Origin of the sequence: Alloalcanivorax venustensis (assembly GCF_047495515.1) — a bacterium.
Lineage (GTDB): Bacteria > Pseudomonadota > Gammaproteobacteria > Pseudomonadales > Alcanivoracaceae > Alloalcanivorax > Alloalcanivorax venustensis.
On the sequence record NZ_CP179934.1, the window covers coordinates 1010983 to 1122768 of the forward strand.

Sequence of the window (111786 nt, forward strand, 5' to 3'; positions counted from 1 at the left end):
GCGCTACATGGTCGGCCTCAAAGTCCACGCCCCCTACACCCTGGACGATCTGGTCGCCGACACCATGGGGCTGCTGGACGCCCTGGGTATCGAGCGCGCCCATCTGGTGGGCGCCTCCATGGGCGGCATGGTCGCGCAACTGGCCGCCGCCACCCATCCGGAGCGGGTGCTCAGCGTCACCTCGATCATGTCCAGCACCAACAGCCCCTTCCTGCCGCCGCCGAAACCGGCGGCGCTGAAAACCCTGGTGGCGCCGCGGGTGAAGATTGAAACCGTGGAAGACTATGTGGCGTTCGGCCTGGGGATGATGGCCAAGCTGGGCGGTACCCTGGACCAGGGCCGCGAAGAACTCACCGAGATGTTCCAGCGCAGTTGGGAGCGGGGCCTGAACCCGCGCGGTATCCGCAACCAGTTCATGGCGATCATGGCCACCGGCAACCTCAGTAAGCGTCTGAAAAAAGTGCGCTGTCCCGCCCAGGTGATTCACGGCGGCAGCGATCCGCTGATCCGGCCCGCCGGCGGCCGCGCCTCGGCGCGCGCCATGCCCGGCGCCCGGCTCGCCATCATCGACGGCATGGGCCACGACTTCCCGCCGTCGGTGCAGCCGCGCCTGATCGAGCTGGTCGCCGAGAACTGCGCCCGCGCCGGCCGCACCGCAAAAGCCGCCGCCTAGCCCTGGTAGGAGCGGGCCCAGCCCGCGAAAGGGAGCGAAGCTCCCGGCAGGATCCCAGAGACGCTGTTAGTGCCCACCTTCAGGCCCGGTCGCCGGGAAAGGTCAGCACCTCGTCGATGCGATTGCTGTTTCGTTGGGCCATCAACAGCCGCTCCACACCCATGGCCACGCCGCTGCAGGCGGGCAAACCATGGTGCATGGCGTCGAGGAGGTAAGGGTCGGCGTCCATAACATTCAGGCCGTACTCCCCTCGCAGCCGGCTATCCCGCTCAAACCTTCGGCGCTGCTCGTCGGCGTCGGTCAGTTCCTGGTAGCCGTTGGCCAGCTCCAGGCCCCGGTAATAAATCTCGAACCGTAAGGCCACTTCGGTGCCGTCGGTGTCCGTGCGGGTTTGGGCCAGGGCGGCGGCCCAGCTTGGGAAGTCGGTGACTACCGAGAGCTGTTCGGCGGGCAGGGCGGCTTCCACCGTGGTGGCCATCAGGTAATCCACCGCGGCGGCTTTATCCAGGTCTTCGGGAGCGCCGTGTTGTTCGGCGCGCTGAATCAGGTCGCTGTCCGAAGTGGTCAGCGGGTCCAGCCCAGTGACGTCGGCGAACAGGTCGCGGAACCGATAAGTCCGCGACGGCGCGCCGGGGAACAGTTCGCCGAACAGGGTCAGGCACTCGTTGATCAGAGCGCTCAGATCAAAACCCGGCCGGTACCATTCCAGCATGGTGAACTCGGGGTTGTGCCGGGCGCCGGCTTCGCCGTCCCGGTAGGCTTTGCAGATCTGATAGATCGGCCCGCTGCCGGCGGCCAGCAGCCGCTTCATATGATATTCCGGCGAGCTCTGCAGATAGCCGTGGCCGGGCACCGGAATGCACTGAATATGGGGGTCGCTGACCCCGTGGCGCGCCAGTTGCGGGGTGTCCACTTCCAGTACGCCCCGGGCGGCAAAAAAAGCGCGCACCGTGCTCAGCAGCCCGGCGCGCGCTTTGATGGCCTCCAGGGAGGCGGTGGGCCGCCAGTCGGTCACCACTAGTTTTTGATACGGCCCGCGTACTCGCCGGTGCGGGTGTCCACCTTGGCGATTTCCCCTTCCTGCACGAACAGGGGCACGCGGATCACCGCGCCGGTGCTCAGGGTGGCCGGCTTGCCGCCGGTGCCGGCGGTGTCGCCCTTCAGGCCGGGATCGGTCTCGACGATCTCCAGCTCCACGAAGTTGGGCGGGTTCACGTTCAGCGGCTCGCCGTTGTAAAGGGTCACCTCGCACATGTCCTCTTCCTTGAGCCACTGCTTGGCGTCGCCCACCGCGGCTTCGTCCGCCTGCTTCTGCTCGAAGGTCTCGGTGTCCATGAAGTGCCAGAACTCGCCGTCGCTGAAGATGTACTGCATCTGCACATCCAGTACGTCGGCGCCTTCCAGGCTGTCGCCGGATTTAAAGGTGCGTTCCCACACCTTGCCGGTCTTCAGGTTGCGCAGCTTTACGCGGCTGAAGGCCTGGCCCTTGCCGGGCTTTACGAACTCGTTCTCGATGATGGCGCAGGGGTCGCCGTCGAGCATAACCTTCAAGCCGGACTTGAATTCACTGGTAGAATAGCTGGCCATAGATATCTATCCACTGTGTCGGGGAATTACCGGATGGCATTTAAGAAGCTGGCCATGATAACGCAGGAAGCGGACGGTTGGCAGGTACCCGACTGGCGCCGTCTGCAGGCCGACCTGGTCACCGGGGTGGGGGAGCTGTGCGAGCGGCTGTCGCTGCGCCCCGACCAGATCCCCGGCGGCGCCGACGACGACAGCGCCTTCCCGTTGCGGGTGCCGCGCCGTTACCTGGATCTGATCGAACCGGGCAACCCTGACGACCCGCTGCTGCTGCAGATCCTCGCCACCGGCCGCGAGCGCGAGGCGGTGCCCGGCTATCACGCCGACCCGCTGGATGAATCCCGCCACACCCCGGTGCCCGGCCTGCTGCACAAATATCATGGCCGCGCGCTGCTGGTGGTCACCGGCGCCTGCGCGGTGCATTGCCGCTACTGCTTTCGCCGCCACTTCCCGTACCAGGAGCATCTGTCCGGCGGCCGTTGGCAACAGGCACTGGACTGGCTGGCGCGGCGCACCGACATCAACGAGGTGATCCTCAGCGGCGGTGATCCGCTGACGCTGAGCAACCGGCGCCTGGGCGAGCTGCTGGAGGCCCTGGCGGCGCTGCCGCATCTGCGCCGCCTGCGGATCCACAGCCGCACCCCGGTGGTGATTCCCGAGCGCCTGGATGAGGGGTTGGCGGCGTTGCTGGCGTCACCACGCTGGCGCGCCACCCTGGTGCTGCACGCCAACCACCCCCGCGAGATCAGTCCGGCGCTGGCGGAGCGCTGCCGCGCCCTGGGCCGCGGCGGCGTCACCCTGCTCAATCAGTCGGTGCTGCTGGCCGGGGTCAACGACGACACCGAGGCCCTGGCGTCCCTGTCCGACGCCCTGTTCGAGGCCGGCGTGCTGCCCTATTACCTGCACCAGTTGGACGCGGTGGCGGGCGCCGCCCATTTCGCGGTGCCGGACGCGCGCGCCCGCGACCTGCACGCCGCCCTGCGGGACCGGCTGCCGGGGTTCCTGGTGCCCAGGCTGGCGCGCGAAGAACCGGGAGCGGGTTCAAAAACGGTATTGGCTGGATAATGTACAATTACCGGGTGTTCAAGTTATATTTGTGATGATCATCACAACAATAATTTGAATATAGCCTTCGCCGGGCGGCGGAGGCCAAGCCTGTGAGGAACAAGCCATGGAAGAGGCCCGCCAAACGGAGTCGGCGTGGGAAGTGCGTCTGGGGGTTCCGGAACCGGAATTGGACAAACTGTCGCTGGCCAGTGCCCGGCCGCGCCGGCTGCGCGCCTGGCTGGATGCGCTGCCGATCGGCGACCCGCACCGCGGAGCGCCGCCGTTACTGACGTTGCTGGACGAACTGCCCCGTTTGCGCGTTGACGGTCGCCGCCGGCTGGCCCTGCTGGAGGAGATCCGGCCCCGCCTCCGGCAACTGGCCTACACCCTGGAAAGCCGCTACCTGAATCTGCCCTTGATGCCGCCGGAGCGTGCGCTGCAGGCCGCCGCGTTATCGCACCGCTTGTTCCAGGGGCTGGCCATCGGCTACCAGAGCGTGGCCGCGCCGCTGTTGCGCGGCAAGCTCAACCGGCCCGAACGTCAAGCCGCCGCCACCGCCCTGCAGCGCGCCATGGACGCCCGCGCCCAGGATCTGTTTCTGCACATGCTGCTCTACAAGGAGCCGCCGGCGGGCACCTGGCAGGTCCTGCACAACCTCTATGCCGAAGCCGAGCGCCACGCCCTGGAGGCGCTCACCGTGTCGGACCCGGAGTTACCCGGCGAGGAAGGCGCGGTGTTGATCGCTTACGGCCGGTTGCTGCTCACCGCCAGCGCCCAGCCCAATCAGCTGCGCCAGCCGGCGTTGATGGCACTGTACCGGGCCGCCGCCCACTGGGCCCGCTGGATGCCGTTGCTGGCGGACGCCGCCGACGCCCCCTTCCATGTGGATCTGCAAAGCGACGCCGGCCCCCAGGCCCTGTCCGCCACGGCGGGCGACGGCCAGGCGCTGCGTTACTTCGACACCCGGCCGCTGGCCGCCGCGCTGGCCGAAGGCGGCCCCGGCCACCGCAGCCGGCCGTTGTCGGACATCCTCTCCCATCATTTGCGCTGGGCCTGGCTGGGCCCGCGCGAGCGGCGCGGGCCGCGCCGCCCGGTGGACGGTGAAATGCTGCTCTGTCTGGGGCTGGACGCGGTGCACCGGCGCCTGGACCAGGGCGAGGGCGATGAGCCCCTGCACCGGGTGCGGCGGGTGGATCACGGCGACGGCGGTTACTGTCTGGAGTGGCGTGGCGGCACCCCCAACACCCTGCGCGCCGGCGGCCTGCTGGCGCTGTCGCCGATGGAGCAGCCGCAATGGCGGGTCGGTGAAATACGCTGGGTGGCCTGGCTCGGCGACGCGGTGCGGCTGGGCGTGGCGTTGTTGCCCGAGACCCTGCGGCCGGTGCGTGTCAGCGCCGGCGACCCCAGTGCCTGGCCGGCGCCGGCGTTGCTGGTGCCGTCCCCGGAAGGTGACGATCCGGAGACCCTGGTGGTGCCCACCACCGGCTACCGCAGCGGTACCCGCCTGACCCTGTGGGACGGCCCGCCCCGGGACACCCGGCTCGGCGTGCGCCTGGCCGGCTCCCCGGATATCGCCCAGTACACCCTGCGTCCGGCGGTCTGAGCGCCGGCGCTCCGCAAGGACAATCCCGCGCGGCGGTAAGGTCTTTGGCGAACGCAGTCCCGTCAGGCACAATAGATGCTCTACGAATAACGGATGAGCACTGGCGCCGATGAATTACGCCCTCGATACCCTCCGCTTGCTGATCGCGCACGATTCCCAGGACGAAGCTGAACAGCTTATGAACACCCTCCGTAACGCCGGCCGCGCCACCCGCGCGCAGCTGGCCCTGGGCGAGGACGATCTGGTGAGGGCACTGAAGGGCGGCGCCTGGGAACTGATGCTGTGCCGGCCCACCTTCGGTGACGGCTCCTTCGAAAGCGCCATGGCGCACCTGAACCGGCTCGGCAAGGCACTGCCGGTGATTCTGCTCAGCGACGACTACAATGCCGAGATCGTGCGTAACGCCTACAAGGCCGGCGCCCGCGCGGTGGCGCCCAAGGACGACCGCGAAATGCTGATGCAATGCGTCGACCGGCTGATGGAATTCCTGCGCCTGCGCAAGGAGCTGCAACACTCCGAGATCACCCGCCACGAAGCGGAAAAGCGGCTCAGCCAGTTGATGGATCAGAGCCGCGACGCCATCGCCTATGTGCTCGACGGCATGCACATCCACGCCAATGACAACTACGCCCGCATGTTCGGTTACGACAGCGCCGAGGAACTGGCCGGCGTGCCGATCATGGACATGGTCTCCGCCAGTGACCACGACCGCCTCAAGAAGCTGCTGCGCAGCCGCGCCGAGAACGCCAGCCAGACCAACGAGCTGGAATGCCGTGGTGTGCATACCGACGACAGCGAATTCGACGCCACCTTCGTGTTCTCGCCCAGCACCTACGACGGCGAGGCCTGCACCCAGATCGTGATCCGCGCCGCCAGCCTGGACGAGAACGCCCTGCAGGAGCGCCTGCACGAGATCAGCCAGACCGATCAGGTCACCGGCCTCTACAGCCGCACCTGGTTCATGGAACAGCTGGATCAGGCGGTGGCCGAAGCGGCCCGCCAGGGGCAACTGGCGGCGGTGCTGTATCTGCGCCTGGACGGCTTTGAACAGCACCAGTCCAGCCTGGGCATGGAAGGCGCCGACGATGTGCTGCGGGCGGTGGCGGACTGGCTGCGCGAGCACAGCGCCGGCGGCAAGCTGGCGCGGGTGGACGGCGAGGATTTCGCCCTGCTCAAGCCGGTCAACGACCTGGACGAAGCCGGGCAGCTGGCGGAAGAACTGCGCGCCGGCATCGAGACGCTGATGCCGGAAGTGGCCAGCCGCACCGCCCACGTTACCGCCAGCCTGGGGCTGGCGTTCGCCCGCGAGGACGCGCGCAGCAGCCAGGACATTCTCACCAAGGCGCTGAAATGCTGTAACCAGGCGCAGCGCGAAAACAACGAGCAGGGCAACGCTATCAAGATCCATGACCCCATGGACGATGTGACCGCCGGCTCCTCCGAAGCGATCGCGCTGAGCATCCGCCAGGCGCTGGAGAAAGGCAGCTTCCGCCTCAAATACCAGCCGCTGATGAGCCTGGAAGACGAAAACGAGCATGTCTTCGAAGTGTTCGTGCACATGCCGCAGAAGCAGGGCGACGACCTGGCCGCCGCCGACTTCATGCCCACCGCCGCCGAGCAGGGCCTGGCCGGCAAGGTGGACCGCTGGGTGGTGCTCAACGCCATGCGCGCGGCGGCTGCCCACGAACAGAAAATCACCTTGCTGGTGAATCTCAGCGGTTACTCCCTGGGCGAGCCGGGCCTGGCGGAATGGCTCACCAAGGCGATGCGCGCCGCCAAGTTGTCCGGCGAGCAGGTGATCTTCCAGTTCAGCGAAGGCGACGCGGTCAATTACCTCAAGCAGGCGGCGGCGTTCGCCGACGCGGTGCGCAAACAGGGCTGCGGCCTGTCGATCAGCCGTTTCGGCGGCGGCCTGGATCCGTTCAAGCTGTTCGAGCACATTCCCGCCACCATGGTGAAATTTGAAGGCTCCTTCACCCAGGAACTGAGCAAAGCGGAAAGCCGGGAACGGTTCGCGGAAATCATTCAGCAGGCCCGCGACAGCGGCCGCCGCACCCTGGTCGGCTTCGTCGAATCCGCCGCCCAGATGCAGACCCTGTGGAGCCTCGGCGGCGTCGACTACCTGCAGGGCTATTATCTGCAGGCGCCGATGGACCGCCTCGAGACGGCGGAAACCACGGAAGGATGAGAGAGCAGTTAACAGTGAACAGTTAATAGTTAATAGCGAAACAAAAAAAGCGCGGGCCAGTGGCCCGCGCTTTTTTAACTATTCACTGTTAACTGTTAATTATTAACTATTTCAGTAGTTCCTGTTGGTCTTTGTCGCGGACGCCGATCAGGTAAAGAATGCCGTCCAGCCCCAGGGTGGAAATCGAGTGGGCGGCGTTTTCCTTGACCAGCGGCTTGGCGCGGAAGGCGATACCCAGGCCGGCGGCGCCCAGCATGGGCAGGTCGTTGGCGCCGTCGCCCACGGCGATCACCTGCTCCAGGTTGATGCCTTCGCGGGCGGCGATCTCCCGCAACAGCTCCGCCTTGCGCTCGCCGTTGACGATCGGCTCCGCCACCTCGCCGGTGACTTTGCCGTCGACGATCTCCAGGGTGTTGGCGTAGACGTAGTCGATGCCCAGCAGTTTCTGCAGCCAGTCACCGAACCAGGTGAAGCCGCCGGACAGAATCGCGGTGCGGTAGCCCAGCGCTTTCAGGGTGGGGATCAGCCGGTCGGCGCCTTCGGTGAGCTGAATGCGCTCGCGCACCCGTTCCAGGGCGCTTTCGTCCAGCCCTTTAAGCAGCGCCACCCGGGCGCGGAAGCTTTCGTTGAAATCCAGCTCGCCGAGCATCGCCCGGTCGGTGATCGCCGCCACCTGCTCTCCGACGCCGGCTTCGGCGGCCAGCTCGTCGATCACCTCCGAGCGGATCAGCGTGGAATCCATATCGAACACCACCAGGCGGCGGTTGCGCCGGAAAGCGCTGTCGCGCTGGAAGGCGATGTCCAGGTTGCGTTCGTTGGCGATCGCCAGGAAGGCGGCGCGCATGGCGCCCGGATCACGGGGTTCGCCGCGTACCGAGATTTCCACGCAGGCGCGGCCGTCCGGGTCGCTGTCCTCGCCTTCCAGGTGCACCCGGCCGGAAAGCCGCGCGATGCTGTCGATGTTGAGGTCGTTATCCGCCACCACGGTGGTCACGTCGCCGAGCTGCTCGGCGGTGATCTTGCGCGCCAGCAGGGTAATGATGTGGCGGTCCTTGCCCTGGCCGGACACCCACTGCTCGTAGCGGTCCTCGTCGATGGGCCGGAAGCGCACCGAGATATTGCGCTTGTGCGCCTCGAACAGCAGGTCCTTGAGCATCGAGGACGCCTCCGCCGCCGGCGGCACTTCCACCAGGATGCCCAGCGACAGGGTGTCGTGGATCACCGCCTGGCCGATATCCAGAATATTCAGGTGGTAGCGGGCCAGAATGCGGGTAAAGGCCGCGGTGAGGCCGGGCCGGTCGTTGCCGGACACCTGGATGAGAATAATCTCGCGCACGCTGGGGGATTCCTCGGGCTGGTCGGTACGTTGCGGAACAGCCGCTAAGATTACCAGAAAACCGTGCCGGGTTGGCGTGCGTGCGCCAGAGCCAAGCGTAGCGCCGCCACCACGGGTTATACTCCCGGCCGTCGCGTTCACAGGCAAGGAAGGCACTGCATGTCGGTGTGGGAAAAATGGCGGCCCTGGCTGCAACGGGAAAAACAACTGCTGCTGGAACTGGCGCTGATGCTGCTGGTGGCGCTGGTGGTGGGGGTCTATTTTCTGGAGCACTTCTCCGCCCGCCTGCAGGCGGAGCAGCGGGTGCAATTGAAGGCCCTGGCGCAACAGACCGCGCTGCGCTCCGCCGAGTCGCTGGCCGGTGACGACCTGATCGGGCTGAACGTGATCGCCCGCGAAACCCGCGCCCTGGAGCCGGTCGGCGGCGTGCAGTTTCTGGACGTGGCCCGTGAGCCGGTCACCGGCAAGAGTGACGACAGCCTGCCGGTGAAAGTGGAGGTGCCGGTGGCCCTGCCGGACGGCGAGCTGGCCGGCTCGGTGGTGCTCGCCGCCGCCCACGACACCGCGCCGCGTCAGCGCCTGGAAACCGGCTATGTGCTGGTGGTGCTGGGCCTGCTGGCCCTGCGCGCCGCGGCCGAGGTGATCCGCCGCCGGCTGTGGCGGCCCGCCGCGCCGCCGGCGACGGCCGCGCCCGCCACGGATCAGGACACGGCGTCCGAAACGCCGCCGGTCGCCCCGGTGGACGGCGATGCGCCGGCGCCGGATGGCGTGTCCGTGGAGCTGCGTTTGAGCGTGGTCAACTTCGATCATTTCCAGCAGCGCTACACCCGCTCGGCGCTGGAAGCGTTGCTGGCGGATTACCACCACCTGCTGCGCGAAGTGGCGGCGCTGTACGGCGGCGAAGTGATCACCGCCATCGGCGACCGGGCGCGCATCCGCTTCACCGGCGAGCCGCTGTCGCACACCGCCTTTTCGGCGCTATGCGCCGGCCTGCTGTTCCTGCGCGTGGCCCGCCTGCAGGCGCCGCGGCGCAAAGCCGGCCAGTCGCCGGCGCTGGAGTTCAAGGCCCTGGTCAGCAACCAGTTCAACGAGGCGGACAGCTGGGCCCTGTGCCTGGCCGGGGTGCCGGGCCGGCTGAACGTGCCCGAGGCGGAACTGACCCGCGCCGAACTGGACGTCAAAGCCCTCTACCAGACCGAGCGGGCACAGCTGGTTCAAGCCGGTGACCGGCAGATTCGCCTGCAGCCGGTGGAGCAGCTCGCGCACCGCTATCAGACCCTGCTGCGCACTCAGGCGGAAAAGGTCATGGGCGGTTCCGGGGTGTCCGGCGACGCCTCGCCGAGCAAGTAACCGCGCATCGCCGCGCCGATCAACTGCGGCAGCTCCGGCATGCCCCGGTTGCCGAACAGGCGGTTGAATTCCAGCACGTAGGGGCGGCCCTCCACCCAGGCCACGTCGAACCCGGCGTGGTCGATGCCCAGCTCGCGGGCAAGCCGGGTGACCAGCGCCAGGGCCGGCTCCGGCACCGGCAGGTCGGTGCGCACCCGCGCCCCGCGCGCCAGATTGTTGTGGAAGCTGGTGCCCTCGCGCCAGTAGCTGGCGATCACGTCACGGCCCACCACCACCACGCGCAAATCGCGCACGATCGGCAGCAGCTTCTGGATATACAGCACCTCGCTGTGAGCGGCGTAGTCCAGTAACTGCTGGCGGCTCTCGATCAGAAACACGCCGCTGCCCTGGCTGGAGCGGATCTGCTTGGCCACGAACGGAAAGCGCCAGGTATCCAGCACCTGGCTGATGCCGTGCGGCCCCGCCGGCAGGATATCGGTCTCGGGCAGATGTTCCGGGCACGCCAGCTTCAGCGCCCGGGTCATTTCCACCTTGTCGTGCCCCAGGTGGTAACTGGCCAGGCTGGGAAAAATCGGCCGGCCCAGCACATAGTGCAGGCTGTGCAGCTGCCAGTAAGCCGGGAACAGCAGCCAGTCCGCGTCGAGCAACCGCGCGCGCTGGTCGTGCATCAGCTCCGGTTTGATGTAATGCACGCCCGGCAGGCCCAGGGTGCGGAAAGGGTCAAAGGTGATCAGTTTCAAAGGCCGACGGACCTCAGGCTAAAAGCCCGCGCACGGTCGCGCGGGCGAACCGCGAATTTATAGGGCTAAACGGGCCCCTCGGCAAGCGGATTTGTCATGGCCAGCGGGGTCCGCACCGGCTAGGCTTTGGCGCACAACGACACTCGGGAGAACGCTGTGAATTTACCCCCTTTGCAAAGCGGTGAGGTGCTGGCGGCCGAAGACGGCGCGGTGCTCACCCTGACCCTGAACCGCCCGGACAAACTCAACGCCCTGACCGGCGCCATGTACCGCGACCTGGTCGACCTGCTGGCCTTCGCCGGCGACAGCGATGACGTGCGCGCGGTGCTGATCCTGGGGGCCGGCAAATCCTTCAGCGCCGGCAACGACCTGGCCGACTTCCTGGCCGCCGGTGAAGGCACCGAAGGCGGCGCGGCGCCCTTTATCCGCGCCGTGAGCCGCTTCGAAAAGCCGCTGGTGATCGGCGTCCAGGGCCACGCCGTGGGCGTGGGCACCACCATGCTGCTGCACGCCGACCTGGTGGTGGCCGCCGACGACGCCAAGTTCCTGACCCCGTTCGTCGACCTGGGCGCGGTGCCGGAAGCGGGCTCCGCCAAGCTGCTGCCGGCCTGGCTGGGCTACCAGCGCGCCGCGCGCATGCTGCTCGCCGGCGAGCCGCTGCTGGCCCCGGAAGCCCTGCAGGCCGGCCTGGTCGCCAAAATGGTCAGCCCCGCCGAACTGGCGGACACCGCCGCGGCCTACGCCCGCACCCTGGCGGCCAAGCCGCCCCGCGCCATGCGCGAAAGCAAGCGCCTGATGCGCCAGGCCGCGCAGATGGACCTCCACGACCTGATCGACCACGACCTGGCGCTGTTCGCCGAGCTCCTGCAAGGCGACGAAGCCAAAGCGATCCTCGCCGCCAAGGTCGGCAAGAAATAACATTCTGGTGCCGGTGTGGGCTGTGGGACCCTGTAGCCGGCTCGGTCTCGGTGCCCGGGGTCCAGGACCCGCCGTGAATCCATCCCTGGAGGCTTGTGTTCGGCTCCCTGCCTCACACAGTCCTGGACCCCGGGCACCGAGACCGAGCCTCCCTAATGGAGCCAGCCGCCAAGCGGTGCCATTAAGCCAGATTCGCGGGAGCGGGCATTGTGGGAGCGGGCCATGCCCGCGAAAGGCGCGGAGCTCCCGGCAAAGGTCGCCCCGCAGGATGCCAGAGAGATTTCTGGCGGCAGCATGATCAGAGTCTCTGGAATCCTGCCGGCCGGCGGTGCCGGCCTTTCGCTTGCAAGGCAAGCTCGCACAAACCCCAAGCTTCGTAGAAAGGTTCGGCGCTGGCGATAACCCGGGGCGGCGGAATCTACCCAGGGAGCGGGTCTGTGTTCTGCCCTTCCGGGACCCTGGAGAACAGGACGTTCGACAGGGAGCCTACAGGGACGTATTCACGGCGTTCCCGGAAGGGCAGAACACAGACCCGCGCCCCCCCGATGGAGAGAACACCAGGCCCCCGCCGAACCGGCGTCTCTACTGGCGAACCGACCCGAAGGCCTCGCCCATCCGCACGGCGGCGCCCGCCGTCAGCTCCGAACCGAACTCGGCGGCGCCCTCCGGGAACAGCACGATCACCGTGGAGCCGAGCAGGAAGCGGCCCAGCTCGTCGCCCTTGCGCAGGGTCACCGGCGCCGGATTGCGGTAGTCGACCCGGGTCACGGTGGTGGACTGCGGTGTCACCTGGCCGGCGAACACGGTCTCGATGCCGGCCACGATCATGGCCCCCACCAGCACCACCGCCATCGGCCCCACCTCGGTATCGAACACGCACACCAGCCGTTCATTGCGCGCGAACAGGCGCGGCACCCGCTCGGTGGTGGTCTGGTTCACCGAGAACAGGCGCCCGGGCACGTAGCAGGTTTCGCGCAGGGTGCCGGTGAACGGCATGTGCACGCGGTGATAATCCTTCGGCGACAAATAGACGGTGGCGAAGTGGCCGTTCTGGAACTCCGCCGCCAGCGCGCCGTCGCCGCCCAGCAGCTCGAAGGCGGAATAATGGTGGCCCTTGGCCTGGAACAGGTCGCCGCCGCGCAGCGGGCCCAGCTGGCTGACGGTGCCGTCCGCCGGGCAGGCCAGCACCCGCTCGCCGTCGGCGATGGGGCGGGCGCCGTCTTTCAGCGCGCGGGTGAAGAAGGCGTTGAAGTTTTCGAAGCGGTCCGGGTCTTCAATCTCCGCTTCGCCCAGGTCCACCCCGAAGTGCTGGATGAAGCGGTTGATGAAGGTGGTTTTGATCCACGGAATCTCGCTGCGCGCCACCCAGCCCACCAGGCGGGACAGGAGGTGCTGGGGGACGACGTGCTGAAGCGCGATAAACAGCTTTTCTTTTAGAGCGTGCAAAGAGTGAGCCTCAAGGTGATTACTCGGACTTTTCCGTGGGGGTGTCGGGGTGGTTGCCCCATTCGGCCCAGGAGCCGGGGTAGCCGCGAATGCGCTCGAAACCGAGGATTTTGCCCACCAGCCAGGTGAAGCTGGAGCGGTGGTGGGTCTGGCAGTGCGTGATCACTTCCTTGTTGCTCTGGATGCCGCGCTCGGCCAGCTCCCGGCGTATTTCTTCCAGATCGCGCAGGCGCAGGTTGTTGTGCTTGTCCATGGCGTCGGTCCACTCGTAGTGGGTGGCGCCGGGGATGTGGCCGGCCTTCTGGGCGAAGGCGCGCACGCCGGCGAATTCCTCCTCCGAGCGGGCGTCCCAGATCACCACGTCCGGGTCGGTGTGGTGCTTGAGCACGTAGTCCAGATCGACGCTGGTGGCCGGGTCGTGCTCGCCAACCTGATAGTCGCTGGGCTCCGGCCGGGTGCGGTCGCTGCTGGTGCTCAGTTCCGCCGCCAGCCAGCCGTGGATGCCGCCATTGAGGTAGGAATATTTCTTGTGGCCGATCACATCCAGGGTCCACAGCAGGCGCCCGGCCCAGCCGCCGCCTTCGTCGTCGTAGGCGACCACCTGGGTGTCCGGGGTCAGGCCCAGTTCGGAGAACAGCGCGGACAGGGCGTCGTCGCTGGGCAGCAGCCCGGGCGCCGGCTGGGTGCCGGCGAGCAGGCGCTTGAAGTCCAGGTGCACGGCGCCGGGCACGTGGGCCTGGTCGTAGACCTGATCCTTGCTCAGATCCACGATCAGCAGATTGTCGTCGTCCAAATGGGCCGCCAGGTCGGCGGGTTCCAGCAGTAGCGGCAGTTGAGCGGTCATGGCTAATCGTCTTTGCTGCGGAATGGGGTGCGTGAAAACAAACCTGATTGTAATGGAGGGACCCCATGGCTGTCAGATGTGTTCCCCGAAGGTCTACCGGTAGCGCTCGCGGCCTTCCTCATCCAGGGTGTCGGCGATCTGGAAGAAATTGTGCAGCCGCTCCTCGCTCACCTCGCCGTTTTCCGCCGCCTCACGCAGGGCGCAGCCCGGTTCGTGGCGGTGGGTGCAGTTGCGGAAGCGGCAGTGACCGGCCCGTTCGGAGAGCTCCCGGTAGCCATGCAGCAGCTCCTCTTCGCTGATGTGCCAGAGCCCGAATTCGCGGATCCCCGGTGAATCGATCAGCCGGCCGCCGTCCGGCAGGCGGAACAGGCGCGCGGTGGTGGTGGTGTGCTGGCCCAGGCCGGACACCCCGGACAGGTCGCCCACCGCCAGCTCGGCGCCGGGCAGCACCGCGTTCACCAGCGACGACTTGCCGACCCCGGACTGGCCCACGAACGCGCAGGTGTGCCCGGTCAGCGCGGTTTTAAGCGCGGCCAGGCCGGCGCCGTCCTCGGCGGACGCCTCGATCACCGGGTAGTCCAGATCGCGGTAAATATCGGTGATGTGGTCCAGGGCGTCGCGGCTCTCCGCATCGATCAGGTCCGCCTTGTTCAGCACCAGGGTGGCGGGAATCCCGGACAACTCCGCCGCCACCAGGTAGCGGTCGAGCAGGGCGGTGGAGGGCACCGGCATGGGCGCGAACACCACCAGCAACCGGTCCACGTTGGCGGCCACCGGCTTGAGGTTGCCGTAGTTATCCGGCCGCTTGAGCACGCTTTGGCGGGGCTCGATGGCGGTGACCACGCCGTCGCCGTCGCCTTCCACCCGCGGCGCCTGCCAGATCACCCGGTCGCCCACCACCAGCTGCTCCAGATTGGCGCGGAAGTGGCAGCGTGCCGGAACGCCGGCCTCGTCTTCCACCAGCACCTGGCCGCCGAAGTGGGCCACCACCGTGCCCAATTGTTCCTCGCCCAGGGCTGTGGCCACCGGGTTTTCCTGGCCGGCCCGGCGTTGGGCCCGCTGGCGCCGTTCCGCCTGGATTTTCTCGATCCGCCACTTCTGGCGCCGGTTCAGTTTGCGTTTCGCCATAAATCACTGGGCGGTCGTGCCGCCGTTAGCTGGGGATGCAGGCTGCAGGATACAGGAGCGCGCCCCGATCCGTTATCCTGCAACCTGCATCGCATTGATCATTCGGGAGCCCCATGACGCAATCACGAGACAACCTGATCTGGATCGACCTGGAAATGACCGGGCTGGACCCGGCCAATGACCGCATCATCGAGATCGCCACCATTGTCACCGACGCCCATTTGAACGTCCTCGCGGAGGGGCCCGTGATGGCGGTGCATCAGAGCGACGCGCTGCTCAACGGCATGGACGAATGGAATACCGAGCACCACAACAATTCCGGCCTGGTGGAGCGGGTCCGCGAAAGCGACCTGGACGACGCCGAGGCGGAGCGCCGCACCCTGGTGTTTCTGGAGCAGTACGTGGAAGCGGGCATGTCGCCGATGTGCGGCAACAGCATCTGTCAGGACCGCCGTTTCCTGGCCAATTACATGCCGCGCCTGGAAGCGTTTTTCCACTACCGCAACCTGGATGTGTCCACCCTCAAGGAACTGGCGCGGCGCTGGAAGCCGGACATTCTGCCCGGCTTCAAGAAGGAAAATAAGCACCTGGCGCTTGACGACATCCGCGAGTCCATCCAGGAACTGGCCTACTACCGCGAGCACCTGATCCGCCTGTAGCGCCCGACTTTCTTGCCTTTCTACGAAGCTCGAATTGTGGGAGCTTGCCTTGCAAGCGAAAGGGTGGCTCTTTGTGCGAGCGGGCCTGGCCCGCGAAAGGGAGCGAAGCTCCCGGCAGGATCCCAGAGAGCAATCTAACGGCAGCACAAACAACCTCTCTGGCATCCTGCCGGGTGGCTAAAGCCACCCTTTCGCGGGCGAGGCCCGCTCGCACAACTTCGCTCCCTTTCGCGGGCGAGGCCCGCTCGCACAACCGCTCCCACAGGATCTTATTTTTCGCGAAGGCGCCGCAGCGCCCAAGAGGCGTGCTCCCGGACCAAATCGCTGGGATCGTCGAGCGCCGCCTCCAGGGCCGCCAGCGCTTCGGGCGAGGCCGGGCCGTTGCCCAGCGCCACCGCCAGGTTGCGCCGCCAGCGTTCGAAGCCGGCACGGCGGATCGGTGAGCCTTCGGTGCGGCGCAAAAACGTCTCTTCGTCCCATTGGAACAGCGTCACCAGCTCGCTGTCCGCCAGGCCGTGGCGCGGCTGGAAATCGGTCTCCTTGCTGTGCGAGGCGAAGCGGTTCCAGGGGCACATCAACTGACAGTCGTCGCAGCCGAACACCCGGTTGCCGATGCCGCGGCGCAGGTCCTCCGGAATCGATCCGGGATGCTCGATGGTCAGGTAGGAGATGCAGCGCCGGGCGTCCAGCTGGTAGGGCGCGACAATGGCGTCGGTGGGGCACACCGTCATGCAGGCGGAGCACTTGCCGCAGTGGTCCTCGGCGGGCTCGTCCACCGGCAGCGGCAGGTCGGTGTAAATCTCACCGAGGAAAAACCAGCTGCCCGCGTGGCGATTGAGAATCAGGGTGTGCTTGCCCTGCCAGCCGAGCCCGGCTTTCTCCGCCAGAGGTTTTTCCATCACCGGCGCGCTGTCCACGAACGCCCGGGCCAGACGGGTGTCGGCCACTTCCTCGCGGATCAGCGCCGCCAGCCGCGCCAGCCGCTTGCGCACCAGCTTGTGGTAGTCGCGGCCCAGGGCATAGCGGGACACATAGGCTTTTTCTTTTTGCTGCAGCACCTTGACTGGCTGGGTGTCCGGCGGCAGGTAGTCCATGCGCAGCGACAACACACGCACGGTGTCCGGCTCCAGCTCCGCCGGCCGCGAGCGCTTGTTGCCGTGGGCGGCCATCCACCCCATCTCGCCGTGGCGGCCGGCGGCCAGCCAGTCGTGCAGGCGTTGTTCCGCCTGGCTCAGGTCCAGGTCGGCGACGCCCATCTGCTGGAAGCCCAGCGCCCGGGCGTGCTCGGCGATGCGTGTTTTCAGGTCGCTGAAATCCATGGAAGCCAGGTGGGTGATATAGTGTCGGTCAGCCAGTTTGGTGACCCGAAACGCAAGGATAACAGTGAATGCCGGTTAGATCGTTGCCCGAGGCGCTGTACAGCGCCGATCAGACCCGCGAACTGGACCGTCTGGCCGGTGAGGCCGGCCTTAGCGGTGAGGAATTGATGGAGCGCGCCGGCCGCGCGGCGTTCGATGTGCTGCTGTCGCGCTGGCCGGACGTGTCGCGGCCGGCGGTGCTGTGCGGCGGCGGCAACAACGGCGGCGACGGCTATGTGGTGGCGCGGCTGGCCCGCGAGGCCGGTCTGGAACCGGTGATCCACCATCTGCGCGACCCGGAGCGAATGAAGGGCGATGCCCTGACCATGGCGCGGCGCGCCCGCGATGCCGGCGTGTCGATGCGGCCGTTGTCCGTGGATGATCTGCCGGTCGACGCGCCGCTGCTGGTGGACGGCCTGCTCGGCACCGGCATCAGCGGCGCCCTGCGCGACGATATCCGCGCGGTGATCGAAGCGCTGGACCGTCTCGGCAAGCCGGTGTTGGCCCTGGACGTGCCCTCAGGCCTCAACGCGGATACCGGCGCCCCGGCCGGCGCGGTGCTGAGCGCCGACTGCACCATTACCTTTATCGGTGTGAACCGGGGCCTGCTCACCGGCGCCGGTCCGGTGCACAGCGGCGATCTGCTGTTTGACGACCTGGGCGTGGACCGGCCGGTCTACCAGCACATCGACCGGCCGGTATGGCGGCCCACGCCGGCCCGCCTGCGGCACTGGCTGCCGCCCCGGCGCCGCGACGCGCACAAGGGCCACTTCGGCCATGTGCTGGTGGTGGGCGGCGATCATGGCTTCGCCGGGGCGCCGTTGATGACGGCCCAGGCGGCGGCCCGTTGCGGCGCCGGCCTGGTGAGCCTGGCCACGCGGCCGGAGCACGCCCCGCCGGTGCTCGCCCGCCAGCCGGAGATCATGGTGCGCGGCGTGGACGGCGCCGAATCGCTGCGGCCGCTGCTGGAAAAAGCGTCGGTGGTGGCGGTGGGCCCGGGCCTGGGCGCCGGCCCCTGGGGCCGGGTGCTGCTGGAGGAAGTGCTGGAAAGCGGTCTGCCGCTGGTGATCGACGCCGACGGGCTCAACCTGCTGGTGGAGATGGACGCCGACGCCCGCGACAATTGGATCCTCACGCCGCACCCCGGCGAGGCGGGCCGGCTGCTCGGCAGCGACGGCGCCACGATTCAGGCGGACCGGTTCGCGGCGCTGGAAAGCCTGGCCGCCCGTTACGGCGGCACCGTGCTGCTCAAGGGGCTGGGCACCCTGGTGCGCGGTGACGGCGGCACCGCGCTGATCAGCGACGGCAACCCGGGCATGGCCACCGGCGGCATGGGCGACGTGCTCACCGGGGTGATCGCCGCTCTGCACGCCCAGGGCCTGCCCGGCTATCAAGCGGCGGCGCTGGGCGCCATGGCCCACGCCCGCGCCGCCGACCGGGCCGCCGCCGCGGACGGCGAGCGGGGTTTGTTGGCCACCGACCTGCTGGCCGCGCTGCGGCCGGTGCTGAACGGAGACGACGAGCGTTAGATGAACGAACAGCATTTTCTCGCCGACGAGCAGGCCACGCTGGATCTGGGCGCGGCGCTGGCGTCGCGCCTGGGCGCCGGCCAGTGTGTGTATCTGCACGGCGACCTGGGCGCCGGCAAGACCACGCTGGTGCGCGGCCTGCTGCGCGCGCTCGGCCACGCCGGCTCGGTGAAGAGCCCGACGTACACCCTGGTGGAACCCTATGACGTGGCCGGCGTCCATATCTATCATTTTGATTTATATCGGCTCGGGGACCCCGAGGAACTGGAGATGATCGGCATTCGCGACTACTTTGACGGTCATGCACTGTGCGTGCTGGAGTGGCCTGAACGTGGAAGCGGGGTTATTCCGCCGCCGGACCTCACCGTTACCCTGGCCGTGGAGAAACAGGGACGATATGCGAAGCTGGAATGGGCCGATGGCTGATAACTGTGTCCGAAGGATGCGCCGCAACGGACTGAGAATGGCCGTGTTGATCGCCGGCCTGTTGGCGATGGTCGGCGCCCGCGCGGCGATTACCGTGGATTCCGTGCGCCTGCACCGGGCCCCGGACCACACCCGTATCGTCTTCGATCTGCCCGAGCCGGTGGAGCATACCCTGGACAAACTGGCCGACCCGGACCGGGTGGTGGTGGATCTGATGGACGCGGATCTGGCCTTCGACGTGAGCGCCCTGGATTACAAGGACAGCCCGATCGAGAACATCCGCGTCGGCAAGCACGAGGATAAGACGCGGGTGGTGTTCGACCTCAGCGCCGCGGTGCGCCCGCGCACCAACCTGCTGAAACCGGTGGACCCGCACAGCTGGCGGCTGGTGGTGGATCTCTTCGACAGCGACCCGAAGCCGGTGAAAACCATCGAGGAACCCGAGGCCGACAGCGGCGAACCGCGCCAGATGATCGTCGCCATCGACCCGGGCCACGGCGGCGAGGACCCGGGCGCCCTGGGCCCCGGCAATCTGCTGGAAAAAGAGGTGGTGCTGCAGATCGCCCGCAAGGTGAAGGCGCGCATCGACCGGGAGCCGGGCATGAAGGCGGTGATGGTCCGCGACGGCGACTACTACGTGCCGCTGGCCGAGCGCCGCCGGGTGGCGCGCCAGGACAACCATGCGGATGTGTTTATTTCCATCCACGCGGACGCCTTCACCGACCCGCGCGCCCACGGCGCCAGCGTGTTCGCCCTCTCCAATCGCGGCGCCACCAGCGCCCGCGCCGCCTATGTGGCGAAAATGGCCAACGAGTCGGACAAAGTGGCCGGGGTCTACGAGGAAGAGAAGGACGATTCCAACCTGCTCAATGTGCTGGCGGACATGCGCATGAGCGGCTCCATGGCCCACAGTCTTTATCTGGGCCGCCAGATTCTCGAGGAAATGGGACAGATCACCAAGCTGCACGGCGGCCGCAAGACCGTGGAGCAGGCCGCCTTCGTGGTGCTCAAGGAGCCGGAGATGGTCTCCGTGCTGGTGGAAACCGGCTTTATTTCCAACCGGGAAGAGGCGCGCAATCTCAGTTCCAGCGCCCACCAGGAAAAGCTGGCGCGCTCCATCGTCAACGGCGTGAAGCACTATTTCCGCACCCACCCGGCGCCGGGCAGCTGGTTCGCCGCCCAGCGCCGTGAGAACGGCGAGCAGCATCGCATCCAGCCCGGTGATACCCTGTCCGGCATCGCCCGCCAGTACCAGGTCTCCGAGCAGGCCCTGCGCGCCGCCAATGATATTCGCGATGACCGCATCATGGTGGGCCAGACCCTGACCATTCCCCGGTCCTGACGGCACAACCCGGTTTTAGTAAAGAGAGTTCCCTGTGGCAAAGATTCATCGGCTGGATTCCCGGCTCGCCAACCAGATCGCCGCCGGCGAGGTGGTGGAGCGCCCCGCCTCGGTGCTTAAGGAGTTGCTGGAAAACGCGCTCGACGCCGGCGCCCGCCAGATCACCGTGGACGTGGAGCAGGGCGGCACCAAGCTGATCCGGGTGCGCGACGACGGCAGCGGCATCGACCAGGATGACCTGCCGCTGGCCCTGTCCCGCCACGCCACCAGCAAGATCCGCGGCCTCGAAGACCTGGAGGCGATCGGTACCCTCGGTTTCCGGGGCGAGGCGCTGGCGGCGATCAGTTCGGTGTCGCGGCTGAGTCTGGCCAGCAATAGCGGCGACCAGGCCGAGGGCTGGCAGGTCACCGTGGAAGGGCGCGACATGGCGCCGTCCGTGGCGCCCACCGCGCACCCGCGCGGCTGCACCGTGACCATGCGCGACCTGTTCTTCAATACGCCGGCCCGGCGCCGTTTCCTGCGCACCGAGAAAACCGAATTCAACCACCTGGAAGAGGTGTTCCGGCGGGTCGCCCTGAGCGAATTCCAGACCGGCTTCCGCCTCAGCCACAACCAGAAAGTGATCCACCAGCTGCCGCCCGGAGACGACGAGACCCTGCGCGCCGCCCGTGTGGCGCGGTTGTGCGGCCGTGCCTTCATGGATCAGGCACTGACCGTGGACATCGAGCACGCCGGCCTGCGGCTGCACGGCTGGATGGGCCTGCCCACCTTCTCCCGGTCCCAGGCGGATTTGCAGTATTTCTACGTCAACGGCCGGGTGATCCGCGACAAGGTGGTCAGCCACGCGGTGCGCCAGGCCTACGCGGACGTGCTCTACCACGGCCGCCACCCGGCCTATGTGCTGTTCTTCGAAGTGGACCCGGCGCTGGTGGATGTGAACGTGCACCCCACGAAGCACGAGGTGCGGTTCCGCGAACAGCGCATGGTCCACGACTTCCTGTTCCGCAGCCTGCACCGGGCCATCGCCGAGGTGCGCCCCGGCGAGGGTCAGCACGGCGAGGGCCGCCCCGGCGACGCCGCGCCGGCCATGGAAGAGGGGCCGGCGCCCAGCCAGGGCCATATGGCCCTGGGCACCCCGGCCAGTGGCGCGCCGGGCGTCTCGGAGGGGCCGCGCCGGTCTTTCGGCGGCGGCTACGGCGGTGCGTTCAGCGGTGGCACGATCGCCGACGGCGCCCGCCAGGCCGGCGCCTACGGGCAGATGGTGTCGGCCACGCCCGCGCCCGGCGGTGATCCGGAGGCGTCGCACACGCCGCCGCTGGGCTATGCGGTGGCGCAGCTGCACGGCATTTTCATCGTCGCCGAGAACGAACACGGCATGGTGCTGGTGGACATGCACGCCGCCCACGAACGGATCACCTACGAGCGTCTGAAACGGGACTGGGCCGAGGAGAAAGTGCGCAGCCAGCCGCTGCTGGTGCCGGTGTCCATGGCGGTGTCGTCCCGCGAGGCGGATTTCGCCGAGCAGCAGCCCCAGGTGTTCCAGCGCCTGGGCTTCATGGTCGAACGGGCCGGCCCGGAAACCCTGGTGGTACGCGAGGTGCCGGCGCTGCTGCGCAACGCGGACAGCGAGACGCTGGTCCGGGACGTGCTCAGCGATCTGCTCGCCCACGGCAGCAGCGAGCGCATCGAGCAGCAGCTGGACGCGCTGCTCTCGTCCATGGCCTGTCACGGCAGCGTGCGCGCCAACCGGCGCCTGACCGTGCCGGAGATGAACGCCCTGCTGCGCGACATGGAGGCCACCGAGCGCTCCGGGCAGTGCAACCACGGGCGCCCCACCTGGACCCAGATGAGCGTCAAGGAGCTGGACCGGCTCTTCATGCGGGGGCAGTAGCGTGCCCGACCCGATTATCCTCCTGATGGGCCCCACCGGCGCCGGCAAGACCGAGCTGGCGATCCAGGCCGCCGAAACCCTGCCCGTGGAGCTGATCAACGTGGATTCGGCGCTGGTCTACCAGGGGCTGGATATCGGCGCGGCGCGCCCCTCGGCCGCGGAGCTGGCGCGGGCGCCACACCGGCTGATGGGGTTCCGCGACCCGGCCCGGCCCTATTCGGCGGCGGATTTCCGCGCCGACGCCCTGGCGGAAATCGAGGTGATCAGCGCCGCCGGCCGCATTCCCCTGTTGGTGGGTGGCACCATGCTCTACTTCAAGGCGCTGGTGGAAGGCCTGGCGCCGTTGCCCGAGGCCGACCCGGCGGTGCGCGCGGAAATCGCCGCCCTGGCGGAGCGGGAAGGCTGGCCGGCGGTGCACCGCGAGCTGGCCCGGGTGGACCCGCCCAGTGCCGACCGTCTCAAGCCCACGGACGGCCAGCGGCTGCAGCGCGCCCTGGAGGTGTTCCGCCTTACCGGCCGGCCGCTGAGCGCCTTTCATGGCGAGCACGACACCGCCGCCACGCCCCTGGGGGACGGCTTTTTCCGCTTCCCGGGCCTGGACCGGCCGGTGCTGAGCCTGGCGGTGGTGCCGCCGCGCCCGGAGCTGCACCGGCGCATCGAACACCGCTTCATGGCCATGCTGGAAGCCGGGCTGGTGGAGGAGGTGGCGGCCTTGCGCCGGCGCGGCGACCTGCACGCCGAGCTGCCGGCGCTCAAGGCGGTGGGATATCGCCAGGTGTGGCGCTATCTGGAGGGCGATTGGGATTACCCTACCATGGTGGAAAAGGGTATTATTGCCACACGGCAGTTGGCCAAACGGCAGCTTACCTGGCTGCGTAAATGGCCTGGAGTGGAAACCTACGACAAGACCCGTGACGAGGGTCGCATCGCCTGTAAAGAGCGGCTTGCAGGGGTTTGTAAAACCGTGTTTAGTTGACTCGCGGACTGTTTTTTTAAGGCTTGTTTTATTGGGACCAAGCCCCATAAAAGAACAACGAGTTAACAGGGCTTTCGGATGGTGGGGTCGGAAACTTTTCCTCGGGAAGGCTGCCATAGAAGTCCCATGGCCCCAGGACCGACCGGCATGGATGGCCGGCGGCACGTGGCCCGGACGTTAGCGCTGATAATTGCCCGCACTGTTTGGGCACCCACTTTTTATGACTCTTAAGGAGATTTGCCATGTCAAAAGGGCACTCGCTACAAGACCCTTTTCTCAATGCCCTGAGAAAGGAACGCATCCCGGTTTCGATCTTTCTGGTGAACGGCATAAAGTTGCAGGGACAGATTGAGTCCTTCGACCAGTACGTGGTGCTGTTGAAGAACGCTGTCAGCCAGATGGTATACAAGCACGCTATTTCCACCGTGGTTCCGGCTCGTAATCCGCGCGCCGCGGGTACCGGTGGCAACCCGGCCATGGCCGGCACGGCGGCACCGCAGAACGACGGCCCCGGCGAGGACTTCGGCAATCAGTAAGCCGATTCCCGGATATCGCCCCCGTCAAAGCCACGCCGTCCGGCGTGGCTTTGTTTTATATTGAGGTCTATGGATCTATTCGATCGTACAGAACAGGTTCGTACCGGCGCCGGTGAGAAAGCGGTGCTGGTGCATATCGACCTGCCCGACGCCCTGGGTCGCGAGGACCTGGACGAGTTTTATCATCTGGTGACCTCCTCCGGGGTGGAGCCGGTGGTGGAGTTGCTGGGCAAGCGCGACCGCCCCGACCCGGCGCTGTTTATCGGTTCCGGCAAGGCGGAAGAGCTGGCGGCGCTGGTGCGCGAGCATCAGGCCGACGTGGTGCTGTTCAACCATGGTCTGAGCGCCGGCCAGGAGCGCAACCTGGAGCGTGCGGTGAAATGCCGCGTGCTCGACCGCACCGGTCTGATTCTGGATATTTTCGCCCAACGGGCGCGTACCCACGAAGGCCGCCTGCAGGTGGAGCTGGCGCAATTGCAGCATCTCTCCACCCGGCTAGTGCGCGGCTGGACCCACCTGGAGCGCCAGAAGGGCGGTATCGGCCTGCGCGGTCCGGGTGAGACCCAGCTGGAAACCGACCGCCGCCTGCTGCGCGAGCGTATCCGCTCGATTCAGGCGCGGCTGGACAAGGTGCGCAAGCAGCGCGCCCAGGGCCGACGTGCCCGGGACCGTTCAGAAACCCCGCTGATCTCGCTGGTGGGGTACACCAACGCCGGCAAGTCGACGCTGTTCAACGCGCTCACCACCGGCGACGTCTACGTGGCCGACAAGCTGTTCGCCACCCTGGACCCGACCCTGCGCAAGGTGCGGGTGCCCGGGGTGGGGCCGGCGATTCTGGCCGACACGGTGGGCTTTATCCGCCACCTGCCGCACCGGCTGGTGCAGGCGTTCCGCGCCACCCTGGAGGAGACCGTTAACGCGTCCTTGCTGCTGCATGTGACAGACAGTAGTGTCGAAGAGAGCGACGCGAACGTGGCCGCGGTGAACGAAGTCCTGGAAGAAATCGGCGCGGATACCGTGCCCGTGCTGCATGTTTACAATAAGGTGGACGCCCTGGAAGACGCATCGCCGCACCTGGAACGCGATGAACAGGGGCTGCCCTGGCGTGTCTGGTTGTCGGCGCGCACCGGCGAGGGCTTCGACCTGTTGCATCAGGCGATCGCCGAGCGACTGGCGGACCGCTGGGTGGATCGCTGGTTGCGGCTGCCTCCGGAGGCCGGCCGCCTGCGGTCGCGCCTCCATGAAGCCGGCGAGGTGCGCGAGGAACAGGCGGCCACCGACGGCGGCATGCTGCTGCGGGTACATGTCAATCGGGTGCACTTCGAACGTCTGCTGCGCGAAGCCGGCCTGCGTGAAGAACAGGTCCGTGTTCCTGACCCTTCGGTTGCAGAGACGGATACCCCTTCCTACAATCCTGAACGCTCGCACAGAGCGGGATAACGGAGAATTCAATGGCCTGGAATGAACCCGGCGGAAACAAACCCAGGGACCCCTGGGGCGGGGGCGGCGGCGGTGGCGATCAGCGACCGCCCGATCTTGATGAAGCGCTGAAAAACCTTAAGGACCGCATCAACAACCTGTTCGGCGGCAAAGGCGGCGGCGGTGGCGGCGGCAACAAGTCGTCCGGCGGCTTCCCCGGCGGCCTGCTGGCGGTGGCCCTGGTGGTGCTGGTGGTCGGTTATGTGCTGATGGGTTTTTACCTGGTGGACCAGCGTGAGCGCGGCGTGGTGCTTCGCTTCGGTGAATTCAACCGCATGGTGGACCCGGGCCTGAACTGGCGCGCGCCGATCATCGAACAAAGCATGGAAGTGGATGTGGGGCAGAACCGCAGCTACGAAATCAGTGAGGAAATGCTCACCGAGGACACCAACATCGTCGCGGTGACCCTGGAAGTCCAGTACAAGGTACTCGACCCCCAGGCGTTCCTGCTGCGCGTGGGCGCGCCGGAGACCATTCTTCAGCACGCCACCAGCTCGGCGCTGCGCCACGTGGTGGGCAGCTCGACCATGGACGACGTGCTGCGCGACCGCCGCGAAGATATTCGTCTGCTGGTGCGCGAGCGGCTGCAGGAGTATCTGGACCGCTACAACACCGGCCTGGTGATCAACCAGGTGGTGCTGGACAAGACCGCCGCGCCGGAAGCGGTGCGTGACGCCTTCGACGACGTGGCCAAGGCCAAGGAAGACGAAGACCGCTTCAAGAAAGAAGCCGAGGCCTACTACAACTCGGTGATTCCGGAAGCCCGCGGCCAGGCCGCGCGCATTACCGAGGAAGCGGAAGCCTACAAGGTCCGCGTGGTGGCCGAGGCCGAGGGTGACGCCGCCCGCTTCACCGACCTGGTAGCGGAATACCGCAAGGCACCGGAAGTGACCCGTCAGCGTCTCTACCTGGACAGCCTCACCGAGGTGTTCAGCAACTCCAGCAAGGTATTGCTGGACGCGCAGGGCAGTGACAGCCTGATGTACTTGCCTCTGGACCAGATGTTCAAGGGCAAGCAGCCGGTGTCCGGCGACAGCGGTGCCGCCAACCGCGGCAGCGGTTCCGGCTCCTCTTCGTCGACCACCTCGAGCGCCGGCGCCGATGACGGCGGCAGTGGCCGTTCCGGCTCGCGCAGTCTGTACCAAAGCAACCGCACGGAGATTCGCTGATGGGCACACGTAGCTGGCTTATGCTGGTGGCAGTGGGCGTGCTGTTGCTGCTGGCTCTGGACTCTTTTTACATCGTCAACGAAACCGAAAAGGCCGTGCTGAAGCGATTCGCACGGGTGGAGAAAGCGGACATCGAACCGGGCATTTACCCGAAGGTGCCGCTGATCGACGACGTGGTGCGGGTGGACGGCCGTCTGCTCACCCACGACGTGCCCACCCAATCGTTTTTGACCGCGGAAAAGAAACTGCTCAACGTGGACGCCTTCGTGACCTGGCGCATCGCCGACGTGCAGCGCTACATCGTCAGTGTCGGCGCCGGCGTCAACGACGGTCTGGCCATGGAGCGCCGCGCCCGGGAGCTGCTCGACCCGCGCGTTAACGAGGCGCTGCGGAACCAGTTCGCCGAGCGCACCGTGCAGGAAGTGGTGGCCGGCCAGGGCGGGGCGCTGCCCGATGAGGCCCTGGACCCCACCGCGGTAAGCACCGAGGACCTCCTTAGCGGCGGCGACGGCGAGGCGAAAACCACCTCCGAAGTGGAGGCGGACGCCGAGGCCCAAGCCGCCGACGACGGCGGAGAGCCCGGCGACACGGCGGCGTCGTCACTGGGCGACGAGACCGATCAGCGCGAGAAGCTGATGAACTCCGTGGCCCAGGAAGTGAACGCCGCCACCCTGGAGGATCTGGGCATCGAAGTGGTCGACGTGCGCGTCAAGCAGGTGGACTGGCCGGATCAGGTGCGTGGCCGGGTCTTCGACCGGATGCGCGCCGAACGTGCCCGTGACGCCGCCGAGCACCGGGCGCGGGGCCGCGAGGACGCCGAGCGCATCCGCGCCGCCGCCGACCGTCAGCAGACGCAGATCGTGGCCCAGGCCTACGAGGAAGCGCAGCGCCTGCGCGGTGCCGGTGACGCCCGCGCCACCTCCATCTACGCCAACGCCTATGGCAAGGACGAGGAGTTCTTCCGCTTCTACCGCAGCCTGCAGGCGTACCGGGAAAGCTTCGACTCCAAGGAAGACGTGCTGATCCTCTCCCCGGACAGCGAGTTCTTCCAGTACATGAAGCAGAACCGCGGACGCTGAACACCGGGTGCCCGCCGCCGGGCGGCGGGTATCTGCCCCTCTGGGGACGTGTTAGAATCCATCAACCGGGTCACGAGGCCCGGTTTTTTTGTGGCCGCCACCTCTGCCGGCCCTCCGTTGGACCCCTGTGTCGATTGAATACCCTCGGGATCGTAAGATGAATCAGGAAGAACAGTGGTTGTTGCCCGACGGCGTCGAGGAAGTGCTTCCCGAACGCGCCCGGGCCATCGAACAACTGCGCCGCCGGGCTCTGGATCTGTACCAGTCCTGGGGCTACGAGCTGGTGTACCCGCCGCTGATCGAATTCCTGGAGTCCCTGCTGAACGGCGCCGGCCGTGATCTGGAGCGCGATACCTTCAAGATCACCGACCAGCTCAGCGGCCGCCTGATGGGCGTGCGCGCGGACATGACCCCGCAGGTGGCGCGCATCGACGCCCACAGCCTGCGCCGCAACGCCCCCACCCGTTTGTGCTACTGCTCCACGGCGCTGCGCGCCCGGCCCACCCAGGTGGGCGGCACCCGGCTGCCCTACCAGCTTGGCGTCGAGCTGTTCGGCCACGCCGGCGGCGACAGCGACCTGGAAGTGATTCTTCTGATGGGCGAGACCCTGGCCCTGGCCGGCGCCAACGACAAAGTGGTGCTGGACCTGGGCCATGTGGGTATTTTCCGCGCCCTGGTGGCGGCCTGCGATCTGGACCCCGCCGCCCAGGCGACCCTGGAAGATATCTACCTGCGCAAGGCGCGCACCGAGCTGACCCGGTTCCTGGACGCCCAGGCCCTGCCCGACGCCGCCGCCCGGGCGCTGGCGGCACTGCCGTTCCTGGACGGCGATACCGGCGTGTTCGCCCAGGCCCGCAGCCTGCTGGCCGACTTTCCGGACGCCACCGAAGCGCTCGCCGATCTGGAGCGGCTGGTGTCGGTGCTCGCCGAGCGCGGCCTGAACGTGCACCTGGACCTGGGCGAGCTGCGCGGCTATCACTACCACACCGGCTGTGTGTTCGCCGCCTACCTGCCCGGCGACAGCGAGCCGCTGGCCAAGGGCGGCCGCTACGATCACATCGGTGAAGTGTTCGGCCGGGCGCGCCCGGCCACCGGCTTCAGCGCCGACCTGAAAAAACTCGCCTCGCTGGCGCCGGTGCCGCGCGCCGGTGCCGTGCTCGCCCGTGGTGAGCTGGCGGACGCCGGTTTCGCCGCCCGGGTGGCGGAGCTGCGCGCCCAGGGTGAACGCGTGGTGCTGGCCCTGGCCGGCGCCGATAACGACCCCGCTGAATTGGGGTGCGACCGTGAGCTGGTGTCCGCCGGCGACGGCTGGACCCTGCAATCCATTTCCTCCTGACAGGCCAAAGCGAACAGCCATGGGCAAGAACGTCGTAATTCTCGGTACCCAATGGGGTGATGAAGGCAAGGGCAAGATCGTCGATCTGCTCACCGATCAGGCCGCTTACGTGGCCCGTTTCCAGGGCGGCCATAACGCCGGCCACACCCTGGTGATCGACGGCGAGAAGACCGTCCTCCATCTGATCCCCTCCGGCATTCTGCGCGACAACGTGCAATGCCTGATCGGCAACGGCGTGGTGCTGTCGCTGGAAGCCTTGCTCAAGGAAATCCGCGGCCTGGAAGACAAGGGTGTGCCGGTGCGCGAGCGCCTGCGCCTGTCCTCCGCCTGCCCGCTGATCCTGCCGGTGCACGCGGCGCTGGACCAGGCCCGGGAAGTGGCCCGTGGCGCCCAGAAAATCGGCACCACCGGACGCGGCATCGGCCCGGCCTACGAAGACAAGGTGGCGCGCCGGGGCGTGCGCCTGGGTGATGTGTTCCACCGCGAGCGCTTCGCCGCCAAGCTGGGTGAAGTGATGGACTACCACAACTTCATCCTGCGCAGCTTCTACAACGCCGAGCCGGTGGACTTCCAGAAAACCCTGGACGACACCCTGGCCCAGGCCGAGGACATCCGCGCCATGGTGTGCGACGTCACTGCCACCCTGCACGGCGCCCGCGAGCGCGATGAGAACATCATGTTCGAGGGCGCCCAGGGCACGCTGCTGGACATCGACCACGGCACCTACCCCTACGTGACCAGCTCCAACACGACCGCCGGCGGCACCGCCACCGGCACCGGTTTCGGGCCGCTGTATCTGGATTACGTGCTGGGCATCACCAAGGCCTACACCACCCGGGTGGGCAGCGGGCCGTTTCCCACCGAGCTGTTCGACGAGACCGGCCGTTACCTGGCGGAAAAGGGCCACGAGTTCGGCTCCACCACCGGCCGTGCCCGCCGTTGCGGCTGGTTCGACGCGGTGGCGCTCAAGCGCGCCATCCAGATCAACTCGATCAGCGGGCTGTGCCTGACCAAGCTGGACGTGCTCGACGGCCTCGAGGAAGTGAACATCTGCGTGGGCTACCAGGGCCCGGACGGCAAGGCCCTGGAGTGCGCCTGGGACGCGGACAGCTACTCCGAGGTGACCCCGGTGTACGAGTCGGTGCCCGGCTGGTCCGAGTCCACCATCGGCGTTAAGAAGCTCGAGGACCTGCCCGACAACGCCCGTGCCTACCTCAAGCGCATCGAGGAAGTCACCGGCGCGCCCATCGATATCATCTCCACCGGCCCGGACCGGGCCGAGACCATCGTCCAGCGCCACCCGTTCGGGTAGCGCCGTCGCGGCCGGCCGTCACTCCGTGGCGCCGGCCGCCGACCAGTCCAGGCGGATGTCATAGCCGTCGATACGCTTCTCCGGTTTCAGTGGCGTCACTTCGTCCGGATTGATGTGCCGGTAGACGTTCTCCGCCGGCTTCAGCGTGGCGTCGCGGCCGTACAGATAGCTCTGCTCTTCGACGATCAGCTTGTAGGCCTTGTTCAGCGCCAGGGCCCGTTCGCGGCTGGGCGTGATCAGCTCGTAGACGTCGGCGCCGGCCACCTTGTCGCGCTTGAGGCTGCCGTCCTCGTTGAACCAGCGCGCCTGCATCTCGTCGTTTTCGCGGAACTCATTGCCGCCGCCCACCAGCCGCAGGTACTGGGCGATCTCGCCCTCGTCCTGGTTGATCGCCGGGGCGTCGCGCATGCCCTTGATGTCGATGTAGCCCCAGCCCTCGGCGCCGGTGACCTTGCGCGGGAAGGCGAAGGTCTGGTCGATGGTGGTGCCCACGGTGGTGTGGCAGCCCATGCAGAAGCGCTGCTCCTGATTGCTCTGCGGGCGCAGGCTGCCGTCTTCTTTCTCGATGAAGCCCAGCACCATCCAGCCGAAGCCGTTGTCCATGCCCCGGTCGCCGTGGTCGGTGTAGTAGGGCAGGTTGCCTTCGGCTTTTTCCTGGTGCTCGTTGCCGTACAGGGATTTCAGGTGGGCGCTGTTGTAGAAGCGGATCTTGTTCATATAGCGCACTTCCTTCATGCGCGGCGGCAGGCCGATGCCGCCGTGCGCGTCCACGCCCACATAGCGGACCGTGTGCAGGAACTCGATGCCTTCCGGGTAGAGCATGTCACTGACCGGCACGTCGGCGGCGCCGCCCAGGTAGTGGTCCCGCTTCAAGAGGCTGCGGGCGGTGCCGAGGGTGCCGTCGCCGTCCAGGTCGGCGCATACCGCCTGCTCGTCGATGGGCGGCGTGCTGATGCGGTCGAGCTCCTTGATCGCCATCTCCATCAGCGACAGGTTGGCCAGGTAGACGTCCCGGGAAGCCTGCTCCCCCTCGGCGCAGGTACTGGTCCGGAACGCTTCCGGCAGTCGTACCATGACGTCATCGGTGCTGCCGTTGGTGGGCCAGAAGGTGCTCGGCAGCGGCTTGTAGTTGAACGCCACCCAGTGGCTGCCGTCCTTGGCGAAGCCTTGCTCGTCGAACGCCCGGGCGCCCTGCTGCAGGCCTTCGATGTAGGGCACCGGGCCCTGCCAATCGCTGTCTTCGGCCAGGGCGGTCATCGCCGGGGTGTAATTGTCCTGGTTGATGTAGTCGATGATGGCCTGGTCGGACATCTTCGCCACCTGCTCGCGGCGGTCCACGAACAGGTTGAGCCAGTGGTTGGTTTCCCCCAGCTCGGAAAAGTCATAAGCGCCCTGCAGGTAGCCGTCCCACATGGTGTTCGGGCGGGCCCGGTCCTCGTAGGTCTGGTGGCAGGTGTAGCAGGGGTTGAAGTCGCCCTCGGTGCGGGTATAGCACTGCGGCGGAATCGGTGCTTCCTGGTTATAGATGCTGTCGAGGTCCGGCGGCAGCTGGCGCTGCAGCGCCGTGTTGTCGGCGGCGGCCGGGCCGGATTTGGCCGCGCCGGTGTCCGCCGGTTGGCTCTCCGCCGGGTCGCAGCCCGCCAGAACCAGTGTGGCAAGCAGCATTGTGATGATCATTTTCATGAGCGCGAACCCTGAACATAAAAACAGAAAAAGGGGAGGGCGCTATGCGCTCCTCCCCGGGTCCGGAAAGCCGGATCAATCAGGCTTTCGGGTCCAGCAGCCACACCATGTTGTTCTCGTGGTTGCCGGTGTCTTCGCCGATCAGCAGGCGACCGTCGTCCATCACTTCCACGTTGTCCGGGCCGGACAGGCCGTCCACGCTGCAGGTGTTGGCGGCGTCGGTGGGGTCGTAGGGACCGCCGAGCTCCACCATCTCCAGGCGTGACACGTTGTAGTCCGCTTCCAGGGGCATGCGGAAGGCGCCGCCGCAGCGGGCGTCCTGGTTGGTCAGCTGGATCGCGCCTTCGCTGTCCAGCATGTTGCCGGCGATGTCGGACATCACCACATAGACGTGCGCCTGTTCACCGTCGCCTTCGACGCTGGCCTGGGCGCGCTTCTGGTTCACGTTGATGCCTTCCATCTTGTTGAACTCGCCGGTGGCGCCCAGCTTCACCGCCGCCTTGCGCGATTCCAGGAACGCCGGACGGTCGTCGGCGAACGGGCTGGCGGCGACGCTGCCGCTCTCGTCCAGGTCCTGGTTGAGCTTGGCTTCCGCCCAGTCGTTGATCTGCTGGTCGGAGATGTAGCTGTTGGCGCCGTCCACGTAGTCGGCGGTGGTGACGTCGTCGTACTCGTCCACCCAGCTCTCGATGTCCGCGTTGCTGGCGCTGGCCAGTTCCACCCAGTCGATGTCGAAGCCGGCTTCGGCGGCGTCCATGGGCAGGGTGTCCTGGGTCACCGCGGCGGCGTACAGGGTGCCGCTGCTCAGATCACCGGCGGTGTCGGCCACGAACTTGAACAGGATCACGCCGCCGCCGTCGTCGCTCATATAGACGGTTTTCTGGTCCGGCATCACCACCGCGTTTTCATGGGAGTAGCGGCCCAGGGTGAAGTGCTTCACCGGGGTCGGCGTGCCGGTGGGGTCGGTAATCTCGACGATGTAGCCGTAGTCGTAGGGGTTGGGGTAGGTCACCGTGTAATCGGTGTTGATCTCGCCGGCCAGGTAGTCGGCCAGATCCTGAACGCTGCCCTGGCCGGGTGCGTTCCAGTTCACGGTATTGTCAAAGTACAGCTCTTCGGAGGTGAGCGGCGTGTTCCACGGGGACACGGTGCCGAAGCAGTTCACCCAGGTGCCCTTCACGGCGGAGAAATCGACCATGGAAGCGTCGTTGTCCTGGACCACCCAGCGGCCTTCGTCGGTGCGGATCAGGTGCAGGCGGCTCATGCCGCCGGGACGGTCTTCCCAGTTGGTGAAAAGGTAGCCTTCGTCTTCGCTGACTTCCACCCAGCCGTTGAAGTCCGGGTCGTTGGAGACCTTGATCAGGGCGGTGCCGTCCTGCACGGCGATGCCGCCCAGGCCGGGTTGCGGGGCGCCGGCCCAGGCGTCGCCCTGCTGGCCGAGCACGTTATAGCGGCCGGTGGCCACCCGCATGATCTGCTTTTCTTCGTCGGTTTCCGGTACCGAGACGCCCTCGAACGGCTTGTTGATGTCGGTGTTTTCGATCAGGCCCACGGTGGCGTGGCGGTAGACGTGCCCTTCGGCGTCGGGCGTCACGTTGGCGTCGGAGGGGTGCTGGATGTTGGTGAACACTTCGCCGTCCTGTTTCAGGAACAGGCCGGTGGCCTCGGAACCCAGGGGGAGGGTGGCGACACGGGTCAGGCGTTCCATCTGGATGCCGCCGGTGTCACCGCCACCGTTATTGCTGTCGCTATCACCGCCGCAGGCGGCCAGGGCGAGCGAGGTGGCGATGGCCAGCGCGCTCAATTTAAAACGGGCGTCGTTCCGCAGATACATGGGTTTCTCCGTCTTATTCAGAATGGGATTGGGGAGGCGGCCAATCCTGACGGAGAAAAATGTCAATTCAGTGTTCGTAAAATGGCGGCTATGTGAACGCGGTCTTCACGGAGACGCCGGTCACACTATTTCTTGCGGCGGCGGGTGATTACGATCAGAACGATGGTGAGGCCCAGGGCGCCGGCGGGGAACAGCAGCAGCAGGCGTTCACGGCGTTTGGCCTTCTCCAGCTGGGCGTCGGCTTTCCGGACTTCCGGGTTCACGGCCTGGTCGGCCTGTTCCTGGGCGACCACCGGAGTGGCGGCACTCAAACCCAGAGCCAGAATCAGGGAAGCAAGGAAAAGGCGCATGCTGAAGGGGCCTTTAGAGCGGATACAAAAAGGGCTCCCATGGGGAGCCCTTTTCTGAATTGGTGCCGAGGAGAGGACTTGAACCTCCACGGGGTTGCCCCCACTAGCACCTGAAGCTAGCGTGTCTACCAATTTCACCACCTCGGCTTGTTTCGTTGAACGACCGATTCCGGCCCTTCATCGCGAAAGCGCGTGCATTCTAGTATATGATGCCGGGATGTCAACGGTTAGTTCCGAAAACATTGGGCATTTCGCCCGTTCGAGGCTACCCGCCCGGCCTTCCGCTTCCGGCTTGATTTCGCCGGCCCCCGTGGTGCGTGAGTCCCCTGCTGGGTTAAGGTAGCGCCCGCCGGCGCCATCCGGCGGGCTTATACACATGTATTTTATTAGAGGTTATTGAATGGCACCCAGGAAACGCTATAAGGATCCCCACGCGGACCGGGAGGCGTCGAAGTACGAGAATCCGGTTCCCAGCCGCGAGTTGATCCTGCAGGTCCTCGACGACCAGGGAAAGCCGCTCGGTAAGCACGACCTGGCCGGGCTCCTGGACGTGGACGAAGACGGCGAGGTGGGCCTGGAGCGCCGCCTCAAGGCGATGCTGCGCGACGGCCAGCTGGTGGAAAACCGTAACGGCAAGGTGGGCATCGCCTCGCGCATGGATCTGATCGCCGGCCGGGTGCAGGGCCACCGCGACGGCTTCGGCTTCCTGATCGCCGACGAGCCCGGCCGCAAGGACCTGTTCCTGGCGCCCCGGCAGATGGAAAAAGTGATGGACGGCGACCGGGTGCTGGTGAGCACCGCCGGCGTCAACCGCTTCGGCAAGGAAGAGGCGCGCATCGTGGAGATCACCGAGCGCGCCGTCACCGAGATCGTCGGCCGTTATCACCGCGAGGCCGGGGTCAGCTTTATCGAGCCGGAAAACCGCCGCATCACCAAGGAAGTGCTGGTCGAGGACCTCAACGGCATCAAGCCCGAGCACGGCGACCATGTGCGCGCCGAGATCACCCAGTATCCGTCCCGCGACCAGCACGTGCTGGTGCGCCTGCTCGAGGTGATCGCCACCCCGGACCAGGCCGGCATGGAAGTGGAGGTGGCGCTGCGCCGCTTCGAGATCCCCCACCAGTGGCCCAAGGGCGTGCCCGAGGAAGCCGAGCGCTTCGGCGCCGAGGTGCCGCATCCCGCCAAGGCCCACCGCGTGGACCTGCGCGACCTGCCGCTGGTCACCATCGACGACGAGAGCGCCAAGGATTTCGACGACGCCGTCTATGTGGAAAGCCGCCAGCGCGGCGGCTGGCGCCTGATCGTGGCGATCGCCGACGTCAGCCACTACGTGCATCCGGGCACGGCGCTGGACAACGAGGCGCACAAGCGCGGCAACTCGGTGTACTTCCCCAACCGGGTGGTGCCGATGCTGCCCGAGGCGCTGTCCAACGGCCTGTGCTCGCTGAACCCGCACGTGGACCGGCTGTGTCTTTACTGCGACATGCTGGTGTCCGCCAACGGCCGAATCTCCCGCTTCGTGTTCCGCGAAGGCGTGATGCGCTCCCGTCACCGCCTCACCTACAACAAGGTGGGCGCGATTATCGAGGAGCCGGAATCCGAGCTCGCCACCGAAACCGTGAAGAGCCTGGACGACGAAACCCTGGATTCGGTGTGGGCCTTCCACGAGATGTACCTGGCCCTGCGCCGCCGCCGGGAACTGCGTGGCGCCATCGACTTCGAGAGCAACGAAAGCCGCATCCTGTTCGATGAGCAGTCCAAGATCCGCGACATCGTGCCGGTGCAGCGCAACGTGGCCCACGTGATGATCGAGGAGGCGATGCTGGCGGCCAATATCTGCGCCGCGCGCCTGCTCGAGAAAGCGGAGCTGCCGGCGCTCTACCGGAATCACGAGCCGCCCAAGGAAGAGCGCCTGACCAACCTGCAGCAGTTCCTGGGCGGGCTGGGCCTGAGCATTCCCTGGTCGGAAGGGCCGATCGGCCCGCAGGTGTTCCAAGAGCTCGGCGAGACCATCGCCGACCGGCCGGACCGCCAGGTGATCCAGACCATGATGCTGCGCACCATGAGCCAGGCCAAGTACGAGGCCCATGTGAAGGGCCACTTCGGGCTGGCCTACAACGCCTACACCCACTTCACCTCGCCGATCCGCCGTTACCCGGACCTGCTGGTGCACCGCGCCATCCGCTACCTGATCCGCAGCGGCGCGGACACCCCCCACGCGGACAACCCGGGCGGCCTGCCGGCGATCCAGCGCGATCACATTCTGCCGTTCAGCCTCAACGACATGATCGCCATGGGCGAGCACTGCTCGATGACCGAGCGGCGCGCCGACGACGCCACCCGCGATGTGGAGCAGTGGCTCAAGTGCCAGTACATGGAAGACCACCTGGGCGCTGAGTTCGACGGCGTGGTCAGCGGCGTGGCCGCCTTCGGCCTGTTCGTGCAGATCAACAACCTGCACATCGACGGCCTGGTGCACGTGGCCAACCTGGACAGCGACTACTACCACTTCGACGACGTCAACATGGCGCTGGTGGGCGAGTCGTCCGGGCGCCGCTTCAGCCTCGGTGACGCGGTGACGGTGAAGGTGGCCGGCGTGCACACCGACGACCGCAAGATCGACCTGGAGCTGATCAGTTCCACGCCGGCGCCGGGCAAGCGTGGCGGCCCCAAGCCCAAGGCGGCGGCCAAGAAGGGCGCCCGCAAAGGGGCCAAGAAAGGCGCCGGCCGCAAGAAGCCGGCCGCCGGCAAGGGCGGCGGTGACGCCGGTGGCGGGTCCGAGCGGGAAAAGATCGCCCGCGGTGACATCCCCGGCGACGCCAAGAGCGGCGACGGGGCCAAGAAGAGCGGCCAGCGTAAGCCGCGCCGCCGCCGATGAACAAACCGCTCATGTACTCCGGCATCCACGCGGTGGAGTCGCTGTTGCGGCACCGCCCGGAAGGGGTGCTGGAATTGTTCGTGCTGGACACCCGCGCCAAGCGCGGCGACGCCCGGCTGGAAACCCTGATCATCGCCGCCCGGGACCAGGGCATCGCGGTGCAGTACAGCCGCCGCGAGTCGCTGGACAAGCTGGCCGGCCCCCAGAACCAGGGCGTGGTGGCCCGTGCCCGGCCGCGCAGCGCCGGCGACGAGCAGGCCCTGGCCGCGCATCTGGACGGCCTGGATCATCCGCCCCTGCTGCTGATCCTGGAAGGGGTCACCGACCCGCATAACCTGGGCGCCTGCCTGCGCAGCGCCGACGCCGCCGGCGTCGACGCGGTGGTGGTGCCGCGCCGCCATGCCGCCGGGCTGACGCCGGTGGCCTGCCGCAGCGCCGCCGGCGCCGCCGAGGCGCTGGCCTACTTCGAGGTGGGCAACCTGGCGCGGGTGCTGGAAATGCTCAAGGACCGTCGTATCCAGGTGGCCGGCACCGCGCTCAACGAGCGCAGCCAGTCATTGTTCGATTATCGCCCCGAGGCCGCTTTGGCCGTGGTCATGGGCGCCGAAGGGGAAGGCCTGCGGCGGCTGACCCTGGAGCGTTGCGACGATTTGGTCGCGATTCCGATGGCTGGTGATGTGCAGAGCCTTAATGTCTCCGTGGCGACGGGAGTGGTGCTGTTCCACGTCCGTGCCGCGCTCGCGCGCTAGGAGAATCCAGGGTGTAGGGAGCAGGGGCAAGGTGCTACGAGTGCCTGGTGGGAGCGGGCCTTGCCCGCGAAAGGCAAGCAACGCTTGCCGGCAGGATCCCAGAGACATATCCAACCCTGCCATTAATAACGCCTCTGGTATCCTGCCGGCCGGTTACACCGGCCTTTCGCGGGCGGGGCCCGCTCCCACCCGCCGCCATTACTGGCTTGCAGCATGCAGCTGCTTTGAGCTAGACTCCCCGCCCTTCCGTGCCCTCCGGGGCGCGGACTCCTTGCCTCACCGCCTGTCGCGGGAGGCTGCGCAATCCGTAAGGAGCCAACAATGCGTCATTATGAAGTCGTGTTCCTGGTCCACCCGGACCAGAGTGAACAGGTTCCCGCCATGGTCGAGCGCTACAGCGCCATCGTGACCGACGGCAAGGGCACCATCCACCGCCAGGAAGATTGGGGCCGCCGTCAGCTGGCCTACCCGATCAACAAGATTCATAAAGCACACTACGTGCTGATGAATATTGAATGTGACGGCGACACTCTCGAAGAGCTGGAAAACACCTTCCGCTTTAACGATGCCGTTATCCGTCACCTCGTGGTGCGTCGCGAGCGGGCTATCACCGAGCCTTCGCCGCTGTCCAAAGCCAACGAGAAGGAGGAGGCCACCAGCTGATTTCCGGACACAATCACTGCCAACTCACCGGCGTCATCGCCAGCCTGGAAAAGGTTGCGGTTACACCGGCCGGCGTTCCCCGCCAGCGTTTCTGGCTGGAGCACCGGTCCCGGCAAGTGGAAGACGGTCAACCCCGTGAAGTCCGAGCCCGTATCGCCATTGTTCTGGTCGGCGGCAACGCCAGTCTGATCCAGGGCCTGCGGGAAGGGCAAAGCGTCACGGTCACCGGTTTTCTCTGCCAGGCCGGCTACAAGGGCGAAGCCCGGGACCGTTTGCAGTTAATCGCGGAAACACTGGAGCCCCACTAAGGAATCGAGAGGAGTTTACCCATGGCCCGTTTTTATCGCCGTCGCAAGTTCTGCCGCTTTACCGCGGAAGGTGTCGAGTTCATTGATTTCAAGGATCTGGACACCCTGAAAGCCTACATCACCGAAACCGGCAAGATCGTGCCCAGCCGTATCACCGGCACCAAGGCACGCTATCAGCGTCAGCTGGCCTCCGCTGTCAAGCAGGCCCGCTTCCTGGCGCTGCTGCCGTACGCCGACAGCCACGACAATTAAGCCGAGGGGACCGTCATGCAAGTGATCCTGCTGGAAACCATCAAGAACCTGGGTGACCTGGGCTCCGTGGTGGACGTTCGCCCCGGTTACGGCCGTAACTTCCTGATCCCGCAAGGCAAAGCCCTGCCGGCCACGAAGAACAACCTGGCCGAAGTGGAAGAGCGTCGCGCGGAACTGGAAAAACAGGCCGCCGAGCTGCTGAGCGCCGCCGAAGCGCGCGCCGAGAAGCTGGCTGAAGCCACCATCACCGTGGGCGCCAAGTCCGGTGACGAAGGCAAGCTGTTCGGCTCCGTTGGCACCGCCAACATCGCCGACGCGATCAGCGAGCAGACCGGCGTGGCCGTCGAGAAAGCGGAAGTGAAGCTGCCGCTGGGCGCGATCCGCCAGACCGGCGAGTACGAGATCGACCTGAGCCTGCACGCCGACGTGACCGTGACCATCAAACTGACCGTAGTGCCCCAGGAGTAATCCCGGCCTGCGTAAGCGGTTTGCCCCCACGGGGGCACGGTGACAGAATCAGGGCACTGTCCGGCAACGGGCGGTGCCCTTTTCGTTTAACGGACCTGCCATGAACGAACCCCTGAGTCTGGACGATCATCTCCCGGATAATCTGCGTATCCCGCCCCATTCCCAGGAGGCGGAGCAAGCCGTGCTGGGGGGGTTGCTGCTCAACAACGAAGCCTGGGACGAAGTGGCCGAGCGGGTCGGGCCCAAGGACTTCTACCGCAAGGAACACCGGCTGATCTTCCAAGTGGTCGATCAACTGGTGGAAGAAGAGAAGCCCTGCGACCTGGTGACCGTGTCCCAGGCGCTCACCCACCGTGGCGAGCTGGACGACGTGGGCGGCATGACCTACCTGTCGGACCTGGCCCGTAACACGCCCAGCGCCGCCAACATCAACGCCTACGCGGACATCGTCCGTGAGCGCAGCATCCTGCGCCAGCTGATCCAGGTGTCCCACGGCATCGCCGAGCAGTCCTTCAACCCCAAGGGCACGCCGTCGCTGGAAATTCTCGACGCGGCGGAGTCGGCGATTTTCGAAATCGCCGAGCAGCAAAAGAAGGGTAGCGGCCCGCAGGACATCAAAACGGTCCTGAAAAAAGCCGTCGACCGCATCGACGAGCTCTACAAGAACAAGAACTCGCTGACCGGTCTCACCACCGGCTTCGAGGAACTGGACAAGATGACCTCAGGGCTGCAGCCCTCGGACATGGTGGTGGTGGCCGGGCGGCCGTCCATGGGTAAAACCACCTTCGCCATGAACCTGTGCGAAAACGTGGCGCTCAAGGCGCACAAGCCGGTGCTGGTGTTCTCCATGGAGATGCCCGCCGACGCCATCGTGATGCGGATGCTGTCCTCGCTGGGGCGCATCAACCAGACCTCGATCCGTTCCGGGCGCCTGGATCAGGACGACTGGCCGCGCATCACCTCGGCGATTCAGATGCTCAGCGAGCAGAAGTTCTTCATCGACGACACGCCGGCGCTGAGCCCCCTGGAACTGCGCACCCGGGCGCGACGAGTGGCGCGCGAGTGCGGCGGCCAGCTGGGCATGATCATGATCGATTACCTGCAGCTGATGCAGGTGCCCGGCGCCGACAGCCGTGTTAACGAGATCTCGGAGATTTCCCGCTCGCTGAAGGGCCTGGCCAAGGAATTGAACTGCCCGGTGGTGGCGCTCTCGCAGCTCAACCGCTCCCTGGAACAACGCCCCAACAAACGCCCGGTGATGTCCGACCTGCGGGAATCCGGGGCCATCGAGCAGGACGCCGACGTGATCATGTTCCTGTATCGGGACGAGGTCTATAACCAGGACACCACCGAAAAGGGCATCGGCGAAGTGATCATCGGCAAGCAGCGGAACGGCCCCATCGGCACCGTGCGCGTGGCGTTCCGGGGCGAGTACCTGCGCTTCGACGACCTGGCGCCGGAATACTATCAGCAGTATGCCGGCGACGAGTAACGGCGCATGCGCGGTACCTTTCTGGAAATCCGCCCCCGGGCCCTGACCGACAACGCGCGCCGCGCCCGGGCGCTGGCCAACGGCGCCCGGGTGTTCGCCATGGTCAAGGCCAACGGCTACGGCCACGGCCTGGGCCTGGCGGCCCGCGCCTTCGCCAACGCCGTGGATGGCCTGGGCGTGGCGGTGATCGAAGAGGCCCAGGCGCTGCGCCATCTGGGGCTGGCCCACCCGGTGCTGGTGGCGGAGGGCTTCTTCGACGCCGACGAGCTGGCCCTCGCCTCGCGGCTGCATGCGGAAGTGGTGGTGCACTCGCCCTGGCAGGTGGACCTGCTGGCGGCGCGGCCGGCCCCGCTGGGGGTGTGGCTCAAGGTCAACACCGGCATGAACCGGCTCGGCATGGCGCCGGACCTGGCCCGGGCCCAGGCGGCGCGCCTGCGCGCCATCCCCGGGGTGCGGCTGCTCGGCGTGATGAGTCATTTCGCCTGCGCCGACGCCGAGGACGACACCTTCACCGACCACCAGCTGGCCATCGCCGACACCCTGGCCAAGGAGCTGAACGTGCCGCTCAGCGCCGCCAACTCCGCCGCGCTGATCCGCTACCCCGAGGCCCGCGCCCGGCGCGTGCGCCCCGGCATCATGCTCTACGGCTCCTCGCCGTTCCCTTGGCGCAGCGCCGCCGATCTGCAACTGGCGGTGACCCAGCGCTTCAGTGCCCGGCTGATCGCCATCAACCCGATTCAGGCCGGCGACACCGTCGGCTACGGCGCCACCTGGCGCGCCGACGCCCCGGGCCGTATCGGCGTGGTGGCGGTGGGCTACGGCGACGGCTACCCGCGCCACGCGCCCAGCGGCACCCCGGTGGCGGTGAACGGCCGGCGCACCCGGCTGGTGGGCCGGGTCTCCATGGACATGATCACCGTGGACCTGACCGGCCTGGACGCCCGGGTCGGCGACAGCGTCGAGCTGTGGGGCGACACCGTGGCCGTGGACGAAGTGGCCGCCGCCTGCGGTACCATCAGCTACGAGCTGTTCTGTCAGATCACCGGCCGGCCGGTACGAGTCATCGCCGAATAAGGAGCTTTCGTGGCGAAAAAGAAAACCGCGTTCGTCTGCAACGAGTGCGGCGCCGACTTCCCCAAGTGGCAGGGCCAGTGCCCGGCCTGCGGCGCCTGGAACACCCTGCAGGAATTCGTCGTCGATCCGGCCATGCCCAAGAGCCGCTCCGCGGAACGCAGCGGCTTCAGCGGCCAGCTCTCCGAAGTGCGCCAGCTCAACGAAATCGCCCTGGAAGACAGCCCCCGCATCAGCGCCGGCATGGACGAGCTGGACCGGGTGCTGGGCGGCGGCCTGGTGCCCGGCTCGGCGATCCTGCTGGGCGGCCACCCGGGGGCCGGTAAATCCACCCTGCTGCTGCAGGTGCTGTGCCGGCTGGCGGACCGGGAAAAGTGCTTCTACATCACCGGCGAGGAATCCCTGGCCCAGGTGGCGATGCGCGCCGACCGCCTCAAACTGCCCAAGGAAAAACTGCGCCTGGCGGCGGAAACCGACGTGGAGCAGATCCTCGAGCTGGCCCGCAAGGAGCAGCCGCGGCTGCTGGTGGTGGACTCGATCCAGGTGATGTATCTGGCCGGCCTGCAGTCGGCGCCGGGCAGCGTCTCCCAGGTGCGCGAAGGCGCCGCCGCCCTGACCCGCTTCGCCAAGCAGACCGGCACCGTGCTGCTGCTGGTGGGCCACGTCACCAAGGACGGCACCCTGGCCGGGCCCAAGGTGCTGGAACACATGATCGACTGCTCGCTGATGCTGGAAGGCTCCGCCGACGCCCGCTTCCGTACCCTGCGCGGGCTCAAGAACCGCTTCGGCGCGGTCAACGAACTGGGCGTGTTCGCGATGACCGGCGAGGGATTGAAAGAGGTGAAGAACCCCTCGGCGATCTTCCTCAACCGCGCCGACGACATCGCCCCCGGCTCGCTGGTGACGGTGGTCTGGGAAGGCACCCGGCCGCTGCTGGTGGAGCTGCAGGCGCTGGTGGACGCCAGCCATTTCGGCAACCCGCGGCGGGTGTGCGTGGGCCTGGAAGCCAACCGGCTGGCCATGCTGCTGGCGGTGCTGCACCGCCACGGTGGCATCCAGGTGGGCGACCAGGACGTGTTCGCCAATGTGGTGGGCGGCGTGAAAGTGGCGGAGACCGCCGCCGACCTGGCGCTGGTGCTGGCGATCGTCTCCAGCTTCCGCGACCGGCCCCTGGGCCGGGATCTGGTGGTGTTCGGCGAGATCGGCCTGTCCGGCGAGATCCGCCCGGTGCCGCAGGGCCAGGAGCGCCTCTACGAGGCGGTCAAGCACGGCTTTAAACGTGCCATTATTCCCAAGGCCAACAAGCCCCGTCAGTTGCCGGACGGCGTCGAAGTGATCGCCGTGAGCACCCTGGCGGAAGCCCTGGAGCAACTATGAAAAAACAATTCGCGGTGATGGGGCTGGGCGGTTTCGGGGAATCCGTCGCCCGGGAACTAATGCGCCTCGGCCATGAAGTGCTGGGCGTGGACATTGATGAGAACAAGGCCAATCAGCTCGCCGACCATCTCACCCAGACGGTGATCGCCGATGCCACCGACGATTCGGCGCTCAAGGAAATGGACCTGCACCGGTTCGACGCCACCCTGGTGGCGATCGGCGAAAACATCGAAGCCAGCATCCTTTGCACCATGCATTTGAAATCCCTGCATGCGAAGGAAGTCTGGGTGAAAGCGATTACGCCCACCCACCATAAAATCGCGGAAAAGCTGGGCGCGGACCGCATCTTCCACCCCGAGTACGAGATGGGGCTGCGGGTGGCGCAAACCATGGCGCACCCCAACATGCTGGACTACATCGCCCTGGGGGATAACTGCTTCGTGATCGAGGTACGCCCCGGGGAGGTACTGGAAGACCGGCCGTTTTCCGACCTGAAGATCGATCCCGAAAAGGTACGCCTGCTGGCGATAAAGCACGGCAACAGCGTGACCTTCCAGCCGACGCCGGATTACCGGCTGCGCCGTAACGATCATCTGGTTCTGCTGGGCGAAGAGAAAGCCCTGCGCCACTTTACCGAGCGCCTATGAGATCCTGGCTGCCGGGTCTGCGCGCGCGGGTAAACCTGAAAGCAAGGCTGCGCCACACTTGGCGCTACAGCCCGCCGACCATTCTCAGTGGCGGTTTTTTGCTACTCATCGCCGTCGGCACCGCCCTGTTCGCCACGCCTTTCGCCAGCCATCAGGGCATGACGTTCTGGGAAGCGTTGTTCACCGCCACCGCGTCGATCACGGTGACCGGCATGTCGCTGGTGGACCCCGCCAGCGACCTGACCCTGTTTGGTCAGTTGCTGGTGATGGTGTTGTTTCATCTGGGTGGCCTGGGCCTGATGACCTTCGCGGTGCTGACGGTGATGGCCCTGGGCGGCCGGCTCGGGTTGAAAGGCCAGCGGGTGGTCCGCGAGGCCATGGACCAGGCATCGCCCGGGGACGTGATGCTGCTGGTGCGGCGGGTGGCGCTGCTGGCGCTGTGCCTGGAAGTGAGCGGCGCGGCGGTGCTGGCCACGGTCTGGGTGCCGGCCATGGGCTGGACCGAGGGGTTGTGGATGAGCTTTTTCCACGCCGCCTCGGCCTTCAACAACGCCGGGGTCTCGTTGCTGCCTGACGGGCTGGCCCCCTGGGCGGCGACGCCGTTGATAACGCTGGTGATCACCGGCCTGTTCATTACCGGCGGCCTGGGTTTCACCGTGCTCACCGACCTTTGGCGTCAGCGCCGTCTTTCGAAGCTGAGCCTGCACAGCAAGCTGACCCTCACCGGCACCCTGATTCTGGCGGTGGGCGCCTGGCTGCTGATCATGGCCTTTGAATGGACCAACGGCACCACCCTGGCGGCGGTGGACAGCGGCTCACGGCCCTGGCTGGCCTGGTTCGTGGCGGTGGTGCCGCGCAGCGCCGGCTTCTCGGTGGTGGACATGAGCAGCCTGTACGCCCCGAGCGTGTTGCTGGTGATGTTTCTGATCTTCATCGGCGGCGGCAGTAATTCCACCGCCTCGGGCATCAAGGTCAGTACCTTCATGGTGGTGGTGCTGGCCACCCGTGCGTTTCTGACCGGCCGCCGCCGGCCCACCGCCTTCCGCCGCACGGTATCCCTGGATTCGGTGTTCCGGGCCTATACCGTGGTGGTGCTGAGTATGCTGATGGTGATGCTGGGCTGCTTCCTGCTGGTTATCCTGGAGCCGGAAATGAAACCCATGGACGTGCTGTTCGAAGGGTTTTCCGCCTTTGGCACCGCCGGGCTGTCACGGGGTATCACCGAGGATCTGTCCAAGCCAAGCCAGGCGATCCTCATGGTACTGATGTTCGCCGGGCGTATCGGGCCCCTGGCGCTGGCGTTTTCCCTGGCCCGGCCGCGCGCGGTGAAACTGCGTTACGTGGAAGATCAGGTGCAGATCGGCTGATCCGGGTGGCGCGGCTCAGAGGCCGTCCGCCTCCAGGCTGAGATGACGGGAGCGCCACCAGCGCCAGGACACCACGGTGTCGAAGAACAGCGCCACGGAATTAACCATCACCACCAGCACCGCCAGCAGCCATTCGTCCAGATGCATGTCGTCGGCGCCCCAGCCGCCGATCAGGCGCGCCACCAACGCCACCTGCAGCGGCACCCAGGCGATCAGGTGGGGCAGCGCCAGCGCCCGGTTCACGGACGCGTAGTGCCACAGCGTGACACCGTTGGCCGCCAGCACGAACAGGGTGGCCAGCGCCACCAGACCGCCGCTGGCGGTATGCAGCATGAAGAAGCCGGTGGCATTGACGGGGATCAGGACCAGCAGGATCCAGACGCGCATCGAAAGCGGCAGGCGCTGGCAGGAGGCCTGGATGCGGTCCAGGCGTTCGCGATGGCTCATGGCACGTTTCCCTGAGAACGAATTACGATCCGAATTCCGTTTCCGGACTACCTATCATGCCACTTTCAGGGTCAACCCTGCGCCAACAGTGACATGGGATTGTCATCAACCCGTCGGTAAGTAGGGCCGCTGCCTCGGGTTTTCAAGAGCGGAATATCAGCGGGATCGCCGTGACCGGCGCCGCAACTGGTGCTTGCGCCACCACAGGTAGAGGCCGGTGCCGAACAGCAGGGCCGGCAGCCAGCCGCCGAGAAACACCAGCCAGCGCCCGGCGAGCCCGAGGGCATCGCCGTTGTGCAGGGGGAACTGCCAGCCCATGAAGCGGCTGCCGGCGGCCACCGAAAGCGGGTCCCAGGTGGCCAGCACGGCGCCGTCGCGGGGATCCACCCAGACCCGGCTGGCGCCGTGGTGGGACCAGGCCTCGCCGGGTTGGTTGAACGACAGCCGGTAGGGCGTTTGCGGGTCACGCGGCAGGTCAATGCGCTTCAGATCGCCTTCGGGAAAGGCGCTTCGACCGGCCGCCACGATCTGGTCCACGCTGAGCCTCGAGCCGCTGTCGGGGCGGGCCTCCAGCGTCGGCGCCGGCACCGGTTCCAGGGGCAGGGCGGCGCCCACCAGGGCCTGCACCGGGCCGTGGAATACCAGGCTGACGCCGCTGAAGGCGGCCACCAGCAGGACCGGCGTGATGTAGACGCCGGCGGCCTTGTGCAGATCGAAGTTGAGCCGGAACGGGCCCTTGTCGGTGCGCACGCTGAGTGCCCGCCGCCAGCGGCCCTTGCGTGGCCACCACAGGTACAGGCCGCTGAGGCAGAAGAACATCAGCACCAGGCCCAGCACGCCCACCACGTACTTGCCGGTGGTGCCGGCCAGCAGGGTGTAGTGCAGCCGGTAGACCCAGCTGGTGGGGTAGGCGCCCCACTGGCGCACCGCCAGCACTTCGGCGTCGGCCGGGGAGACGCTCACCTGCAGCGGGCCGGGGGCGCCTTCCGGGCCGTCGAAGCGCACCGTATGGGGCCGCCCGGGGCCGGGCGAGGGCTCCAGACGCCGTGCCGCCTTGCCGGGCAACGCCGCCTCGGCGGCGGCCAGCACCGCGCTCAGCGACGCCGGGTCGGCGGCGGGCTGGGTGCGCAGTTGCGGGGTCAGCCATTCGTCCAGGGTGTCGTGAAACACCAGCAGGCTGCCGGTGACGCCGGTGAGCGCCAGCAGCAGCCCGGCGATCAGGCCGGCGTATTTATGCAGCTTGAGCAGCATGAACTCTCGGGGCGGGGGTTAGAAATCCAGATTGTACCCCAGCGACACCACCCGGCCACGGCCGGCGAAGAAGCGGCTGTCCAGCGTCGAGGCGGCCTGTGAGAAGTAGGTGATGTACTGCTCGTTGAACAGGTTCTCCACGCCCACGGTGACCTGGCCCTTGCCCAGACGGTAGCCGGCGAAGGCATCGAACAGCTGGTAGCTGTCGAAGCCGAGTTGCGGCCCGGGGATGCCGCGGCTGAAGTAGTGATTGCCCTGCACCTGGGTGGTGAGTTTCGGCGACCAGTTGGCCTGCCAGCGCACCGTCAGCCGGTCCGGGCCGATGTTGCGGCCGTCCAGACGGGTGTCCACCACGCCGTTGTCGTTGGAATCGAACTTGCCGCTGACGTGGGCGTAGGAGGCGCTCAGGCGGTGACCCTCGCGGAACCGCCAGCCCAGGTCCGCTTCCACGCCGTGAATCTCGGTCTTCTCCCGCTGCACTTCGAACACGCCGTTGCGCAGCGCCAGCCGCGAGCCGAAGTCGGAATCGGATTCGTAGTAGCTCACCTCGAAGTCCACCGCGCCCTGGGACAGGCGCGCGCCGATCTCGCGGTTGTCGGTGACGATCGGCTCCAGATTGACGTAGTCGTCCACGTCCTGGCCCGCTTCGTCCACGGCGCGCAGCACCCGGCCCACGTCCGGCATGCCGAAGCCTTCCGAATAGTTGGCGAACAGCTGCGCCCAGTCGGTGGCCTGGAACACCACGCCGGCGTTGAACAGGGTTTCCTCGAAGCGCGGGCTGCCGCCCTGCACGGTCTGGCTGCCGTAGGAGGCCAGGGTGGTGTAGGTGTCCACGTCCAGCTTGGCGTACTCATGGCGCACGCCGCCGTGCAGGGACAGCCGGTCGGTGGGCTGGTATTCCAGTTGCAGGAAGGGTGCGGCGTTCTGGAACTCGGTCTCCGGCACCCACTCGCGGCCGGTCTGGGCCAGGATCTGGCTGGTCTCGTCCTGCAGCAGGTCGAGGCCGGTGGTGGCCTTCAGGTTGCCGTCGAGCAGGCCGTCCCGGGTCAGGGTGAACTTGGCGCCGTACTTGTCGGATTCGTTCTGCGACTGGTCGAACAGGGTGCCGGCCGGAGCGATGGTCGGGTCCTGGAAGGTGCCGAAGGTGTCGCCGCCGTAACGGGCGCGGAAGCGCTGGGTGTACAGCTGCAGGCGCACATCGTTGCCGGCCAGATCGGTGTTGCGGTAGGAGAGGCTGGTGGTGAGCGCCTCGTTGCGCACCGGATCGCCGGCCGGGTCGCCCTTCACCGAGGTGGCGGGGACGCCATTGGCCCGGTCGCCTTCGATGCCCACGTAGTCGTGGTTGCCTTCCAGCTCGAAACGGTTCATCGACAGCTCCAGGTTCTGGGTGTCGTCCAGCCAATAGCCGATCTTCATGAACACGTCGTAGCTCTGCGAGTCCATGGTGTCGCCCTGGGCCTGGTCGATGCCCACGGCGCGGCCGTCGGCGTCGTAGAACAGGCCCCGGGACTTGTAGGCGCCGCCGAGCAGGAAATCCCAGTCGCCGTGGATGCCCTCCAGGCGGTAGTCGGTTTCGTAGCTCAGGCCGTCGGATTCGTAGTCGGTGGGGGCGCTCACGCCCACGCCGATGTGCTGGCGCAGCTCGGTGCCTTCCGGGCGGCGGGTCACGAAGTTGATGATGCCGCCGGTGGCGCCCAGGCCGTGCTCGGCGCTGGCGCCGTGGATCACCTCGATGCGTTCCACCATGGCCAGATCGATGGTGTAGCCGTCGCGGCTGCCGTCGCGCAGCGGGTTGGACTGCGGAATGCCGTCGATCAGGAACAGCGGGTCGCGGCCGCGGAAGGTTTCGCCGGAGTTGGTCAGCTTCTGGCGGCTGGGCGAATAGGACGGGATCAGATTGCTGAGCACCTGGGCCTGATCATTGGTGATCGCCATTTGCTGCTCGATCTCGTCCCGGTTGATCACGGTGATTTTCTGCGGTGTTTCGCCGGCCTCGCTGTTGCCCCGGGTGGTGGTCACGGTGACCGGCTCGAGCTGATTGGCGCTTTGCGCCTGGGCGGCGGTGGAGATGGCGGCCGTCAGCGGCAGCAGCGAGAAGGACAGAACAGACAGCGGCAAGCTGTAACGCAAGCGGAGCACGGGAACCCCTCCGAAAAAGTGTCAGGTTTGTAAGGCGGAGGGGAACTTATAGTTAATGCGAATTATTGTCAATATCGTTTCAGTTGCCGACCCGGGCCTGGCGAGGCTTCAGGGATTGTTGCTCCCGATATTCAGCGACCAGTCGTAGTCCAGAAAACGGATCGGCAAGTCGCCGGCTTCCAGATCCCGGCGGGCCTGCGCCGGCAACGCCAGGGCATCGGCGTATTGCAGCAGGTAATCGACGAGGCTGCCGGCGCTGTCTTCGAAGTCCTCTTCGTACCAGTCGAAAATGGACGACACCCTCAACACCCCGGCCTCCGCGTCATAGCGGTTACGGCGCCGGTCGGAAAGAAAGCGCCGGGTGCTGTCGGCGAGCTGCGCGTCCAGCCGCTCGCCGGTGTAGGCTTCCGGGCGCAGGGCCGGGCACCCCACCGAGGCGCAGTTCACCGCGAAGTGAATGCGCGGGTCCATCAGTGCCGGGTTGCCGCGGATCATCTGGTGCTCCAGCTCGTCCAGGGTGCGCTCTTCGCCCAGCAGGGTGAAAAAGCGCTGGCTCCAGGGGCCGGAAAAAATCGAACCGATGTCGCGGATCGAATCCGGCCGGCTTTCCTGCTTCAGAATCAGCTTCACGGTGAAGGCGTTGTAGGCGTTGATCAGGAACGCCAGTTTCTCGGCGTCGCTGAAACCCTTGAAGGTGGCCTTATCCACGTCGCTGAGACGCGTCAGATAGTCGTCCAGGGCGGCCTGGTCCGAGGCCATGCCGTCATAGTCCACGGCGCTGGCGACCCCGTCCCGGTGCTCGCTGACATGCGCCTGAAGCAGGTCGTCCCACGGCTGATGGTCGAACGCCAGCGCCGGTGTCGCCAGCACCGCCATGACGGCGATCAGCGCGCCCAGGGCGGCGCGCAACGTGAGTTTCAGCATGATCTCACCTCCTGTCGATTCAGCGTTGCCAGGCGTGGAAGCGCTCCACCCAGCGCAGCAAGCCCTCCGGTTTGTGCGCCTTCTTCCACTCGCCGGCGGCGAATTTATTGGCCTCCGCCATGGTCGGGTAAATATGGATGGTGCCGAGGATCTTGTTCAGACCCAGCCCATGCTTCATGGCCAGCACGTACTCGCTGATCAGATCGGAGGCGGACTCGCCGACGATGGTGACGCCCAGGATGGTGTCCTTGCCCGGCGGCGTGAGCACTTTGACGAAGCCGTGGTCGGTGCTGTCGGCAATGGCCCGGTCCAGGTCGTCGATGCCGTAGCGGGTCACTTCCACCTCGATGCCCTGTTCGCGGGCCTCGTCCTCGCTCAGGCCCACGCGGGCCACCTCCGGATCGGTGAAGGTGGCCCAGGGGATCACCCGGTAGTCCACCTGGAACTTCTTGAAGCGGCCGAACAGGGCATTCACCGAGGCGTACCAGGCCTGGTGGGCGGCCACATGGGTGAACTGGTAGGGCCCGGCCACGTCGCCGCAGGCGAAAATATTGGGGAAGCGGGTGCGCAGGAAGCCGTCCACCGCCACGGTGCCGTTTTTCTCGGTGGCGATGTTCATGGCCTCCAGGCCCAGGCCGTCGGTGTTGGCGCGGCGGCCCACGGCCACCAGCACCGCGTCGAACGGCAGGCGTTTCTCGCCGTCGCCCGCCTGCACGTACAGCACCTTCTCGCCGTCCTCCACTGCGAAACGCGCCGCCTTATGGTTGGTGAGCACGGTGACGCCGCTGTCGCGCAGGGACGCGGTCACCAGGGCGGCGGCGTCTTCGTCCTCGCGGGGCATCAGGCGCTGCAGCATCTCCACCTGGGTCACCTCGCTGCCCAGGCGCGCGAAGCTTTGCGCCAGCTCACAGCCGATCGGCCCGCCGCCCAGCACGATCAGCCGGCGGGGCTGCTCCGTCAGGGTCCACAGGTTTTCCGAGGTGAGAATGTCGATTTCGTCGATACCGGGGATCGGCGGCACGAACGGCCGCGCGCCGGAGGCGATAATAATATTGCGGGTGGTCAGGGTGCGCTCGCCCTCGGCGGTGTCCACGGTGACTTCCCAGGGCGAGGTGATGCGCGCGCTGCCCTGCACGCAATCCACGCCCAGCTCGGTGTAACGCTCCACCGAATCGTGGGGCTCGATCTTGCCGATCACCTTATGGATGCGCGCCATGACGTCGGCGAAATCGAAACGCGGCGTGATGCTGGTGAAGCCGTAGCGCTGCGGCTTTTGCTCCAGGTGTGCCAGCCGCGCGCTCTTGATCAGTGCCTTGGACGGCACGCAGCCGGTGTTCAGACAATCGCCGCCCATCTCGCCTTTCTCGATCAGCGTGACACTGGCTTTCACCGTGGCGGCGATATAGGCGCTCACCAGCCCGGCGGAGCCGGCGCCGATCACCACCAGATTGCGGTCGAAGTGCTTCGGCTTTTGATACCCCCGGTACACCTTGCGCGCCTGCAGAAACGCCATCACCGCCTTGGCCAGCCACGGGAACAGCCCCAGCAACACGAAAGCGCCGATCAGATCCACCGACAACAAGCCGGACAGGCTGTCCAGCTCGCCCAGCTGGGTGCCCGCGTTCACGTACACCGCCGTGCCCGCCAGCATGCCCACTTGGCTGACCCAGTAAAACGTCCACGTCTTCAGCGGCGTCAGCCCCATCACCAGATTGATCACGAAAAACGGAAACGCCGGAATCAAACGCAACGTAAACAGATAAAAGGCGCCGTCCTTCGCCACCCCCGCGTTGATCTTCTTCAGCCGCTCACCGAAGCGGCTCTGCACCGCGTCCTTGAACAAAAACCGCGACGCCAGAAACGCCAGGGTCGCACCCACACTGGACGCGAACGACACCAGCACCAGCGCCACCCAGAACCCGAACAGCGCGCCCGCCGCCAGCGTCATGATCGCCGCTCCCGGCAAACTCAACGCCGTCACCGCCACATACAACAAAAAGAACCCGCCCAGCACCAGCACCGGCTGCTCCGCGGCCAGCGACTGAAACGCCCCGCGCTGCGCCTTCAAATAATCCAGGCTCAGATACTGCCCCAGATCAAACACAAAATAAGACGCCACCAGCGCCGCGATCACAATCAAAAGAGCCAGCTTCTTAACGTTCATCAAATCCTTCCTTGCGTATGCGGCGGCTGCTTACCCGGAACCTTTCGGCCGACTCCGGCGCGGTGTGTGTTGGTGACGTCCAGAACCGTATGAGCGCAGGGATGCGCGAATCGAGCCCCCAGGGACGGGTTCACGGCGTGTTCTGGACGTCACCAACACACACCGCGGCCCGTCTGGAGAGAAAGTCAGCAACAACTGCTACCAACGGCAGCATCCGAAGAACCATCCTCAAAGGGCACATTCAACCCACACCCCTCAAAAATCCCAAAGTGCGAATCAAAGTTACCAATAAACTCGAAATGGTCCGCGAACCGGCTCTCCGCCAACATTAACCAGGTATTCCCGCACACCGGGAACACCTTGCCGGTCTCAATCACATGATGATCGTCCAGCACGAATGAATGAGGATGATGGTCCACCGTGCCCTTATAGATCACCGCCTGCCCGTAGTCCTCGCAGGCCGGCTCCAGCGCATCAATGTTGAACAGCCGGTAGGTGGCCGAGTAGAAGCGGATGTTCCCCAGCTTCGCCTCAATGGCCGGGTTCTCGATGGTCAGCCGGCGCGACTCCACCAAACGCGGATCGCCGAACCCGCACCCCTTGGCCAGGTTGAGAAAGTCGTTCCAGTACAGGGCCCCGGACAGGCATTCCCCGTAGAGCACCGGGTCGGCAGTCAGCGCCGCCGGTACCCGGCGGTCGGCGTACACGTCGGAGAAGTAGAACTCGCCGCCGGGCTTGAGCAGCCGTTTCACATCGCCGATTACCTTGGCCTTGTCGGTGCTCAGGTTGATCACGCAGTTGGACACCACGATATCGAAGTAGCCGTCCTGCAGATCAAGCTGGTCCAGCTCTTCGATATAGCCTTTCAAAAAACGCACATTGCTGCGCGCGTGGCCGAATTCCCGGCGGTGGTACTCCTGATGGCGAGTCGCCACGGCGAGCTGCTCGTCGGTCATGTCCACGCCGACCACCTCGCCGCTGTCGCCCACCAGCGCCGAGAGCACGTAGACGTCCCGGCCGGAGCCACAGCCCAGGTCCAGAATGCGCATGCCCTCCAACGCCGCCGGCGCCACCAGGCCGCAGCCGTAGTAACGGGTTACCACCTCGTCGTGCAAGCGCGCCAGCAGCGGTTTGAGGTGATCCGGCGGGCTCTGATCGCAGCAGGCGTTGGTCTGTAAATCGCCGCTGCCGGTAAGTTGCTTGCCGTAGTAATCCTGAACCTCTTCACGCATCTTTGACCCTCTTAACGTCACACCTTGAATCGGGATTAACCCTTGGGTGCGAAGCATGGCGCTTTGTTACACCCTGGTGCTGTAACCTTACGGCGATCCTGGCATCCAAGTCATTCATGATCTGTGAAGGAAAGCTGATGGGACGTCTATTGGGCGTGGCGTTGCTGGCGCTGCTACTGGTTGCCTGCGGGCGGAACCAGGAGAAAATAGTAATCACGGGCTCCAGCACCATGGCGCCGGTGATTTCGGAAGTGGCGCAACGCTATGAAGAAGAACGCGGCGTTCAGGTGGATGTACAAAGCGGCGGTACTGGCCGCGCCATCAGTGACGTCCGGCAGGGGCTGGCGTCCATTGGTATGGCCAGCCGGACGCTGCATGCGGATGAGAGCGATTTGACCGCATTCACCGTGGCCCAGGACGGCATCGCGGTGATTGTGCACCGTGATAACCCTGTGGCAGCGCTCAGCGATGATCAGGTGCGTGCGATATATCGCGGCGAGGTGGACAACTGGTCGCACCTGGGCGGCGACGACCAAGCCATCACCGTGGTTAATAAAGCGGAAGGACGCTCCACCCTGGAGCTGTTTCTTGAGTACTTCCAATTGGATAACCGCGCCGTCCGGGCGGATGTGGTGATCGGTGAGAATCAACAGGGTATCAAGGCGGTGGCCGGTGATCCGGCGGCGATTGGCTATGTCTCCATCGGCAGTGCGGAGTACGAGGCGGAGGCGGGCACGCCGATCCGGTTGTTGCCACTGCGGGGCGTGGCGGCCAGCACCGACACGGTCAATCAAAAGCGCTATCCGCTGCGCCGGGAACTGAATCTGATTACCGCCGGTGTGCCCGGCGATGCCCAGCGGGCCTTTATCGACTTCGCCGCTTCGCCGGCGGCGGCCGACCTGTACCGTGACCACTATTTTGTCCCCGCCGCTCGCTAATCGCTGTCTGCGCTATCTGCTTCGAGCCAGTGCCCTGCTGGCGGCGCTGGCGCTGGGTGGTATTGTGGCGGTGCTGTTGTGGCGCACGCTGCCGTTCCTTCTGGCGCACGGCAGCGGGCTGTTCGACAGTGGCTGGCACCCGCGGGCTGGCGAGTACGGCATGGCCGCGATGATCGCCGGCTCCTTGTTGGTGAGCCTGCTGGCGCTGGCCTTAGCCGCGCCGGTGGCGGTCGTGCTGGCTGCCTGGCTACGCTTTTATGCGCCGGCGGCGATACGGCGCCCGACGCTGATGCTGGTGGAGCTGATGGCGGGTATCCCCTCGGTGGTGTACGGCCTGTGGGGGCTGTTGGTCCTGGTGCCGTGGATCAATCAATGGGCCCCGCCAGGCGCCTCCTGGCTGGCCGGCTCCCTGGTGTTGGCGCTGATGGTGCTGCCTCTGGCGTTGCTGGTAACGGACGCCGCCCTGTGCCAGCTGCCGGCCGCCTGGTGGCGCGCCGGAGACGCCATGTCGTTGTCGCGCCTGGGGATGCTGAGACGGGTGCTGTTACCCGCCGCCGCGCCGTCCATTCTTAGTGGCGTGGTGCTGCAGTTCGGGCGCGCCCTGGGCGAGACCATGGCGGTGCTGATGGTGTGTGGCAACGTGGTTCAGTGGCCGCATTCGGTATTTGATCCGGTCCGCACTCTGACCGCCAATATCGCTCTGGAAATGGCGTACGCCACCGGCGATCACCGGGTCGCCTTGTTTGTTAGCGGGCTGCTTTTGATGGCGGTGACCGCCCTGTTGCTGGTGGTGGCGTGGCGGCTGCGTGCCGCTAACCTGGGAGGTCATGCCCATGCATCGGCGTGACCGCTGGATCGCGGTCGCCGGCGTGGTGCCCTGGCTGCTGGTGGTGTTGCCGTTGATGATGATGCTCGGCGCGCTCTGGCAACAGGGATACCAGGGGCTCAGCCTGGCGTTTTTGCTTGAGGATCCGCGCTCCGCCGGCCGCGCTGGTGGCATTGCCCCATTGTTACTGAGCACCGGCTGGATATTGGCGGTGTGTCTGGCTGTGGCGGTACCCGTGGGGCTGGGTTGCGCGCTTTATCTGAGTGAGGAAGTGCCGCCCGGCTCACCGGCGGCGCGCCGGCTCGGTTTCGTGCTCGACTTGCTCGCCGCCACCCCTTCGGTGGTGTTCGGTTTGTTCGGCTATCAGTTTTTCGCCATTACTTTGGGGCTGGGCTTTTCCATTCTCAGCGGTGGGTTGGCGCTCTCTCTGATGGTGCTGCCGTTGATGATTCGCAGCGCCGAGCAAGCGTTGCGTGGCGTTCCCGGGTCCTACCGTCAGGCGGCACGGGCGTTGGCGTTGAGCCGCTGGGGTTGGGTGCGCCGGGTGTTGCTGCCGGGCGCGGCATCCGGTATCGCGGTGGGCGTGATTCTGAGTGTCGGCCGGGCGCTGGCGGAGACCGCCGTGCTGCTGTTCACCGCCGGCTATGTGTTACGCCGCCCCGATTCGGTGTTTGATTCCGGGCGCGCGCTGAGTGTTCATATTTACGATCTCGCCATGAACGTGCCGGGTGGCACGGCGCGGGCCGCCACCACCGCGCTGGTTCTTATCGCCCTGTTGGTGGCGATCAATTTACTGATTCGGCGCGCGCTGCGCCGTCCCGTTCTAGCCGGAGTGCCCCGATGACCGCATCCTTTGCCGAGACCCGCCGCCCACCCTCTCTGACGCTGGACGGGGTGAGTGTGTATTACGGCGCGCAGGTGGCGATCCAGGGCGCCAGTCTTACCGTGGCGCCGGGCGAGCTGATGGCCCTGGTGGGGCCCAGCGGTTGCGGCAAGACCAGCCTGCTTTCCGCGATTAACCGCATGGCGGATGAGCAGCCCGGTTGTCGGGTGGGCGGCTCGGTGCGTCTGGACGACCACGACGTGGCCGGCCTCGGGGTGACGGCGCTGCGGCGTCAGGTGGGTATGGTGTTTCAGCAGCCGAACCCGTTTCCGCTCTCGGTGATGGATAATTTACGGTTTCCCCTCAGTGAACACGGCGTGCCACGACGTCAAAGGGACACTTTGGCGGAGCGGGCGTTACGGGACGTGGGGTTGTGGGACGAGGTCAAGGACCGGCTTGGCCAATCAGCGTTGGCGCTATCCGGCGGCCAGCAGCAGCGGCTTTGTATCGCCCGGGCCCTGGTGCTGGCGCCGCGCGTGCTGTTACTGGACGAGCCCTGTTCCGCTCTCGACCCGGTGTCCTCGAGGGTGGTGGAGGATATGATCGCGTCGCTGAAAGGCCGCTACACTCTGTTGATGGTGACGCACAATCTCGCCCAGGCTCGGCGGCTGGCCGACACGGTAACGGTGTGCTGGGTGGAAGGGGAGTGCGGGTGCGTGGTTGAATCCAATACCTGCGAGCAGGTGTTCGAGGCACCGGCGCACCCCATCACGGCCGCCTATTGTGGCGGCGAGGTAGGCTGAGTCGTTCGCTAAACGCCGGTCTTCTTTGGCACCGCCCGCGCGATCCAGTGGTCGACGCTCACGTAGCGCCCTGCACCCTGGAAGAACAGCACCAGCAGCATGACCAGGTAGGTCACACCAAACTCAATGCCGTTGTTGAGCACCACGTAACCGCCTTTGGCGGTGAGCCAGTCGTACTGGCCATGCTCGCGCAGTAGCGCTCTGGCTTTGCTGAGACGCTCGCCGACCTGGGCGCTGTTTTCCAGGCTGGCCTGAGCCGCCGGCAGGCCCAGTTCCGCCAGTGGCCGCGCGGTGCTGGTGGCCGGGTCGGAGGGTGCGATCGCGAACCAGCCGTTGCCCCAATGTACGGTGAAGATCGCCACCAGCATGGTGATCATCAGCGGCACGCTGACCCAGCGGGTGGCGAACCCGATCAATAGAAAAACACCGCCCACCAGTTCGGTGACCGTGGCCAGCAACGCCAGCAACCAGGGGAACGGCAGGCCCAGGCCCCAGTCGGCGTTACCGAACCAGGCGACGGTGGAATCGAACGCCAAGGCTTTATTGAGTCCCGCGCTGAAGAACACCGGCGCCAGATAAAGACGCAATGCCAGCGGTGCCAGAAAGTCCAGATGGCGGCTGTGATCAAGCAGTGCCTGGACCTTTTCGCCGCTGTTGATGAGTACGGACATGATGTTCCCCCGTGTCGCGCCCAGGGGCGGCGATCACTCTGATTGGCGGTCCACGATCCGCTCGACCAGCGCCTCGGTGTGTGTGTCCGAAAGCGGGGCCGGCGACCTGCGCAGTGTCCGCACCAGAGCCTGCAACTGACGCAGGTAGCGTCGGCAGTGGCGGCAAACCATCAGGTGGGCCCGTAACGCCAGACGCTCGCCAAACGGCAATCGTTCGCCGTCTACCAGGGCGTCGGCGCGTTGTTCAACGTGCTTGCATTTCAGCATTCGCCGGTCTCCTGGAAGCGGTCCACCATTTCGAACAGTCGGGCGCGGGCCCGGTGCAACAGTACGCGAACGTTGGATGCACTGACGTCCATGATGTTACAGATGTCGTCGAAATCCAGGCCCTGGATGTCGCGCAGCTGCAGCGCCAGGCGCTGGTTGTCCGGCATCGCCGTGATGTGGCTTTCCAGGCAGTGTTGCAGCTCGTCGCGGGTGAGAAGCGCGTCCGGGCCGCTCAGGGCCCAGGCCCGGGGCGGCTCCTGCCAGTGGCCGTTGGCGTTGAAACGATGCGCCAGGGCGTCGGTGGCGCCTTCTTCGGTGGGGTCGAACTGAACTTCACGGCCGCCCTTGCGCAGCTGCATGCGTGCCTGATTGATCACGATGCGGGTCAGCCAGGTGAGCAGGGCACTGCGGCCCTCGAATTTGGGCAGGGCCCGGTGGGCGGCGATCCAGCCGTCCTGGACCGCCTCTTCCGCGTCCGCCGGTTGCAGCAGGGTGCGCGCGGCGCCCAGCAGGCGCGGGTGGTAGTGCTTGACCACCAGGGCGAACGCGGCCCGGTCACCCGCCCGCAGGCGTTCGATGAACTCGGGGGTTTCCAAATCCGCATTCGCCATGGGCTTTCCGCCGCTCTGGGTTAGACCTCGATGCGCTTGTACTTCATGCGCTTGGGTTGCAAGGCCTCGTCACCGAGCTGCTTGCGGCGGTATTCCTCGAACTCGGTGTAGGAGCCCTCGAACCACTCCACCTGGGCGTCGCCTTCGAACGCCAGGATGTGCGTGGCCACCCGGTCCAGGAACCAGCGGTCGTGGGAAATCACGATGGCGCAGCCGGGGAACGTCAGCAGCGCTTCTTCCAGCGCCCGCAGGGTTTCCACGTCCAGGTCGTTGGTGGGCTCATCGAGCAGCAGCACGTTGGCGCCCTGCTTAAGCAGCTTGGCCAGGTGCAGGCGGTTGCGCTCCCCCCCGGACAGGTCGCCGACCCGCTTCTGCTGGTCGCCGCCCTTGAAGTTGAAGCGGCCCAGGTAGGCGCGGCTGGGCACCTCGTAGTTGCCGATGCGCAGAATGTCGTTGCCGTCGGACACTTCTTCCCAGACGGTCTTGTTGGCGTCCAGGTCTTCGCGGCTCTGGTCCACGTAGGCCAGGTCCACGGTGTCGCCCACCTCGATGTCGCCGGAGTCCGGCGTTTCCTCGCCGGCGAACATGCGGAACAGGGTGGTCTTACCCGCGCCGTTGGGGCCGATGATGCCGACAATGGCGCCGCGCGGCACCGAGAAGCTCAGGTCTTCATAGAGCAGCTTGCCGTCGAACTGTTTGGAGACACCGTTGATCTCGAACACCTTCTCGCCGAGGCGCTCGCCTGGCGGAATGTACAGTTCCTGGGTCTCGTTGCGCTTCTGGAAGTCCTGGCTGGCCAGTTCCTCGAAGGCGCTCACCCGGGCCTTGTTCTTGGCGCGGCGGCCCTTGGGGTTCTGGCGCACCCATTCCAGCTCTTTCTCCACCGTCTTGCGGTGGGCGCTTTCCTTCTTCTCTTCCTGCTCCAGGCGCTGTTCCTTCTGTTCCAGCCAGGAGGAGTAGTTGCCCTTCCACGGGATGCCGTGGCCCCGGTCCAGTTCCAGGATCCACTCGCAGGAGTTGTCCAGGAAGTAGCGGTCGTGGGTCACCGCCACCACGGTGCCGGAGAACTCGTGCAGGAAGCGCTCCAGCCAGGCCACCGACTCGGCGTCCAGGTGGTTGGTGGGCTCATCCAGCAGCAGCATGTCCGGGGCGCTCATCAGCAGGCGGCACAGCGCCACGCGGCGGCGCTCACCGCCGGACAGGTTGGCCACGTTGGCGTCCCAGGGCGGCAGGCGCAGGGCGTCGGCGGCGATATCCAGGCGGCGCTCGATATTGTGCGCGTCGGTGGCTTCGATAATGCCTTCCAGCTTCGCCTGCTCCTCCGCCAGCTTCTCGAAGTCCGCGTCTTCCTCGGCGTAGGCGGCGTACACCTCTTCCAGGCGCTCCTGGGCGCCGCGGATCTCGGAGAGCGACTCCTCGACGATCTCGCGCACGTTCTTGTCCGGGTCCAGCTCCGGTTCCTGGGGCAGGTAACCGATGTTGATACCCGGCTGCGGGCGCGCCTCGCCCAGGTAGTCCTTGTCGATGCCGGCCATGATGCGCAGCAGCGTGGATTTACCGGAGCCGTTGAGGCCCAGCACGCCGATCTTGGCGCCCGGGAAGAAGGACAGGGAGATGTCCTTGAGGATCTGTTTCTTAGGCGGGACGACCTTGCCCACCTTATCCATGGTGAAAATGTATTGGGCCATAAAAAGAGATATGCCTGAAAACGTAAGAAAAGCCCGTATGACGGGGCACGGGCGGGTTGGCGCCTAAACTAACCGAACCCGGCCCGGGATGAAAGGGTGCCCTGTGGCCCGGGCCGCCGGTGCCGCGCCCGACCGGGCTCAAGTTCGCGCACGCCTTGCCGATATCAGCCACGGAACATGATTTTACTTTTGGGCCCGAGTCGCCCGTTCGCGCTGAGCAGGAGTTGTGCTGTGTTCGCTAAATTCAACCGCATCAATATCAAATACGGCGCCGCCTTCATCGGCGTGGCCCTGGCCTTGCTGGTGGTCGTGACCGCCAACGCCATGCTGGTCAACTCGGTCAAGGATCGCCTGGAAGAGGTCACCTCGACCCTCAACAGAGCCATCTCTCTGGTGCTCAACGCGGACCGCGACCTCTACCAGGCGCGCATGGCTGAAATGGCCTACCTGCGAGGTATTCCCGGTACACCCGAAGCCGAGGCGCAGATCGCCAACTATGAGGAAAACGCGGCCCAGGCCCAGGAGCGCATCCAGCAGGTGGCCGGTCTGATGGCCAACTACGGCGATGTGTCCGACAGCGTTAACACCTTCAACGGGCTGTATGAGCGCTGGCGGGAAGAGTCGGCGCGTTCGATCCAAATGTACAAGGACGAAGACATCGGCGGCGCCATGGAGCAGATCGACGGGGCGTCCCGGGAGAGCTTCGAACAACTGCGCGGCTTCTACGACGCCACCGGGCAGTCCGTGGACGAGCGCGTCCAGGAGCTGGAGGCCACCACCCTGGCGCAGATCAACCGCCAGCAAACCCTGGTCATCGGTTTTGCCGTCCTGGTGGGTCTCGTGGCGATCGCTATTGCCCTGATCGGCCCGCACCTGATGTCCAAGGCGATCCGCCAGGTGAGCGCTCGGATCCGCGAGATCACCGACGGCGACGGCGACCTCACCGCCCGCATCCAGAGCCACCGCAAGGACGAAATCGGCGAGCTGGCCGAGCAGTTCAACCGCTTTATCGAGCGCATCGACACCACCCTGCAATCCGTGCGCACCAGCACCCTGAGCGTCAACACCGCCTCCGACGAGATCGCCAAGGGCAGCCAGGAGCTGGCCTCGCGCACCGAGCAGTCCGCCGCCAACCTGCAGCAGACCTCCGCCTCCATGGAGCAGATCACCACCACCGTGCGCAACACCTCCGACGCCGCCCGTCAGGCCGACGAACTGGTGCAGTCCACCGTGCAGGTGGCCCGGCGCGGCCAGGACGCCATGCGCGAGGTGGAAACCACCATGGGCGAGATCAGCGCCTCCTCGGAGAAGATCAACGAAATCATCACCCTGATCGACGGCATCGCTTTCCAGACCAACATCCTGGCCCTGAACGCCTCCGTGGAAGCGGCCCGCGCCGGCGAGCACGGCCGCGGCTTCGCCGTGGTGGCCCAGGAAGTGCGCACCCTGGCGGGCCGCTCCGGCGACGCCTCCCGGGAAATCCGCGAGCTGGTGGACCGCTCCGTGACCAGCACCCAGACCGGCGCCGGCCTGGTCAAGAACGCCGGCCGCACCATGGAAGACATCGTCGCCAGCATCGACAAGGTCACCCGCGTGATCAGCGAGATCAGCACCGGCGCCCAGGAACAGAGCCAGGGCATCGGCCAGGTCAACACCGCCGTCGCCGAGCTGGACACCATGACCCAGCACAACGCCTCCATGGTGGAAGAAACCAGCTCCGCCGCCGACGAGATGCGCCACCAGGCCGAGCAGCTGGCGGCCCTGATCGCCAGCTTCCGCCTCAGCGGCCAGACCGATGACGACGGCGGCGAGCGGGTGCCGGTGCTGCGTGCCGTCGCCGCCGACCGGTACGACCCGGAAGGCCGCGCCGCCTGACCGGCGTGCCCCTTTTCAGAGCCGCCGGTTCAAACCGCTGTTGAGCAGCAGGCGCACCACGTCCTGCTGCTTGCTGACGCCCAGCTTGCCGAAAATGCTCTTTAACTGGCTGCGCACGGTTTCCCTGGAGACCTGATGCCGTTCGGCGATCTGTTCCACCGACAGCCCGTTGACCAGGGCGCTGGCGACCCCGCTTTCCGCCCGGGTGAAATGGAACAAGGCGGCCAGGTCCTCTTCGCAGGCATCGAACGGGTGGCCCGGGTCGGACACGTACAGGACGATCTCACCCTCGCCGTAGACACCGGACAGGGACTCGGGGGCGTCCTCCCGCAGCGTCGCCAGGACGATCAGCGGGTGCGGCCGGTCCGGATGGTTCAGGCCCACCGCCTGCTGCCTGGCCTTGCCCTGCCGCAGGCCGGCCACCGCAGCCCACAACTCCGCCGCGTCCCGCGGATACCAGGTGCGAAGCCTGGCGCCATCCATCAGCAGCCCGGCGTGCCGCGACAGCAGGCGCTCAGCGGCGGCGTTGTGGTAGGTCACCTGGTCCTGCCCGTTCAGCACCACCACGCCATGCATCAACTCGGACAACACCGACTGCAGTGAGGCGGCCCGGTGTGTCGCCTGCTGCAACGCCTTGTCGATGCGCAGCGCGCGCTGAAAGTGCGGGGCCAGCACGTTCAGCAACTGCAGCTCCCGGTCGCCGAACGGCTCGGCCTTGAAGGACCGGTGCACACCGATACCGGCATGCCATTCCTTGTCGTTGAACAGACTGATGGCGGCGACATAGCCCAGATCGTTGGGCTTCATGATCAGACGGTAGTAAAGCGGGTTCTCCGCCACCTGCTCGTCGTGCCTCACCACCAGGGCCGCTTCCGCCACCGGGCGCGCGGCCTGGATACGGTAGACCGGATCATGCCTGGAGAGGCCGAGCCGGTAGGTGGCTTCGGCGAACCGGGGCAGCCCGTGGTTGGCCAGCAGATACCGTTTGCCCGAGGCGTGATCTTCCACGTGGATGCCGCCGGACTTGGCGCCCAGCAGCCGGCAGAGGCGGTCGAGGACCGTGCCCCAGTGGCCGGGCCGGTACGACGCCTCGTAAATGTCCCCAATGAACGACAGCAACCCTTCTTCGGCGGCCAAAAGGTACCCCGCGAACCCAAACCCCGTTATTCCTTAAGGGAATAGCAAAAGTCGTTTAGGGCGTCAAATATGTGAATGGCATCACGCCCGCCCGGCGGCGGGCGGCGCCTGCTCCGTGAGCGTGGCTCCTGCCGGAATGAGTGCAACTCAAGTGCCAACCGGGCCCCTTTTTGGTTAGAATACGCGCCCCTGATCCCGCAATCCGACCCACAGGTAGCCCATGTTCTCTAAATCCATGTCCATCGCCGAGTTCGACCCGGAAATCCAGGCCGCCATCGACGCCGAGCGCGAGCGCCAGGAGCAGCACATCGAGCTGATCGCCTCCGAGAACTACGCCTCGCCCCGGGCCATGGAAGCCCAGGGCTCCGTACTCACCAACAAGTACGCCGAGGGCTACCCGGGCAAGCGCTACTACGGCGGCTGCGAAAACGTGGACGTGGTCGAGAACCTGGCCATCGAACGCGCCTGCCAGCTGTTCGGCGCCGACTGGGCCAACGTCCAGCCCCACGCCGGCTCCCAGGCCAACGCGGCGGTCTACATGGCGGTGCTCAAGCCCGGCGACACCGTGCTCGGCATGAGCCTGGACGCCGGCGGTCACCTGACCCACGGTGCCAAGCCGAACTTCTCCGGCAAGATGTACAACGCCATCCAGTACGGCCTGGACAACGACACCGGCCTGATCGACTACGACCAGGTGGAAAAGCTGGCCCGCGAGCACAAGCCGAAGATGATCGTGGCCGGCTTCTCCGCCTACTCCCAGATCGTCGATTGGCAGCGCTTCCGTGACATCGCCGACGAAGTGGGCGCCATTCTGCTGGTGGACATGGCCCACGTGGCCGGCCTGGTCGCCGCCGGCGTCTACCCCAGCCCGGTGGGCATCGCCGACATCACCACCACCACCACCCACAAGACCCTGGGCGGCCCGCGCGGTGGCCTGATCCTGGGCAAGGCCAACGAAGACCTGCAGAAGAAGGTCAACTCCGCCGTCTTCCCCGGCGGCCAGGGCGGCCCGCTGGAACACGTCATCGCCGCCAAGGCGATCTGCTTCAAGGAAGCCATGGACCCGGCCTTCAAGACCTACCAGCAGCAGGTGGTGAAGAACGCCAAGGCGATGGCCAAGGTGTTCATCGACCGTGGCTTCGACGTGGTCTCCAACGGCACCGAAAACCACCTGTTCCTGCTCAGCCTGGTCAAGCAGGACATCACCGGCAAGGACGCGGACGCCGCCCTCGGCCGCGCCCACATCACCGTCAACAAGAACGCCGTGCCCAACGACCCGCGCTCGCCGTTCGTCACCTCCGGCCTGCGCATCGGCTCCCCGGCCATCACCCGCCGCGGCTTCAACGAAGCCGACGCCACCGAACTGGCCGGCTGGATCTGCGACATCCTCGACAACATGGGCGACGAAAGCGTGATCGACGAGGTGCGCGGCAAGGTCGGTGAGATCTGTAAGCGGCTGCCCGTTTACGAGCGATAGGTGATGAGTTAATAGTTAACAGGGAACAGTTAATAGCGAAACCAAACCGAGGCGTCAGGGATGACGGGAAGGTTCGTAGCGCGGGAGAAATCCCGCGCTTTTGCGTTGCGGGTGGTGAAAAGCTGCCAATACCTGCAGAGTGAGAAGCAGGAATACGTCTTAAGCAAGCAGTTGCTGCGCAGCGGCACCGCAATCGGAGCGCTGGTGCGTGAGGCCGAGTACGCGGAAAGCCGCGCGGATTTCGTGCACAAGATGCATGTCGCCCTGAAAGAAGCCAATGAAACGGACTACTGGATAGATTTGTTGTCCGCCTCGGGTTACTTCCATCCGGATTCCGGGAAGTCTTTGCAGGCGGACTGCCGGCAACTCCTGAGAATATTGATCGCCATTATCAAAACCACCAAAAGTCGGCGATAATGCCCCCGTGTTTTCGCTATTCACTGTTCACTATTAATTCTTAACTGTTAACTGGTCCTCTCATGTTTTGTCCGTTTTGTGCTGCTCAGGACACCAAGGTGATCGACTCGCGTCTGGTTGCGGACGGCGGGCAGGTGCGCCGGCGCCGGGAATGCCTGAGCTGTAACGAGCGGTTTACCACCTTCGAGACCGCCGAGCTGGTGATGCCCCGGGTGATCAAGTCCGACGGCACCCGCGAGCCGTTCAACGAGCAGAAGCTGCGCGCCGGCATGCTGCGCGCCCTGGAGAAGCGGCCGGTGAGCGTGGAGGACCTGGAAGCGGCGATCAGCCGGCTCTGCCACCGTCTGCGCGCCACCGGCGAGCGGGAGGTGCCGGCCCGGCAGGTGGGCGGCTTCGTGATGGAGGCGCTGCAGCAGCTGGATGACGTGGCCTATGTGCGCTTCGCCTCGGTCTACCGCAGCTTCCAGGACATTTCCGAATTCGCCGCCGAGGTGGACCGTCTGCGCGGCCGCGCCGGCGGCGGCGAACCGCAAGACGACGATACCCCGCAGCAATGAGCGCCGGGCGGTTCAGCGACTTCGACCATGAGTGCATGGCCCGGGCCCTGGAACTGGCCCGGCGTGCGCTCTACACCACCGACCCGAACCCGCGCGTCGGCTGCGTGCTGGCCCATGACAGCCTGATCATCGCCGAGGGCTTCCACGCCCGGGCCGGCGACCCCCACGCGGAGCGCAACGCGCTGGCCACCGCCGGCGAGCACGCCCGCGGCGCCACCGCCTACGTCACCCTGGAACCCTGCTCCCACACCGGCCGTACCGGCCCCTGCGCGGACGCCCTGATTGAGGCCGGCGTGGCACGCGTGGTCGCCGCCATGGAAGACCCCAACCCCCAGGTGGCCGGCAGCGGCCTGCAGCGGCTCCGCGACGCCGGCATCCAGGTGGACACCGGTCTTCAGGAAGCGGACGCCCGCGCGCTGAACCCGGGCTTCGTGCTGCGCATGAGCCAGGGGCGGCCGCTGATCCGCATCAAGGCCGCCGCCAGCCTGGACGGCCGCACCGCCATGGCCAGCGGTGAGTCCCAGTGGATCACAGGCCCCGAGGCCCGCGAGGACGTGCAGCGCCTGCGCGCGCGCAGCAGCGCCATCGTCACCGGCATCGGCACGGTGCTGGCGGACCGGCCTTCCTACACCGTGCGTCCCGAACAATGGCGGCATGGCGAGTACGCCGACGGCCCGGTCCGCGCGCCGCTGCGGGTGATCCTCGACCCGGCCCTGCGCACCCCGGTGGACAGCCCGGTGGTCACCGCCGACGGCGCCTGTCTGATCGCCCACGCCGACGACCCGGACGCCGCCCCGGACGACCGCCGCCGGGCGCTGGAACACGCCGGCGCCGAGCTGCTGGCGCTGCCCCGCGCCCGCGCCGCCAGCGATCCCGCCGAGCCCGGCGCCGCCGCCCGCGCGGAACGGCGCGGCCTCGACCTGCACGCCCTGACCGCCGAGCTGAGCCGCCGCGAATGCAACGAGGTGCTGGTGGAATGCGGCGCCACCCTGGCCGGGGCCTTTGTCCGCGAGGCCCTGTTCGATGAGCTCATCGTCTACCTGGCCCCCACGCTGCTGGGCGCCGACGCCCGCGGCCTGCTGGATCTGCCGTTCGACCGCATGGACCAGCAGATCCGCCTGCAATGGAGCGACCTGCGCCGCGTCGGCGACGACCTGCGCCTGACGCTCACCCGACCGTAAACGGAGGCGGCCCATGACCCTGAACGTGGGGGTGTACCTGTACCCCGGTGTGGAACTGCTCGACTTCGCCGGCCCCTGCGAGGTGTTCACCACCGCCAACCGGCTGGCCCCGGAGGGCGCGCCGTTTTCGGTGTTCTCGGTGGCCGCTGAGCGGCGGCCGGCCACCAGCCGCGCGGGCGTGGTGATTCAGCCGGATTACAGCTTCGCGGATCATCCCCCGATCGACGTTCTGCTGGTGCCCGGCGGTGTGGTGGACGAGGTCATGAACGAGGCGGCCGTGGTGGGCTGGATCGCGGAAGTCTCGGCGGCGGCGCGGCTCACCGCCTCGGTCTGCAACGGCGCCTTCCTGCTCGCCGCCGCCGGTGTCCTGGACGGCCGCCGGGTGACCACCCACTGGGAAGACATCGACGCCTTGCGCACTCGTTTCCCGGCGCTGAGGGTGGAGGACGGGCCGCGCTGGGTGGATCAGGGCGACGTGGTCACCTCCGCCGGTATTTCCGCGGGCATTGATATGAGCCTGCATCTCGTGGAACGGTTACAGAGCCGTACCCTGGCCGCCGCCACGGCACGGCAGATGGATTTTCACCGGGCGAGCTGATTTCGGGGGAGGTCGCCGTCATGCAATGCCCCAAATGCGAGCACCCGCGAGGCGCCGGGGACACCACCTGCGGCGGCTGCGGGCTGGTCTTTCACAAGTACGAAGCCTACCTGGAGCGCCAGCGCGAGCTGCGGGAAAATCAGACGCCGCCGGGCCCGGACGGCGCCGAGCGCCTGAAAGCGTTTTTCCAGAGCCTGCTGGTGCCACCGGATACCCTCTACCGTTACCCGGCCCTGTACGCGCTGCTCTGGGTGGGTCTGGTGGTGTGGGGCTGGAGCTACATCACACAGAGCCTCCACCAGCTCGGTTACCAGCCCGCCTTCCTGCACAACGTGAACCTGCCGTTCCACGAAGCCGGGCACGTGATCTTCGGCCTTTTCGGCCAGTTCATCGGTTCCCTGGGCGGCACCCTGGGGCAACTGCTGGTGCCGGTGATTTGCGGCATCGCCCTGCTGCGGCGCCACGACACCTTCGGCGCCAGCGTCTGCCTGTGGTGGTTCGGCGAGAACTTCCTCGACATCGCGCCCTACATGGCCGACGCCCGTGCCGGCGAGCTGCCGCTACTGGGCGGCAACTACGGCAAGTCCTCCCCCTACGGCTTCCATGATTGGGAATTCATTCTCGGCGAGACCGGGCTGCTGGCCTGGGACAAGACGCTGGCGGCGCTGACGCTGAACAGCGGCCGGGCGATCATGGTGCTGGCCATGGTGTGGGGCGCCTGGCTGCTATGGCGGGGCTGGCGCCGACAGCGCGGCTGACCTCAGGAGGCGATGGCGACCACGCCGCGGCCGCGGTCCTTGGCCTGGTACAGCGCCTGGTCGGCGCGGCGCAGGGTGCGCCGCCAGTCGTCGTCGGTGAGCTCCGCGAACCCCATGCTGGCGCCGATGCGCAGGTCCTCGTTGTCGCCGGCGGGGATGCTTTCGAACGCCTCCAGCAGGCGCCGGGCGATGGAGTCCGCCGCGTCCGGGTTGGCGTCCGCCAGAAACACCACGAACTCGTCGCCGCCCCAGCGGCAGGCGATGTCGCCGTCGCGCATGGTGTGGTCGATGCGCTGCGCCACGGCGCGCAGCAAGGCATCGCCCCGGGTGTGGCCGAAGCGGTCGTTAACGACCTTGAAATGATCCAGGTCGATGAACAGCAGGCCGCCCCGGGCGTGGGGGCCGAGGCCGTCCAGATGGCTTTCCAGAAAGGCGCGGTTGAACAGCCCTGAAAGCGGGTCACGGGTGGCCTTGTCCGCCAGGTGCCGCAGCTGGTGGTCGGTCTCGGTGCGCTCGCTGAGCGTGCGCGAGTAATGAATCACCATCGCCGCCAGCGCCGCCACCTGGAACGCCACGAACCCCGGCGTCAGCGCGCTCAGCGGCAGCAGCTCCACGCCCATCTCGCGCAGGGCGTCGTGCACCCCGGTGAGAAACACCAGCACGAAGCCGATCACCGTCAGCCACCAGGCCAGGGTGCCACCGGTGCGCCGGGCGCGGCGCACCATCCGCCAGTTGGTGTAGCTGAACGCCACCATGCACAGCACGAAGAAGGGCGCGCCGGCGGCGCCGTAATCCGCGAACACCTGGCTGCCCTCGATGGTGGGCCGGTTGCTGGCGATGATCAGCGCCGGATGATCCACCCACAGCACGCTGGCCAGCAGAGCGCCGGCCAGGTAAATCGCCGCCAGCCGCCAGCGCGGCTCGTGCCGGCGGCGCAGCACCCGGTGCATGCAGATCAGCGCCGCCAGCCCCATCACCACCGCGCTCAGCGCCACGCGGTAGGGCGTCATCACCGCGTCCAGGTCGCCGGTCACGGCGTCGATCCGCGAGGTCAGATCGCCGGCGATGTACACCGTGGCGCACAGGTTGGCCAGGGCGAACTGCAGCGCCGCCGGCGCCTCCCGGTCGCGGTACAGATACAGCGCCAGGGTGAACACACTCAGCAGCAGCAACAACGCCACGGCCGCGCCGGTGGCCATGATGTTCAGCCAAAGCGTCCAGGTATCCGTCCCGGCGCCGGCCAGGAAGGTGGAAGCAGAGTGTTCAGGCATGGTTTCCGGGGCGACTAAAAAATGAGCGGCAAGAATACCAAAAACACCCGTCAAAACCGTTGTTTCTTCGTTTCAGCTTATTCGGGACACGTCTCTGTGGCTTTGGGCTCTTTACCAAGCGGCTTTTGCTTTCTCCGGGTGGCCAGGGCTAAGCTCCTGAGAAAAATGAGGGCCTCACCATGACCACCGGAACCTTTCGCCTGCTGCTCGTGCTCTGGGCGGCGCTGTTCGCGCTGCTGTTCGTTGTGATCGTGATTCCGCCGCTGATCGGTGACCCGGATCTGCTCGCCGCCATCAGTGCCGGTTTCGTCAATCCCTATGCCACCGGCTATTCCCTGGACACCATCATGTGCTGGGTGGTGCTCACCACCTGGGTGGCTTACGAAGCGAAGGCCCGGCCGGTAAAACACGGCTGGATCGCGCCGCTGCTGGGGCTGGTGCCCGGCGTCGCCACCGGCTTCGCCGTCTACCTGCTGTTGCGGCTCAATTCAGGCACCAATAAGTGATTACACCGCTTCTCTACATCGCCGCCGCCCTGGCGGAAATCGCCGGCTGCTTTTCGGTCTGGGCCTGGTGGCGGCTGGAGAAAACGCCGCTGTGGCTGGTGCCCGGCCTGGTCAGCCTGGCGCTGTTCGCCTGGCTGCTCAGTCTCGTCGACACCGACTATGCCGGCCGCGCCTACGCCGCCTACGGCGGCGTCTATATCGTTATGTCGCTGCTCTGGTTGTGGCTGGTGGAGCAGCGCGCCCCCGACCGCTGGGACCTGCTCGGCGCCGGAATCTGCCTCGTCGGCGCCGGCGTCATTTTGTTCGGCCCGCGCGGCGCCTAACGCAACCCCAGCACCCATTCCCGCACCGCCGCGATGGCGGGTTCGCGCAGCCGTTCTTCCGGGTACACCAGGTGGAAGGGCTTGGCGTGCAGATCCGGCCCGAACGGCTGTACCAGCCGGCCGCTGGCCAGTTCGTCGGCGATCAGCGCCTTGCTCATCAAGGCAATGCCCTGACCGTCCAGGGCGGCGGTGATGGTGTGGGTCTCGTCGGAGAACACCAGGCCGGCGCCCATGTCCAGGTCGGGCACCCGCGCCAGCTTTTGCCAGGTCGTCCAGCTCAGCAGGGCGCCGGAATGGCTGGGCGGCTGGTAGTGCAGCAGGGTGTGCCGGTGCAGATCGTCGTGCCGGGTGATGCCCAGGGTCGGGCTGCAGGCGGGGACAAAGACGTTATCGAACAGCTTCTCCGACACCAGCCCGGGCCAGTGGCCGTCCCCGTAGCGGATCGCCATGTCGGCGGCGACGCCGTCCAGCGCCACCAGGTCGTGGGAGATCCGCAGGTTCAGATTCAGTTGCGGGTGGCGGTCACGCAGCAGGCACACCCAGGGCAGCAGAAAACGCCCGGCCACCGCCGGGATGGTGGACAGCGTGACGGTCTGGTGGCCCGGGTCGTGGCGCAGCCGGGCCACCGTTTCCGCGAGGGTATCGAACGCCTCGCTGGACGCCGTCAGCAGGGTCTGGCCGGCGCCGGTGAGCACCAGCTGGCGCGGTTTGCGCACGAACAGGGCCACGCCCAGGTAGTCCTCCAGTTGCCGCAGTTGGTGGCTGATGGCGGTGGGGGTCACCGACAGTTCCTGGGCGGCGGCTTTGGCGCTGCGGTGGCGGGCCGCCGCCTCGAAGGCGCGCAGGGCGGACAGGGAGGGCAGTTTGCGGGCGCTCATGGGGTGCCTTATGGATGAGTTTTATTTTGCCTTCACGGCAAGAATTCATCGTTTGTCGCGGCTTTAAGCCTCCGGTTTCATGGGAAGCCTGTCAAGCAGGAGTGAGATCAGCTCACCTGCAAGCCAACCCTGACCGGAGACAATGCCATGACCCGCTTATTGCACCTCGACGCCAGCCCCCGCCCCGGACGTTCCGGCACCCACGAGCACGGCTCGCACAGCCGGCGGCTGAGCCACCACTTCATCGAGCACTGGAAAGCCGCCCGGCCGCGGGATGCGGTGACGCGCCGGGATCTGGGCGTCCGGCCGCCTTCGCTGCTGAACGTGGAGTGGATCGAAGCCGCCTTTACGCCGTCGACGCAGCGCCCCGCCGCCCTGCAGCAGGTGCTGGCGGAGAGCGACAGCCTGGTGGACGAGGTGATCCAGTCCGACGTGCTGGTGCTGGGCGTGCCGCTGTACAACTACAGCTACCCGGCGGCGTTCAAGGCCTGGATCGACCAGATTGTGCGCGTGGAGCGCACCATCTATTTCGATCCGGCCAACATCGATCACCCGGTGGGCCCGCTGCTCAACGACCGGCCGCGCCACGCGGTGATTCTGTCGTCCCGGGGCGGGTTCGGCCTGGGCGCCGGCGGCCCGCTGGCGCACCTGAACCATCTGGAAGCCAGCGTGCGCACCGCGCTGGAACTGATTGGCATCGAGCACTTCCATGAGATCGCCATTGAGTACCAGGAGGAGGGCGGCGAGCGGCTGGACGCGTCGGTACGCGACGCCCTGGCCGAGGTGGAGCGGCTGGTGGCCCGGCTGCAGCGGGACGCTTTCCCCGTGCCGCGGGCGGTATCCGCGTGATGCCGGGGCCCCGGCGTTTGGTTTACACTGTAAGCCTTTGCCGTCCGGCCCTGTGCCCGCAGACCATGGAGCGCCCCGTTGCCCAAGAAGCCGAAAACCGACCAGGAGATCGCCGCCTTCCGCGAGCGCGTCTGCGAGGTGGCCACGGAACTGTTCGTGGAGCGCGGACCGGATAACGTCACCATGCGGCAGATCGCCGCCGGGGTGGGCGTCAGCCCGATGACGCCGTACCGCTATTTCCAGGACAAGGACGAGATTCTCGCCACCGTGCGCGCCGCCGCGCTGGACCGCTTCGCCGCCGCTTTGGAGGCGGGGCTGGCCCAGGGCAGCGACGCCCGCGAGCGCGCCCGCGCCATCGGCGACGCCTATGTGCGCTTCGCCACCGAGCATCCGGCGGCCTACCAGCTGATGTCGGAGATCTCCCAGGTCGACGAGAGCCGCTACCCGGAGCTGGTGCGCGCCAGCCGCCGCGCCCGGGAGACCATGGTCGGCTATGTGCGTGATATGATCCGCGAAGGGATGATGGACGGCGACGCCGACCTGATCGGCTATATGTTCTGGTCCACCCTGCACGGCATCGTGGTGCTGGACATGGCCGGGCGGCTGGGCGGCGAGATCGACGCGGACACCCTGCGCAAGAAAACCATGCGCACCCTGCTGGCGGGCATGGCGGTGTCGCCGCCGCGCCGCGACGACGAATCCTGACCGAATCGCTCACCGGCGGACGCCAGCCGATGTCAGGAGCGCTTGATTTTATAAAATGTACGTTGTAAATATTTGCCTTCCGAACCGGACGCCGTGCCAGAGCACGATCCCCGGTTTATCCGAATTCGAAAGATTTACAAAGTAAACGTCACCCACTTAACAGGAATCGCCATGTCTCTGCCCCCGGAAATCGCCAAACGCCTGCGGCTGCCCGTGATCTGCTCGCCGCTGTTCATCATTTCCAACCCGGACCTGACCATCGCCCAGTGCAAGGCCGGGGTGGTGGGCTCGTTCCCGTCGCTGAACGCACGGCCGCTGTCGCAGCTGGACGAATGGCTGGCGCGCATCACCGAGGAATTGGCCGCCTGGGACCGGGAGCACCCGGACCAGCCGTCCGCGCCGTTCGCGGTGAACCAGATCGTGCACAAGACCAACGACCGTCTGGAGAAAGACCTGGAGCTGTGCGAGAAGTACAAGGTGCCGATGGTGATCACCTCCCTGGGCGCCCGTGAAGAGCTCAACCAGGCGGTGCACGGCTGGGGCGGCACGGTGATGCACGACATCATCAACGACCGCTTCGCCCGCAAGGCCATCGAGAAGGGCGCCGACGGCCTGATCGCGGTGGCGTCCGGCGCCGGGGGCCACGCCGGCCAGCTGTCGCCGTTCGCGCTGATTCAGGAAATCCGCCAGTGGTTCGACGGCCCGCTGGCCCTGTCCGGCTCCATCGCCAGCGGCTCCTCGGTGCTGGCGGCCCAGGCCATGGGCGCGGACCTGGCCTATATCGGCTCGATGTTCATCGCCAGTGAGGAGGCCAACGCGGATCAGGCCTACAAGCAGATGATCGTCGACAGCAAGGCCACCGATATCGTCTACAGCAACCTGTTCACCGGCGTGCACGGCAACTACCTGGCGCCGTCCATCGCCAAGGCCGGTCTGGACCCGGCCAACCTGCCGGAAAGCGACCCGTCGGCGATGAATTTCGGCTCCGGCGGCAGTTCCAAGGCCAAGGCCTGGAAAGACATCTGGGGCTGCGGCCAGGGCATCGGCGTGGTGGACGCGGTGCGCCCGGCGGCCAATATCGTCGACCAGCTCGCCGACGAGTACCACGCCGCCGCCAAGGCGCTGGACGCCAAGCGCTACTAACGCTTGTAACGCGCTCTCAGGGAGCGCGCGCCGGCCGCTAAAGACGCCGGGCCAGGGCTTCCCTGGGCCGGCGTACTTTTTTCTGGCCCGCCTGACGGTCGTTGTCGGTGTCCCGGTAGCCCAGGCCCATCAGCGCCACGCTGCGCAGCCCCTGCTCGCGCAGGCCCAGCAGCTGGTCCAGCCCGGGCGGATCGAAGCCCTCCATGGGCGAGGCGTCGACCCGCTCCATGGCGGCCGCCGCCAGGGCCATGCCCAGCCCCAGGTACGCCTGGCGGGCGGCCCATTGGAAGCCCTCTTCCTCGGAGGCGAAACCGGCCACCTTGCCTTTCACGGTCTTTTCCAGACCGGCCAGCTTGTCCCGGGGCTGGCCGCGCTCCTCGGCGATCAGATTCACCATGTCCTCGACCTGGGCCTCGGTGACCGGGCTCCAGGCGGCGAAAATGATCAGGTGCGAGCACTCGGTGATCTGCGGCTGGTTCATCGCCACCGGCGCGATGCGCTGGCGCAGCGCCAGCGGTTCGGCGACCAGCAGGGTGTAGGGCTGCAGGCCGAAGGACGACGGCGCCAGCCGGGCCGCCTCCAGAATCCGCTCCACTTTCTCCTCGGGGATTTTTTCCCCGGTCATGCGTTTGGTGGCGTAGCGCCAGTTGAGGGCGTCTTCAAGCGTCATGGGGACTCCAGTGTCGAAACAGTGCCGGTTCGCGGGTAAGCCGTTATCCTCTCCGGTATCGAGGCACAGCGTCCACACCCGCAACACGGAGAAAGATCGTGCAATCCTACACCGGAAGCTGCCTGTGCGGCGGCATCGCCTTTGAAGTCCGCGGCCCCCTGGCGCCGATTCAGGTATGCCATTGCCAGCAGTGCCGCAAGGCCCAGGGCGCCCCCTTCGCCACCAACACGCCGGTGGAGGAAGCGGCCTTTGAGCTGCTGAGCGGTCGCCAGCTGATCACCGAGTACGAGTCCTCGCCGGGCAAGTTCCGCGCCTTCTGCGGGCGCTGCGGCTCGCCGGTCTACAGCCGCAAGGCCGACCTACCCGGCGTGCTGCGGATCCGCGCCGGGCTGTTCAACGAGCCCCTGGAGGCGCGCCCGGTGTTTCACGCCTACACCGGCTCCAAGGCCAACTGGTGGCCGATTCTGGACGATCTGCCGCGGTTCGCTGAAGCCTGGAAGCCGGAACCGACCCTCCGCTAATACACAAGCTGCCTGGAAGAGAAGAACAGTGATTTTGATTTACGGCATCAAGGAACGGCTCAATCCCATCAAGGGCAGGCTGTCGGACGTGATCCACGGCAGCATGCGTGACGTATTGGGCATGCCCGAGGACAAGCGCGCGCATCGCTTCATTCCCATGGAAGCGGTCGATTTTTATTACCCGGGCGGACGCAGCGACGCCTATACGGTTATCGAGATCAATATGATGGCCGGGCGACGCCCGGAAACCCAGAAAACGCTGATCAAGACGCTGTTTGAGCGTATCGAAACGGAATTGGGTATTCGGCCGGTGGATGTGGAGATCACGCTGCACGAACAGCCGCCCCATTGCTGGGGGTTTCGTGGCATGACCGGCGACGAGGCCGCCGATTTGAAGTACCAGGTGAAGGTTTAGATGCCCTATGGAATCGATGGCGCCCTATTTGGAAAGCAGCGATTGGATCGACTGGCGTAACCCGGCAGTCCAGGCGGCCGCGGCGCGTTTAAAAGGGGACAGTGATGATCCGGTGGTGATTGCGGAAAAGTGCTTTTTGTTCGTGCGCGATGAGATTCGCCATAGCTGGGACTTCCGCCTCAACCCGGTGACCTGCAGGGCCTCGGACGTGCTGGCGCACGGTACCGGCTATTGTTACGCCAAGAGCCACCTGCTGGCGGCGTTGCTGCGTGCCAACGGCATTCCCGCGGGCTTGTGCTATCAGCGCCTGACCGTGACCGACCGGCCTCCGTTTTGCCTGCACGGCTTGAACGCGGTCTATTTGGCGCCGTTTGGCTGGTACCGCGTCGACGCCAGGGGCAACAAGCCCGGGATCGAGGCGGCGTTCCGTCCGCCGGAGGAGAAGCTGGCTTTTCCCCTGCTCGTTGACGGAGAGGCCGATCTGCCCGGCGTCCATGCCCGGCCGTTGCCGGAGGTAGTGAGCACGCTGACGCAGCACGAGACCTGGGACGCCGTGGCCGAGAGCCTGCCGGACCGGCCGACGGCAGGTTTGGACTGAAATCCCCCGGGCGTTTATCATTGCGCTCCTGCTTTTTCCGCGCGCCGGGCGGTTTTCCGCACGCTTGGCCGGTTCCACCGGTGCCCGTATCCGCATCACACAGAGGTAAGCCATGTTCACAGGCATCATCGAGGCCCAGGGCCATGTGGCGGCGCTGACGCCCAGTGGCGGCGACGTGACGCTGCGTATCCACAGCGACGAGCTGGATTTCGGCGACGTGAAGCTGGGTGACTCGATCGCCGTCAACGGCGTCTGCCTGACGGTCACCGCCCTGGCCGGCGGCGACAGCTTCAGCGCCGATGTCTCCGGCGAAACCCTGTCGCTGACCTCCCTGAAGCAGCTCAAGAGCGGCAGCCGGGTGAACCTGGAGAAGGCGATGACGCCCTCCACGCGCATGGGCGGGCACCTGGTGAGCGGCCATGTGGACGGCCTTGGCACGGTCAAGGCGATGACCCCGGACGCCCGCTCGGTGCGCATCGACATCGAGGCGCCGGCGGAGCTGGCCCGCTACATCGCCCAGAAGGGCTCGATCACCGTGGACGGCATCAGCCTGACGGTGAACAGCGTGGACGGCGCGCTGTTCTCGCTGAACATCATTCCCCACACCCAGGACGTCACCACCATCCAGGATTGGAAACCGGGGACGCCAGTGAACCTGGAAGTTGATATCATTGCGCGCTATCTGGAGCGGCTGCTGCTCGGCGAGCGCGCCGCCCGGCCCGGTTCGGAGGGCGTGTCCATGTCGTTCCTGGCCGAGCACGGTTTTCTGAAGTAGCTCGCGGCGGTGGCCCGAGGGCGCGCAAACACCGGCACGCGCGGCGTGCATTAAAAGGTAGGTTTCATGCAACTCAACAGCATTGAAGAACTGATCGAGGACATCCGTCAGGGCAAGATGGTGATCCTGATGGACGACGAGGACCGGGAAAACGAAGGCGACCTGGTGATGGCCGCCGAACACGTGACTCCCGAGGCGATCAACTTCATGGCCCGTTTCGGGCGCGGCCTGATCTGCATGCCGATGTCCAAGGAGCGTTGCGAGCAGCTGGATCTGCCGCTGATGGTGCGCGCCAACGGCAGCGGCTTCGGCACCAAGTTCACCGTCTCCATCGAGGCCCGCGAGGGCGTCACCACCGGCATTTCCGCCGCCGACCGGGCGCGCACCGTGCAGGCCGCCGCCGCCAAGCACGCCAAGGCGTCGGACATCGTCCAGCCGGGGCATATTTTCCCGCTGATGGCGGAGCCGGGCGGCGTGCTGCGCCGCGCCGGGCACACCGAGGCGTCCTGCGATCTGGCGGTGATGGCCGGCTGTGAGGCCGCCGGCGTGATCTGCGAAGTGATGAACGAGGACGGCTCCATGGCGCGCCGCCCGGACCTGGAGAGCTTCGCCCAGGAGCACGGCATCAAGATCGGCACCATCGCCGACCTGATTCAGTACCGCGCGCTCAACGAACAGACCATCGAGCCGGTGTCCGAGCACCCGCTGGACACCTGGTACGGTGAATTCCGGCTGGTGGCGTTCCGCGACACCGTCGACGGCCATGTGCACATCGCCCTGGTCAAAGGCGAGGTGCACGAGGATAAGGAAGTGACGGTGCGGGTGCACCAGGTGGACCCGCTGCGCGATCTGATGAGCGCCAAGCTCAACGGCCGCACCGGCTGGAACATGCACCGGGTGCTGGAAGCGGTGGCCGACGCGGAAACCGGGGTGGTGATCATCCTCGGCCAGGACGAGGACTCCGAGCCCACCCTGGACCGCCTGCAGGCGTTTTTCGACGGCACCGCCAACAAGCCCAAGGGCGAGTCGCGCACTTATCGCAACATCGGCACCGGCTCTCAGATTCTCAAGGCGCTGGGCGTGCGCAAGATGCGCCTGCTCAGCTCACCGATGAAATTCAACGCGCTTTCCGGTTTCGACCTGGAGATCGTCGAATACGTGGAAGCGGACGGCTAAGGAAAAACACATGCACGATATCAAAACCTTCGAAGGCACTCTGAACAACGTGGGCGGCCGTTACGCCCTGGTGGTGGCGCGTTTCAACAGCTTTGTGGTGGAAGCGCTGCTGGCCGGCGCGGTGGACACCCTGGTGCGCCACGGCGTGGCCCGCGATGACATTGAGATCATCCGCGTGCCCGGCGCCTGGGAGCTGCCGGTGGCGGTGAAGAAGATCCTGGAAAAGCGCGACTACGACGCGGTGATCGCGCTGGGCGCGGTGATCCGGGGCGGCACCGCCCACTTCGAGTACGTGGCCGGTGAGGCCGCCAAGGGCATCGCCGCGGTGCAGAACGACACCGGCGTGCCGGTGGCCTTCGGTGTGCTCACCGTGGAGTCCATCGAGCAGGCGATCGAGCGCAGCGGCACCAAGGCCGGCAATAAAGGCGCCGAGGCCGCGATGTCCGCTCTGGAAATGGTTTCTCTGTTCAAGGCGCTTTAATGACCCAGTCCGCCGTACCGTCTTCCCCCGCCGCGCGCCGCAAGGCGCGCCGCTACGCGTTGCAGGCGCTGTACCAGTGGCAGCTTGCCGGCGCCACGCTGAGCGATATCGAGGCCCAGTTCCTGGCCGCCAACGATATGCAGAAGGTGGACCGCACCTATTTCCACGACCTGCTGCACGGCGTGCCCGCCGAAGTGACCGGCCTGGACGAGGCATTGCGCCCGTTCCTGGATCGCCGGGTGGAGGAGCTGTCCCAGGTGGAGAAGGCGCTGCTGCGCATCGGCGCCTTCGAGCTCAAGGAGCGTCTGGATGTGCCCTATCGGGTGGTGATCAACGAAAGCATCGAGCTGGCCAAGGTGTTTGGCGCCGACGACTCCTTCAAGTACGTTAACGGCGTGCTGGACAAACTGGCGCGGCGGCTGCGTTCCGCCGAAACCGCCCACCGCCCCGCCGCGTCCCGGCAGGCCCCGGACGACGATGGAGCGGACAAGGACTGACCGTGGCATAACAAAGGGAGCGTTTGATTATGGATGAATTCGCTCTGATAGAACGCTACTTCCGCCGCCCGGACCAGCCGCCGGGCGATGGCGTGGTGCTGGGCCCCGGCGACGACGCGGCCCTGCTGCTCCCGCCCGCCGGCGACGAGCTGGTAATGACCCTGGACACCAGCCTTGGCGGCCATCACTTCCCCGACGACCTGCCCGCCGCCGATGTGGGCCATCGCTGCCTGGCGGTGAATCTGTCCGATCTCTATGCCATGGGCGCCCGCCCGCTGTGGTTCCTGCTGTCGGTGACGCTGCCGGAGGCCGACGAGGCCTGGCTGGCCTGCTTCGCCCAGGGCATGTTCGATCTGGCGGACCGGGCCGGCATCGCGCTGGTCGGCGGTGACGTTACCCGTGGGCCTTTGAGCGTGAGCATCCAGGCCACCGGCGCGGTGACGCCGGGCCGCGCGTTGCGCCGCGACGGCGCCCGCGCCGGCCAGCGCCTGGTGATCGGCGGCGTGCCCGGGCAGGGCGGTCTGGGGTTGCGTCACTGGCAGGCCGGCGAGCGCGCCACGGTGAGCGCCCGCCACCTGGCCCGGCCCGCTTTCCCGCTGGACCTGGGCGCCGCCCTGGCCGGTCGGGCAGGGGCCGCCATCGACGTCTCCGACGGCCTGTTGCAGGACCTGGGGCATATCCTCAAGGCGAGCGGCGGGCTGGGCGCGGAGCTGGATCTGGCGACGCTGCCGGTGAACGAGGAGCTGGCGGCCCTGGACGAGGCGGACCGTTACCCGTTGCAGCTCACCGGCGGTGACGACTACTGCTTGCTGTTCACCTGGCCGGACGCCCGGCCCCTGCCGCCGGGAACCAGCGACATCGGCATGATCACCGAGAAGGGGCCGATTCTGCTGCGTTACCCGGACGGCCGCACCGAGCCCGCCCGGCCGGGGGGCTGGCGGCACTTTTAGTCGGGCCGGGCAGGCCGGGTCAGGCGCGGTGGGGCAGGGCGTCGTGCAGATGCTTCAGGCGCCGGCGCACGCTGGCTTCGATGCCGACGGCGTCCAGGCCGTGCTCGGCGAGCAGCGCGTCCCGCTTGCCGTGGTGGATAAAGTGGTCCGGCAGGCCCAGGTTGAGCACCGGCACCACCACGCCTTCGTCGATCAGCAGCTCGTTGACCGCTGAACCGGCGCCGCCCATGCGCTGGTGGTCTTCCAGAGTCACCACCAGGTCATGGCGGGCGGCGGCGTCCAGCACCGCGCCCCGGTCCAGCGGCTTCACCCAGCGCATATCGATCACCGTGGCGTCGAGTTTCTCGGCGGCCTCCAGGGCCGCCGGCACCAGCGCGCCGAAGGCGAGCAGGGCGACGTCGCCCTTGCCCTGGCGTAGCGTGCGGCTTTCGCCCACCGGCAGGGCGGTCATGGTGTCTTCGATTTTGGCGCCGGGGCCGGTGCCGCGCGGGTAGCGCACCGCCGCCGGGCCCTCGTGCAGCCAGGCGGTGTAGAGCAGCTGCCGGCACTCGTTCTCGTCCGACGGCGCCGCCACGATCATGTTCGGCACGGTGCGCAGGTAGGCGAGGTCGAACACGCCGCCGTGGGTGGCGCCGTCCTCGCCCACCAGGCCGGCCCGGTCGATGCCGAAGGTCACATCCAGGTCCTGCAGCGCCACGTCATGGATCAGCTGGTCGTAGGCGCGCTGCAGGAAGGTGGAGTAGATCGCCACCACCGGTTTGCGGCCTTCGCAGGCCATGCCGCCGGCCAGCGTCAGGGCGTGCTGCTCGCAGATCGCCACGTCGTGGTAGCGCTCCGGGAAACGGCGCGCGAAATCCACCATGCCGGAGCCTTCGCACATGGCCGGGGTGATGCCGATCAGGCGCGGGTCCTGCTTGGCCAGGTCGCACAGCCACTGGCCGAACACTTCCTGGTACTTGGGGCTCTTCGGTTTGGCCGGCTTGGCCACTTCCACTTTCGCCTTGGGCTCGATCTTGTTGATCGCGTGGTAGCCCACCGGGTCCGCTTCCGCCGGGCCGAAGCCCTTGCCCTTGGTGGTGTAGACGTGCAGCAGTTGCGGCCCTTCCAGGTCGCGCATGGTCTCCAGGGTGGCGGTCAGCTCGTCGATGTCGTGGCCGTCGATGGGGCCGATGTAGTTGAAGCCGATCGCCTCGAACAGCATGTCCGGGCTGACCATGTTCTTCATGCTTTCTTCGGTGCGGCGCACGAAGTCCCAGGCCGCCGGCATGGCGGAGAGCACTTTCTTGCCGCCTTCGCGCAGGGCGATGTAGGTCTTGGACGACCAGATGCGCGCGAAGTAGTTGGCCAGCCCGCCCACGTTATGGCCGATCGACATGGTGTTGTCGTTGAGAATCACCAGCAGGTTGGCGCGGGTGTGGGCGGCGTGGCTCATGGCTTCGAAGGCCTGGCCGGCGGTCATGGCGCCGTCGCCGATCACCGCCACGGTGCGGCGCTTGTCGCCGGCCTGCTCGGCGCCCAGGGCCATGCCCAGCGCGGCGCTGATCGAGGTGGACGAGTGGCCCACCCCGAAGGTGTCGAATTCCGACTCGGTGCGTTTCGGGAAGCCGGACAGGCCGTGCTGCTGCCGCACGGTGAGAATCTCGTCGCGGCGGCCGGTGAGAATCTTATGCGGGTAGCACTGGTGGCCCACGTCCCACACCAGCCGGTCGTGGGGGGTGTCGAACAGGTAATGCAGGGCCACGGTCAGTTCCACCACGCCGAGGCCGGCGCCGAAGTGCCCGCCGGCGCGACCCACGGCGTAGAGCAGGTAGGCGCGCAGTTCGTCCACCATCTGCTCAAGGTCCGTTTCGGGCAGTCGCCGCAGGTCCGCCGGCGCGCCTATGCGGTCCAGCAACGGCGTGTGGGGGCGGGTCAGCGGAATGTCGGTAAACGTCTTTTGCATTGGTTGGGAGCCTGAATCAGTCGGCGTCGGCTTGGCAAGGGGAGGGCATTATAACGGTCCTTGGGGTCCACCGTCAGTGATTGCGCCGGAGGGCCTGTTCACACTACTTGCATCACGCCTGCTGGATGCCCTTTTTGCCGCAACAGGCGTGATGCAAGTAGTGTGAACAGGCCCTAGTGGGAACGCTGCACGATGTAGTCCGCCAATTGTTGCAGCGGCCCGGCGGCGTCGCCGTAGCCGGCGAGGGCGGCGCGGGCCTGCCGGCACAGGGCCTGGGCGCGCTCGCGGCTGGCCTGCAGGCCGAGCAGGGCCGGGAAGGTGCTTTTGCCGTGCTTCTCGTCGGACTTGCTGGGTTTGCCGAGCTGTTCGGTGTCCATGGTCACGTCGAGGATGTCGTCCTGGATCTGGAACGCCAGGCCGATGGCGTCGCCGTAGGCGGTCAGGTTGCGCGCCAGCTCGGCGTCCGGGCGGCCGGCGGCCAGGTAGCCCAGGGTCAGGCTGGCGGTGATCAGGCGGCCGGTTTTCAGGTAATGCATGCGTTCCAGGGCGGCCACGTCCTGCAGCTGGCCGTGGGCGGCCATGTCCTGCATCTGCCCGGCGGCCATGCCGGTGCCGCCGGCGGCCTGGGTGAGGGCGCGCACCATGCCGACGCGGGCGCCGTCCGGGTAGTCGCCGGCGCGGCTGAGCAGCTCGAAGGCGAAGGTGTGCAGGGTGTCCCCGGCGAGGATCGCGGTGGCTTCGTCGAAGGCGCGGTGGCAGGTGGGCTGGCCCCGGCGCAGATCGTCGTCGTCCATCGCCGGCAGGTCGTCGTGGACCAGGGAATAGGCGTGGATCAGCTCCACCGCCACCGCCGGCACGTCGGCCTGTTCCAGGCTGCCGCCGGCGAGCCGGCAGGCGGCGTACACCAGCATCGGGCGGATCCGCTTGCCGCCGGCCAGGGCCGCATAGCGCATCGCTTCGGCGAGGCGCGGGGCGTCGCTGGCCGCGGGGTCGGGCAGATGGTCGCGCAGCGCCTGGTCGAGCCGCGCGCGCACGGTGGCGTTGAGCGGGTCCAGGGCGTTGAGGTTACTGGTCATCGCGGCCTTCGAACGGCACCGGCTCGGCTTGCGGGTCCTGCTCCAGCAGGATGCGCACCTTCTGCTCCGCCTGGCTCAGCGCCTGCTGGCACTCGCGGGTCAGTTTGACGCCCTGCTCGAACGCCTGCAGGGACTCTTCCAGGGTCAACTCACCGGATTCCATTCGTTCCACAAGGGCTTCCAGGCTGTCCAGGGATTGTTCCAGTTGCGGGGTCTTTTTGGCCATGTGTGCGATAACCTCGGGTGACCTCGTGGGATGGCCGGCGCAACATACTTCAGCACCGCCGGGGGGTCAATTGGGGCGGCCGCCGGCCCTGGCTTCAGGCGCCGGGCGGCCCGTCGTACTTCTTCGCGCCCAGGCCGGTGTCGTACCAACCGGCCCGGTCGGCATAGAAGATGTGATCGTTGGGGTCCAGGTCCGGGGTTTGGTCCAGTCCGCCGGCGGGGACGATCACGCCGCTGCCGTCGCGTTTTTCATGGGGCACCATGCTGCCGCACTGGACGCAGAAGGCGCGCGAGAAACTCTTCGCCTCGGGCAGGTCGAAACGGCGCACCTGATCCTGGCCCTGGAGCCATTCCAGCGCGTCGGCGGCGGCGATCAGATTGGCCGCGTGGGCGGTGCCGCTGAAGCGCTGGCAGCGCGAGCAATGACACAGGTGGAACTGGTGAAACGGGCCGCTGATCCGGTAGCGGACCTGGCCGCACAAACAGCCGCCTTCGTAGGTGGTCATCGGCGCAACTCCTGACTCTGGAGGTGTGTGAGTGCTCACAACGGGTGGTGCCGTAATGAGCAGTTCCGGTTGATTCCAAAAGGGTCTAAACACGCCCTTCCGCCTCGCCGGGCGCCGTCCTATAGTGAAATGCCCGCCGGGTCGTCGCAAGCGGCTTCTTCCTCTGATCTCCTTAATCTATGGCGTTTCGCTTGCGGAGCCGGCGGGGCTCTTTCGCCGCTCCGTTTCGGTCTCGCCGCTCGTCCCTTCCCCCGACTTACCATGATTTTACGACCCGACGCTGGCCGTTTTGAGCGGCCCTCTCCTATGCTGATCCATGTTGAAAGCCATTCCCGGCCGCTGGACGCAGGCCGACTCATTCTGCAAGGAGAGCAGCCATGAGCGACAGATCACATTTCCCTCCCCAGCATCAAGACGAGCAGCCGGGCGACGAACACCGGATGACGCCGGAGCCGCAGTACATACGTGATGAATATCGCGGCTCCGATAAGCTTCTCGGGAAGGTGGCATTGATCACCGGCGGCGACAGCGGTATCGGGCGCGCGGTGGCGCTGCATTTCGCCCGCGAGGGCGCGGATTGCGCGCTGGTCTACCTGGAAGAGGAAACCGACGCACGGGAGACCGCTGATCTGGTCGAAGCGGAAGGCCGCCGTTGCGTGTTGATTCGTGGCGATGTCGGCGATCCCACGTTCTGCCATGAGACTGTCGCCCGTACCCTCAATGACCTGGGCTATATTAATATCGTCGTGAATAACGCGGCGGAACAATACGATTGGAAGGAGATCACCGAACTGGAAAACGACCAGCTCGAACGCACCTTCCGCACCAATGTGTTCAGCCATTTCTATCTCACCAAGGCGGCGCTGCCGCACCTGCACGAGGGCGACACGATTATCTCCACGTCCTCGATCAATGCGTTCAAAGGCAACCCCACGCTGCTCGACTACACCGCCACCAAAGGCGCGGTACAGGCGCTGGTGCGTTCGTTCGCGACCGCGCTGATCAGCAAGGGCATCCGCGTTAACGCGGTAGCCCCCGGGCCGATCTGGACGCCGCTGATTCCGGCCAGTTTCGATGAAGAGAAGGTCGCCAAGTTCGGCGGGCAGGTGCCGATGAACCGGGCCGGGCAGCCGTGTGAGGTGGCGCCGGCTTATGTCTATCTGGCGAGCGCCGACAGCTCCTACGTCAGCGGCCAGACCCTGCACGTCAACGGCGGGGTGATCCTTAACACCTGAGCGGCCCATGGGTGCTAGAATCCGCGCCCATGAAACGGATCCTCGCCCCCATGGAGGGTCTGGCGGACTTCTGGGTGCGCCGGGCCCTCACCGATGTCGGCACCTACGACTGGTGTGTCAGCGAGTTCGTGCGCGTCAGCGGCGAGCTGTTGCCTCCCCGTGTCTTCTACCGCTGGTGCCCGGAGCTGCGCGATGGCGCCCGCACCCGTTCCGGCACCCCGGTGCATCTGCAGTTGCTGGGCTCGGACCCGGTGAGCATGGCGGACAACGCCGCCCAGGCGGTGGCACTGGGGGCGCCGGCCATCGACCTCAATTTCGGTTGCCCGGCGAAGATCGTCAACCGCCATGGCGGCGGCGCCATCCTGCTGGATGAGCCGGAGCGGGTGCACGCGGTGACCCGGGCGGTGCGCGCGGCGGTGCCCGAGCACATACCGGTGTCGGTGAAAATGCGGCTCGGCAACGAGCACATGGATCTGGCGCTGGATAACGCTCTGGGCGTGCAGGAGGCCGGCGCCGCCTGGCTCACCGTGCACGGCCGCACCAAGCGGCAGGGTTACCGGCCACCGGCCTATTGGGACCGGATCGGCGCCATCCGTGAGCGGGTCACTCTGCCGGTGATCGCCAACGGCGAAATATGGACCCTCGAGGACGCCCGCCGCTGCCAGGCGGAGAGCGGTTGCCAGGATCTGATGCTGGGGCGCGGCGCGGTGGCCAACCCGTTGCTGACCCGCGAAGTGGCGGGCGGCGAACCCGCCGGCTGGCCGGAAGTGCTGGCGGTATTGCGTGCTTTCGGCGCCGACATCGTCGGCACCGGCAGCGAGGCGCAGCTGTGCGGCCGGGTCAAGCAATGGCTCAGCTACAGCCGCCGGCGCTGGCCGCAAGCGGGGCCGCTGATGGAGTCGGTGAAGCGCGAGACGCGGCTGGCGGATCTGCGCGCCATTCTGGAGCGCGAGTCAGGGGGAAACAACGACGGCCAAGTTGTATCTTTTTAGGCCGGAACCTGCCTTTCCAAAGGCCCTTTCGAGGCCTTTTCCAGCCCTCTCCGAGCCCGGTTTGGGGCCCGGTTCCGGGCAAGCGGCCGCCGCTGTAAGCCCCGCGATGAGCGCTTCTCCGCCATGCCCTCGGCGTCCCCCGCCGCATGTTTTCATTTTTTTAGGGGGGCCTTTAACCTTTTTTCGATCACGACACCGGCATGGTCCGTGCTATCCCTTAAAAGGCGGTTATGTGAACAGGGTTTTGCAGGAGAGCGGAACATGTACGAGGTACACGCTTTTTTCGCCGAGGGTGAGGCGACCAGAGCCATGGAACCGGAATACGAAGCCGGGGAACGCTACGTTCTGATTGTGTTTTGCCGTCGTCCCCGTTACAGCGTCCACGACTTTAAACTAGTGGAAGAAGTCGCCGGGCGTTTCGGCTGGGAAGACGTGCAGGTCTCCCACGGGGGGGTGCTGCAGCCGGAATTTCTCAACGGCGATCTGTGCGATCTTCAGGACAGTTTTATCGAAGCCCTGCACAAGGGCGGCGCGGTGGTGTCGCTGAACGACTGGCTGATGCGCGCGCTTTACGTCCGCTGAACCCGCTCCAGGCCCTTCGACTAAAGTCATACTGTGGCTGAACACACCTTTGTTTACTCTTGAGCCAGCTGGCCCGTGTCAACGCGGGTCCCGTGTTTGTCAGTGCGCAAAGGGGTAAACAAATGAGAGAAGAAAACGCCCGTGCCTACTGGGCCGCTAATCTCAAGCTCATCTTCACCTATCTCATCATCTGGTTCGTAGTGTCCTACGGCTGCGGCATCCTGTTCGTGGATGCACTCAATAACATTCAGTTCTTCGGTTTCAAACTGGGTTTCTGGTTCGCCCAGCAGGGCTCGATCTATGTGTTCCTGGTGTTGATCTGGATGTACGCCTTCACCATGAACAAGCTCGACCGAAAATTCGACGTCCACGAAGAGTGAGCGCCGCGAAAATAACAAAGAGGACCAAGAGATGGATGTTCAACTACTAACGTATCTTTTCGTCGGTGGCTCGTTCGCGCTCTATATCGGCATCGCGATCTGGTCGCGGGCGTCATCCACGAAAGACTTCTACGTCGCCGGCGGCGGTGTATCACCGATCGCCAACGGCGCGGCCACCGCGGCGGACTGGATGTCCGCGGCATCGTTTATTTCCATGGCGGGTATCATCGCCTTCTCCGGTTACGACGCCTCGGTGTATTTGATGGGGTGGACCGGCGGTTATGTGTTGCTGGCGATGCTGCTGGCGCCCTACCTGAGAAAATTCGGCAAGTTCACCGTGCCGGACTTCATCGGTGATCGTTACTATTCCAACGTGGCGCGTACCGTCGCGGTGATCTGCGTGATCTTTATCTCCTTTACCTATGTGGCCGGCCAGATGCGCGGCGTGGGTATCGTGTTCGCCCGCTTCCTGGAAGTGGACGTGAACATGGGCGTGGTGATCGGCATGGCGATCGTGTTCTTCTACGCCGTACTCGGCGGCATGAAGGGGATTACCTACACCCAGGTTGCCCAGTACTGCGTATTGATTTTCGCCTTCCTGGTACCGGCGGTGTTCCTGTCCATTCTGATGACCGGCCATGTGCTGCCGCAGACCGGCTTCGGCGCCACGGTGCTGGATGCCGCCGGTAACGACACCGGCGTTTATTTGCTCGAGCGACTGGACGGCATTGTTCAGGATCTCGGCTTTGGTGCTTATACCGAAGGTCAGAAGTCCACCATCGATGTGTTCTTCATCGCCGCCGCGCTGATGTGCGGTACCGCCGGTCTGCCCCACGTTATCGTGCGCTTCTTCACCGTGCCCACGGTCCGTGATGCGCGTATCAGTGCCGGCTGGGCGCTGCTGTTTATCGCCCTGCTTTACACCACCGCTCCGGCGGTCGGCGCCTTCGCCCGTACCAACCTGATCGAAACCGTGCATCAGACCGAGTACGAAGAGCTGCCGGGCTGGTTCTATAACTGGGAAAACTCCGGTTTGATCGGCTGGGTGGATAAGAACGACGACGGCCGGGTACAGATGTCCGCCGGCGCCGCCTTCAAGGGCACGCCGACCTTCGCCGGCGACCGCGACGAAGTGACCGGCTCCCACGGTCAGCGCGTGGTCACCAATGAGATCAACGATAACGACGCGGAAGTGTATATCGACCGTGACATCATCGTGCTGGCGAACCCGGAGATCGGCAATCTGCCGGCCTGGGTGATCGCACTGGTGGCCGCCGGTGGCGTGGCCGCGGCACTGTCGACGGCGGCCGGCCTGTTGCTGGTGATCTCGTCGGCGGTGTCCCATGACTTGCTGAAGAAAACGCTCAAACCGGATATTTCCGAGAAACAGGAGCTGCTGGCGGCGCGTCTGGCCGCGGTGGTGGCGATCCTGATCGCCGGTTACTTCGGTATCAATCCACCGGGCTTCGTGGCGCAGGTGGTGGCGTTCGCCTTCGGTCTCGCCGCGGCCAGCTTCTTCCCGGTGATTCTGATGGGCATCTTCTACAAGCGCATGAACAAAGAGGGCGCGATCGCGGGTATGGCGGTAGGCCTGGCCTTCACCTTCTCCTACATCGTGTACTTCAAGTTCGTGTCGCCGGAGCTGAACAGCGCCGAGAACTGGCTGTTCGGGGTATCACCGGAGGGCATCGGTACCGTCGGTATGGTCCTCAACTTTATCGTCGCGTTCGCGGTATCCCGTGTGACCGCGCCGCCGCCGGAGCACATCCAGCATATCGTTGAAGACATCCGCGTACCGCGTGGCGCCGGCGGGGCTTCCGCCCACTAACGGCGCTACTACAAACGGAGTAAGCTGAATATCGGGGCCGCGTATCCGCGCGGCCCCGATCTCCGTTCAGGACCTGGCCATGATCGACGTGGACTTTACCCAACTACCGTTTTCATTGCTGGACGAGGAACACCGCCACCGTCTCGAGAACGCCATGGAAATGGCGTACTTCGAAGCCGGTACGGTGATTATCGAAGCGCGCCATCCGGCGCAGTTTGTTTATATGGTTCACAAAGGCGCGGTTCTGGAACTGGACCCGACCCTTCCCGCGGAGGCGGGACGGCTTGGTGTCTACAGTGCCGGTGATCTGTTCGGCGCGCTCAGCGTGCTTAACGGTCGCAGCCGTTACCGGTTTATTACCGAAGAAGAAACTCTGTGTTATCTGATACCGGCCGACCTGTTCCAGTCGTTGTGCCAGGATCAGAAAGAATTCGACGATTACTTCCGCCAGCGCCTCGCCAGCAAGAACCAGCTTCTTGCCGAGCGGCGCGAGGGCGGGGTGACCATGGCGGGCTTTATGCTCGCCAAGGTGCATCAATGCATGCGCCAGCCTTTGATACTCGACAGCGGCGGCACCATCGCCCAGGCGGTGGCCGCGCTTAACGAGCACAACGCCGACAGCCTGCTGATGGAGCGCGACGGTCATGTGGGCGTGATCACCAAAACCGACCTGCTGCGCGGCCTGGTCAACGACGGCCTGACCCCGGACTCCCGCGCCCTGGCGCTGGCCAGTTTCGAGCTGGTGACGGTGCCGCCGGATCAGTTTCTGTTCGCCGCCCTGGTCAGCATGACCCGCCACGAGGTGCAGCGGGTGGTGGTCATGGACGGCCGCCGTCCGGTGGGCGTGGTGGAGCTCACCGATGTGCTCAGCTTCTTCTCCAGTCGCTCCTACGTGGTGGGCCTGGAAGTGGAGAAGGCGGACAACCTGGAGGCGCTGGCGATGGCCAGCGCCCGTCTGCCGGAACTGATCCAGGCGCTGATGGCGCAGGGCGTCAAGATGCGCTTCGCCATGGATCTGCTGGCGGCGCTGAACGGACGCATTATCAGCAAGGCGTTCCAGTTCGTGGTGCCGGAGAGCCATCAGGAGCACGGCTGCCTGCTGGTGCTGGGCAGTGAAGGGCGGGGCGAGCAGATCCTCAAGACCGACCAGGACAACGCCCTGATCGTCGACGACCCGGAGAACTGGCCCGAGCGCGACGCGCACATGCAGCGCTTCACCGAAACCCTGCTGCGCCTCGGCTACCCCCGTTGTCCGGGCAACATCATGGTGTCCAACCCGGAGTGGGTGGGCAGCGCCACCGACTGGAAGGCACGCATCGGCCGCTGGGCCAAGCAGGGCGACGACGCCTCGATGATGAACCTGGCGATTCTGCTCGACGCGCACCCGGCGGCGGGGCGCACCGAGCTGGTCGATGAGCTGCGGCGGGACCTGTTCCGGGTGTGCAGCAACAACGATCTGATCCTGTCGCGCTTCGCCCGGCCGTTGTTGAAGTTCTCCACGCCGCTGAACTGGTTCGGCGCCCTGAAGAAGCCCCAGCAGGGCATCGATATCAAAAAGGGCGGCCTGTTTCCGGTGGTGCACGGGGTGCGCGCCATGTCCCTGCAACACCGCGTCGGTGAGACCGGCACCTTCGGCCGGCTCGACAGGCTGGTGGAGGCGGGGCATATGGAGACCGGCTTCGCCGAGGAACTGGGCGAGTCCATGGCGCTGTTCGCGGAGCTGCGGCTCAAGCAGCAGCTGGCCCGTCTTGAGGGCAACGACGAAGAGGGCCGAAACAACCAACTGCTGATACAGGCGCTGTCGCCGTTGGAGAGAGACCTGCTCAGGGAGTCCCTGCAGGTGGTCAATGAGTTCAAGAAGCGCCTGACCCGGCGTTTTCATCTGGAGTATTAACGATGTTGAAGCGTCTTGTGCAACGGCGGCGCCACGGCAAGGGCCCCTATGGTCATTTGTTCGCGGCGCCACCGGGCGACGAAGTGATGGCGCTGGATTGCGAGACCACCGGGCTGAACACGCGCACCGCCGAGCTGGTCTCGGTGGCGGCGGTGCCGGTGAGCGCCGGCCGGGTTCAGGCGGGCGCGGCGCTGGACCTGCGCATGGCGCGGCCGGCCAGCCTGGACGGCGAGTCGATTTGCATTCACGGTCTGCGCGGTGTGGACTTGCACGACGGCGTGCCGGTGGAAGAGGGCCTGCGCCACCTGCTCGACTTTATCGGCAACCGGCCGCTGGTGGGCTGGTGTCTGGATTTCGATCTGGGGATTATCAACCGCTATCTGCGTGCGTCCCTGGGGTTCGACCTGCCCAACCCGGTGATCGAGTTGTCCGACCTGTATCGGCGGCGGCACCATTATCGCAATCCGGAGTCGCTGCCGGACCTGCGTTTCGAGCGTGTCGCCGGCGAGCTGGGGGTGCCGGTGATCGGTCGGCACAGCGCCCGCGGCGACGCCACCACCGCCGCCTTGATGTACTTGAAGCTGAAAAGCGAACCATAAACGGAGAATAACAATGCAATACCTGCAAGGGGCGCTGTTGGCGCTGGGCCTGCTGCTGGTGCTGGTGGCCTACGGTCAGTATATCCGCCGCACCGGCGACTGGGGCGGGGTGCTGCGTTTCTGGCGCCGGGGCATGGCGCTGTCGGTCACCGAGTTCAAGATCCAGCGCGCCGGCTTGCTGGTGATGATTCTGGCGGTGGTATTGCGTTTCGTGGCGGTGCTGTTTCAGTGGTAAAGCCGTGATGATCGGACGGAGGCGCTCTCTTGTTTAGTCTCTGGCAGCTGGGTGTGTTCGCCCTGCTGTATGTGATGGTGCTGTTCGTGATCGCCTGGTGGGGGGACCGCGCCGAGCGGCGCGGCCTGCGGGTGGTCAATAACGCCTGGACCTACAGCCTGGGCCTGGGCGTGTACTGCACCTCCTGGACCTTTTACGGCGCCGTCGGCGAGGCCAGCGGCAACGGCTGGACCTACCTGCCCATTTATCTCGGCCCGATCCTCACCATGCTGCTGGGCGGCGAGCTGATTTATAAGCTGGTGTCGGTGGGCAAGCAGCACCACATCACCTCGATCGCCGACTTCATGGCCGCCCGCTACGGCAAGTCCCGGCAGCTGGCGGTGCTGGTGACCCTGGTGGCGGTGGTCGGCGTGCTGCCCTACATCGCCTTACAGCTCAAGGCGGTGACCCTGTCCTTCGAGCATGTGGTGGGCCCCCAGGTGGCGCCGTCGCCGGACATCGCCCTGGTGGTGGCCACCCTGATGGCGATTTTCACGCTGCTGTTCGGCACCCGCCATATCGACGCCACCGAGCACCAGTCCGGGCTGATGCTGGCGGTGAGTTTTGAATCCTTCATCAAGCTGGTGGCGTTCGTGATCATCGGCCTGTTCTGCCTGTTCGCGATCTTCGACGGCCCGGTGGATATGTGGCAGCGGGTCCGTGACGTGCCGGCGATCCGCTCCGTGTTCGAGCCGGCCCTGTTTTCGCAGAGCTTCGTCACCGCGCTGCTGCTGTCGATGCTGGCGATCATCTGCCTGCCCCGCCAGTTCCATGCCGGCGTGGTGGAAAACAACGACCTGCAGCACCTGCGCACCGCCCGCTGGGTGCTGCCCACCTATCTGGGGTTGTTCGCGCTGTTCGTGCTGCCGATCGTGGCCGCCGGCATGATCACCCAGCCCGGCTCCACGCAGCCGGATATGTACATGCTGTCGCTGCCCATGGCGGCCGACAATCAGGGGCTGCTGCTGTTGTCGTTCATCGGCGGCATCGCGGCGGCCACCGGCATGGTGATCGTGTCCACCATGGCGCTGGCGATCATGCTCACCAACGAGGTGCTGATGCCCGCCTGGGTGCAGTACCGGATCCAGGGCGACGAGGAACTCTCGGACCTGAGTAACCAGGTGCGTCTGCTCAGACGGCTGAGCATTGTGGTGATGCTGGCGCTGGCGTTCCTGTTCCATATTCTGATCGACCGTTTTGAAGGGTTGGCGCGCATCGGCCTGCTGTCGTTCGCGGCGGTGGCGCAGCTGGCGCCGGCGCTGCTGGGCGGGCTCTACTGGCGGCGCGGCCACCAGAGCGGCGCCTTTGTCGGCCTGGCGGTGGGCTTTCTGGTGTGGGGCTACTGCCTGCTGTTGCCGTTGATGCTGCCGGTGGAGTGGGTGGATTACCTCAACCGGGCCGGTCTGCTGGGGCTGGGCATACTGCGGCCCAATGCGCTGTTCGCCATCGAGGGGCTGGAGCCGCTCACCCACGGTGTGTTCTGGAGCCTGAGCCTCAATCTGCTGGCCTATGTGTGGCTGTCCCGCCGCGCCACCCAGGCGCCGCTGGACGACACTCAGGCCACCCGCTTCGTGGACACCCCCACCGACTGGTGGCGCGAGGGCATGGGGCACCCGCTGATCACCACCGGCGAGCTGCTGCAGGTGTGTGAGCGGGGCCTGGGCCACCCGCGCGCGCGGGCGCTGTTCTTTGATTATCTGCAGCGCCGCCAGATATCGGAGGACCCGGCGCTGCCGGCGCCGCTGCACCTGGTGCGCTACGTGGAGCGTTTGCTGGCCGGCGCCATGGGCGCGTCCACCGCCCGCATTGTGATGGGCTCGCTGCTCAGCAAGCAGAACGTGCGCCGCGACGACATGGTGCGGATCATGGATGAGGCCTCGCAGCTGATCCAGTTCAACCACCAGCTGCTGCGCACCACCATCGAGACCATCAGCCAGGGTATCTGCGTGGTCGACCGGGACCTCAACATCGTCGCCTGGAACCAGGCCTACGTGAACCTGTTCGATTACCCGGAGGGCTTTATCCGCCTGGGCCGTCCCATCGAGGAAGTCTACCGGCATAACGCCGAACGCGGCTTTTACGCCGGCGACGACCTGGAGCAGGACGTCAATAAACGGGTGCAGTTACTGCGCGAGGGCAGCGCCCACCGCTTCGAGCGGGAGCTGCCCAACGGCGTGATCGTGGAGGTGCGCGGCAACCCCATGGAGGGCGGCGGTTTCGTCAGCACCTACATGGACATCACCGAACGCAAGCGCGACGAAATCGCCCTGCGCCAGATCAACGAGAACCTGGAGCAGATGGTCTCCGAGCGCACCCGGCGGCTCTCGGAACTGAACAGCCAGCTGGAGCAGGCCAACGAGGGCAAGACCCGCTTCCTGGCCGCCGCCGGCCACGACCTGATGCAACCGTTGAACGCCGCGCAGCTGTTTGCCTCGTCCCTGTCCCAGCGCCTGGCACGCAAGGACGAGGCGTTCGGCTATGAGCGGGAAGTGTTGGGGCATATCGACAGCTCGCTGCGTGCCGCCGAGCAGATTATTTCCGCGCTGCTGGAGATCAGCCGTCTGGACACCGGCACCATGCAGGCGCACCCGCGTACCGTGGCGGTGCGCCCGCTGATGCAGCAACTGGGGCAGGAGTTCAGTGTGCTGGCGCGGGCGGAGGGGCTTACCCTGCGCACCGTGTTCAGTGATCTGCAGGTGCGCACCGACGAAGCTCTGTTGCGTCGGGTGCTGCAGAATCTGCTCTCCAATGCGGTGCGTTACACCGAGCGCGGCCGGGTGCTGTTCGGCTGCCGCCGTCGCGGCGACACGCTGTCCATCGAGATCTGGGACACCGGCCCCGGGATTCCGGACGACCAGCAGGCGCGCGTGTTCCATGAGTTCCAGCGCCTGCCGCAACTGGGGCGCCGGCAGATCAAGGGGCTCGGTCTGGGGCTGGCGATCGCCGACCGTATCTGCCGGCTGCTGGAGCACCGCATCAGTGTGCGCTCCTGGCCCGGGCGCGGCACCGTGTTCGCCGTTTCCGTGCCGCTGGTGGTGGGCGAGCCGGAGGTGGCGTCCCCGCCGGAACCGGCGGTGTCCGATCAGCGCGACGTGGCCGGGTTGCGGGTGTTCTGTGTGGATAATGATCCGGCATTGCTGGCCAGCCTGGAGGCGCTGCTGCGCGCCCTGGGTTGTGACCCGATCGTCGCCCGCTCCCGCGCCGACGCCCTGGAGGAAGCCCGGGGCCGGCCGGCGCCGGACCTGTTGCTGGTGGATTATCAGCTCGACGACGGCGAGACCGGCTTCCAGGTGATCGACGCGCTGGACGGCTGCTGGGACGACGTGGTGCCGGCGATGCTGATCACCGCCGACCGCCGCGCCGAGGTGCGCGTGCGGGCCCGTGAGCAGGGCGTGGGCTTTCTGCAGAAACCGGTCAGCGAGGCCGCGTTGCTGGAGGTGCTGCGCGCGCTCTAGGCGCGGGGCTTCAGGTGCGCGGGGTTCAGGCCAGGCCGGGCGGCTCGATGGCCAGATCCTTCAGGGCCAGCACCGCCTGGGTACGGTTGCGGACGCCGAGCTTGCGAAAGATGGCGGTCATGTGGGCTTTGACGGTGGCTTCGGACACGTCCAGCTGATAGGCGATCACCTTGTTCTGCAGCCCCTCCATGAGCATGCCCATGACCCGGAACTGCTGCGGCGTCAGGCTGGTGATGCGCTCGCGCATGGCGGCGAAGTCGGGCAGATCCGGCGGCAGCGGGCGGCGTGCCTTCTCCGGCACCCAGCGTTCGCCTTCCATCACTTTCAGCACCGCCTGGGTCATCGCTTCCACCGAGGCCGACTTGGGAATAAAACCGTCGGCGCCGAACTGCAGCGCCCGCTGGATCACTTCCAGCTCCTCGTTGGCGGAAATCACCACCAGCGGCACCCGCCGGTACAGCTCGCGCAGATAGATCAGCCCGGAAAAGCCGTGGGTCCCCGGCATGTGCAGGTCCAGCAGAATCAGGTCAAAGGGGACCTGGTCGTCGCCCAGCTTTTCCAGCGAGGCCAGCGAATCGGCCTCCTGGATACGGGCGTCCTTGAAGCTTACTTCCACGGCCTGACGCAGAGCGGCGCGGAACAGCGGATGGTCGTCGGCGATCAGTATTCTCATTATTAGGACCTGTTTTATCTCCGGACGATACAATACTAGCGTCTAAGCGGCGCCGGCGCGCCCCGCGGTGCGAGGAATCAGAAATAAAAAGAGGGGCCGCCGCCTGGCAGCCGAGGTAAGGACGTGGAAAATCAGAATCAGCTTGATGTTCAAGCGGACGACCCGTGCGGTTTGGCGCGGGCGTCCAGGGTCCTGCGGAAACTCTCCCAAGCCGTTTGTTCGGGGTTCGATTTATTGTTATCCGGCTGTCGGCGGGTCTGGCCCGCACTTGATATGCCCGGTACCTTGCCCGCTTCCGGAGCGCCGTGGAATTAGACTTTTGTCGAGTCCCGGGGCGCAGGCCAAAAAAAACGGAACCCTGGGGTTCCGTTCTCTTCGCTTGGCTGGCAGGCGCCGCTGTCAGTCAAGATCGGCCGGGTAGACGCCGTTCTCGTCGTGCACTTCCTTGCCGCTGAGGGGCGGGGTGAAGGCGCACGCCACCACCATGTCCTCGTTCTCGCCACCATAGAGGTAGTGCTCGTCGTGCTGGTCGAGCAGATAAATGGTGCCTGGCGTCAGCTCGTACACGTCGCCGCTTTCCACCATCTCGATCTTGCCCTTGCCGGAAATCACGTAAACGGATTCCCAGTGGTTGGCGTATTTGATGTGGGTCTTGGTGCCTTTAAAGATGGTGGTGATATTGAAGGAATGCCCCATCTTGTCTTCTTTCAGGGACAGGCGAACGGACTGCCAATTGCCGTTTTCCGCTACCACGCGACGGTCGGTTTTCTCGGCTTCCGCCAGAGTGCGAACGATCATCTACACCTCCAAAAACAAAAAAAGGAAAAAAACAGGGAAGCCCGGCCGCGCGAAGCGGCCGGGAGGTCGGGAAGGGTTCAGCCCGCCAGGCTGGAAACGGAATTGGCGTCGCCGCGCTTGATGCGGTCTTTCATGACTTCTTCGACGCTTTCCTTGAGCACGTCCATGGCGTGGTTGATCTCGTCCTCGGTCACGGTCAGCGGACACAGGGTCTTGATCACCTGGTCGTCGGCGCCGGAGGTTTCGATCACCAGCTTGCGCTTGAACGCGGCCTTGGTGATTTCCTCGGCCAGTTCGCCGTCACGGCAGACCAGGCCCTGCATCATGCCGCGGCCGTTCAGGTAGAACCAGTGATCGTCGAAGCCGGACGCGATATCGCGGAACCGGTCGGTGATCAGGTCACCCTTCTTCTGCACTTCCTTGGCGAAGGTATCGTCGCTCCAGAAGTGTTCCAGCGCCTTGGCGGCGGTGGCGAAGGCCAGGTTGTGGCCGCGGAAGGTGCCGTTGTGCTCACCGGGTTTCCACTGGTCCAGCTCCGGCTTCAGCAGCACCACCGCCAGGGGCAGGCCATAGCCGCTCAGCGACTTGGACAGGGTGATGATGTCCGGCTTGATGCCGACATTGTCGAAGCTGAAGAAGGTGCCGGTACGACCGCAGCCGGCCTGGATGTCGTCCAGGATCAGCAGCATGTCGTGCTTGCGGCAGACGCGCTCCAGGTTTCGCAGCCAGTCGAAGCTGGCCGCGTTGATGCCGCCTTCGCCCTGTACGGTTTCCACGATCACGGCGGCCGGATGGTCGACGCCGCTTGATGAATCCAGCAGCACCTTGTCCAGGTACTCGGTGGTGTCGAAGGCGTCGCCCAGGTAGCCGTCGTACGGCATCACGCTGACGCCGCCCATGGTGACGCCGGCGGCGCCACGGTGGTGGCTGTTACCGGTGGTGGACAGCGCGCCCAGGGTCACACCGTGGAAGCCGTTGGTGAAGCTGATGATGTTTTCGCGGCCCTTGATGTTACGGGCGATCTTCAGTGCCGCTTCCACCGCGTTGGTGCCGGTGGGGCCGGGGAACTGGACCACGTGGTCCATGTCGCGCGGCTTCAGCACATAGTCTTCCAGCGCTTGCAGAAAGTCGCGCTTGGCCACGGTGTGCATGTCCAGGCCGTGCACGATGGAATCGTTCTCGATGTAGTCGAGCAGGACTTTTTTCAGAACCGGATTGTTGTGGCCGTAGTTCAGCGTGCCCGCGCCGGCCAGAAAATCCAGGTACTCCTGGCCGTCCTCGTCGTACAGATAGCTGCCCTTGGCTTTCTGGAACACCACCGGGAAGCTGCGTGCGTAGCTTTGAACTTCGGACTCAATGCTGTCAAAAATATCCGTATCCATGGTTCTCTCTACCTCGCTGTGTCTCAATTCGTTTTAGGCGTCGTCGCGGTTGAACGGCCCGATGCGCAGCAAATGTTCATCATTGTGCTCGCCGGCGAAATGGATGCGTGAATCGAAGAGGATGAACTCTTCGGTGGGCATCCGGCGCTCGTAGGCGAAGCTGCGGAACATACCCCAGGACGCTTCGTTGTCCGGGGTGATGGTGGTCTCGATGAACTGAACGTTTTCCGCTTCGTCGCGCTTGATCAGTTCCGCCAGCATGCGCTTGGCGAGACCCTTGCCGCGTGCCTTGCCGTGCACCGCCACCTGCCACACGAACAGCGTGTTCTGCTGCTTGGGCGGGATGTACCCGGAGATGAAGCCCACCAGATCGCCATCCATTTCCGCGGCCACCGAAGTGTCCGCGAAGTGCGTGCACTGCAGCAGATTGCAATACACGGAGTTTTCATCCAGCGGCTTACATTCCGCGATCAGCTTGTGCACCCGCGGGCCGTCCGGGCTCTCGGGCTTGCGGAAAATGATGTCGTCTTGTGTGTCAGCGGAGGATGAATCCGCCTTTTTCGGTTCGTCTGCAGACATTGATGTCACTTCTGGTCGGTTTGGAAAGAAGGGTCGGGTCGCGGCCGACGGCGCTGGGCCTCGGCGGCGGGCTGGATGCGGTCTATGGCACCCAGATCAAGCACCGGCGAGGCGTCGATGTCACCGGCGTTCATCATCGCGGCTACCCGCTGCAGGGAGCTGAGAATCTGCGACTGTTCCCAGTCCTGTAACCGTGAAAAACGGTCCATGAATTCCTCCTGCAGGGGCGTCGGTGCCCGCTCCATGATATCGCGTCCGGCGGTGGTCAAATAAGCATAGACCCGGCGCTTATCCCGTTCACCCCTTTTCCGCTCGATCAGGCCGCGCTTTTCGAGCCGGTCGAGGATGGTGGTGACGGTGGCCTGGCTGACGGATACCTCGGTGGCGATGTCGCCCATGGTCATTTCCCCATGGGCGTCTATCGCCTGCAGGATCAGCAGCTGCGGGGCGGTGAGCCCGGCCACCTTGCTCAACTTGCGGGAGTAGAGGTCGGTGGCCCGAATAATCTGTCTCAGGGCGATTAACACTTCGTCGTGTTTGGCCATGGTGGTTAATTCTCTGGATAACAAATCAATGTGACTGCCTGACGACACGACTCAAGAACCGGTTAATCGTGGCGCCGTCACTTTGATGTGAAAGCAATGTTTGCCTCGGCATCAGCTCAGGAATCAATCGCACGGCCAAGATATTCCTTGCCATAAGTGGTACGCTAGCTTAGAGATAAAACATTTAGATGTCAAAGTAATTAGAGGCTTTTGCCCCGAGGGACGCGTTTCATGTTGCTTGCCAGTTTTCTCGGTTTCCTCCTTTTGTTTCTGCTGATCGGCTTTTCCTCGGTCCTGGTTCGCTCCAAGGAACAGTCCGACTATCTGCTCGCCGGCAGCTCCGTGCCGCCCTCCCTGATCGGCCTGTCCGCGGTGGCCACCAACAACTCCGGCTTCATGTTCATCGGCGTGATCGGCTACACCTACGCCACCGGCCTGCCGGCGTTCACCATGATGGTGGGTTGGATTCTGGGCGACTGGATGGCGGCCACCCTGGTCACCCGTAAAGTCCGCGAGGTGTCCGAGGAACGCGGCACCCTGACCATTCCGGAACTGCTGTCGCGCTGGGGCGGCGGCCATTTCCAGGTGCTTAAAGTGGTGGCGGCGCTGATCGCGGTGCTGCTGCTGGGGGTCTACGCCGCCGCCCAGTTCAAGGCCGGCGGCAAGGCGCTGCAGGCGCTGTTTGACTGGGATCTGCGCACCGGCGCCATCATCGGCGCGGTGATGGTGCTCTGCTACGGCTTCTCCGGCGGTCTGCGCGCCTCGGTGTGGACCGACGCCGCCCAGTCGGTGGTGATGATCGTGGCCATGACGGTGATGCTGACCACCGCGGTATTCACCGTCGGTGGCTGGCAGTCCGCCTGGACCGGGCTGCATGACGTTTCGCCCACCTTCTTCCAGTTTTTCCCTGCCGATTCCGCCGCCAGCGGTCTCACCGGCGTCTTGCTGTTTCTGGTCGGTTGGACCTTCGCCGGCGCGGCGGTGATCGGCCAGCCCCATGTGATGGTCCGCTTCATGGCGGTCAACGACGTCAAAAACATCCGCCGGGCGCGCACCTACTACTACCTGTGGTTCGTGGCCTTCTACACTCTGGCGGTGGGCGTGGGCATGATGGCGCGCCTGCTGATGGACCAGGGCGCGGTGGACCCGTCGCTGGTGATGAGCGGTGGCGAGCTGGACGCCGAGCTGGCGCTGCCGGTGATGGCGGACGTGCTGCTGCACCCGGTAGCCACCGGGCTGGTGCTGGCCGGGCTGTTCGCCGCCACCATCTCCACCGTCGATTCGCTGATTCTCAGCTGCAGCGCCTGCCTGTCCCGGGATCTGATGCCCAAGCGCTGGCACGGCTACGGCACCGCGCGGATCGCCACCCTGGTGGTGGTCGGCGTATCGCTGACCATCGCGCTGTTCGCCGAGGAGAACGTCTTTAACCTGGTGTTGTTCGCCTGGGGCGTGCTGGGTGCCGCCTTCGGCGGTTTGCTGGTGGTGTACGCGCTGGGCGGCCGCCCCCGTGAACCACTCGCCATCGCCATGATTGTTGTCGCCAGTTCGGTGGCAATTGGCTGGCGCCTGTCCGGGCTAAATGCGACCATATTCGAGGTTTTGCCGGCGCTGGTCAGCGCCTGGCTGGTATACGGCGTAGGCCGGGTGTGCGGATTGTCCGGCCCGGCGAAATAATCGAGGACCGGGTCTTGATGCGAGTAATGCCTTGGCGGCGTTGGCTACTGCTTTTTTTGTTGGTGTGCGGCCCCGTGGGCGCGCAGCAGAACCGTGCCGAGGAGCCCGCCGAGGGGCCGGTGGAGTCGCAGAGCGAGATCGAAAAGGGGCCGGTGATTTCCCAGTTCCGCGAGAACTGGATTCTCGGTGAGCTGCGCAGCCTCCGTCAGGACATGATGGAGTACCGCAACGACATGAACCGGATCGTCACCGACCGGGAACTGGAAGTGGCCGACAAGGCCATGGGCTACGCCACCAATACGGTGACCTATTTCTTCTATCTGATCGCCGGCGCCGCCTCGATTCTGGCGCTGGTGGGCTGGTCCACGATTCGTGACCTCAAGGACAACATCCGCGTCTACGCCGAGAAGGAGATGTCCCGGCTCACCGTGGAGTACGAGTCGCGCCTGGCGGACCTGGAACAGGAGCTGCGCCGCAAATCGCGCACCATCACCGAAAACCAGGAAGAGATCGAGCGCACCAACGAGATCCACAGCCTGTGGCTGAAAGCCACCAAGGAGACCAGCTACAAGGAGAAGATCGAGCTCTACGATCGGATCCTGGAGCTGCGCCCGGACGACCCGGAGGCGCTGGCCTGGAAGGCCGACGCCGCCCTGGAGCTGGGCGAGCAGCGCTGGGCCCTGAGCCTGTGCGATCGGGTGCTGGAAGTGGACGAGGACAACGCCCACGCCCTCTACCAGCGCGCCTGCGCCTGGGCCGGCCTGGGCGAGACCGAGAACGCCCTGCGCGACCTGCGCCAGGCGGTGGCCATCTCCGAGGCCCTGCGCCAGCACGCCCGCGCCGAGGAAATGTTCGTTCCGCTGCGTGAAATGGAGCGCTTCCAGGAGCTGGTGGGGCGCGCCGAGGACGATGAAACGCCCCTGTGACGGGGCCCGCCGCCGATAGGCCCGGGCTGTCGCTTTTATCGCCAATCCCGTCGTTCCGGTCTGTCTATTTGCCGGGCGGTTTCTGCTACACTCTGCGCCCCTGAGAGGTCGGGCGGCATCGCCTGGAGAATTGTCCCAGCCTTCACCGGCCAGCGGTCATGCTCCGTCCTTTGCCGTCCCAGCGGAGATTTCCATGAAGCGCGATAGCAGTTCGGAAACCACCAAGTCGATGCCCGATGTGGCGACGAACTCCATGGTGGAACACATTCACAGCACCCTGGACTGGGTGGGCATGAGCGAGATCCATCTGCCGGCCCGCATCAGCGACACCCTGGCCGGCGAACGCCCGGTGAGCACGTCCATCCAGGCCTATGTGAACCTTTCCAACCCGGACGCCAAGGGCATTCACATGTCCCGGCTTTACCTGATGCTGGAGGAAACCTTCGGCGATCATTCGGTAAGCGCCTATTCGATCCGCAAGCTGTTGCAGAATTTCCTCGACTCCCACGAGGGTCTCAGCGACCGGGGCTTCGTGCAGTTCGATTTCGAGTACTCGATGCGCCGGCCGGCGCTGAAAAGCAGCTACTCCGGCTGGAAGAGCTACCCGGTGACCATCAAGGCGACCCTGGCCCCGGACGGCATGCGTATGGAGCTGGCGGTGGAAGTGCCCTATTCCTCCACCTGCCCGTGCTCCGCGGCGCTGGCCCGGCAGCTGATCCAGGAGCAGTTCCGCAAGGACTTCGAGGGCGAAGGCTCCGTGGACATGGAGAAGGTGTTCGAGTGGCTGGGCACCGAGGAAGGCATCATGGCGACGCCGCACAGCCAGCGCTCCGTGGCCCAGGTGCGGGTATTGCTGGATACCGACTGCGACGAGGCCTTCCCGATCACCGCCCTGATCGATTCCATCGAGGGCGCGCTGAAAACGCCGGTGCAGACCGCCGTGAAGCGCGTCGACGAGCAGGAATTCGCCAAGCTCAACGGCCAGAACCTGATGTTCTGCGAGGATTCCGCGCGGCGCCTGAAGCGGGCGCTGGACGGCCAGCCCTGCTACCAGGACTTCTGGCTGCGGGTGAATCACCTGGAGAGCCTGCACGCCCACAACGCGGTGGCCATCGCCACCAAGGAAGTGGAGGGCGGCTACCTGCCGATTCCCTGACCGGGGCTCGTAAGGCCGCTACAAAAAAAAAGCCGCGCTATGCGCGGCTTTTTTTATGACCGCCGTCCCTGGCGGTCGCTCCTCGGCTCGCCGGCGCTCAGAAGCGGCCGTTGAGCCCCAGGGACAGGTTGGTGACTTCGTCGCCGCCACTGTCCACGGCGCGCATGTATTCCACGCTCACGAACACCACGTCGGTCAGGCTCACGTCGGCGCCCAGGCCGATGGAGAGGCCGGAGTAGTTCTCGCCGGTGGAGCCGCCGCCGGGGAAGTTCTCGGTGGTTTCCATGCGGGTCAGGCCGATCAGGCCGTAGGGGCGCACCGGCAGGGTGTTGGGGAACTGGCCACGGAAATAGGCGCCGTAGTAGCGGTCGATTTCCACATCGGTGCCACGGCCCAGGTCGTCCTCATCAATACCCAGGCCCAGGCGCAGCTCGCCGCCCAGGGTTTCATTGCGGTTGATCCAGGTACCGAACTTGAACTGCAGCGCGGTGGGATCGGCGCTGCCGCCGTCGTCCGGTTCGATTTCGCTGCTGACAACGTCGATACCCGCGAAGCCGGAGGCGCCGGCGGCAATGGGCAGGAGGGTCAGGGGCAGCGCAAGGCTCGCGGCTAACAGGAAAGGCTTCATGGGTACTCCGATCATTACTGCGGATGGTTATTAGGGATGCTGTCCGTGAACGCATTGTAGTGAAAAGAAGCGCGCAAGGCGACGCGCAAGGCCCCGGCCGGACGGCCGGGGCGGAGGGCGTTAATGGTCGTGATCGTCGTGGCCGTCATGGTCGTGCGCCTCGCCGACGCCGGTCCAGGCCAGGCCGGTGGGCGGGAATGCCAGGGGCACCGCTTCCAGGCTCAGCGCTTCCAGGTCGATGATGTGGATCGCCGGCGCCGCCGGGTCACTGACGAAGGCCTGATCCCCGGCGGCGCTCACCGCCAGTGCCGGTGCCGGGCCGCTGGCGGGCACGCTGTCGAGCACCGCGATACTGCCGCGGTGGCTCCAGTCGCTGCTCTCCAGCACGTGCAGATCGCCGTTGCTGTCGAGAACCAGCAGGTGCTCGCCGTGGCCGTCAAAGCCCCGTGCCAGCGCCGAGACCGGGTCGCCGTCACCGTCCACGGCGCCGTCGCGCCAGTCCACCTGCGTGGCGGTGCCGGCTTCCGGGTCCAGCGCGTAGAGGTTGCCGCCGGGGTAGGAGAACGCGGCGAACTCCGCCACATCGGGGTGGCCCACCACCGTGGCCAGGCGCTCCGCCACCGCGATCTTGGCGTCGTCGAAATGGTCGCCGTGCAGTTCGGCCACCAGCGCGCCGTCGTCGCAGCCGAACACCGAGAAGGTGCCGTTGGATGCGCCGCCGTGCAGGCCCGGGCAGGCCGTGGCCAGCTCGCCTTCATTGTGGAAGTGGTCGCCGTGCAGCTCGAACACGCTGATGCCGTCCGGCGCGTCGCCGCTGGCGGCGGCGTGGCTGGCCAGCACCACACCGTCGAGGGGCTCGGCGATGCCGTGATGGGCGGTGTCCAGGGTCTGATGGGCCAGGGTGCCGCCGCTTTCCAGACTCTCATCGCTGAACAGATGGAACTGGCTGAGGGCGGCGCTGGCGCTGTCGCCGTCGAAGAACAGGGCGGCCTGCTCGCCGTGGTGGCGGTAGTGGGTGGGCCGCACGCCGGACAGGGTAAACGGCAGCATCGCCGGATCGCCCTCGTCGACATGGTCGTCGTGGCGGTAGACGCCGCCGTCCAGGAATTCCACCTGATCGTTGTCGCGCTGCACGATCACCGCGTAGCGGTGCTCCGGGCTGCTGTGGACCGCCGTGGCGGGATGCACCAGGGCGAAATCCGCCAGGGTGGAGCGGCTCTCCAGGTCGTGCACATAGACCCGTGAATTAGAGCCGTCGGCGTGGGTGAACACCAGCCGGCCGGCGCTTTCCGCGCCGTGGTCGTGTTCGTCTTCGCCGCCGGGCAGCGGGGTGCTGCCGGTGTCGTTGTTGCAGGCGGCAAGCAATACCGACGCGGCCAGCAGGGCGGCGCCGGTGGGGGAAAATGAGCGTTTCATTGTGCTCTCTCCAATGTCTTTTTGCTGTGGATGTTCCGCGTCAAAAGGTCAGGCGCACGCCGGCGGTCAGGTTGCGACCGGGTTCCGGTACCGTGCGCGCCAAAAACGACGCGTGGTTCCACACTTCCTCGCCGAGCAGATTGCTGGCGCGCAGGAAGGCGCTGTACTGGGGGCTGCCGGTGAAGGTGTAGCTCACCGTGGCATTGAGCATGTCGTGGCCCGGCGTGCGGGTTTCGAAGCCGGCGATGCGGTCCTGGGCGAACACCCGGTAGAACTCCAGCTCCGCGTCGAAGGCGCGCCAGTAGGTGTTCAGGCGCGCGCCCAGCCGCTGTGCCGGGATGCGCGGCAGCTCATTGCCGTTGTCCTCGAATTGCGCGTACACCGTGTCGCCGAAGGCGGTGGTGGAGAAGCGGTCGGTCCACTGGTAGGTGGCTTCCGCTTCCGCGCCGGTGAACTCCACGTCTTCCTGGCTGTATTTGATCAGGCGGAATTCCTCGATCTGATCCAGGGTGCGGGCGTAGATGTAGTCCTGAACCCGGTTGTGGAACACGCCGAGGTCGAAGGTCAGATCGCCCTGCACCTTGCGCAGATTGAGGCCCACGTTGTGGGACGTCTCCGTTTCCAGGTCGGCGTCGTTGGCGGCGCCGCCGCAGGTGAAGGTGTCGGAAAGCAGCCCGCACTCATAGGTGTTGGTGGCCAGATGCACGCCGCGCGCGTAGACCTCCTGGGTTTGCGGCAAACGCTGGGAGCGCGCCACCGACAGCGACACGTTGTAAGCCGGGCGGAACGCCCAGGTCAGCGCGCTGGAGATCGAGGTGGCGGAATCGCTCACCGAAGGCAGCGGGCGCTGAGCGTCATCGGGGTCCAGGTCCTGGTGCTCGTAGCGGGCCCCGGCCTCCAGCTGCCACTGGTCGTTGAAGCGGTAGCGCTCCACCGCGAACAGGGCCGCCACCCGGGTATCGGTTTTCGGCAACAGCCCCTCTTCGCCGGTGGTCTCGATCTGGCCGTCGGTGAACTGGGTGCCCACCGTGCCGCGCCAGCCGAGGATGGGCGCGTGCTCCGCCTCCACGCGGGTGTCCACGCCCCGGTGGCGGAAGCTGGTGCCGATTTCGCCTTCCTCGATCTCGTGGTGACGGTAATCCGTGTGGCTGGCGCGCAGGCGCACCGCTTCCACGCCGTCGAACGGCCGGCGGTATTCACCGCGCAGGTCCACGCGGCGGCTGTCCAGGTCCACGAACGGCGCTTCCTCTTCGCCGTGCTCGTGCTCATGGCCTTCTTCCGCGCAATCCAGGCTGGCGCCGTTGCTGGTGCAGCCCTCGAACTCGTGGCTGTGGCCGGGCAGGCCGTAGAGGTCGCCGCGGTAGGAGTAGGCGACGCCCAGATAGCCCCGGTCACCGATCCATGAGAGCCCGACGCTGGCGTTGTTGCTTTCCGCCCAGGTGCCGTCGATCTCCTGTTCGGTGAAGCCGTTCACCTCGTAGTTGTCGGCGTCGCGGCGGGCGCCTTCCACATGGATGGCGATGTTATCGCCGGCGCGGGCGGTCAGCCCCACGGCGCCGGCCTGTTCGTCGGCCACGGTGTTGCCGCGCGCCGAGACGAAGCCTTCCACCGGGCGGTCCGGCATGCGCGTGGGGATTTTGTTGTCCAGCACGTTGACCACGCCGCCGATGGCGCCGCCGCCATACAGCAGGCTGGACGGGCCGCGCAGCACCTCCACCTTGCGCGACAGCATGGGCTCCACGGTGGTGGCGTGGTCGGGCGAGATGGTCGACATGTCGAACAGTTGCGCGCCGTCGGACAGCACGCTGACACGCGGCGCGGTCTGGCCGCGGATCACCGGCCGGCCGGAGCCGCCGCCGTAGGTGTCGGCGTGCACGCCGGGCAGGCCGTCCAGGGTATCGCCCAGGGTGGCTTCGCTTTGCTGGAACAGCAGTTGGTCTTCAAGCAGGTCGAACGAAGCCGGCGTCAGATTGGCGTCGCTGCCCAGCGGCAAAGCGGACACTTCCACGGCGTCCAGCCGGCCTTCGGTGTCGGTGGACGCGGGCTCGGCGGCGGGCGCCACGGACCAGACCATGGCGGCCGCGGTGGCCGCCGCCATGGGGGGAGTAAAGCGTTTCATGTTGTCTCCTGAATACAACCACGGGCCGCCCTGGCGCTGCGCCAGGGACGGTCCCGATAAGGGAAGTCAGTGCTTGGAATTCAGGAGAAACGGGGTGGCGCGCGCGCCGGATGGTTGCGGGTCGGGGTGACCGCCCGCGGGCGACGGACGTCGGCCGCGGGCGTGGTGGTGTCGGGAAGCACCGGTGGCGGCGTGAACAGGGTGGGCACGCCCACCAGGCCGTGGCCCTGCACGCACAGGTCGCAGTCGTGGGCGACGATCGCGGAATGGCCGTCGTGGCCGTCGAAGATGTGCGCCGGGGCGTGCCAGGCGAGCAGCGTCTGCGCGACCAGCAGCAGGGCGACGAACAGTAACCGACCCTGGGGACGCGGCTCACTCATGGGCGTCCCCGCAACGCTGGCCGGGCACCGGGTCGAAGCCGCCGGGGTGCCAGGGGTGGCACTTGCACAGCCGCTTCACCGCCAGACCGGAACCGCGCAGGCTGCCGTGGGCTTCCACCGCCTGACGCGCGTACTCCGAACAGGTCGGATAGAACCGGCACTGATTCCCCAGCCAGGGGCTCAGTACGGTCTGGTACACACGCAGGGCGGCCAGCAGAAGGCGTTTCACGTTGGCATCCGGTCATAACAGGGGTTGAGTCGGCTGGGCATCATAGCGGTTATCGGGCCGGTGTGACCACCGTGATGTGCAAAAGGGGCCAATCCAGCGCGGTGTGCTTGTGCGCCGGCGGCGCGGTCCCATACTGAGCGGCCTGTCTCTCACCGAACCGAGGAATCGCCGTGTTGAACCCGCTTGTGTCCCTGTGCACAGGGCTGCTACTCCTGGCCGTCAGCGTCTCCGCCGCCGCTCAATCCTGGCAACCCAACCGGGAGGCCGACGCCCGCGACCAGGTCTCCACCTGGACCCGGGATGTGCCGGACAGCCCGGTGAAGGCGTTTCGCGGCGTGGTGGAGGTGCCGCACGGGCCGGTGCCGGTGCTGGCGGCGATCACCGCCGTGGACACCTTTCCGGAGTGGATCTTCCAGGTCCAGGCCAGCGAGGCGGTGCCGGACACCGGCGGCGAGCGCACCTATATGCGCTTCAACGGCATCTGGCCGGTGTCCGACCGCGACGTGGTGCTCGACAACAGCGTCAGCCAGGCGCCGGAAAGCGGTGCCGTGACCCTGCACAGCGTCAACGCCGAGGGCGCGCGGCCGCCCAGCGACGGCTATGTGCGCATCCCGGCGCTGGATAATCGGTTCGTGGTGACGCCGCTGGCCGACGGCTGGACGCGGGTGGAATTCCGCACCTTCGTCGACCCGGGCGGCAAGGTGCCGGTGTGGCTGGCCAATCTGGTCGCCACCAAGGCGCCGCTGGTGACGCTGGAAGGGCTGCAGGCGCAGCTGGAGAAGCCGCGCTTCAAGAACGCCGGCCAGGACGACCTGCCGGCGGTCTTCGACGGGATTCGTTTCTAGGGTCGCGCCGTCTGCTCAGCCGCGCGTCCAGCGGGTGCCTTCGCGGGTGTCCTCGAGCTGGATGCCGGCGTCCTTGAGCTGGTCGCGGATTTCGTCCGCGCGGGCGAAGTTCTTGTCTTTCTTGGCCTGGGTGCGTTCCGCCACCAGGCCGTCGATGGTGGCGTTGTCGAGGCCGTCGTCGCCGGCTTTCTTGTCCTGGAACCAGGCGCTGGGATCGGCCTCGAGCAGACCGAGCAGCTGCGCGGCGGCCTGCAGTTCCGCTTTGAGCGTCGGTTTTTCTTCCAGCGCCGCCTTGTTGAGGCGCGCCGCGACGGCGTGCAGGGCGCTGATCGCCTCGGAGGTGTTCAGGTCGTCGAGCAGCGCGGTGAGCACCGGGTGATCCTCGGGCAGCCGGAAGTCCGGGTCGGCGTGCACGGTTTCGCCACGGCCGAGCAGGGCGTAATAGAGTGAATCCAGGCTGCTTTCCGCCTGCTCCAGCAGTTCGGCGGAAAAGTTGAGCGGCGACCGGTAGTGGCTGGACAGCAGCGCGAAGCGCAGCACCTCGCCGGGAAACTTCTCCAGCAGGTCCCGCACCAGACGGAAGTTGCCCAGGGATTTGGACATCTTCTCGCCGTCGATATTGATGTAGCCGTTGTGCATCCAGTAGCGCACGTACTCGGTGCCGTGGGCGCAGCAGCCCTGGGCGATTTCGTTCTCGTGGTGCGGGAAGATCAGATCCTGGCCGCCGCCGTGAATATCGATCACATCGCCCAGGTGCTTGTGGATCATCGCCGAGCACTCGATGTGCCAGCCCGGCCGGCCGCGGCCCCAGGGCGATTCCCAGCCGGGCTGGTCGTCACTGCTGGGTTTCCACAGCACGAAGTCGCCGGGGTGGCGCTTGTAGTCCGCCACTTCCACCCGGGCGCCGGCGCGCATGTCTTCCAGATTGCGGCCGGACAGCTTGCCGTAGTCGGGCATCGACTCCACCGCGAACAGCACATGGCCGTCCGCTTCATAGGCGTGGCCCTTGGCGATCAGGGTTTCGATCATGGCGGTCATCTCGCCGATATGATCGGTGGCCTTGGGCACGATGTCCGGCTGCAGGGTGTTGAGCGCCGCCATGTCCTCGCGGAAGGCGTCGGTGAAGCGCTCGGTGAGCGCGGTCATCGGCTCGCCGGTTTCCGCGCAGGCGGTGATGATCTTGTCGTCGATGTCGGTGATATTGCGGGCGTAGACCACCTTCGGGTAGAGCCGGGAGAGCAGCCGGTAGAGCACGTCGAACACCACCACCGGCCGCGCGTTGCCGATGTGCACGTAGTTATAGACCGTCGGGCCGCACACATAGAGGGTCACCCGTTGCGGGTCGAGCGGCTGGAACGCGTCTTTGTGGCCGGTGAGGGTGTTATGCAGTGTCAGCATGCTGGTCCGTCAGTGGTCATAAAGGTCCTTGGGATCGACAAGCGGTGACTTATCGATGCGCGCGGTGTCGTTGTCCAGTTTCCAGAAGAAGCAATCACGCCGCCCGGTGTGGCAGGCCGCGCCGGTCTGCTCGACGCTGGCCAGCAGCACGTCGCCGTCGCAGTCCACCCGCAGTGCCTTGAGGGTCTGCGTCTGGCCGGAGGATTCCCCCTTGCGCCACAGCGTCTTGCGCGAGCGGGAGTAGTAACACACCTGCCCGGTGGCCAGGGTTTCCTCGATCGCCGCCCGGTTCATCCAGGCGAACATCAACACCTCGCCGGTGTCGTGCTGCTGCGCGATCACCGGCACCAGGCCGGCGTCGTTGAACGCCAGGTTGTCCAGCGCCTCGCTGAGCGGGACGCTGAAGCCTTCCGGTTGTTGTTCGTTGTCCTTGAACATGGGCGTCCCTCAGATCGGCGCGCGGGTTTCCTGAAACAGCTGCTCCACGGCGTCTTCAAGGCCCAGCTCCTGGGTGTCCTTGGAGCCCAGGCTGCGGATCGCCACCTTGCGTTCTTCCGCTTCCTTTTCGCCCACCACCCAGATGCGGGCGGTCTTGGCCTTGGAGTGCTCGCGCACCTTGAAACCGATTTTTTCGTTGCGGGTATCCAGCTCCGCCGGAATGCCCTTGGCCTTGAGCAGCGCCACCGCCTCGGCGGCGTAATCGTCCACCGCGTTGGTGATGGTCGCCACCACCACCGGGCTGGGCGACATCCACAGCGGCAAATGGCCGGCGGTGGATTCGATCAGGATGCCCAGGAAGCGTTCCAGCGAACCGAGCACCGCCCGGTGCAGCATCACCGGCCGCTGGCGGGAGCCGTCCTCGGCCACGTATTCCGCGTCCAGCCGCTCGGGCAGCACGAAATCCACCTGCAGGGTGCCGCACTGCCAGTCCCGGCCGATGGCGTCGCGCAGCACGAACTCCAGTTTGGGGCCGTAGAAGGCGCCCTCGCCCGGGTTCAGCTCGCATTCCAGGCCCAGGGATTCCACCGCGCCGCGCAGCGCCGCTTCGGCCTTGTCCCAGGTCGCGTCGGAGCCGGCACGCTTCTCCGGCCGATCGGAGAACTTGATGCGGAACTCCTCGAAGCCGAAGTCCTTGTACACCTCGCGCAGCATCTCGATAAAGCCGGCGGTTTCCGGATTGATCTGTTCTTCGGTGCAGAAAATATGGGCGTCGTCCTGGCTGAACGAACGGGCGCGCATCAGGCCGTGCAGGGCGCCGTGGGCTTCGTTGCGGAACAGCGCGGTGAACTCGCCCATGCGGATCGGCAGGTCGCGGTAGCTCTTGATGCCCTGGTTGAAGATCTGCACATGGCCGGGGCAGTTCATCGGCTTGATCGCCATTTCCCGGTCGTCGTGGGTGCAAACGGTGAACATGTCGTCGCCGTACTTATCCCAGTGCCCGGATTTTTCCCACAGGATGCGGTCCATCAGCTGTGGCGTGGCCACCTCTTCGTAGCCGTACTTGACCATCTTGTCGCGGATGTAGTTTTCCAGGTTCTTGCGCAGACGCCAGCCCTTGGGGTGCCAGAACATGCTGCCCACCGCTTCCTGCTGGATATGGAACAGGCCCATTTCCCGGGCCAGCTTGCGGTGGTCGCGCTTCTCCGCCTCCTCGAGCTGCTTGAGGTAGGCGTTGAGTTCCTTCTTGTCGCGCCAGGCGGTGCCGTAGATGCGCTGCAGCTGAGCGTTGTCGGCGTTGCCGCGCCAGTAGGCGCCGGCCACCTTCATCAGTTTGAAGCCGTCGCCGAGCTTGCTGGTGGCGGGCAGGTGCGGGCCGCGGCACAGGTCGATGAAATCGCCCTGGCGGTACAAGGACACCTCTTGGTCGGCGGGCAGGTCGCGGATGATCTCGGCCTTGAAGTCCTCGCCCTGCTTGAGGAAGAAGGCGACCGCTTCGTCGCGGCCCCAGACTTCACGGCGGATGTCTTCGTTACGGCGTACGATTTCCTGCATGCGCTTTTCGATCGCACCCAGGTCGTCCGGGGTAAAGGGCGCTTCCCGGTAGAAGTCGTAATAAAAGCCGTTCTCGATGGTCGGACCGATGGTCACCTGGGTGTCCGGGAACAGTTCCTGCACCGCTTCGGCCATCACATGGGCGGCGTCGTGGCGAATCAGTTCCAGAGCGTCTTCGTGCTCACGGGTGATGATCTCCACTTCGCTGCCGTCGGTGAGCGGCAGGTACACATCCGTGAGACGACCGTCGGCTTTCGCCGCCAGGGCCTGTTTGGCGAGTTTCTTGCTGATCCGTCCGGCGATCTCCAGGGCGGAGGCCGGCTGATCAAACTCCATAGTTGCCCCGTCGGGCAGTCGATAGCTCACGCTCATGGGTGACACGGAATCCGAGTAATGGGTTGGCTGGGGGAAAAATCCCCATCAGAACC

The 111786-nt window shown here is 66.1% G+C and carries 108 protein-coding genes and 1 tRNA gene (1 of these 109 only partly in view); 66 read left to right on the forward strand and 43 right to left on the reverse strand.

Going from position 1 to position 111786, the window contains the following annotated elements:
- Positions 1-673, forward strand: the 3' portion of a protein-coding gene (locus ACMG4O_RS04820; RefSeq protein WP_370202861.1) for an alpha/beta fold hydrolase. Its footprint begins 242 nt before the window's first position; 673 of the gene's 915 nt are visible here — the last part of the coding sequence; the start codon falls outside the window, past its left edge; its stop codon occupies positions 671-673.
- Positions 674-752: 79 nt separating this feature from the next.
- On the opposite strand, the gene epmA is transcribed toward ACMG4O_RS04820, so the two are convergent.
- Together epmA and efp are read right to left on the reverse strand one after the other, a co-directional pair.
- Positions 753-1688 carry an EF-P lysine aminoacylase EpmA gene (gene epmA, locus ACMG4O_RS04825; RefSeq protein ID WP_142947450.1) on the reverse strand — a complete coding sequence of 312 codons (936 nt, stop codon included), beginning with the start codon at positions 1686-1688 and terminating at the stop codon, positions 753-755.
- Between the two features lie 2 nt (positions 1689-1690).
- A complete protein-coding gene (gene efp, locus ACMG4O_RS04830) occupies positions 1691-2260 on the reverse strand; it encodes an elongation factor P (protein ID WP_142947449.1) in 570 nt (189 codons plus the stop codon).
- A gap of 33 nt (positions 2261-2293) precedes the next feature.
- Here efp and epmB point away from each other — a divergent pair, with 33 nt between their 5' ends.
- From epmB to ACMG4O_RS04845, 3 genes are all read left to right on the forward strand, one after another.
- Complete coding sequence (gene epmB, locus ACMG4O_RS04835) at positions 2294-3322, forward strand: EF-P beta-lysylation protein EpmB (RefSeq protein ID WP_414434519.1); 1029 nt, start codon at positions 2294-2296, stop codon at positions 3320-3322.
- Between the two features lie 106 nt (positions 3323-3428).
- On the forward strand, positions 3429-4907 hold the full coding sequence (locus ACMG4O_RS04840) for a hypothetical protein (protein WP_414434520.1): 1479 nt from the start codon (positions 3429-3431) through the stop codon (positions 4905-4907).
- 109 nt (positions 4908-5016) lie between these two features.
- Positions 5017-7095 (forward strand): EAL domain-containing protein, encoded by a 2079-nt coding sequence (locus tag ACMG4O_RS04845; protein ID WP_414434521.1) that lies wholly within the window; start codon positions 5017-5019, stop codon positions 7093-7095.
- A 106-nt stretch (positions 7096-7201) separates the two neighbouring features.
- Here ACMG4O_RS04845 and serB read toward each other — a convergent pair whose 3' ends face one another.
- Positions 7202-8431, reverse strand: coding sequence for a phosphoserine phosphatase SerB (gene serB, locus ACMG4O_RS04850; RefSeq protein WP_142947446.1), 1230 nt, complete (start codon positions 8429-8431; stop codon positions 7202-7204).
- A gap of 159 nt (positions 8432-8590) precedes the next feature.
- Between serB and ACMG4O_RS04855 the strand changes: the two genes are divergently transcribed.
- Entirely contained in the window at positions 8591-9781 is a 1191-nt protein-coding gene (locus tag ACMG4O_RS04855) for a hypothetical protein (protein ID WP_194854726.1), read from the forward strand.
- Here the strand turns inward: ACMG4O_RS04855 and ACMG4O_RS04860 are convergent.
- Entirely contained in the window at positions 9721-10521 is an 801-nt protein-coding gene (locus ACMG4O_RS04860) for an ATP-grasp domain-containing protein (protein WP_194854725.1), read from the reverse strand. The two genes, ACMG4O_RS04855 and ACMG4O_RS04860, sit on opposite strands and share 61 nt — an antisense overlap.
- Positions 10522-10677: 156 nt before the next feature.
- Here ACMG4O_RS04860 and ACMG4O_RS04865 point away from each other — a divergent pair, with 156 nt between their 5' ends.
- Positions 10678-11439: an enoyl-CoA hydratase-related protein gene (locus tag ACMG4O_RS04865; RefSeq protein ID WP_194854724.1), complete on the forward strand. Its 762-nt coding sequence runs from the start codon at positions 10678-10680 to the stop codon at positions 11437-11439.
- A gap of 582 nt (positions 11440-12021) precedes the next feature.
- Here ACMG4O_RS04865 and asd read toward each other — a convergent pair.
- The 3 genes from asd to rsgA all read right to left on the reverse strand — a co-directional run bounded on the left by asd (position 12022) and on the right by rsgA (position 14857).
- Complete coding sequence (asd, locus tag ACMG4O_RS04870) at positions 12022-12885, reverse strand: archaetidylserine decarboxylase (protein WP_370202466.1); 864 nt, start codon at positions 12883-12885, stop codon at positions 12022-12024.
- A gap of 19 nt (positions 12886-12904) precedes the next feature.
- Entirely contained in the window at positions 12905-13729 is an 825-nt protein-coding gene (locus ACMG4O_RS04875) for a sulfurtransferase (RefSeq protein WP_414434522.1), read from the reverse strand.
- 93 nt (positions 13730-13822) lie between these two features.
- The gene (gene rsgA / locus ACMG4O_RS04880) at positions 13823-14857 is read right to left on the reverse strand and encodes a small ribosomal subunit biogenesis GTPase RsgA (RefSeq protein WP_370211714.1); all 1035 of its coding nucleotides are present in this window, start codon (positions 14855-14857) and stop codon (positions 13823-13825) included.
- A gap of 113 nt (positions 14858-14970) precedes the next feature.
- Between rsgA and orn the strand changes: the two genes are divergently transcribed.
- A complete protein-coding gene (gene orn / locus ACMG4O_RS04885; RefSeq protein WP_414434523.1) occupies positions 14971-15516 on the forward strand; it encodes an oligoribonuclease in 546 nt (181 codons plus the stop codon).
- A gap of 269 nt (positions 15517-15785) precedes the next feature.
- Here the strand turns inward: orn and queG are convergent, their stop codons facing one another.
- Positions 15786-16835, reverse strand: coding sequence for a tRNA epoxyqueuosine(34) reductase QueG (queG, locus tag ACMG4O_RS04890; RefSeq protein ID WP_142947438.1), 1050 nt, complete (start codon positions 16833-16835; stop codon positions 15786-15788).
- A gap of 68 nt (positions 16836-16903) precedes the next feature.
- Between queG and ACMG4O_RS04895 the strand changes: the two genes are divergently transcribed.
- From ACMG4O_RS04895 to ACMG4O_RS04945, 11 genes are all read left to right on the forward strand, one after another.
- A complete protein-coding gene (locus tag ACMG4O_RS04895) occupies positions 16904-18403 on the forward strand; it encodes an NAD(P)H-hydrate dehydratase (protein WP_414434524.1) in 1500 nt (499 codons plus the stop codon).
- The gene (tsaE, locus tag ACMG4O_RS04900) at positions 18404-18829 is read left to right on the forward strand and encodes a tRNA (adenosine(37)-N6)-threonylcarbamoyltransferase complex ATPase subunit type 1 TsaE (RefSeq protein WP_370202472.1); all 426 of its coding nucleotides are present in this window, start codon (positions 18404-18406) and stop codon (positions 18827-18829) included.
- A 37-nt stretch (positions 18830-18866) separates the two neighbouring features.
- Positions 18867-20171, forward strand: a complete 1305-nt coding sequence (locus tag ACMG4O_RS04905; RefSeq protein WP_286875195.1) for an N-acetylmuramoyl-L-alanine amidase — start codon at positions 18867-18869, stop codon at positions 20169-20171.
- Between the two features lie 34 nt (positions 20172-20205).
- On the forward strand, positions 20206-22062 hold the full coding sequence (gene mutL / locus ACMG4O_RS04910) for a DNA mismatch repair endonuclease MutL (protein ID WP_142947435.1): 1857 nt from the start codon (positions 20206-20208) through the stop codon (positions 22060-22062).
- A gap of 25 nt (positions 22063-22087) precedes the next feature.
- Positions 22088-23038 carry a tRNA (adenosine(37)-N6)-dimethylallyltransferase MiaA gene (gene miaA, locus ACMG4O_RS04915; protein ID WP_414434855.1) on the forward strand — a complete coding sequence of 317 codons (951 nt, stop codon included), beginning with the start codon at positions 22088-22090 and terminating at the stop codon, positions 23036-23038.
- Between the two features lie 242 nt (positions 23039-23280).
- The gene (hfq, locus tag ACMG4O_RS04920; protein WP_142947434.1) at positions 23281-23574 is read left to right on the forward strand and encodes an RNA chaperone Hfq; all 294 of its coding nucleotides are present in this window, start codon (positions 23281-23283) and stop codon (positions 23572-23574) included.
- Positions 23575-23643: 69 nt separating this feature from the next.
- Entirely contained in the window at positions 23644-25014 is a 1371-nt protein-coding gene (gene hflX, locus ACMG4O_RS04925) for a ribosome rescue GTPase HflX (RefSeq protein WP_142947433.1), read from the forward strand.
- Positions 25015-25025: 11 nt separating this feature from the next.
- Positions 25026-26222, forward strand: a complete 1197-nt coding sequence (gene hflK, locus ACMG4O_RS04930; RefSeq protein WP_142947432.1) for an FtsH protease activity modulator HflK — start codon at positions 25026-25028, stop codon at positions 26220-26222.
- Positions 26222-27301, forward strand: coding sequence for a protease modulator HflC (hflC, locus tag ACMG4O_RS04935; protein WP_142947431.1), 1080 nt, complete (start codon positions 26222-26224; stop codon positions 27299-27301). Before hflK ends, hflC begins: the two co-directional genes overlap by 1 nt.
- Positions 27302-27458: 157 nt before the next feature.
- Entirely contained in the window at positions 27459-28637 is a 1179-nt protein-coding gene (locus ACMG4O_RS04940; protein ID WP_414434525.1) for an ATP phosphoribosyltransferase regulatory subunit, read from the forward strand.
- A 19-nt stretch (positions 28638-28656) separates the two neighbouring features.
- The gene (locus tag ACMG4O_RS04945; protein ID WP_142947429.1) at positions 28657-29949 is read left to right on the forward strand and encodes an adenylosuccinate synthase; all 1293 of its coding nucleotides are present in this window, start codon (positions 28657-28659) and stop codon (positions 29947-29949) included.
- Positions 29950-29967: 18 nt separating this feature from the next.
- Here the strand turns inward: ACMG4O_RS04945 and ACMG4O_RS04950 are convergent, their stop codons facing one another.
- From ACMG4O_RS04950 to ACMG4O_RS04965, 4 genes are all read right to left on the reverse strand, one after another.
- On the reverse strand, positions 29968-31614 hold the full coding sequence (locus ACMG4O_RS04950) for a hypothetical protein (protein WP_414434526.1): 1647 nt from the start codon (positions 31612-31614) through the stop codon (positions 29968-29970).
- 97 nt (positions 31615-31711) lie between these two features.
- Complete coding sequence (locus tag ACMG4O_RS04955) at positions 31712-33466, reverse strand: alkaline phosphatase PhoX (RefSeq protein ID WP_414434527.1); 1755 nt, start codon at positions 33464-33466, stop codon at positions 31712-31714.
- A 125-nt stretch (positions 33467-33591) separates the two neighbouring features.
- The gene (locus ACMG4O_RS04960) at positions 33592-33816 is read right to left on the reverse strand and encodes a hypothetical protein (RefSeq protein ID WP_370201872.1); all 225 of its coding nucleotides are present in this window, start codon (positions 33814-33816) and stop codon (positions 33592-33594) included.
- A 60-nt stretch (positions 33817-33876) separates the two neighbouring features.
- Positions 33877-33963: transfer RNA gene (locus ACMG4O_RS04965), tRNA-Leu, on the reverse strand.
- A gap of 253 nt (positions 33964-34216) precedes the next feature.
- Between ACMG4O_RS04965 and rnr the strand changes: the two genes are divergently transcribed.
- The 11 genes from rnr (at position 34217) to ACMG4O_RS05020 (ending at position 45088) form a co-directional block, all read left to right on the forward strand.
- Positions 34217-36694, forward strand: coding sequence for a ribonuclease R (gene rnr, locus ACMG4O_RS04970; protein WP_370211690.1), 2478 nt, complete (start codon positions 34217-34219; stop codon positions 36692-36694).
- The gene (gene rlmB, locus ACMG4O_RS04975; RefSeq protein WP_194856398.1) at positions 36691-37443 is read left to right on the forward strand and encodes a 23S rRNA (guanosine(2251)-2'-O)-methyltransferase RlmB; all 753 of its coding nucleotides are present in this window, start codon (positions 36691-36693) and stop codon (positions 37441-37443) included. The genes rnr and rlmB overlap by 4 nt, the downstream gene beginning before the upstream one ends.
- Before the next feature lie 321 nt (positions 37444-37764).
- A complete protein-coding gene (gene rpsF / locus ACMG4O_RS04980; protein ID WP_194856399.1) occupies positions 37765-38106 on the forward strand; it encodes a 30S ribosomal protein S6 in 342 nt (113 codons plus the stop codon).
- A complete protein-coding gene (priB, locus tag ACMG4O_RS04985) occupies positions 38106-38414 on the forward strand; it encodes a primosomal replication protein N (protein ID WP_067611544.1) in 309 nt (102 codons plus the stop codon). Before rpsF ends, priB begins: the two co-directional genes overlap by 1 nt.
- A gap of 21 nt (positions 38415-38435) precedes the next feature.
- Complete coding sequence (gene rpsR, locus ACMG4O_RS04990) at positions 38436-38666, forward strand: 30S ribosomal protein S18 (protein WP_067611543.1); 231 nt, start codon at positions 38436-38438, stop codon at positions 38664-38666.
- 15 nt (positions 38667-38681) lie between these two features.
- Positions 38682-39134 carry a 50S ribosomal protein L9 gene (gene rplI, locus ACMG4O_RS04995; RefSeq protein ID WP_142947422.1) on the forward strand — a complete coding sequence of 151 codons (453 nt, stop codon included), beginning with the start codon at positions 38682-38684 and terminating at the stop codon, positions 39132-39134.
- Between the two features lie 100 nt (positions 39135-39234).
- The gene (gene dnaB, locus ACMG4O_RS05000) at positions 39235-40626 is read left to right on the forward strand and encodes a replicative DNA helicase (RefSeq protein ID WP_194856400.1); all 1392 of its coding nucleotides are present in this window, start codon (positions 39235-39237) and stop codon (positions 40624-40626) included.
- Between the two features lie 6 nt (positions 40627-40632).
- A complete protein-coding gene (gene alr, locus ACMG4O_RS05005; RefSeq protein WP_414434528.1) occupies positions 40633-41700 on the forward strand; it encodes an alanine racemase in 1068 nt (355 codons plus the stop codon).
- 9 nt (positions 41701-41709) lie between these two features.
- Positions 41710-43074 carry a DNA repair protein RadA gene (radA, locus tag ACMG4O_RS05010; protein ID WP_414434529.1) on the forward strand — a complete coding sequence of 455 codons (1365 nt, stop codon included), beginning with the start codon at positions 41710-41712 and terminating at the stop codon, positions 43072-43074.
- Positions 43071-43721 carry a potassium channel family protein gene (locus tag ACMG4O_RS05015; RefSeq protein WP_067606441.1) on the forward strand — a complete coding sequence of 217 codons (651 nt, stop codon included), beginning with the start codon at positions 43071-43073 and terminating at the stop codon, positions 43719-43721. The genes radA and ACMG4O_RS05015 overlap by 4 nt, the downstream gene beginning before the upstream one ends.
- Positions 43718-45088, forward strand: a complete 1371-nt coding sequence (locus tag ACMG4O_RS05020; RefSeq protein WP_194856403.1) for a TrkH family potassium uptake protein — start codon at positions 43718-43720, stop codon at positions 45086-45088. The genes ACMG4O_RS05015 and ACMG4O_RS05020 overlap by 4 nt, the downstream gene beginning before the upstream one ends.
- Positions 45089-45103: 15 nt before the next feature.
- Here ACMG4O_RS05020 and ACMG4O_RS05025 read toward each other — a convergent pair whose 3' ends face one another.
- From ACMG4O_RS05025 to ACMG4O_RS05050, 6 genes are all read right to left on the reverse strand, one after another.
- Positions 45104-45535 carry a hypothetical protein gene (locus tag ACMG4O_RS05025; RefSeq protein WP_194856404.1) on the reverse strand — a complete coding sequence of 144 codons (432 nt, stop codon included), beginning with the start codon at positions 45533-45535 and terminating at the stop codon, positions 45104-45106.
- Between the two features lie 156 nt (positions 45536-45691).
- Complete coding sequence (locus tag ACMG4O_RS05030; protein ID WP_414434530.1) at positions 45692-46786, reverse strand: PepSY-associated TM helix domain-containing protein; 1095 nt, start codon at positions 46784-46786, stop codon at positions 45692-45694.
- Positions 46787-46804: 18 nt separating this feature from the next.
- On the reverse strand, positions 46805-48925 hold the full coding sequence (locus ACMG4O_RS05035; RefSeq protein ID WP_414434531.1) for a TonB-dependent receptor: 2121 nt from the start codon (positions 48923-48925) through the stop codon (positions 46805-46807).
- A 108-nt stretch (positions 48926-49033) separates the two neighbouring features.
- Positions 49034-49849 (reverse strand): DUF547 domain-containing protein, encoded by an 816-nt coding sequence (locus ACMG4O_RS05040; RefSeq protein WP_414434532.1) that lies wholly within the window; start codon positions 49847-49849, stop codon positions 49034-49036.
- 19 nt (positions 49850-49868) lie between these two features.
- The gene (locus ACMG4O_RS05045; RefSeq protein WP_370203662.1) at positions 49869-52013 is read right to left on the reverse strand and encodes an FAD-dependent oxidoreductase; all 2145 of its coding nucleotides are present in this window, start codon (positions 52011-52013) and stop codon (positions 49869-49871) included.
- 185 nt (positions 52014-52198) lie between these two features.
- Positions 52199-53245, reverse strand: coding sequence for a methyltransferase domain-containing protein (locus tag ACMG4O_RS05050; RefSeq protein WP_414434533.1), 1047 nt, complete (start codon positions 53243-53245; stop codon positions 52199-52201).
- Positions 53246-53382: 137 nt separating this feature from the next.
- Here ACMG4O_RS05050 and ACMG4O_RS05055 point away from each other — a divergent pair, with 137 nt between their 5' ends.
- The 4 genes from ACMG4O_RS05055 to ACMG4O_RS05070 are packed head-to-tail and all read left to right on the forward strand — an operon-like array spanning position 53383 to position 56635.
- Positions 53383-54183, forward strand: coding sequence for a phosphate ABC transporter substrate-binding protein (locus tag ACMG4O_RS05055; protein ID WP_414434534.1), 801 nt, complete (start codon positions 53383-53385; stop codon positions 54181-54183).
- Positions 54152-55030: a phosphate ABC transporter permease subunit PstC gene (pstC, locus tag ACMG4O_RS05060; protein WP_414434535.1), complete on the forward strand. Its 879-nt coding sequence runs from the start codon at positions 54152-54154 to the stop codon at positions 55028-55030. The genes ACMG4O_RS05055 and pstC overlap by 32 nt, the downstream gene beginning before the upstream one ends.
- Complete coding sequence (gene pstA, locus ACMG4O_RS05065; protein WP_414434536.1) at positions 55017-55853, forward strand: phosphate ABC transporter permease PstA; 837 nt, start codon at positions 55017-55019, stop codon at positions 55851-55853. The genes pstC and pstA overlap by 14 nt, the downstream gene beginning before the upstream one ends.
- Entirely contained in the window at positions 55850-56635 is a 786-nt protein-coding gene (locus ACMG4O_RS05070; protein ID WP_414434537.1) for a phosphate ABC transporter ATP-binding protein, read from the forward strand. Before pstA ends, ACMG4O_RS05070 begins: the two co-directional genes overlap by 4 nt.
- A gap of 8 nt (positions 56636-56643) precedes the next feature.
- Here ACMG4O_RS05070 and ACMG4O_RS05075 read toward each other — a convergent pair whose 3' ends face one another.
- From ACMG4O_RS05075 to ettA, 4 genes are read right to left on the reverse strand one after another with little or no spacing between them, the layout of a single operon-like run.
- The gene (locus ACMG4O_RS05075; RefSeq protein WP_414434538.1) at positions 56644-57306 is read right to left on the reverse strand and encodes a DoxX family protein; all 663 of its coding nucleotides are present in this window, start codon (positions 57304-57306) and stop codon (positions 56644-56646) included.
- Positions 57307-57339: 33 nt separating this feature from the next.
- Entirely contained in the window at positions 57340-57573 is a 234-nt protein-coding gene (locus ACMG4O_RS05080) for an anti-sigma factor family protein (protein WP_370203666.1), read from the reverse strand.
- Positions 57567-58184 (reverse strand): RNA polymerase sigma factor, encoded by a 618-nt coding sequence (locus ACMG4O_RS05085; protein WP_370203667.1) that lies wholly within the window; start codon positions 58182-58184, stop codon positions 57567-57569. The genes ACMG4O_RS05080 and ACMG4O_RS05085 overlap by 7 nt, the downstream gene beginning before the upstream one ends.
- A 20-nt stretch (positions 58185-58204) precedes the next feature.
- Complete coding sequence (gene ettA, locus ACMG4O_RS05090) at positions 58205-59872, reverse strand: energy-dependent translational throttle protein EttA (protein WP_335628047.1); 1668 nt, start codon at positions 59870-59872, stop codon at positions 58205-58207.
- Positions 59873-60103: 231 nt separating this feature from the next.
- On the opposite strand from ettA, the gene ACMG4O_RS05095 reads away from it, so the two are divergent.
- Positions 60104-61747: a methyl-accepting chemotaxis protein gene (locus ACMG4O_RS05095; RefSeq protein ID WP_414434539.1), complete on the forward strand. Its 1644-nt coding sequence runs from the start codon at positions 60104-60106 to the stop codon at positions 61745-61747.
- Positions 61748-61762: 15 nt separating this feature from the next.
- Here ACMG4O_RS05095 and ACMG4O_RS05100 read toward each other — a convergent pair whose 3' ends face one another.
- Positions 61763-62884, reverse strand: a complete 1122-nt coding sequence (locus ACMG4O_RS05100) for a LuxR C-terminal-related transcriptional regulator (protein ID WP_370203669.1) — start codon at positions 62882-62884, stop codon at positions 61763-61765.
- Positions 62885-63104: 220 nt separating this feature from the next.
- Here ACMG4O_RS05100 and glyA point away from each other — a divergent pair, with 220 nt between their 5' ends.
- From glyA to ACMG4O_RS05130, 6 genes are all read left to right on the forward strand, one after another.
- The gene (gene glyA / locus ACMG4O_RS05105) at positions 63105-64361 is read left to right on the forward strand and encodes a serine hydroxymethyltransferase (protein ID WP_414434540.1); all 1257 of its coding nucleotides are present in this window, start codon (positions 63105-63107) and stop codon (positions 64359-64361) included.
- A 60-nt stretch (positions 64362-64421) separates the two neighbouring features.
- On the forward strand, positions 64422-64778 hold the full coding sequence (locus tag ACMG4O_RS05110) for a four helix bundle protein (RefSeq protein ID WP_194856415.1): 357 nt from the start codon (positions 64422-64424) through the stop codon (positions 64776-64778).
- Between the two features lie 62 nt (positions 64779-64840).
- Entirely contained in the window at positions 64841-65335 is a 495-nt protein-coding gene (gene nrdR, locus ACMG4O_RS05115; protein WP_067608907.1) for a transcriptional regulator NrdR, read from the forward strand.
- The gene (ribD, locus tag ACMG4O_RS05120) at positions 65332-66516 is read left to right on the forward strand and encodes a bifunctional diaminohydroxyphosphoribosylaminopyrimidine deaminase/5-amino-6-(5-phosphoribosylamino)uracil reductase RibD (protein ID WP_414434541.1); all 1185 of its coding nucleotides are present in this window, start codon (positions 65332-65334) and stop codon (positions 66514-66516) included. Before nrdR ends, ribD begins: the two co-directional genes overlap by 4 nt.
- Positions 66517-66529: 13 nt before the next feature.
- Positions 66530-67114, forward strand: a complete 585-nt coding sequence (locus tag ACMG4O_RS05125) for a DJ-1/PfpI family protein (RefSeq protein ID WP_414434542.1) — start codon at positions 66530-66532, stop codon at positions 67112-67114.
- A gap of 20 nt (positions 67115-67134) precedes the next feature.
- Positions 67135-67872: a TFIIB-type zinc ribbon-containing protein gene (locus ACMG4O_RS05130; protein WP_414434543.1), complete on the forward strand. Its 738-nt coding sequence runs from the start codon at positions 67135-67137 to the stop codon at positions 67870-67872.
- A gap of 2 nt (positions 67873-67874) precedes the next feature.
- Here ACMG4O_RS05130 and ACMG4O_RS05135 read toward each other — a convergent pair whose 3' ends face one another.
- Positions 67875-69143 carry a diguanylate cyclase domain-containing protein gene (locus tag ACMG4O_RS05135; protein ID WP_414434544.1) on the reverse strand — a complete coding sequence of 423 codons (1269 nt, stop codon included), beginning with the start codon at positions 69141-69143 and terminating at the stop codon, positions 67875-67877.
- 179 nt (positions 69144-69322) lie between these two features.
- Between ACMG4O_RS05135 and ACMG4O_RS05140 the strand changes: the two genes are divergently transcribed.
- Positions 69323-69649, forward strand: a complete 327-nt coding sequence (locus ACMG4O_RS05140) for a DUF2834 domain-containing protein (RefSeq protein WP_142947398.1) — start codon at positions 69323-69325, stop codon at positions 69647-69649.
- Complete coding sequence (locus ACMG4O_RS05145; protein ID WP_221929714.1) at positions 69646-69972, forward strand: YnfA family protein; 327 nt, start codon at positions 69646-69648, stop codon at positions 69970-69972. The genes ACMG4O_RS05140 and ACMG4O_RS05145 overlap by 4 nt, the downstream gene beginning before the upstream one ends.
- Here ACMG4O_RS05145 and ACMG4O_RS05150 read toward each other — a convergent pair.
- Entirely contained in the window at positions 69969-70850 is an 882-nt protein-coding gene (locus tag ACMG4O_RS05150; RefSeq protein ID WP_414434545.1) for a LysR substrate-binding domain-containing protein, read from the reverse strand. The genes ACMG4O_RS05145 and ACMG4O_RS05150 overlap by 4 nt on opposite strands.
- A 147-nt stretch (positions 70851-70997) precedes the next feature.
- Between ACMG4O_RS05150 and ACMG4O_RS05155 the strand changes: the two genes are divergently transcribed.
- The 3 genes from ACMG4O_RS05155 to ACMG4O_RS05165 all read left to right on the forward strand — a co-directional run bounded on the left by ACMG4O_RS05155 (position 70998) and on the right by ACMG4O_RS05165 (position 73547).
- Positions 70998-71699 carry an FMN-dependent NADH-azoreductase gene (locus tag ACMG4O_RS05155; protein WP_414434546.1) on the forward strand — a complete coding sequence of 234 codons (702 nt, stop codon included), beginning with the start codon at positions 70998-71000 and terminating at the stop codon, positions 71697-71699.
- 78 nt (positions 71700-71777) lie between these two features.
- Entirely contained in the window at positions 71778-72404 is a 627-nt protein-coding gene (locus ACMG4O_RS05160; protein ID WP_142947395.1) for a TetR/AcrR family transcriptional regulator, read from the forward strand.
- Positions 72405-72575: 171 nt separating this feature from the next.
- Positions 72576-73547, forward strand: a complete 972-nt coding sequence (locus ACMG4O_RS05165) for an NAD(P)H-dependent flavin oxidoreductase (RefSeq protein WP_142947394.1) — start codon at positions 72576-72578, stop codon at positions 73545-73547.
- A gap of 37 nt (positions 73548-73584) precedes the next feature.
- Here ACMG4O_RS05165 and ACMG4O_RS05170 read toward each other — a convergent pair whose 3' ends face one another.
- Complete coding sequence (locus ACMG4O_RS05170) at positions 73585-74217, reverse strand: nitroreductase family protein (RefSeq protein WP_414434547.1); 633 nt, start codon at positions 74215-74217, stop codon at positions 73585-73587.
- A gap of 98 nt (positions 74218-74315) precedes the next feature.
- Here ACMG4O_RS05170 and ACMG4O_RS05175 point away from each other — a divergent pair, with 98 nt between their 5' ends.
- From ACMG4O_RS05175 to thiL, 8 genes are all read left to right on the forward strand, one after another.
- Positions 74316-74738, forward strand: a complete 423-nt coding sequence (locus ACMG4O_RS05175) for a GFA family protein (protein ID WP_414434548.1) — start codon at positions 74316-74318, stop codon at positions 74736-74738.
- A gap of 28 nt (positions 74739-74766) precedes the next feature.
- On the forward strand, positions 74767-75153 hold the full coding sequence (locus tag ACMG4O_RS05180; protein ID WP_370212586.1) for a tautomerase family protein: 387 nt from the start codon (positions 74767-74769) through the stop codon (positions 75151-75153).
- 16 nt (positions 75154-75169) lie between these two features.
- Positions 75170-75751 carry a transglutaminase-like domain-containing protein gene (locus ACMG4O_RS05185; protein ID WP_414434856.1) on the forward strand — a complete coding sequence of 194 codons (582 nt, stop codon included), beginning with the start codon at positions 75170-75172 and terminating at the stop codon, positions 75749-75751.
- A 112-nt stretch (positions 75752-75863) separates the two neighbouring features.
- A complete protein-coding gene (locus ACMG4O_RS05190) occupies positions 75864-76526 on the forward strand; it encodes a riboflavin synthase (RefSeq protein ID WP_142947391.1) in 663 nt (220 codons plus the stop codon).
- A 66-nt stretch (positions 76527-76592) separates the two neighbouring features.
- On the forward strand, positions 76593-77702 hold the full coding sequence (gene ribBA, locus ACMG4O_RS05195) for a bifunctional 3,4-dihydroxy-2-butanone-4-phosphate synthase/GTP cyclohydrolase II (RefSeq protein ID WP_142947390.1): 1110 nt from the start codon (positions 76593-76595) through the stop codon (positions 77700-77702).
- 10 nt (positions 77703-77712) lie between these two features.
- On the forward strand, positions 77713-78183 hold the full coding sequence (gene ribE, locus ACMG4O_RS05200; protein WP_067612907.1) for a 6,7-dimethyl-8-ribityllumazine synthase: 471 nt from the start codon (positions 77713-77715) through the stop codon (positions 78181-78183).
- Complete coding sequence (gene nusB / locus ACMG4O_RS05205) at positions 78183-78680, forward strand: transcription antitermination factor NusB (RefSeq protein ID WP_194855486.1); 498 nt, start codon at positions 78183-78185, stop codon at positions 78678-78680. The genes ribE and nusB overlap by 1 nt, the downstream gene beginning before the upstream one ends.
- Before the next feature lie 29 nt (positions 78681-78709).
- Complete coding sequence (thiL, locus tag ACMG4O_RS05210) at positions 78710-79630, forward strand: thiamine-phosphate kinase (RefSeq protein WP_414434549.1); 921 nt, start codon at positions 78710-78712, stop codon at positions 79628-79630.
- Positions 79631-79649: 19 nt separating this feature from the next.
- On the opposite strand, the gene dxs is transcribed toward thiL, so the two are convergent.
- From dxs to ACMG4O_RS05230, 4 genes are all read right to left on the reverse strand, one after another.
- Positions 79650-81572, reverse strand: coding sequence for a 1-deoxy-D-xylulose-5-phosphate synthase (dxs, locus tag ACMG4O_RS05215; RefSeq protein ID WP_414434550.1), 1923 nt, complete (start codon positions 81570-81572; stop codon positions 79650-79652).
- Between the two features lie 173 nt (positions 81573-81745).
- Complete coding sequence (locus tag ACMG4O_RS05220) at positions 81746-82648, reverse strand: polyprenyl synthetase family protein (protein WP_194855489.1); 903 nt, start codon at positions 82646-82648, stop codon at positions 81746-81748.
- Positions 82638-82874: an exodeoxyribonuclease VII small subunit gene (locus ACMG4O_RS05225; RefSeq protein ID WP_067609609.1), complete on the reverse strand. Its 237-nt coding sequence runs from the start codon at positions 82872-82874 to the stop codon at positions 82638-82640. The genes ACMG4O_RS05220 and ACMG4O_RS05225 overlap by 11 nt, the downstream gene beginning before the upstream one ends.
- Positions 82875-82968: 94 nt before the next feature.
- Entirely contained in the window at positions 82969-83379 is a 411-nt protein-coding gene (locus ACMG4O_RS05230; RefSeq protein ID WP_414434551.1) for a GFA family protein, read from the reverse strand.
- A gap of 377 nt (positions 83380-83756) precedes the next feature.
- Between ACMG4O_RS05230 and ACMG4O_RS05235 the strand changes: the two genes are divergently transcribed.
- The 9 genes from ACMG4O_RS05235 to ACMG4O_RS05275 all read left to right on the forward strand — a co-directional run bounded on the left by ACMG4O_RS05235 (position 83757) and on the right by ACMG4O_RS05275 (position 94618).
- Positions 83757-84614 (forward strand): SDR family oxidoreductase, encoded by an 858-nt coding sequence (locus ACMG4O_RS05235; protein WP_414434552.1) that lies wholly within the window; start codon positions 83757-83759, stop codon positions 84612-84614.
- 29 nt (positions 84615-84643) lie between these two features.
- Positions 84644-85606, forward strand: coding sequence for a tRNA dihydrouridine synthase (locus tag ACMG4O_RS05240; RefSeq protein WP_414434553.1), 963 nt, complete (start codon positions 84644-84646; stop codon positions 85604-85606).
- A gap of 261 nt (positions 85607-85867) precedes the next feature.
- Complete coding sequence (locus ACMG4O_RS05245; protein WP_067604880.1) at positions 85868-86188, forward strand: hypothetical protein; 321 nt, start codon at positions 85868-85870, stop codon at positions 86186-86188.
- 122 nt (positions 86189-86310) lie between these two features.
- Complete coding sequence (locus tag ACMG4O_RS05250) at positions 86311-86568, forward strand: DUF4212 domain-containing protein (RefSeq protein ID WP_067609617.1); 258 nt, start codon at positions 86311-86313, stop codon at positions 86566-86568.
- A gap of 31 nt (positions 86569-86599) precedes the next feature.
- Positions 86600-88396 (forward strand): sodium:solute symporter family protein, encoded by a 1797-nt coding sequence (locus tag ACMG4O_RS05255; RefSeq protein WP_414434554.1) that lies wholly within the window; start codon positions 86600-86602, stop codon positions 88394-88396.
- A 79-nt stretch (positions 88397-88475) separates the two neighbouring features.
- Positions 88476-90290 (forward strand): DUF294 nucleotidyltransferase-like domain-containing protein, encoded by a 1815-nt coding sequence (locus ACMG4O_RS05260; RefSeq protein ID WP_414434555.1) that lies wholly within the window; start codon positions 88476-88478, stop codon positions 90288-90290.
- A 2-nt stretch (positions 90291-90292) separates the two neighbouring features.
- Positions 90293-90889, forward strand: coding sequence for a 3'-5' exonuclease (locus ACMG4O_RS05265; RefSeq protein ID WP_142947378.1), 597 nt, complete (start codon positions 90293-90295; stop codon positions 90887-90889).
- Positions 90890-90902: 13 nt separating this feature from the next.
- On the forward strand, positions 90903-91124 hold the full coding sequence (locus tag ACMG4O_RS05270; RefSeq protein WP_142947377.1) for a hypothetical protein: 222 nt from the start codon (positions 90903-90905) through the stop codon (positions 91122-91124).
- A 29-nt stretch (positions 91125-91153) separates the two neighbouring features.
- Positions 91154-94618 carry a PAS-domain containing protein gene (locus tag ACMG4O_RS05275; RefSeq protein WP_414434556.1) on the forward strand — a complete coding sequence of 1155 codons (3465 nt, stop codon included), beginning with the start codon at positions 91154-91156 and terminating at the stop codon, positions 94616-94618.
- A gap of 25 nt (positions 94619-94643) precedes the next feature.
- On the opposite strand, the gene ACMG4O_RS05280 is transcribed toward ACMG4O_RS05275, so the two are convergent.
- The 5 genes from ACMG4O_RS05280 to ACMG4O_RS05300 all read right to left on the reverse strand — a co-directional run bounded on the left by ACMG4O_RS05280 (position 94644) and on the right by ACMG4O_RS05300 (position 98595).
- On the reverse strand, positions 94644-95294 hold the full coding sequence (locus tag ACMG4O_RS05280; protein WP_194855600.1) for a response regulator transcription factor: 651 nt from the start codon (positions 95292-95294) through the stop codon (positions 94644-94646).
- Positions 95295-95690: 396 nt separating this feature from the next.
- Positions 95691-96089 (reverse strand): ectoine synthase, encoded by a 399-nt coding sequence (locus tag ACMG4O_RS05285; protein ID WP_370203685.1) that lies wholly within the window; start codon positions 96087-96089, stop codon positions 95691-95693.
- Between the two features lie 77 nt (positions 96090-96166).
- Positions 96167-97471 carry a diaminobutyrate--2-oxoglutarate transaminase gene (ectB, locus tag ACMG4O_RS05290; protein WP_194855498.1) on the reverse strand — a complete coding sequence of 435 codons (1305 nt, stop codon included), beginning with the start codon at positions 97469-97471 and terminating at the stop codon, positions 96167-96169.
- Between the two features lie 33 nt (positions 97472-97504).
- Complete coding sequence (gene ectA, locus ACMG4O_RS05295; protein WP_083209821.1) at positions 97505-98050, reverse strand: diaminobutyrate acetyltransferase; 546 nt, start codon at positions 98048-98050, stop codon at positions 97505-97507.
- 5 nt (positions 98051-98055) lie between these two features.
- A complete protein-coding gene (locus ACMG4O_RS05300) occupies positions 98056-98595 on the reverse strand; it encodes a MarR family winged helix-turn-helix transcriptional regulator (protein WP_214013182.1) in 540 nt (179 codons plus the stop codon).
- A 231-nt stretch (positions 98596-98826) separates the two neighbouring features.
- Between ACMG4O_RS05300 and ACMG4O_RS05305 the strand changes: the two genes are divergently transcribed.
- The 3 genes from ACMG4O_RS05305 to folE2 all read left to right on the forward strand — a co-directional run bounded on the left by ACMG4O_RS05305 (position 98827) and on the right by folE2 (position 102351).
- Entirely contained in the window at positions 98827-100269 is a 1443-nt protein-coding gene (locus ACMG4O_RS05305) for a sodium/proline symporter (protein ID WP_414434557.1), read from the forward strand.
- Between the two features lie 74 nt (positions 100270-100343).
- Positions 100344-101195, forward strand: coding sequence for a tetratricopeptide repeat protein (locus tag ACMG4O_RS05310; protein ID WP_414434558.1), 852 nt, complete (start codon positions 100344-100346; stop codon positions 101193-101195).
- A gap of 193 nt (positions 101196-101388) precedes the next feature.
- Positions 101389-102351: a GTP cyclohydrolase FolE2 gene (gene folE2 / locus ACMG4O_RS05315; protein WP_142947366.1), complete on the forward strand. Its 963-nt coding sequence runs from the start codon at positions 101389-101391 to the stop codon at positions 102349-102351.
- 97 nt (positions 102352-102448) lie between these two features.
- Here folE2 and ACMG4O_RS05320 read toward each other — a convergent pair whose 3' ends face one another.
- From ACMG4O_RS05320 to yidD, 5 genes are all read right to left on the reverse strand, one after another.
- Positions 102449-102979, reverse strand: coding sequence for an outer membrane beta-barrel protein (locus tag ACMG4O_RS05320; RefSeq protein ID WP_194855502.1), 531 nt, complete (start codon positions 102977-102979; stop codon positions 102449-102451).
- Between the two features lie 120 nt (positions 102980-103099).
- Positions 103100-104395, reverse strand: coding sequence for a hypothetical protein (locus ACMG4O_RS05325; RefSeq protein ID WP_414434559.1), 1296 nt, complete (start codon positions 104393-104395; stop codon positions 103100-103102).
- A 40-nt stretch (positions 104396-104435) separates the two neighbouring features.
- Positions 104436-106514, reverse strand: coding sequence for a TonB-dependent receptor domain-containing protein (locus ACMG4O_RS05330; RefSeq protein WP_414434560.1), 2079 nt, complete (start codon positions 106512-106514; stop codon positions 104436-104438).
- Between the two features lie 80 nt (positions 106515-106594).
- Positions 106595-106894 (reverse strand): hypothetical protein, encoded by a 300-nt coding sequence (locus tag ACMG4O_RS05335; protein ID WP_335627986.1) that lies wholly within the window; start codon positions 106892-106894, stop codon positions 106595-106597.
- Positions 106887-107123 (reverse strand): membrane protein insertion efficiency factor YidD, encoded by a 237-nt coding sequence (gene yidD / locus ACMG4O_RS05340; RefSeq protein WP_142947361.1) that lies wholly within the window; start codon positions 107121-107123, stop codon positions 106887-106889. The genes ACMG4O_RS05335 and yidD overlap by 8 nt, the downstream gene beginning before the upstream one ends.
- A gap of 170 nt (positions 107124-107293) precedes the next feature.
- On the opposite strand from yidD, the gene ACMG4O_RS05345 reads away from it, so the two are divergent.
- Positions 107294-107968, forward strand: coding sequence for an START domain-containing protein (locus tag ACMG4O_RS05345; protein ID WP_255442127.1), 675 nt, complete (start codon positions 107294-107296; stop codon positions 107966-107968).
- A 15-nt stretch (positions 107969-107983) separates the two neighbouring features.
- Here ACMG4O_RS05345 and cysS read toward each other — a convergent pair whose 3' ends face one another.
- Genes cysS through thrS form a run of 3 tightly spaced genes read right to left on the reverse strand, consistent with a single transcriptional unit; the run spans position 107984 to position 111730 of the window.
- Positions 107984-109366 (reverse strand): cysteine--tRNA ligase, encoded by a 1383-nt coding sequence (cysS, locus tag ACMG4O_RS05350; protein WP_142947360.1) that lies wholly within the window; start codon positions 109364-109366, stop codon positions 107984-107986.
- 9 nt (positions 109367-109375) lie between these two features.
- Complete coding sequence (gene hisI / locus ACMG4O_RS05355; RefSeq protein ID WP_142947359.1) at positions 109376-109804, reverse strand: phosphoribosyl-AMP cyclohydrolase; 429 nt, start codon at positions 109802-109804, stop codon at positions 109376-109378.
- A 9-nt stretch (positions 109805-109813) separates the two neighbouring features.
- A complete protein-coding gene (gene thrS / locus ACMG4O_RS05360; protein WP_414434561.1) occupies positions 109814-111730 on the reverse strand; it encodes a threonine--tRNA ligase in 1917 nt (638 codons plus the stop codon).
- Positions 111731-111786 lie beyond the last annotated feature (56 nt).

Bases quoted from the DNA above. Each gene is read 5' to 3' on its own strand.
- ACMG4O_RS05230 (WP_414434551.1), bottom strand. From the start codon at position 83,379: ATGACCACCTACGAAGGCGGCTGTTTGTGCGGCCAGGTCCGCTACCGG.
- ACMG4O_RS05050 (WP_414434533.1), bottom strand. From the start codon at position 53,245: ATGCGTGAAGAGGTTCAGGATTACTACGGCAAGCAACTTACCGGCAGC.
- ACMG4O_RS05220 (WP_194855489.1), bottom strand. From the start codon at position 82,648: ATGACCAGTAACCTCAACGCCCTGGACCCGCTCAACGCCACCGTGCGC.
- ACMG4O_RS05080 (WP_370203666.1), bottom strand. From the start codon at position 57,573: ATGCTGAAATGCAAGCACGTTGAACAACGCGCCGACGCCCTGGTAGAC.
- ACMG4O_RS04905 (WP_286875195.1), top strand. From the start codon at position 18,867: ATGGCCGTGTTGATCGCCGGCCTGTTGGCGATGGTCGGCGCCCGCGCG.
- hfq (WP_142947434.1), top strand. From the start codon at position 23,281: ATGTCAAAAGGGCACTCGCTACAAGACCCTTTTCTCAATGCCCTGAGA.
- ACMG4O_RS05330 (WP_414434560.1), bottom strand. From the start codon at position 106,514: ATGAAACGCTTTACTCCCCCCATGGCGGCGGCCACCGCGGCCGCCATG.
- efp (WP_142947449.1), bottom strand. From the start codon at position 2,260: ATGGCCAGCTATTCTACCAGTGAATTCAAGTCCGGCTTGAAGGTTATG.
- folE2 (WP_142947366.1), top strand. From the start codon at position 101,389: ATGAAGCGCGATAGCAGTTCGGAAACCACCAAGTCGATGCCCGATGTG.
- ACMG4O_RS05135 (WP_414434544.1), bottom strand. From the start codon at position 69,143: ATGCCTGAACACTCTGCTTCCACCTTCCTGGCCGGCGCCGGGACGGAT.
- epmB (WP_414434519.1), top strand. From the start codon at position 2,294: ATGGCATTTAAGAAGCTGGCCATGATAACGCAGGAAGCGGACGGTTGG.
- rpsF (WP_194856399.1), top strand. From the start codon at position 37,765: ATGCGTCATTATGAAGTCGTGTTCCTGGTCCACCCGGACCAGAGTGAA.
- rnr (WP_370211690.1), top strand. From the start codon at position 34,217: ATGGCACCCAGGAAACGCTATAAGGATCCCCACGCGGACCGGGAGGCG.
- ACMG4O_RS04940 (WP_414434525.1), top strand. From the start codon at position 27,459: ATGAATCAGGAAGAACAGTGGTTGTTGCCCGACGGCGTCGAGGAAGTG.
- ACMG4O_RS05075 (WP_414434538.1), bottom strand. From the start codon at position 57,306: ATGTCCGTACTCATCAACAGCGGCGAAAAGGTCCAGGCACTGCTTGAT.
- ribBA (WP_142947390.1), top strand. From the start codon at position 76,593: ATGCAACTCAACAGCATTGAAGAACTGATCGAGGACATCCGTCAGGGC.
- ACMG4O_RS04955 (WP_414434527.1), bottom strand. From the start codon at position 33,466: ATGTATCTGCGGAACGACGCCCGTTTTAAATTGAGCGCGCTGGCCATC.
- hflC (WP_142947431.1), top strand. From the start codon at position 26,222: ATGGGCACACGTAGCTGGCTTATGCTGGTGGCAGTGGGCGTGCTGTTG.
- ACMG4O_RS05110 (WP_194856415.1), top strand. From the start codon at position 64,422: ATGACGGGAAGGTTCGTAGCGCGGGAGAAATCCCGCGCTTTTGCGTTG.
- nusB (WP_194855486.1), top strand. From the start codon at position 78,183: ATGACCCAGTCCGCCGTACCGTCTTCCCCCGCCGCGCGCCGCAAGGCG.
- rsgA (WP_370211714.1), bottom strand. From the start codon at position 14,857: ATGGCGAAACGCAAACTGAACCGGCGCCAGAAGTGGCGGATCGAGAAA.
- ACMG4O_RS05030 (WP_414434530.1), bottom strand. From the start codon at position 46,786: ATGCTGCTCAAGCTGCATAAATACGCCGGCCTGATCGCCGGGCTGCTG.
- glyA (WP_414434540.1), top strand. From the start codon at position 63,105: ATGTTCTCTAAATCCATGTCCATCGCCGAGTTCGACCCGGAAATCCAG.
- ACMG4O_RS05070 (WP_414434537.1), top strand. From the start codon at position 55,850: ATGACCGCATCCTTTGCCGAGACCCGCCGCCCACCCTCTCTGACGCTG.
- ACMG4O_RS05015 (WP_067606441.1), top strand. From the start codon at position 43,071: ATGAAAAAACAATTCGCGGTGATGGGGCTGGGCGGTTTCGGGGAATCC.
- ACMG4O_RS04950 (WP_414434526.1), bottom strand. From the start codon at position 31,614: ATGCTGCTTGCCACACTGGTTCTGGCGGGCTGCGACCCGGCGGAGAGC.
- rlmB (WP_194856398.1), top strand. From the start codon at position 36,691: ATGAACAAACCGCTCATGTACTCCGGCATCCACGCGGTGGAGTCGCTG.
- ACMG4O_RS05055 (WP_414434534.1), top strand. From the start codon at position 53,383: ATGGGACGTCTATTGGGCGTGGCGTTGCTGGCGCTGCTACTGGTTGCC.
- ACMG4O_RS05225 (WP_067609609.1), bottom strand. From the start codon at position 82,874: ATGGCCAAAAAGACCCCGCAACTGGAACAATCCCTGGACAGCCTGGAA.
- miaA (WP_414434855.1), top strand. From the start codon at position 22,088: ATGGGCCCCACCGGCGCCGGCAAGACCGAGCTGGCGATCCAGGCCGCC.
- ACMG4O_RS05300 (WP_214013182.1), bottom strand. From the start codon at position 98,595: ATGGCCAAACACGACGAAGTGTTAATCGCCCTGAGACAGATTATTCGG.
- hflX (WP_142947433.1), top strand. From the start codon at position 23,644: ATGGATCTATTCGATCGTACAGAACAGGTTCGTACCGGCGCCGGTGAG.
- ACMG4O_RS05240 (WP_414434553.1), top strand. From the start codon at position 84,644: ATGAAACGGATCCTCGCCCCCATGGAGGGTCTGGCGGACTTCTGGGTG.
- dxs (WP_414434550.1), bottom strand. From the start codon at position 81,572: ATGCAAAAGACGTTTACCGACATTCCGCTGACCCGCCCCCACACGCCG.
- ACMG4O_RS05185 (WP_414434856.1), top strand. From the start codon at position 75,170: ATGGCGCCCTATTTGGAAAGCAGCGATTGGATCGACTGGCGTAACCCG.
- orn (WP_414434523.1), top strand. From the start codon at position 14,971: ATGACGCAATCACGAGACAACCTGATCTGGATCGACCTGGAAATGACC.
- ACMG4O_RS04960 (WP_370201872.1), bottom strand. From the start codon at position 33,816: ATGCGCCTTTTCCTTGCTTCCCTGATTCTGGCTCTGGGTTTGAGTGCC.
- cysS (WP_142947360.1), bottom strand. From the start codon at position 109,366: ATGCTGACACTGCATAACACCCTCACCGGCCACAAAGACGCGTTCCAG.
- ACMG4O_RS05165 (WP_142947394.1), top strand. From the start codon at position 72,576: ATGTCTCTGCCCCCGGAAATCGCCAAACGCCTGCGGCTGCCCGTGATC.
- ACMG4O_RS05190 (WP_142947391.1), top strand. From the start codon at position 75,864: ATGTTCACAGGCATCATCGAGGCCCAGGGCCATGTGGCGGCGCTGACG.
- ACMG4O_RS05020 (WP_194856403.1), top strand. From the start codon at position 43,718: ATGAGATCCTGGCTGCCGGGTCTGCGCGCGCGGGTAAACCTGAAAGCA.
- dnaB (WP_194856400.1), top strand. From the start codon at position 39,235: ATGAACGAACCCCTGAGTCTGGACGATCATCTCCCGGATAATCTGCGT.
- queG (WP_142947438.1), bottom strand. From the start codon at position 16,835: ATGGATTTCAGCGACCTGAAAACACGCATCGCCGAGCACGCCCGGGCG.
- ACMG4O_RS04875 (WP_414434522.1), bottom strand. From the start codon at position 13,729: ATGACCGCTCAACTGCCGCTACTGCTGGAACCCGCCGACCTGGCGGCC.
- ACMG4O_RS05250 (WP_067609617.1), top strand. From the start codon at position 86,311: ATGAGAGAAGAAAACGCCCGTGCCTACTGGGCCGCTAATCTCAAGCTC.
- hflK (WP_142947432.1), top strand. From the start codon at position 25,026: ATGGCCTGGAATGAACCCGGCGGAAACAAACCCAGGGACCCCTGGGGC.
- ACMG4O_RS05245 (WP_067604880.1), top strand. From the start codon at position 85,868: ATGTACGAGGTACACGCTTTTTTCGCCGAGGGTGAGGCGACCAGAGCC.
- ACMG4O_RS05285 (WP_370203685.1), bottom strand. From the start codon at position 96,089: ATGATCGTTCGCACTCTGGCGGAAGCCGAGAAAACCGACCGTCGCGTG.
- alr (WP_414434528.1), top strand. From the start codon at position 40,633: ATGCGCGGTACCTTTCTGGAAATCCGCCCCCGGGCCCTGACCGACAAC.
- ACMG4O_RS04855 (WP_194854726.1), top strand. From the start codon at position 8,591: ATGTCGGTGTGGGAAAAATGGCGGCCCTGGCTGCAACGGGAAAAACAA.
- ACMG4O_RS05140 (WP_142947398.1), top strand. From the start codon at position 69,323: ATGACCACCGGAACCTTTCGCCTGCTGCTCGTGCTCTGGGCGGCGCTG.
- ribD (WP_414434541.1), top strand. From the start codon at position 65,332: ATGAGCGCCGGGCGGTTCAGCGACTTCGACCATGAGTGCATGGCCCGG.
- ACMG4O_RS05025 (WP_194856404.1), bottom strand. From the start codon at position 45,535: ATGAGCCATCGCGAACGCCTGGACCGCATCCAGGCCTCCTGCCAGCGC.
- ACMG4O_RS05255 (WP_414434554.1), top strand. From the start codon at position 86,600: ATGGATGTTCAACTACTAACGTATCTTTTCGTCGGTGGCTCGTTCGCG.
- ACMG4O_RS05335 (WP_335627986.1), bottom strand. From the start codon at position 106,894: ATGAGTGAGCCGCGTCCCCAGGGTCGGTTACTGTTCGTCGCCCTGCTG.
- ACMG4O_RS05040 (WP_414434532.1), bottom strand. From the start codon at position 49,849: ATGCTGAAACTCACGTTGCGCGCCGCCCTGGGCGCGCTGATCGCCGTC.
- ACMG4O_RS04895 (WP_414434524.1), top strand. From the start codon at position 16,904: ATGCCGGTTAGATCGTTGCCCGAGGCGCTGTACAGCGCCGATCAGACC.
- ACMG4O_RS05045 (WP_370203662.1), bottom strand. From the start codon at position 52,013: ATGAACGTTAAGAAGCTGGCTCTTTTGATTGTGATCGCGGCGCTGGTG.
- thrS (WP_414434561.1), bottom strand. From the start codon at position 111,730: ATGAGCGTGAGCTATCGACTGCCCGACGGGGCAACTATGGAGTTTGAT.
- ACMG4O_RS05125 (WP_414434542.1), top strand. From the start codon at position 66,530: ATGACCCTGAACGTGGGGGTGTACCTGTACCCCGGTGTGGAACTGCTC.
- ACMG4O_RS05270 (WP_142947377.1), top strand. From the start codon at position 90,903: ATGCAATACCTGCAAGGGGCGCTGTTGGCGCTGGGCCTGCTGCTGGTG.
- ACMG4O_RS04945 (WP_142947429.1), top strand. From the start codon at position 28,657: ATGGGCAAGAACGTCGTAATTCTCGGTACCCAATGGGGTGATGAAGGC.
- nrdR (WP_067608907.1), top strand. From the start codon at position 64,841: ATGTTTTGTCCGTTTTGTGCTGCTCAGGACACCAAGGTGATCGACTCG.
- ACMG4O_RS05320 (WP_194855502.1), bottom strand. From the start codon at position 102,979: ATGAAGCCTTTCCTGTTAGCCGCGAGCCTTGCGCTGCCCCTGACCCTC.
- tsaE (WP_370202472.1), top strand. From the start codon at position 18,404: ATGAACGAACAGCATTTTCTCGCCGACGAGCAGGCCACGCTGGATCTG.
- ACMG4O_RS05155 (WP_414434546.1), top strand. From the start codon at position 70,998: ATGACCCGCTTATTGCACCTCGACGCCAGCCCCCGCCCCGGACGTTCC.
- ACMG4O_RS05130 (WP_414434543.1), top strand. From the start codon at position 67,135: ATGCAATGCCCCAAATGCGAGCACCCGCGAGGCGCCGGGGACACCACC.
- rplI (WP_142947422.1), top strand. From the start codon at position 38,682: ATGCAAGTGATCCTGCTGGAAACCATCAAGAACCTGGGTGACCTGGGC.
- ACMG4O_RS05235 (WP_414434552.1), top strand. From the start codon at position 83,757: ATGAGCGACAGATCACATTTCCCTCCCCAGCATCAAGACGAGCAGCCG.
- ettA (WP_335628047.1), bottom strand. From the start codon at position 59,872: ATGGCCCAATACATTTTCACCATGGATAAGGTGGGCAAGGTCGTCCCG.
- ACMG4O_RS05265 (WP_142947378.1), top strand. From the start codon at position 90,293: ATGTTGAAGCGTCTTGTGCAACGGCGGCGCCACGGCAAGGGCCCCTAT.
- ACMG4O_RS05170 (WP_414434547.1), bottom strand. From the start codon at position 74,217: ATGACGCTTGAAGACGCCCTCAACTGGCGCTACGCCACCAAACGCATG.
- ribE (WP_067612907.1), top strand. From the start codon at position 77,713: ATGCACGATATCAAAACCTTCGAAGGCACTCTGAACAACGTGGGCGGC.
- hisI (WP_142947359.1), bottom strand. From the start codon at position 109,804: ATGTTCAAGGACAACGAACAACAACCGGAAGGCTTCAGCGTCCCGCTC.
- pstA (WP_414434536.1), top strand. From the start codon at position 55,017: ATGCATCGGCGTGACCGCTGGATCGCGGTCGCCGGCGTGGTGCCCTGG.
- ectB (WP_194855498.1), bottom strand. From the start codon at position 97,471: ATGGATACGGATATTTTTGACAGCATTGAGTCCGAAGTTCAAAGCTAC.
- ACMG4O_RS05305 (WP_414434557.1), top strand. From the start codon at position 98,827: ATGTTGCTTGCCAGTTTTCTCGGTTTCCTCCTTTTGTTTCTGCTGATC.
- thiL (WP_414434549.1), top strand. From the start codon at position 78,710: ATGGATGAATTCGCTCTGATAGAACGCTACTTCCGCCGCCCGGACCAG.
- rpsR (WP_067611543.1), top strand. From the start codon at position 38,436: ATGGCCCGTTTTTATCGCCGTCGCAAGTTCTGCCGCTTTACCGCGGAA.
- ACMG4O_RS04845 (WP_414434521.1), top strand. From the start codon at position 5,017: ATGAATTACGCCCTCGATACCCTCCGCTTGCTGATCGCGCACGATTCC.
- ectA (WP_083209821.1), bottom strand. From the start codon at position 98,050: ATGTCTGCAGACGAACCGAAAAAGGCGGATTCATCCTCCGCTGACACA.
- ACMG4O_RS04840 (WP_414434520.1), top strand. From the start codon at position 3,429: ATGGAAGAGGCCCGCCAAACGGAGTCGGCGTGGGAAGTGCGTCTGGGG.
- ACMG4O_RS05325 (WP_414434559.1), bottom strand. From the start codon at position 104,395: ATGAAACGCTCATTTTCCCCCACCGGCGCCGCCCTGCTGGCCGCGTCG.
- ACMG4O_RS05260 (WP_414434555.1), top strand. From the start codon at position 88,476: ATGATCGACGTGGACTTTACCCAACTACCGTTTTCATTGCTGGACGAG.
- ACMG4O_RS05150 (WP_414434545.1), bottom strand. From the start codon at position 70,850: ATGAGCGCCCGCAAACTGCCCTCCCTGTCCGCCCTGCGCGCCTTCGAG.
- ACMG4O_RS05085 (WP_370203667.1), bottom strand. From the start codon at position 58,184: ATGGCGAATGCGGATTTGGAAACCCCCGAGTTCATCGAACGCCTGCGG.